Here is a 112,707-nt window from a genome sequence, read left to right as displayed (position 1 = left end):
GGGCCGGGCGCGCCACGGGCGCGCCGGGCCCGTCTCCGTCCGTATCAGGGGGCCAGCAGCAGGATCTTGCCGACGTGGGCGCCGGACTCCAGGAGGCGGTGGGCCTCGGCGGCCTCCGGCATCGGGAGCGTCCGGTCGACGACCGGGCGGACCGTGCCGCCCTCGACCAGCGGCCAGACGTGCTCGCGCACGGCGGCGACGATCGCCGCCTTCTCCTCCAACGGGCGGGCGCGCAGGGTCGTCGCCATCACGGCGGCCCGCTTGGCGAGCAGGGCGCCGAGGTTCAGCTCGCCCTTGACGCCGCCCTGGAGGCCGATGACGACCAGGCGGCCGCTCACGGCGAGCGCCTGGACGTTCCGGTCCAGGTACTTGGCGCCCATGATGTCCAGGATCACGTCCGCGCCGGCCCCGTCGGTGGCCCGGTGGAGCTCCTCGACGAAGTCCTGGGTGCGGTAGTCGATCAGCACGTCCGCGCCGAGTTCGGCGCAGCGGGCCAGCTTCTCCGGGCTGCCGGCGGTGACGACGACCTTCGCGCCGACCGCCTTGGCCAGCTGGATCGCCATCGTGCCGATGCCGCTGCCCCCGCCGTGCACGAGCAGCGTCTCGCCCGGGCGCAGGTGGGCGATCATGAAGACGTTGGACCAGACCGTGCAGGCGACCTCGGGGAGCGCGGCGGCCGTGGCCAGGTCGATGCCCTTGGGGACCGGCAGCAGCTGGCCGGCCGGGACGACGACCCGCTCGGCGTAGCCGCCGCCGACGAGCAGCGCGCAGACCTCGTCGCCGACGGACCAGCCGGAGACCCCGGGGCCGACGGCCGTGATCCGCCCGGCGCACTCCAGGCCCGGGTGGGGAGAGCTGCCGGGCGGGGGGTTGTAGAAGCCCTGCCGCTGGAGGACGTCGGCGCGGTTGACGGCGCTCGCCACCACCTCGACGAGGACCTCGCCCTCGCCGGGCACGGGATCGGGCACCTCGGCCCAGACGAGGGCTTCGGGGCCGCCGGGTTCCGGAATCGTGATCGCATGCATGGCGGCGAGGCTACTCCCGGTCCCGTCCCGCGTCCGCTCAGTCCTGCGGCGGCGTGGTGAGCGGGGTGACCGGGGCGGCCCGGACGATGGTGATGACCCGGTCCGTGAGCTGGAGCGGGCTGGCCGCCGGGTCGTCGTAGCCGAGCAGCCGGTGGCCGCGCAGCACGCTCACCACCAGGTCGTCGGTCTCCCGGACGCTGCGGCCCGCCTCGGCCTTGGTCACCGGGCGCTCGACCAGGTCGAGGCCGGAGCCCTGCTGGATCAGGTCCTCCATGACCGTGCCCGCGCTGGGGCTGAGCACGGAGAGGCCGAGGAGCCGGCCGGCGGCGGAGGCGCTGGTGATGACCGCGTCGGCGCCGGACTGGCGGAGCAGCGGGGCGTTCTCCTCCTCTCGGACGGCGGCGACGATCTTGGCACCCCGGTTGAGCTGACGGGCGGTCAGGGTGACCAGGACCGCGGTGTCGTCGCGCTGGGTGGCGATGACGATCTGGCGGGCCCGCTGCACCTCGGCCCTGAGCAGGACGTCGCTGCGGGTGCCGTCGCCGACGACGCCGACGAAGCCGTCGAGGTTGGCGGCCTCGATGACCTTGCCCGAGGGGTCGACGATGACGATCTGGTCCTTGCGGAGGCCGGTGGCGCAGAGGGTCTGGATCGCGGACCGCCCCTTCGTGCCGAAGCCGACGATCACGGTGTGGTCGCGCAAGTTGGACCTCCAGTGCTTCAGCCGGAATTCCTCCCGGGTCCTTTCGGTGAGGACCTCGAGGGTGGTGCCGACCAGGATGATCAGGAACAGCACGCGCAGGGGCGTGATCACCAGGATGTTGACGAGCCGCGCGGAGTCGCTGTACGGGACGATGTCGCCGTATCCGGTGGTGGAGAGGGTGACGGTCGCGTAGTAGGCGCAGTCGAGGAAGTCGACGGTGCCGTTGGCGTTGTCGTGGTAGCCGTCGCGGTCCGCGTAGACGATGAGGACCGTCAGGAACAGGACCCCGAGGGCCATGAGGAGACGGCGGCCGACCTGGCGGAGCGGGTCGACGGTCCGGCGGGGGAGCGCGATCCGCGAACCGGTGACCTTCTCGTCGGCATGGCGGGCCATGACATCACGGCTGGGAAGTTTCACGTGAAACATGCTCCTTGGGCGGGCGCCGGGGGCGACACCGGGGTCGCCGTCGCGGCCTGCGGCTCGGTCGGCCAGGGCAGGGCGAGCAGCTCGACCCGACGTCCGGGCTCGGCTCCCCCGGGCGGCACCACGGCCATCGCGTCGGCGGCGGCGATGCCACGCAGCATGGCCGGGCCGTTGTAGTGCAGGGGCACGACGAGCCCGTCCCGGTGGACGACGGGGACGAGCCGGGTGTCGTGCGGGTGGCCCTGGACACCGTCACGGAGGGGCGCGGCAAGAGGCTCGCCCGGTGCGGTGGGCGCGCTCGGTGGGGCGATCTCGGCCGGTGCGGTGGGCGCGCTCGGTGGGACGATCTCGCCCGGTGCGGTGGGCGCGCTCGGTGGGGCGATCTCGGCCGGTGCGGTGGGCGGGCTCGGTGGGGTCGGCGCGCTCGGTGGAGTCGGCGCGCTCGGCCGGGTGGTCAGCGCGGCCAGGAGGGGGGCGGCGAGGGTGAGGAGGCCGGAGACGGCGGCCAGGGGGTTGCCCGGCAGACCGACGAGGTGGCGTCCCGCGTCCAGCCGGGCCAGCAGCATGGGGTGGCCGGGGCGGACCTTCACGCCGTCGACCAGGAGGGTGGCACCGGCCTTGTCGAGGACGCGGTGGACGTGGTCCACGGGCCCGGCGGCGGTGCCTCCGGTGGTGACGACGAGTTCGGCGGCGGACGTGGTGACCGCCTCGTACAGCGCCTCCGCGTCGTCGCCGATCCGCCGGGTCGCCAGGACCTCGGCGCCGAGCGCCGTCAGCCAGGGCCCGAGCATCGGGCCGAGCGCGTCCCGGATCAGCCCCTCGTGGGGGAGTCCGGCCGTCAGCAGCTCGTCCCCGAGGACCAGGACCTCCACCCGGGGGCGCGCCGGCACGGCGATCTCGTCGTAGCCGGCGGCGGCGGCGAGCCCGAGGACCGCCGGGCCGACGAGGGACCCGGCGGGCAGCAGTTCGTCGCCGGTCCGGCACTCCTGGCCCCGGGGGCGGATGTCCTGCCCGGGCACGACCTCGCGGAGGGGGTGCAGCAGCACCGGTCCGGCCACGGGCCCGGTGCGGGAGTGCTCGGTGCGGACGACGGCGGTGGCGCCGGCCGGGACGCGGGCCCCGGTGGCGATCCGTACCGCCTCCCCGGACGCGAGCGCCGCGGCGCCGGAGTGCCCGGCGAGCACGGACTCCTCGCGGACCGTCCAGGGACCCGGTCCCGCGACCGCCCAGCCGTCCATGGCGGAGCTGTCGAAGGAGGGCAGGTCGGTGAGGGCCCGCAGCGGTTCGGCGAGGGTCCGGCCGAGCGCCTGCCCGAGCGGTACGCGGACGGGCGGGCGGTCCGCCGCCGCGCTGGCTCCGGCACGGGCCGCGAGGGCGCGTGCCTCGGGCCAGGGGGTGGCCCGGTGGTGCCCGTGCCCCCGCTCGGACGCGGGGGCGGGGGCGGGGGGAGTGGCGGGTTGTCCGGGGGTCATCCGGCCTCGTCCTGTGCGGCCTGCCCGGCCTGTTCGGCCTGCTCGGCGGCCCACTGGCGGGCGAGGGCGGCGGCCTTGCCGGCGGCCTCGGCGACCGCCTCGGCCGGGTCCGTGCCGCTCTCGGCGGCCTTCGCCGCGGCGTAGCCGACGAGGAAGGTCGTCAGGGGCGCGGCGGGGCGGGCGACGCCGTGGGCGGCGTCGCGGGCCAGGTCGAGCAGGACGCCGGTGTCGACGTCCAGGTCGATGCCCAGTTCGGTCTTGACTGCGGTGATCCATTCGTCCAGCACGGCTCCATGGTCCCTGATGCGGGCCCGGGCCGTGGCGATGTCCTCCCAGGTGTCGCAGTCGAAGGAGGCCGACGGCTCGTCAGGCCCCGTCGGGACCCGCACGGTCCGGAGTCCGCCGGTGAGGAACCGCAGGGGAAGTCCGTCGAGGCCGCGGTGCGCGTGGCGCATGGCGTCGAGCTCGCGGCGCAGGGGGCCGGACCGGTAGACGGCGACGAGCGGCTGGTCGCGCCCGTCGGCGTCGGTGAGCAGCGCGGCCTCGGCCTCCGGCTCGGCCGCGAGCCCGTCGAGCAGCCGCCGGACGGTCGCCTCGCCGAGGAACGGCAGGTCTGCGGAGAGGACGAGCAGGACGTCGGGGGCCGGCGTCCCGGCCCTGTCCCCGCTCTCGGCCTCGCCCTCGCTCTCGTCCCGGAGGGCGGCGGCTCCGGCGTCGAGGGCGGCCACCGGGCCGGTGCCGATCCGCTCCTCGCGGGTCCAGTCGACGGGCCGGACCGTCGGGCGCGGGGCGCCGACGACCACGGTGCGGCGCGCCCCGGCGCAGGCGGCGAGCACCCGGTCGAGCAGGGCCCGGCCGCCGACCCGTACCCCTGGCTTGTCCACGCCGCCGAGGCGCCTCGCGGCGCCTCCGGCGAGCACGACGGCGTCATATGCGGTGGTCACCCCAGCAGTATGGTCCGCCGCCGCCCGCCCGCGCTGGGCCGGTCTCCTGTCGAGACGGCCCGGGCGCCGTACCACTCCGATTCATGCGGCCGGAGTGGTTCGGCGCGTGCGCGGTCGGTCAGACCGTGCGGAGGAGCACCGCCGGCTGTTCGACGCAGTCCGCGACGTACCGCAGGAAGCCGCCGGCCGTGCCGCCGTCGCAGACGCGGTGGTCGAAGGTGAACGAGAGCTGCACCACCTGACGGACGGCCAGTTCGCCCTGGTGGACCCAGGGCTTGGGGATGATCCGGCCGACGCCCAGCATCGCCGCCTCGGGGTGGTTGATGATCGGCGTGGAGCCGTCCACCCCGAACACCCCGTAGTTGTTGAGGGTGAAGGTGCCGCCGGTGAGGTCGGCCGGCGTGAGGGTGCCCTGCCGGGCCGACTCGGTGAGCCGGGCGAACTCCTCGGTCAGCGACTCGGCGGTCCGCGTCCCGGCGTCCCGGACCACGGGGACGACGAGTCCGCGCGGGGTCTGGGCGGCGAAGCCGAGGTGCACCGAGGGCAGTCGGACGATCTCCCGGGTGGCCGTGTCCACGGTGGCGTTCAGCTCGGGGAAGCGGGCCAGGGCGTGGGCGCAGATCCGGGCGAGGAGCGCGAGGAGCGAGATCTTCGGCCCGCCCGCCGCGTTCATCGCCGCGCGCGCGGCCATGAGTTCGGTGGCGTCGGCGTCCACCCAGCAGGTCGCGTCGGGGATCTCCGTACGGCTGCGGGAGAGCTTGTCGGCGACGGCCCCGCGCAGTCCGCGCAGCGGGATCCGCCCCCCGACGGCCGCGACGGACGCGGCGGAGAGCGGCGCGGGCGCCACGGGTGCCGCGGGCGCCTCGCGGGCGGTGAGGGCCCGCTCGACGTCGGCGCGGAGGATCAGGCCCTCGGGGCCCGAGCCGCGCACCTCGCGCAGGTCGAGACCCCGGTCTCGGGCCAGCTTCCGCACGAGCGGGGAGATGACCGGGACCGGTCCCTCGGGCGCCGGGACGGCGACCGCGGTCGCCCGGGCCGTCGGGGTGGGGCCGGCCGTCGCGTTCGGCGTGGGGTTCACGACGGCCGGGGCCTGGGGGCGGATCCGGCGCCGGCGGGCCGCGGGGCCCGCCGTGCCGTAGCCGACGAGGACGTTGCCCGAGTACTCCGACGAGACGGCGGAATCGGCGGAGGAAGCGGAACCGGAGGCGGCCCCGGCCGTCTCCGGCGCGGACGCGGCGGCCGTCCCGGCGGCTGCGGAGGCTCCGACGGCGACCGTCAGGAGCGGTGCCCCGACGGGCAGTTCGGTGCCCTCCTCGCCGAAGCGGGCGGTGACCACGCCCCCGTACGGGCAGGGCACCTCGACCATCGCCTTGGCGGTCTCGACCTCGACGACCGGCTGGTCGATCGCGACGACGTCGCCGACGGCCACCAGCCAGCGGACGATCTCGGCCTCGGTGAGTCCCTCACCGAGGTCGGGGAGCTTGAACTCCAGAACCTGTGCCATCAGTTGCCCGCCTCCCACTGGAGCCGTGCGACCGCGTCCAGGACCCGGTCGACGCCCGGCAGGTGGTGCCGCTCCAGCATCGGCGGCGGGTAGGGCAGGTCGAAGCCCGCGACCCGCAGCACCGGCGCCTCCAGGTGGTGGAAGCAGCGCTCGCTGACCCGGGCGGCGATCTCGGCGCCGGGACCGGCGAAGCCGCCGGACTCGTGGACCACGACCGCGCGACCGGTGCGCCGCACCGACGCGGCGACGGTCTCGTCGTCGAAGGGCACGAGCGAGCGGAGGTCCACGACCTCAAGGTCCCAGCCCTCGGCGGTGGCCGCCTCGGCAGCCTCCAGACAGACCGGCAGCGAGGGGCCGTAGGTGAGGAGGGTGGCGCTGGTGCCGGGCCGGCGGACCACGGCCCTGCCGAGGGGCTCCACGCGCGCGGGTGCCTCGGGCGACCAGTCCGACTTCGACCAGTAGAGCCGCTTGGGCTCCAGGAAGACGACCGGGTCGTCGGAGGCGATCGCGGCCCGCAGCAGGCCGTAGGCGTCCTCGACGGTGGCGGGGGTGACCACGTGCAGACCGGGGGTGGCCATGTAGTAGATCTCGGAGGAGTCGCTGTGGTGCTCGACGCCGCCGATCCCGCCGCCGTACGGCACCCGGATCACCATCGGCATCGGCATCGCGCCGCGCGTCCTGTTGCGCATCTTCGCCACGTGCGAGACGAGCTGCTCGAACGCCGGGTAGGCGAACGCGTCGAACTGCATCTCCACCACCGGCCGCAGGCCGTACATGGCCATGCCGACCGCGGCGCCGAGGATGCCCGCCTCGGCCAGCGGCGTGTCCGTGCAGCGGTCCTCGCCGAACTCCTTCGCGAGCCCGTCGGTGACCCGGAAGACCCCGCCGAGGGTGCCGACGTCCTCGCCCATGACGTGGACGGTCGGGTCCTCGGCCATCGCGTCGCGCATGGCGCGCTGGAGCGCCTGCGCCATCGTGGCCGGCTTGGCCCGGCCGGCCGCCCTGGCGGCCGCCGCGCCGGTCGTCGCCGTCGTCATCGGCTCTCGCCCTCCGCTTCGAGTTCGGCCCGCAGCTGCGCCGCCTGCTCGCGCAGCTGCGCGGTCTGCTCGGCGTAGACGTGGGTGAAGAGGTCCATCGGGTCGAGCACCGGGTCGGCGTTCATCCGCTCGCGCAGCTCGGCCGCCATCGTCTCGGCGGCCTCGGCCGCGGCGCGGCGGCCCTCCTCGTCGAGCAGGCCCCGCGCGGTCAGCTCCCGCTCCAGGAGGAGCACCGGGTCGTGCGCCCGCCAGGTCTCGACCTCGCCGTCCGCGCGGTAGCGGGTGGCGTCGTCGGCGTTGGTGTGGGCGTCGATCCGGTAGGTGATCGCCTCCACCAGGGTGGGGCCGCCGCCGCGCCGCGCGCGGGTCACGGCCTCGGTGAGCACCTGGTGCACCGCGACCACGTCGTTGCCGTCCACCAGGCGGCCCGGCATGCCGTAGCCGACGGCCTTGTGGGCGAGCGAGGGGGCGGCGGTCTGCTTGGCGAGCGGCACGGAGATCGCGAAGCCGTTGTTCTGCACGAAGAAGACCACCGGCGCCTGCCAGACGGCGGCGAAGTTCAGGGCCTCGTGGAAGTCGCCCTCGCTGGTGCCGCCGTCGCCGACCATGGCGAGCGCGACGACGTCGTCGCCCTTGAGCCGGGCCGCGTGGGCGAGGCCCACGGCGTGCGGCAGCTGGGTGGCGAGCGGGGTGCACAGGGGCGCGATGCGGTGCTCGCGCGGGTCGTAACCGGTGTGCCAGTCGCCGCGCAGCAGGGTCAGCGCCTGCACGGGGTCGAGGCCGCGGGCGACGGCCGCGAGGGTGTCCCGGTAGGACGGGAAGAGCCAGTCCCGCTCCTCCAGGGCGAGGGCGGCGCCGATCTCGCTCGCCTCCTGGCCGGTGGTGGACGGGTAGACCGCGAGCCGGCCCTGCTTGGTCAGGGCGGTGGCCTGGGCGTTGTACCGGCGGCCGCGGACCAGCTCCGCGTAGAGCCGGCGCAGCAGCGCGGGGTCGGCGTCGGCCACCGCGTCCGTGCCGAGCACGCGCAGCGGCTCGGTGTCGGGCAGCAGCGGGGCGGGGTCGGTCCGCGGCCGCCAGGCGGGCGGCGGCGTGGGCCGGTGGGCCGTCTCGGCGAGCGGCTCCTGGACTGTCGAACTGCGCTGTTGCAACGAGTCCACCTCCTCGTGGGAGCGGGCATAAGACCCGAAGGCGGGTGGCGCGGGTGTGGCGCGCCTCACCTACCGATTGTTCGGTCGTGGAGGCATTTTGGCTACAGGCACCTCCAGCCTGTGGACAAACGGTTCTCCACAGCCTGGGATAGAGGCAGGTCGTCCACCGGAGAGAGGCGGGGGGACATGGCGGATGAACAAATGGCCGTCGCCCGGGGCGGGGCCCCGGAAGAAGCGGCGGCGGACGTGACGGGCGAAGTGCTGAGCGCTCCCCCGGACACGCCGGCGCACGCCGTCCCGGCACGGCCGCTGGACGCGATAGACCGGGACATCCTGCGACTGCTCCAGACGGACGGACGCGCCTCGGTGCGGTCCGTGGCCGAGCGGGTGCACGTCTCCCGGGCCAACGCGTACGCCCGGATCAACCGGCTCATCGACGACGGCGTGATCCGCGGCTTCAGCGCCCGGATCAACCACGAGCGGGCGGGCCACGGCGCCTCCGCCTACATCACGCTCAAGATCGTCCAGAACTCCTGGCGCACGGTCCGCGAACAGCTCAAGGCGCTTCCGGGGGCCGCGCACATCGCACTGGTCAGCGGCGACTTCGACGTGCTGCTGCTGGTGCACACCCCGGACAACAGGACCCTGCGCGAGCTGGTCCTCACCCGTCTCCAGGCGATCCCCGAGGTGCTCTCCACCCGCACCCTCCTCGTCTTCGACGAGATGGACCTGAACGCCGACCCGAGGCCCTGAGGGGACGGGGGGGAGGAGGTCCGGGGCGGGCCCGGACGTCCTTGGACGTCCCCCGAACGCGAAAGGCGGCTCCAGGGGCGTCCGGGAACGAGAAGGACGCCTCCGGAGGCATCCGGGAACGCGAAAGAGGGCTCCGGGGGATGTCCCAGAGCCCTCTCCGCTGTCTCACAGGCCCCCCAGGGCCCTCTCGGCCCCGAGAAGCCCACTACAAGACCCTCGGGGCCACCCTGCCCTCTCGGGGGCCGCCCCTCTCGCCCCCGGGGCACGCTCAGGCCCCTACGGCGCCCTCACAGGCTCCAGGGGCCCCCGTCCGCCTCAGCGGGCCTTCCGCAGCCCGTCGAAGGCCAGATGGGCGACGGTCTCGGCGAGCTGGTCGCGCTCGGCCTGGTCCGGATGCGGCCGGTACCACTCCACCAGGGAGTTGATCATGCCGAAGAGGAGCCGGGTCGCGAGCCTGATGTCCACGTCGGCCCGCAGGTCGCCCTCGGCCGCCGCCGCCCCGAGCAGCTCCGCCACCCGGTGGTCGAACTCCCGGCGCCGCTCCATGGCCCACCGCTCGGTCGCGGTGTTGCCCCGGACCCGCAGCAGCAGCGTCACGTACGGCAGCTCCGCTATCAGCACCTCGACGGTCCTCCGGGTCACGTACTCGACCCGCTCCACCGCCCGGCCGCGCACCGCGCCCGGCTCCTCCAGGACCCCGAAGAGCCCGTCGAGCGCCCGGCTGACCGCCCGCCGCAGCAGCTCCTCCTTGCCCGTCACGTGGTGGTAGATCGAGGACTTGGAGATCCCCGCCGCCTTGGACAGGTGCTCCATGGAGGTGCCGTCGTAACCGCGCTCGTTGAAGACCTTCACGGCCACCGAGAGCAGCGTCTCGGGGGTGTAGGTGTCGCGTCTGGCGGTGGTCATGTCACTCGCCACCCATCTCGGTGTAGGTCCGGCGGTACAGCGCCAGGGAGGGTGCGTAGCGCCCGGTGGGCACGCGCGCGTGCAGCTCGTCGAGGACCTCGTGCGCCCACGAGGCACCGAGCCGGCGCTTCCATTCGAACGGCCCGACCGGGTAGTTGACGCCCAGCCGCATCGCGGTGTCGATGTCCTCGGCGGTGGCGACGCCCTTGGCGACGGCGTCGGCGGCGAGGTCGATCAGCATGGCCACCGTGCGGGCGACGATCATGCCGGGGACGTCCCCGATGACGCTGACCCGCTTCCCGAGCGCCTGGAACAGGCCGATCGCCGCGCGCAGCGTCTCCCAGGCGGTGACCTCGGAGGCCGAGAGGGCCACCCTGGTCGCCGCCCGGTAGTCGAGGGAGAGGTCGAAGTAGACGACGTCGCGGAACTCGACCGAGGTCTGGCCGTCGGCGAGCACCAGCTGGCCGCCGCTCGGGAGCAGGATGCGGGTGCCGTTGTCCTCCGCCGTCTCGTGGACGGTGATCCCGGCCTCGCGGGCCAGCGCGATCAGCTCGCGGGCCGGGCCGAGGTCGCCCTCGACGGTGATCTCGGCGGGCGCCTGCGCCGGCGGGGCCTGGTGCGCCGCGGGCCGCTCCACGCCCTCCGCGTACGAGAACCAGCCGTGGCCCGTCTTCCGGCCGAGGCGGCCCGACTCGACCAGCCGCCGCTGCGCCAGCGACGGCGTGAACTTCGGATCCTGGAAGAAGGAGTCCCACACGGAGCGGGTGACGGCCTCGTTGACGTCCTGCCCGATCAGGTCGGTCAGCTCGAAGGGACCCATCCGGAAGCCGCCGCACTCGCGCAGCACCGCGTCGATGGTCGCCGGATCGGCGCCGCCCTCCTCGTACACGCGGAAGGCCTCCGCGTAGAAGGGCCGGGCGATCCGGTTGACGATGAAGCCGGGGGTGTCGGCGCAGCGCACCGGCGTCTTGCCCCAGGTCTTCATCGTCTCGTACGCGCGCGTGGCGGCGGTCTCGTCGGTGGCGAAGCCGCGGACGACCTCGACGAGGGGGAGCAGCGGGGCCGGGTTGAAGAAGTGCAGGCCGACGAAGCGGCCGGGCAGCCGCAGGCCGCCGGCGATGGCGGTGACGGAGAGGGAGGAGGTGTTGGTGGCGAGGAGGGCGTCGTCGCCGACGGCCTTCTCCAGGTCGGCGAAGAGCCGCTGCTTGACCGCCAGGTCCTCGACGATCGCCTCGACGACGAGGGCCGCGTCGGCGAGCTCGGCCAGGTCGGCGGCGGCGTGCAGACGGCCGGCGGCGGCCTCGCGGTCGGCGGCGGCCATCCGCCCCTTCTCGACCAGCCGGTCCAGGCGGGCGCCGATCGCGGCGACGGCCTCGGCGGCCCGGCCGGGCGCGCTGTCGTAGAGCCGTACGGGATGGCCGGCGGCCAGTGCCACCTGCGCGATCCCCTGGCCCATCGTGCCGGTGCCGACGACGGCGACGGTCCGGTCCCGTCCGATCGCCCTGCCCGCGGCCCTTGTGTCGTCCATGGTGGCGCTCCCCCTGACCGTTCCGTTGGCGTGTGCGGCGGCGCTCGTGCCGGCGCCGTCCCCGGCGCCCTTGCCGTCGTCCGTGCCGGCGTCGGTGCCGGCGCTCGCTTCGTCGCTCGTCTCGTCGTCCGTGCCGGCGCTCGTCTCGGCGCTCATAGGAGTGATCCTCCCCGATGGGTTTTCCACAGGATCGATGGACCCCCTTGTCCCGACCGATCGTTCGGTTACTCTAACTCCGTACGCGTCTCCCCGCCCAGCTCGACGAGGAGTTGGTCCATCCATGACCACCGCCCAGCCGACCACCGACGTTCTGGCCGAGAAGCACCGGTCCACGCTCGATCAGGCCCTCGCCACCATCCGCACCCGCGCCTACTGGTCGCCGTACCCGGAGCACCCGAAGGCATACGGGGCGGACGGATCCCTGGACGCCGCCGCGGGCCTCGCCGCCCACGAGGCGGTGCTGAACGGCCGCTTCGACCTCGACCAGCCGGGCACGGACGGCTGGACCGGCGGCGAGGTCTCGCCGTACGGCCCGGCGCTGGGCGTCGAGTACCCGCACGCGGACGTCGACGTCCTGCTGCCCGCGATGCGCGCGGGGCTGCCCGCCTGGCGCGACGCGGGGCCGGAGACGCGCGCCCTGGTCTGCCTGGAGATCCTGGCCCGGATCTCGGCCCGCACCCACGAGTTCGCCCACGCGGTCATGCACACCAGCGGCCAGGCGTACATGATGGCGTTCCAGGCGGGCGGTCCGCACGCGCAGGACCGCGGCCTGGAGGCGGTGGCGTACGCGTACGAGGAGCAGACCCGCACCCCCGCCGGCCGGGCCGCCTGGTCCAAGCCGCAGGGCAAGCGGGACCCGCTGGAGCTGAGCAAGGAGTTCACCCCGGTCGGCCGCGGCGTCGCCCTGGTCATCGGCTGCAACACCTTCCCGACGTGGAACGGCTACCCGGGCCTGTTCGCCTCCCTCGCGACGGGCAACGCGGTCCTGGTGAAGCCCCACCCGCGCGCGGTCCTCCCGCTGGCGCTGACGGTGAAGGTCGCCCGCGAGGTCCTCGCCGAGTCCGGCTTCGACCCGAACCTGGTGGCGCTGGCCACCGAGCGTCCGGGCGAGGGCATCGCCAAGACCCTGGCGGTCCGCCCCGAGATCCGGATCATCGACTACACCGGCTCGACGGAGTTCGGCGACTGGCTGGAGGCCAACGCCCGCCAGGCGCAGGTCTACACCGAGAAGGCCGGCGTCAACACGGTGCTGATCGACTCCACCGACGACTACAAGGGCATGCTGTCCAACCTGGCGTTCTCGCTGTCCCTGTACAGCGGCCAGATGTGCACCACCCCGCAGAACCTGCTGATCCCCCGGGACGGCATCACCACCGACCAGGGCCCCAGGTCCTACGACGAGGTGGTGGCCGACCTGGCCGCCGCGGTCGGCGGCCTCCTCGGCGACGACGCCCGGGCCAACGCCCTGCTCGGCGCCCTGGTCAACCCGGACGTGAAGGCCCGCCTGGAGGCGGCCGCCGGTCTGGGCGAGGTCGCCCTGGCCTCCCGCGAGGTCGCCCACCCGGACTTCCCGGAGGCGGTCGTGCGCACCCCGGTCATGGTCAAGCTGGACGGCTCCAAGCCGGACGCGGAGGCGGCGTACCTCTCCGAGTGCTTCGGTCCGGTCTCCTTCGCCGTCTCGGTCGACTCCACGGCCGACGGCCTGGAGCTGCTGCGGCGCACGATCCGCGACAAGGGCGCGATGACGGTCGGCGCGTACACCACCTCCGCCGACACCGAGCGGGCCGTGGAGGAGATCTGCCTGGAGGAGTCGGCGCAGCTCTCGCTCAACCTGACGGGCGGGGTGTACGTGAACCAGACGGCCGCCTTCTCCGACTTCCACGGCTCGGGCGGCAACCCGGCGGCGAACGCGGCGCTGTGCGACGGCGCCTTCGTCTCCAACCGCTTCCGGGTGGTCGAGGTGCGCCGCCAGGCCTGACGGCGCGGGCGGAGGCCTCCGGGCCTCCGCCGTCCCCCGGGGGACCGGTACTACGGGGTCTCGATCTCCGCGTAGCGCTGGATCCACGCGTGCATGGCGACGGCGGCGGCCGCCCCGGCGTTGATCGACCGGGTGGAGCCGAACTGGGCGATCGAGCAGACCGTGCGCACATGGCGGCGGGCCTCCTCGGTCAGCCCGGGCCCCTCCTGCCCGAAGAGCAGCACGCAGCGGCGGGGCAGCACGGTCCGCTCCAGCGGCACCGAGCCCGGCAGGTTGTCGATGCCGATGATCGGCAGGTCCTCGGCCGCCGCCCAGGCGGTGAGCGCCTCGGTGTCGGGGTGGTGCCGCACGTGCTGGTAGCGGTCGGTGACCATGGCGCCGCGCCGGTTCCAGCGCCGCCGCCCCACGATGTGCACCTCCTTGGCCAGGAAGGCGTTGGCGGTCCGCACCACCGATCCGATGTTGAAGTCGTGGCCCCAGTTCTCGACGGCCACGTGGAAGTCGTGCCTGCGGGTGTCCAGGTCGGCGACGATCGCCTCCCGCGTCCAGTACCGGTAGGGGTCCACGACGTTGCGCCGGTCGCCCTCGGCCAGCAGCTCGCGGTCGTACCGCGGGTCCTCGGGCCAGGGCTCGGGGTGCGGTCCGACGCCGATCTCGGGGCCGTAGCCCTCGTCGTACTGGAGCGGCTCGGCCCCGGCCGGGGCGGGGTGTTCTTCGGTGGTGCTCACCCGACGAGGGTACGGGGAGCGGCCTCCCCGTCGGCCTCCCCGCCCGGCTCTCCTCCCGCCTCCCGCGCGGGCCGCTGCGGCGGCAGCCCGGCCGCCGCGGGCTCGCGCCGCAGCAGCAGGTCCCGGGCCCGGGCCGCGCGCGCGCCGAGCCAGACCAGGAAGACGGTGGGCAGGAAGACGGCGTCGGCGGCGATCATCGCCATCGAGAAGGCCGGCAGCCCGAGCAGGAGCGCGATGCCCGCGTGCTCCAGCATCATCGCGACGAGCAGGACGTTCTTCACCTTGCGCTTGAACAGCGTGAACGGGAAGGCGACCTGCACGATCACCGTGCCGTAGCTGAGCAGCATGACCATGATCCCGCTGGAGGCGAGCAGCTCGGAGAGGGCCGGCCAGGGCGTGAAGTAGTCCAGGTGCAGCGGGTAGAAGAGCGCGGTGCCGTCCTGCCAGCGCGAGCCCTGGATCTTGTACCAGCCGGCGGTGGCGTAGATCAGGCAGACCTCGGCCATGAGGACGGTGAGCGCCGCGTTGTGGGCGAGGTTCGCCAGCACGTCCAGGAGGACGCGGGGCTCGCCCGGCGCGTACTGCTCGACCAGCCACCACAGGCCCTGGCCGAGCCAGAGGACCCAGAGCAGGACGTAGATCCACCACTCGCCGGTGACCGGGCTGAACCACGTCGCGGCGACCAGGAAACCGCCGAGGACGACCCAGAGGGCCGGGCCGGTGAGCTCGACCTTCCGGGCGCCCTCCTCGCCCCGGGCGGCCCTGCGGGCGGCCCGCCGGGCGTCCAGGGACCAGACCTGGCCGCAGCGGATCAGCGTGAGGTAGATCGACACGAGGTGCACGACGTTGTCGCCGCCGTCGCCGAGGAAGACCGACCGGTTCTGCAGCGACAGCGCGCCGACCATGAAGACCACCGACACGGCCCGGGTGTGCCAGCCGAGGAGCAGCAGCACGGCGGCCGCCACCGCCAGGCCGTAGACCACCTCGAACCAGAGCCGCCCGTCGGACCACATCAGGACCGTGAACGCGCGGTTGTCGGCGATCAGCCGGCGGGCCAGGTCGAAGGACCAGGGGCCGTCGGGGCCGTACATCTCGTGCCGGTGCGGGAACTCCCGCACCAGGAAGAACAGCCAGGTCAGCGAGAAGCCGATGCGGACGATCGCGGTCTGGTACGGGCCCAGCGCGCGCGAGGTGACGGTCTGCGCCGCCCGGGCCAGCTTGCGGTCGAAGGGCACGCGCGCCGGAGCCGCGACGGGTGCGGGGCTGGGGGCGGTCATCGGCTCGTCTCCGTACGGCTGCGGTCGGCGTCGGTGATGTCCCACCAGGGCATCTGCCGGCTGGAGGACTCGGTGGAACGCTTCTCGGTGCTCCAGTGCGGGGAGGCCACGGGCCGGGCGGTCCGCCGGAGCTGGATCCGCTCCACCTTCCCGCCGACGTCCGCGCGCGCCCCGGCGCCCTCGATGCGGAGCAGCACGATGCGGCGCATGTACGCCTCCGAGAGCCGGCCCCGCATGCCCTTGGGGCGGCCCTCCTCGTCGTGCGCGTTGCCGTACCAGTCGATCGCCCGGCGCAGCTGGTTCTGCTGGGTGTGGCTGGGGAAGACGTTGCCCCGGATGTCCTCGACGTCCTGGGCGGTCAGGTCGATCCATCCGGTGGTGCGGCGGGAGCCGTCACGGTCGGAGAGCACCTCGGCGCGAACCTGTACCGAGACGTTCTGCTGGAGCGGGTTGGGCGCGAAGAGCTTCCAGTTCTGTTCGAACTCGGGGTAGATCCAGTCGTCGACGGCCTGCCCGTGCTGCTTGGTGACCGTGTTCGACGGCGCCACGTGCAGGAAGACCATGGCCAGATGCAGGCAGGCCAGCACCGCCGCGGCGGCGAGCGCCACCGCCGCCACCACCTGGTACGGCATGGACAGCGCCAGGATCCCCGCGGTCGGCCGCCGCTCCCCGCTGCCGTCGATGTGCGCGCTCATCCCACCCCGATCCCGGGCTTCCCCACCCGATCCCGTCCCACCGGTGACCCGCTCGTCTGCGCCCCGAACGGAGCAGGCGGTTATCCACAGGGTTGACACCATACGGGCCGCCGACCCACCATTGAAGTCATTCAACCGAACGATCGGTCGGTAGGGGGTCCGATGACCGCAGGGACGGCAGGGACGGCAGTGACCGCGGAAGCGCCCGGCACACACGCCGCGGACGCGGCGGCACAGGCCGCCCGCGAGGCGGTGTTCGACGCCGCGGTCGCAGCCGACGAGCGCATCGAGCCGCGCGACTGGATGCCGGAGGCGTACCGCGCCTCACTCGTCCGGCAGATCGCGCAGCACGCCCACTCCGAGATCATCGGCATGCAGCCCGAGGCGAACTGGATCACCCGCGCGCCCTCGCTGCGCCGCAAGGCCATCCTCATGGCCAAGGTCCAGGACGAGGCCGGCCACGGCCTCTACCTCTACAGCGCCGCCGAGACCCTCGGCGTCAGCCGCGACGAGCTCCTCGACAAGCTCCACACCGGCCGCCAGAAGTACTCCTCGATCTTCAACTACCCCACCCTCACGTGGGCCGACGTCGGCGCCATCGGCTGGCTCGTCGACGGCGCCGCCATCACCAACCAGGTCCCCCTCTGCCGCTGCTCCTACGGCCCCTACGCCCGGGCCATGGTCCGCGTCTGCAAGGAGGAGTCCTTCCACCAGCGCCAGGGGTACGAAGCCCTGCTCGCCCTCTCCCGCGGCACCGAGGCCCAGCACGCCATGGCCCAGGACGCGGTGGACCGCTGGTGGTGGCCGTCCCTGATGATGTTCGGCCCGCCCGACGCCGAATCGACCCACACCGCGCAGGCGATGGCCTGGAAGATCAAGCGCCACACCAACGACGAACTCCGCCAGCGCTTCGTCGACATCGCCGTCCCGCAGGCCGAGGCCCTCGGCCTCACCCTCCCCGACCCCGACCTGAAGTGGAACGAGGAGCGCGGGCACTACGACTTCGGCCCCATCGACTGGGCCGAGTTCTGGGACGTCCTCAAGGGCGACGGCCCCTGCAACGACCAGAGGATCACCACGCGCCGCCAGGCCCACGAGGACGGCGCCTGGGTCAGAGAGGCCGCCGCGGCCTACGCGCGCAAGCACACCGGACAGCCCGGGGAGGCACAGGCATGAGCAGCGACACTTGGCCCCTGTGGGAGGTGTTCGTGCGCTCCCGCCGAGGGCTCTCCCACACCCACGCCGGCAGCCTCCACGCCCCCGACGCGGAGATGGCCCTGCGCAACGCCCGGGACCTCTACACCCGCCGAATGGAGGGCGTCTCCCTCTGGGTCGTCCCCTCCGCCTCCATCACCGCCTCCTCCCCGGACGAGAAGGACCCCTTCTTCGAGCCGGCCGCCGACAAGCCCTACCGGCACCCGACCTTCTACGAGATCCCGGAGGGGGTGAAGCACCTGTGACCACCACCGACACCACCGCCGGCACCGCCACGGCCACCGACCCGGCGCTCACCTCCGCCGCCCTCGCCCTCGGCGACGACGCCCTCGTCCTCGCCCAGCGCCTGGGGGAGTGGGCCGGAAACGCCCCCGTCCTGGAGGAGGAGGTCGCCCTCGCCAACATCGCGCTCGACCTCCTCGGCCAGGCCCGCGTCCTGCTCTCCCTCGCCGGCGACGAGGACGAACTCGCCTTCCTCCGCGAGGAGCGCGCCTTCCGCAACGTCCAGCTGGTCGAGCAGCCCAACGGCGACTTCGCCCACACCATCGCCCGCCAGCTGTACTTCTCCACCTACCAGCGGCTCCTCTACGCCGCGCTGGCCGCAGGCGACACCCCGCTGGCCGGCCTCGCCGCCAAGGCCGTCAAGGAAGTGGCCTACCACCAGGACCACGCCGAGCACTGGACCCTCCGCCTCGGCGACGGCACCGAGGAGAGCCACCGCCGCATGCGGACGGCCTGCGAGGCCCTCTGGCGGTACACCGGCGAACTCTTCCAGCCCCTCGACGGCCTCGGCCTCGACACCACCGCCCTCGAAGCGGCCTGGCTGGACTCCGTCACCGCGGTCCTCACCCGCGCCGGCCTCCCCGTGCCCAGCGGCTCCCGCACCGGCGCCTGGCGCGCCGGAGCCGGCCGCCAGGGCCTGCACACCGAGCACTTCGGCCGGCTGCTCGCCGAGATGCAGCACCTCCACCGCAGCCACCCGGGGGCGACATGGTGACCGGCACCACCACCCCCCTGGAGGCGGAGCTGGCCCGGATCGCCGGCGCCGTCCCCGACCCCGAGCTGCCCGTCCTCACCCTCGCCGAACTCGGCGTGCTCCGCGGCGTCCACCTCACCGGACCCGGCCGCGTCGAGGTCACCCTCACCCCCACCTACACCGGCTGCCCCGCCGTGGAGACGATGTCCACCGACATCGAGCAAGCCCTCCACGGGCACGGCATACCCGACGTCACCGTCGTCACCGTCCTCGCCCCCGCCTGGACCACCGACGACATCAGCGAGGAGGGCCGCCGCAAACTCAGCGAGTTCGGCATCGCCCCGCCCCGCCCCCAGGGCCCCGCCGGCGGACCCGTCTCCCTCACCCTGGCCATCCGCTGCCCCCACTGCGGCTCCACGGACACCGAACTCCTCAGCCGCTTCTCCTCCACCGCATGCAAGGCCCTGCGCCGCTGCACCGCCTGCCGCGAGCCCTTCGACCACTTCAAGGAGCTCTAGATGTTCCACCCGCTCCCGGTGAGCAGGGTCGAGCGGCTCACCGACGACTCCGTGGCCGTCACCTTCGACGTCCCCGACGCACTCCACGAGACCTTCCGGCACCGCCCCGGCCAGCACCTCGCCCTGCGCCGCACCGACGAGTCCGGCCAGGAGATCCGCCGCACCTACTCGATCTGCTCCCCCGCCACCCCGGCCGGCGAGCGGCCCGAACTCCGCGTCGGCATCCGCCTCGTCGACGGCGGCGCCTTCTCCACCTGGGCCCTCAAGGAACTCACCCCCGGCCACACCGTCGACGTCATGGCCCCCACCGGCCGGTTCGTCCTCGACCCGCGTCCCGGACACTTCGCCGCCGTCGCCGGCGGCAGCGGCATCACCCCGGTGCTCTCCATGGCCGCCACCCTCCTCGACCGCGCGCCCGAGGCCCGGTTCTGCCTGATCCGCAGCGACCGCACCGCCGCCTCCACGATGTTCCTCGACGAGGTCGCCGACCTGAAGGACCGCCACCCGGACCGCTTCCAGCTCGTCACCGTCCTCTCCCGCGAGGAGCAGCAGGCCGGCCTCCCCTCCGGCCGCCTCGACGAGGAACGGCTCACCGCCCTCCTGCCCGCCCTGCTGCCCGTCGGCACCATCGACGGCTGGTTCCTCTGCGGCCCCTACGGCCTCGTCCAGGGCGCCGAACGGGCCCTGCGCGACCTCGGTGTCGACCGCGCCCGCGTCCACCAGGAGATCTTCCACGTCGACGACGGCTCGGGCCCCGCGCCCGTCCCCACCGCCGACACCCCGGCCCACGCCACCCTCACGGCCACCCTCCACGGCCGCTCCGGCACCTGGCCCGTCGAGCGCGGCGAATCCCTCCTCGACACCGTCCTGCGCGCCCGCGCCGACGCCCCGTACGCCTGCAAGGGCGGGGTCTGCGGCACCTGCCGGGCCTTCGTCGTCGGCGGCGAGGTCCGCATGGACCGCAACTTCGCCCTCGAACCGGAGGAGACCGACGCCGGCTACGTCCTGGCCTGCCAGTCCCACCCGGCCACCCCCGACGTGGAGCTGGACTTCGACCGCTGAGCCCACCCGGCCGGCCCACCCACTCGGCCGGCCGGCCCACTCGGCTGGCCGGCCCACTCGGCTGGCCGTCGCCATTCCCTTCCGCTAGAACCTGTTCTATCTTGACGGCCCGTCAGCACAGTGCTGCCTGACGGGCCGCCGAGCAGCAACGGACAGCAACGGAAGGACAGGGCCATGGACTTCACGTTCACCGAGGAGCAGCAGGCCGCCGCGGAGACGGCCCGGACCGTCTTCGCCGACGTCGCGCCCGACGCCGTACCCAGCCCCGCCCTCACCCCGACCGCCGTCGCCGACGACCTCGACCGGCCCCTGTGGAAGCGGCTCGCCGCCACCGACCTCCTCGGACTCCTCGTCGCCCCGGAACACGGCGGCACCGACCTCGACGCCGTCGCCCTCTGCCTCGTCCTGCGCGAGTCCGCCCGGGTCCTGGCCCGCGTCCCCCTCCTGGAGACCGCCGCCGTCGCCCACGTCCTCCAGCACCACGCCCCGGCCGACACCGCCGCCGCGCTCCTGCCCGACGTCAGCGCGGGACGACTGGTCCTCACCGCCGCCGCCCACGGCACCACCGGCCACGAACCCGCCGAGCGGGCCGTCACCGCCCGCCACGACGGCACCCACTGGATCCTCGACGGCACCACCGACCACGTCCCGTGGGCCCACCACGCCGACCTGACCGCCGTCCCCGCCCACACCACCGACGGCCGCACGGTCCTCGCCCTGCTCCCCCGCGACCACGAGGGGCTCGCCCTCGACGCCCAGTACGGAACCCACGGCGAGCGCCTCGCCCGGCTACGGCTCGACGCCGTACGCCTCCCCGCCGACCGCGTCCTCGACTCCGCCGACGCCTGGCCGGCGCTGCGCGCCCTGCTCACCACCGGCACCTGCGCGCTCGCCCTCGGCCTCGGCGAGCAGGTCCTCGCCCTGACCAGCCAGTACACCGGCAAGCGCGAACAGTTCGGCCACCCCGTGGCCACCTTCCAGGCCGTAGCCGTCCAGGCCGCCGACCGCTACATCGACCTGCGCGCGATGGAGGCCACCCTGTGGCAGGCCGCCTGGCGCGTCTCCACCGGAGCCGACGCGGCCCTGCCCGCCGAAGCGGACCTCGCCGTCGCCAAGATCTGGGCGTCGGAGGGCGTCCGCCGGGTCGTCCAGACCGCCCAGCACCTGCACGGCGGCTTCGGCGCCGACACCGACTACCCGCTGCACCGCTACCACGCCTGGGCCAAGTACCTCGAACTCTCCCTCGGCCCGGCCGCCGCCCACGAGGAGACCCTGGGCGACCTCATCGCCGCCCACCCCCTGGACTGACCCGGAGCGGTACGGCTCAGGCGACGAACCCCGGCCCGTTGTCCGCGACCACGGGCCGCCCGGCGCCCTCCCAGGCCATCATCCCGCCGTCCACGTTCACCGCGTCGTAGCCCTGCTGCACCAGGTACTGCGTGACCTGCGCCGACCGGCCGCCCACCCGGCACATCACATAGGCGCGACCGTGCTCGGCGAGCACCTCGCCGACCTCCGCGAACCGCGCCACGAAGTCGCTCATGGGCACGTGCACCGCGCCCTCGACCCGCCCGGCCGCCCACTCGTCGTCCTCCCGCACGTCGAGCACGAGGGCATCGGCGGGGACGGACGCGGCGGGCACCGACGGCAGCGGGGCGAAACTCATGGGAACGACCTTCTCTCCTGTACGGCGTCAACCGCCTCGACCTGGAAAAACCTACTGCACCAGCGTGGCCAGCTCGGCCTCTCGCTCGGACACCTGCCCGCGGAGCTGCTCGGCGATCTCCTCCAGGAGCCGGTCCGGGTCCTCCGGGGCCAGCCGCAGCATCGAGCCGATGGCACTGTCCTCCAGCTCCCGCGCCAGCGTCGACAGCAGGTCCTTGCGCTGCGCCAGCCACTCCAGCCGGGCGTACAGCTCCTCGCTCTCGCTGAGCCGCTCCTCGGCCGGCACCGGGCCCGCCTCCCACTCGTCGGCGAGCTCCCGCAGCGCCGTCTCGTCGCCCCGCGCGTAGGCGGCGTTCACCCGGGTGAGGAACTCCTCCCGCCGCTGCCGCTCGTCGTCCTCGCGCGCCAGGTCCGGGTGGACCTTGCGGGCCAGCTCACGATAGAGCCGGCGGACCTCCTCGCTGGGCCGCACCCGCTGCGGCGGCCGCACCGGCCGCTCGGTCAGCATCGCGGCGGCCTCCGGCGAGAGCCCGTCGGAGTCGATCCAGTCGTCGAAGAGCGCCTCGACCCCGGGCAGCGGCAGCACCGCGGCCCGCGCCTCCTGGGCCCGCCGCAGGTCCTCCGGGTCACCGCTCTTCTCGGCCCGCGCCTCCGCGATCGACGCGTCCAGCTCGTCGAGCCGCGCGTACATCGGCCCCAGCTTCTGGTGGTGCAGGCGCGAGAAGTTCTCCACCTCGACCCGGAAGGTCTCCACGGCGATCTCGAACTCGATCAACGCCTGCTCGGCCACCCGCACAGCCCGCTCCAACCGAGCCTCGGGCCGCTCGTCCCCACCGACCGCTCCGTCTCCGGCCGCGGCATCGGACTCGGCAGCGCTCGTGGTCGCCGTATCTGCCTCGGTAGCCGCCCCGGACTCCGCCGCCGACCCGGTCCCGGTCCCCGGCTCCGGGGCCTCCACCCGCTCCGGCTCCTGGCCCTGGTGCTGGTCCTCGCTCACGTTCACGCCCGCCCACGTCCTCGTTCCGGCCCGACCCCTCAAGCCTAGGTCCTCACCGGGGGCCCCTCCCCCCTCCCTCCCCTCCCCCTCCCCCGGTTTTCGTCGTGTCGCACGGCAGGCCGACGCTCGCTCCCGCCCAGCCCACCGCCGCCCGGGCCACCGCCGCCCGGGCCCACCGCCGCCCGGGCCCGTCGTCAGACCCCGAGTTCCGCCGCCATGCGCCCGGTGCGGATGGCGGCGAGCAGGTCGGCGTGGTCGGCGGTGGTGCGGTCGGCGTAGGCGACCGCGAAGGCGGCGACGGCTTCGTCGAACTCCTCGTTCTTGCCGCAGTAGCCGGCTATGAGGCGCGGGTCGGCGCTGTGGGCGTGGGCGCGGGCGAGGAGCGCGCCGGTCATGCGGCCGTAGTCGTCGACCTGGTCGGCGGTGAGGGCGGCGGGGTCGACGCTGCCCTTTCGGTTGCGGAACTGGCGCACCTGGAAGGGGCGCCCCTCGACCGTGGTCCAGCCGAGCAGGATGTCGCTGACGACCTGCATGCGCTTCTGGCCGAGGACTACGCGGCGGCCCTCGTGGCCGGGGGCGGGGACGGTGAACCCGGCGGCGGGCAGGTGGGGCACGAGCACGGACGGCCGGGCTTCCTTCACCTGGAGGACGAGCGGTTCGCCGCGGTGGTCGAGGAGCAGGACGACGTAGGAGCGGGTGCCGACGCTGCCGGTACCGACGACCCGGAAGGCGACGTCGTGGACGGTGTACCGGGCGAGGAGCGGGCGGCGGTCCTCGGAGACGGTCTCCAGGTACTCGCCGAGGGCGGTGGTGACGGCCGCGGCCTCGGCGTCGGGCACCCGGCGCAGGACCGGGGGCGCGTCGACGAAGCGGCGTCCGCCGCCTTCGGTCTCGGCGACCTCCTCGGTGGAGCGGGCGGCGAACCGGGCGCTGGTGTTGTTGCGAGCCTTGGCGGAGACGCGTTCCAGGGTGCCGAGGAGGTCGCGGGCGTCGGTGTGGGAGACGAGTTCCTCGTCGGGTATCGCGTTCCAGGCGTCGAGGGCGGGGAGCCGGGCGAGAAGGCGCATGGTGCGCCGGTAGGCGCCGACGGTGTCGAAGGCGGCGGCCCGGCAGGTGTCCTCGTCGGCGCCGACGACGCGTCCGGCGAGGACGAGGGAGGTGGCGAGCCTCTTGAGGTCCCACTCCCAGGGGCCGACGACGGTCTCGTCGAAGTCGTTGAGGTCCATCACGAGCCGGCCGCGGGCGTCGCCGTAGAGACCGAAGTTGGCGGCGTGGGCGTCGCCGCAGAGCTGGGCGGCGACGCCGGTGACGGGGGTGCCGACGAGGTCGTGGGCCATGAGGCCGGCGGAGCCGCGCAGGAAGGCGAAGGGATTCGCGGCCATGCGGCCGACGCGGATGGGGGTGAGTTCGGGAACCCGGCCGCGGCTGGACTCCTCGACGGCGCGGACCGCGTCGGGGCGGTCGGCGGGGAGGGTGAGCTCCGCGTGGGAGGAGCGGGGGACGGTGGCGCGCAGCTGCTTGCCGAGCGCCCTGGGGGAGTGCTCCGCGGTGCCGCGCCGTACGAATCCGGGCACGTGCGGGATGCGCTCCCCGTCCGTTCCGCCACGCTGTCCGGGCACGACGGCCTGGATCTCGTCCATGGGACGACCTCCCCCGATGACTGGCCGGACGGTGGGTCCGACGACTTCCGGGCCTGACGGTACAGCGGGTCTTGATCGGCCGTCTCCCCCTGTGGACAACGGCCTGTGGACAACTCCCTGTCCCCTGGTCAGACGGCCACGGCCTCTTCCATCTCCTCTTCCCTCTCCTCCTCCGCCGCCCTCTCCTCGTCCGCCGCCTCTGCCGTCTTCTCCTCCGGCTGCCCGTGCGTGGAGGACGGGGCTGTCCGGGCGGCGGCGAGGGCGGTCCGCTGGGCCTCGGTGCGGCCGGCGAGGGTGACGAGGAGGACTCCCGCGAGGAACCAGAGGACGAGGACGAGGACGTTGCCGCCGAGGCCGTGGCCGTCGAAGTAGACGTGGCCGCGGATGCCTTCGACGAGGCCGGCGCCGTTCCAGAAGGCGTGCAGGGAGCCGAAGAAGCCGGGCTGGAGCTCGGGGCGGTAGATGCCGCCGGAGCTGGTGAAGTTGAGCATGACGAAGAGGACCATCACGCCGAGCGTGGTCCAGCGGCGGAGGTAGGTGTGGAGGCCGATGCCGATGAGGAGGATGCCGGCGGCGTAGAGCCAGGAGAGCGCCCAGACGCCCGCGAGTCCGTGGTCGACGAGGTGGAAGACGGGTCCGGCGAAGAGCGTGCCGATGAGGCTGACGACGAGGGACGTGCCGGCGGCGAGCAGGGCGCGGACGCGCATGGGGAGGGCGGCTCCGGCGGCGCCGATGACGGCGACGGAGGCGTACGCGCCGATGCTGACGGCGACGAGCAGGAAGAAGACGCCCTGGCCGGTGGGGTCGCCGGAGGCGGTGGGGGCGAGGTCGGTGACCTTCAGGGGGGCGTCCTGGCCGGCGGCGACCCGGGTGAAGACCTTCTCGACGGCCATCGCGCTGGTGTCGGAGGAGGCGGAGGCGACGAGGAGCTCGGGGTGGTCGCCGGGGATGTAGGCGCCGTAGCTGTCCTGCCGCGCGAGGGCGGTGGCGGCGGTGGCGCGGTCGGGGACGGTGCGGACGTCGAGGGCGCCGGCGGCCTCGTCCTGGAGGGTCTGGGCGAGGACCTGGGTGGTGGGCCCGGAGCCGACGATGTCGACGCGCAGGTCGTGGGGCTCGGGGGCGTGGAAGGCCCCGAGGTAGGCGAGGCCCATGCCGAGGCACATGAGCAGGGGTGTCAGGAGGTGCCCGAGGACGTGCCGCAGGGCGCCGGTTGTGGGGTTCGGTCCGCTGGACACGGTGACCTCCGAAGACATTCGTTGGCTTTTACAACTAAAGAACTGTTGTACTATACAACCGAAAGCCCGCACAGGGCGACCGCGCCAAGGGAGCCCCCATGTCCGACGCCGGCACCGAAGCGACGCCCGCCACCGCGCACGAACCCCCGCACGAACCTCCGCGTGAACCTCCGCGCGAGGCATCCGTGGACGTCATCCAGCGCGAGCTGACGGCCTTCGCGCGCCGGGCCCGCGCCGCGGCGGCCCGCGTGCACCCGGAGATCCCGCTCGTCTCGTACACGCTCCTCTCCCACATCGCGGAGCGGAGCGGCTGTCGCGCCACGGATCTCGCGGCGCACTACCTTCTGGACAAGTCGACGGTCAGCCGTCAGCTGGGGGGCCTGGAGAAGCTGGGCCTGGTGGAGCGACGGCCCGCCCCCGAGGACCACCGCGTCCAGGTGCTGCACCCGACGGAGGCCGGTCTCACGGTGCTCGCCACCGCCCAGGCCAACCGTCTCGCCGCCTACCAGGAGCGCCTTAAGGACTGGTCCGGCGAGGACCTGGCCCGCTTCGCCGACTACCTCCTGCGCTACAACGCCGAAGGCCCCGCCGGCCTCCCCGACCCCCGCTGACCCACCTCGCGCACCCTCCCGGGGAAAACCTCCGCCCCCTCGGCCCTACAGCCCCGCGTCCCGGGCGAGGAGGGCCGCCTGGACCCGGTTCTCGCACTGGAGCTTGGCGAGGATGCGGCTGACGTAGGTCTTCACGGTCCCCTCGCTCATGTGCAGCCGGCGGCCCGCGTCGGCGTTGGAGAGGCCTTCGCCGAGGACGGCCAGCACCTCCCGCTCCTTCTCGCCGAGCGCGGCGATCCGCCCCCGGGCCTCCTCGGCGCGGGCGGTCTCGCGGCCGGAGGCGAGCTGTTCGACGACGTGCCGGGTGGCCGCCGGCGAGAGGTAGGCGTCGCCCGCGGCGGCGGCGCGGACCGCTCCGATCAGCTCGGCGGGGGCGGTGTCCTTCAGCAGGAAGCCGGCGCTGCCGTGCTCCAGGGCCCGCAGGACGTTCTCCCGCTCGCCGAAGGTGGTCAGGACGATCACCCGCGCCGCCGGTGCGGCCCTGCGCAGCTCGGGGAGGGCGGAGAGCCCGTCGAGGACGGGCATCTGGATGTCGAGGAGCACGACGTCGGCGGCGTGCGCGCGGGCCGCGTCGACGGCCTCGCGGCCGTTCGCCGCCTCCGCGACCACGTGGATGTCCGGGTCGGAGTTGAGGATCATCCGGATCCCCGCCCGGATCAGCGGTTCGTCGTCGGCGACCACGACCTTGACGGCCGGCCCGGTCCGCCCGACCCGCTCGGTCCACCCGGACCGCCCCGCCCGCTCTGCCGGCATCGTGCCTCCCCCACGCCTTCGGTACGGGTCGTCGTGGCGCTACTGCCTGACGACGTACGACTTCTTCTCGATCAGCTTGCCGTCCCTGAAGCAGAACCGGAAAACCGGGTCCTCCTCGAACTCGTCGCCCATCTCGGTGGAGAGCACGACGAGGCAGTCGGCGCCTTCGGGTCTGGCGGGCCCGCCCTTGTCCTTGATGCCCAGGACGGCGAGGGAGTCGGCGTCGGGCAGCGCGGCCCTGACGTCCGCCTCGGCCGTTCCGATCTCGATCGAGGCGTACTTCCCGGGGGTGACCATGTCGTCCTGGAAGGTTCCGACGAGGTGGTAGAGCCCGAAGCCTCCCGCGACGAGGAGGACGACGAGCGCCGCGAAGGCGATGCCGCAGCCGAGCGCCACGGATGCTCCGGTGCTGCGGGTCTTTCCCCCGTGCAGTGCCATCGCCAACTCCCGTTCCGTGAAAGTCCAGTCGGGCTTTCCGACCGGTACGGAACGACCTTGTCCGCCGAAGGGCCTCGTCGACTGCTGCCGGAAGTCGTCGGCCGCATCGACCAAAGACGCGGATTCGCCGACCGGCGCGGAGCCGTACGGGAGCATCCCGGCGACCCGGAAGCCTCCGCCGTCGGCGGGGCCCGCGTGGCACATGCCGCCGACGAGGCGGGCCCGTTCGACCAGTCCGGCCAGGCCCTGTCCGCCGCTGACGACCCCTTCCGCGGGGCCGTCGGCCGGCTCCTCGTTGAAGATCTCGACGACGAACGTGTCGGGCTCGTAGCGCAGTTCGACGCTGATCGGGGCACCGGGGGCGTACTTGTAGGCGTTGGTGAGCGCCTCCTGGGCCATGCGGTACGCGGCGTGCCCGGCGGCCGGCTCCAGGGGCCGCTCGGCGCCGCTGCGCCGCAGTGCGACCGTGGTCCCGGCGGCGCGCGCGGAGGCGACGAGTCCTTCGATGCCGGCGATCCCGCGGGCCGCCCGGCCGGTCTCGTCCCCCGCGGTCACCGGGCCGGTGTCGGGGTCGGGTGCCTCGGTGCCGTCCCGGAGTATGCCGACGACCTCCCGCAGTTCGTGCATGGCGGTCACGGACGCGTTGCGGAGGACGCCGACGACCTCGCGCTGCCGGTCCGTGAGCTCGCGGTCGACCTCCAGGGCGCCGGTCTGGACGGCGATCAGGGCGAGTTGGTGGCCGAGGCTGTCGTGCATGTCCTGGGCGATGCGCTGCCGCTCGCGCAGCCGCGCGTTCCGGCCGATCATCGCCCGCTCGCTCACGAGCCGTACGTTCCGCTCCTGGAGGGCGTGGAGGAGGGTGCGGCGCTGGGCCCAGTAACGGTGCGCGAGCCCGGGAGCGAGGGTGGTGCCCAGGTAGTAGAGGGTCGCCATGAAGGCGAGGGTGAGCAGCCGCTGGCGGTCCCAGCTGACGATGAGGGTGCAGCCGACGTTGAGCACGTAGGCCGCGACGAAGGCGTGCAGGGCCCGGCCGACGCCGGCGATGTGGCCGCCGGCGGACCAGCCGAGGACGAGCAGCAGCGCGCCGAGGCCGGGGACGGCGGGGGAGAGCGCGGCGGTGACGACGAGCACGCTGGCGGGGAACCGGCGGCGCAGCAGCGACAGTACGGCCGCGGCGACGGCGACCACGACGAGCTGCCAGCCCTCGCCTCCGAGCAGTTCCTCGGTGCCGGCGGCGAGCAGGGCGACGACGGCGGTGAGGGCGGCCTCGCCGACCGTCCTGCGCCGTGACCACTCCCCGGCGGGCGCGAGCCATCTCCACGCGGCGGCAGTCCTGGCCCGGATCCCGCGCCGGTCCCCCGCCTTCTCGGCTTCCGCCGGTCCGACGGCCGGCTTCCCTACTTCCGCCTGTCCGACGGCAGCCCTCCCGGCTTCCGTCCCTCCGACGGCCGTCTGCCCGGCCGCCGTTCCCGCCCTCGTCGTTTCCACGCTCGCACCCTAGGCAGCGGCGTCGCCTCGCGGCGTCCCTCTTTCGTCGCGGCCCGGAACGACGAAAGGCAGGATGTCGATGGCCCCGGACAACGCGGAAGCCCCGTAGGTCTGAGACCTACGGGGCTTCCGTCTGGTGCGCGAGGGGGGAGTTGAACCCCCACGCCCTTTCGGGCACTGGAACCTGAATCCAGCGCGTCTGCCTATTCCGCCACCCGCGCATTGGGTGGTCTCCCTGCCCTCTCACCTTTTCGGTGGGAGCGCCTGGCGACATCTGAAGATTAGCACGTCGGAGACGGTGGATTCACATCCGTTGTTTCGGCCCCCCGCGAGCAGAACAGAGGAGTAGGGGGAGAGCACACCGCCACCCCTCCGGAGCGACCGCGCGGAGGAACCGACCGAGAGAGCGGGCGAGTGACCACGAAGCAGGCCGTCATGGCGCAGGCCGTCATGGCGCAGGCCGCCACGGGGCAGGTCGTCACGACGCTGCCCGCCACGGGGCGGACCGTCACGAGGCGGACCGGCGGCGGAGAGACCCCGGGGGAGAGGACCCCAGAAGAGCAGGCGAGGAACCCTCCTCGCCTCCCTCGCCGCTTCCCTCCCCCCTCTCCTCTCGCCCCTCTTCCCCACCTCCCTCCCCGCCACCTCCCCTCACTCCTCCACACCTCCCTCCTTCCCACCCCCACCACAGAGGGGGGGAGAAGTACGGAGAAGAAGGAGAGAAGGGACACAGGGGAAAGAGGGGAGAGATGGGAGAGACGGGGGAGAAGCGGGAGGTTGCGGCGCCGGCCGCCTTGATCGACGCGCTCGCTCCGGCCCTCCGCCCCTCCTGTCGGACAGCCTCGTGCGGGACACTGTCCACAGGCCCCCTCTACGATCCCTGGGGGGAGGGCCTGTGAGAGGTGACACTCGTCCACAGGGCAGAGAAGGGGAACCAGCCGATTTCCCGACGCGTGGATACGATCAGTAAGCAGTACCAGGACGGCAACGACGGAGGAGGTGCCCCATGGGAGTCCTGAAGCGTTTCGAGCAGCGTCTCGAAGGTCTGGTCAACGGCACCTTCGCCAAGGTGTTCAAGTCCGAGGTCCAGCCGGTCGAGATCGCCGGCGCGCTCCAGCGCGAGTGCGACAACAACGCGCAGATCTGGAACCGCGAGCGGACCGTCGTCCCCAACGACTTCATCGTGGAGCTCAGCGCGCCCGACTACGAGCGCCTGAGCCCCTACTCGGGACAGCTGGGCGACGAGCTCGCCGGGCTGGTCCGGGACTACGCCAAGCAGCAGCGGTACACCTTCATGGGCCCGATCAAGGTCCACCTGGAGAAGGCCGACGACCTCGACACCGGTCTGTACCGGGTGCGCAGCCGTACGCTCGCGTCGAGCACGTCCCAGCCGCAGCCGCACGGCGGGCAGCAGCACGGCGGGCAGCAGCACCAGCCCCATCAGCAGCAGGGACAGGGCCAGGGCGGCTACGGGTACCCCCCGCAGGGGCCCCCGCCCGGCGCTCCGCCGATGCCTCCGTCGCCTCCGGGCGGCGGCGCGGGCCAGCGGCCCGCCGGCGGCCGTCCCCCGGCGTCCGGCGGTACCCAGGTGCGCCGCTGGATCGAGATCAACGGCAACCGCCACCAGATCTCCCGCCAGACCCTGGTCCTCGGCCGCAGCACCGACGCGGACGTGAGGATCGACGATCCCGGCGTGTCCCGCCGGCACTGCGAGATCCGGACCGGAACGCCCTCGACGATCCAGGATCTCGGATCCACCAACGGCATCGTGGTGGACGGGCAGCACACCACCCGCGCTACGCTCCGCGACGGCTCGCGGATCGTCGTGGGCAGCACCACCATCGTTTACCGGCAAGCCGAAGGGTGAAGCGGGGGCAATGTCAGAGCTGACCCTGACGGTCATGCGGTTGGGTTTCCTGGCCGTTCTGTGGCTGTTCGTCATCGTGGCCGTCCAGGTCATCCGTAGTGACCTGTTCGGCACGCGGGTGACCCAGCGCGGTTCGCGTCGCCAGGAGGCGCGTCCCCAGCAGAGCGGGCGCCAGCAGGCCGCTCCGCCGCAGCAGCGGGGTGCGCAGCAGGCGCCGCAGCCGGCCGGCGGCGGCCGGTCGCGGCGCGGCGCGCCGACGAAGCTGGTCGTCTCCGAGGGCACCCTCACCGGCACCACCGTCGCCCTCCAGGGCCAGACGATCACGCTGGGGCGGGCGCACGACTCGACGATCGTGCTGGACGACGACTACGCGTCCAGCCGGCACGCCCGGATCTACCCCGACCGGGACGGCCAGTGGATCGTCGAGGACCTCGGGTCCACGAACGGCACGTACCTCGACCGGACCCGCCTCACCACCCCGACGCCGATTCCGCTGGGGGCGCCGATCCGCATCGGCAAGACCGTCATCGAGCTGCGGAAGTAGTACGACAATGAGCGAGCTGACCGGAGCGACCGGAGGGTGGGCAGTGTGGGTCGAGACCGGCTGTACCCCGATGCAGCGGCGACAGGGCAGGTGGGCATGAGTCTGTCCCTGCGATTCGCCGCGGGCTCGCACAAGGGCATGATCCGCGAGGGGAACGAGGACTCCGGTTACGCCGGTCCCCGTCTCCTCGCGATCGCCGACGGCATGGGCGGCCAGGCCGCCGGCGAGGTCGCCTCCTCCGAGGTGATCTCGACGCTCGTCGTCCTCGACGACGACATCCCGGGTTCCGACATCCTCACCTCGCTGGGCACGGCGGTGCAGCGCGCCAACGACCAGCTCCGGATGATGGTCGAGGAGGACCCGCAGCTGGAGGGCATGGGCACCACGCTCACCGCCCTGCTGTGGACCGGGCAGCGCCTCGGCCTCGTGCACGTCGGCGACTCCCGCGCGTACCTGCTGCGCGACGGCGTCCTGACGCAGATCACCCAGGACCACACCTGGGTCCAGCGGCTCGTGGACGAGGGCCGGATCACCGAGGAGGAGGCCACCACCCACCCGCAGCGTTCGCTCCTGATGCGCGCGCTCGGCAGTGGCGACCACGTCGAGCCCGACCTGTCCATCCGTGAGGTCCGTGCCGGCGACCGGTACCTGATCTGCTCCGACGGCCTGTCCGGAGTGGTCTCGCACCAGACCCTCGAGGACACCCTCGCCAGCTACCAGGGCCCGCAGGAGACCGTGCAGGAGCTGATCCAGCTCGCGCTGCGCGGCGGCGGCCCCGACAACATCACGGTGATCGTCGCCGACGTCCTCGACGTCGACGGCGGCGACACCCTCGCCGGCCACCTCAGCGACACCCCCGTCGTCGTCGGCGCGGTCGCCGAGAACCAGCAGCAGCTGAACGACGGCGGCGCGATGCAGACCCCGGCCGGCCGTGCCTCCGGGCTCGGCCGCACCGCCCCGCACCACCAGCCGCCCGCCGGCGGCTTCGGCCCGCCCGGCAGCGGCGACGACCACGGGTACGGCGGGCCGCCGCACGGCGCCTTCGACTCGTACGACGAGGAGGACTTCGTCAAGCCGCGCCGCAAGCGGCGGTGGATCGGGCGCACCCTGATCCTCGTCCTCGCGCTCGGCGTCCTCGGCGGCGGCGCGTACGGCGGCTGGCGGTGGACCCAGACCCAGTACTTCGTGGGCTCCAACGCCGAGCACGTGGCGCTGTACCGGGGCATCAGCCAGGACCTCGCCTGGGTGAAGCTCTCGGAGGTCGAGAAGGACCACCCCGAGATCGAACTCAAGTACCTCCCCGCCTACCAGCGGAAGCAGGTCGAGGACACGATCGCGGGCGGCAGCCTCGCCAAGGCCCAGACGAAGATCTCCGAGCTGGCCGTGCAGGCCTCGGCCTGCAAGAAGACCGAAGAGCGCCGCGTGGCCAAGGAGAAGGCCGACAAGGAGAAGGCGGCCGAGAAGCCGGCCGACGGCGCCGAAGCCAAGCCCGAATCCAAGCCCACCACAGCCGCTCCGACCCCGGGTCCCACCCTCACCGCGGAGGAGCAGAAGCTGGCCTCGAACTGCGGCAAGCAGTAAGCACCCGTAGGGGGCCTTTCACCACCATGAGCGTTGTCACCAACACGACCACCATCGGCGCGATCGAGGCGCCGAGCCGCCGCAACACCGAGCTGGCGCTGCTCGCCTTCGCCGTCGCGATCCCGGTGTTCGCGTACCTCAACGTGGGGCTCGCGCTGGATGGCGAAGTGCCCTCCGGCATGCTCGGCTACGGACTCGGCCTGGCGCTTCTCGCGACCGTCGCCCACCTCGTCGTACGCAAGTGGGCGCCGTACGCGGACCCGCTGCTGCTGCCGCTGGCGACCCTGCTCAACGGCATGGGCCTGGTGCTGATCTGGCGGCTGGACCAGTCGCCGCGGCTGATCTCGCTGGCGAAGCGCAGCTACGGGGCGTTCAGCCCGTCCGCGCCGAACCAGATGATGTACTCGGCGATCGGCATCGCCATGTTCGTGGGCGTGCTGCTGCTGCTCAAGGACCACCGGGTCCTGCAGCGCTACACGTACATCTCCATGGTGGTGGCGCTCGTGCTGCTGCTGCTGCCGCTGGTCCCCGGGCTCGGCACGGACGTCTTCGGCGCCAAGATCTGGATCCGGATCGGCGGCTTCTCGATCCAGCCCGGTGAGTTCGCCAAGCTCGTCCTCGCCGTCTTCTTCTCCGGCTACCTGATGGTGAAGAGGGACGCGCTGGCCCTGGCCAGCCGCCGCTTCATGGGGCTCTACCTGCCGCGCGGCCGTGACCTCGGCCCGATCCTGACGATCTGGGCGGTCAGCCTCCTCATCCTGGTCTTCGAGAACGACCTCGGCACCTCGCTGCTGTTCTTCGGCATGTTCGTGATCATGCTGTACGTGGCGACCGAGCGGACCAGCTGGATCGTCATGGGTCTGCTGATGGCCGTCGCGGGCGCGGTGGTCGTCGGTTCGACCGCCAGTCACGTGCAGTCCCGCGTGGCGGCCTGGCTCGACCCCTTCGAGTGCCTCAAGACGGCCCCCGAGGGCTCGAACATGGCGTACGCCTGTGACCAGATGACGCAGGTGCTGATGTCCTTCGGCTCCGGCGGCATCCTCGGCACCGGCCTCGGTCAGGGCAACTCCGACCTCATCCAGTTCGCCGCCAACTCCGACTTCATCTTCGCCACCGTCGGCGAGGAGCTCGGCCTGACCGGCGTCATGGTCTTCCTGCTGCTGTACGGCCTGATCATCGAGCGCGGCATCCGCACCTCCCTCGCCGCCCGCGACCCCTTCGGCAAGCTGCTCGCGATGGGCCTCTCCGGCGCCTTCGCGCTGCAGATCTTCGTCGTGGCCGGCGGTGTGATGGGCCTCATCCCGCTCACCGGCATGACGATGCCGTTCCTCGCGTACGGCGGTTCGTCCGTGATCGCCAACTGGGCCCTGATCGGCATCCTGATCCGGATCAGCGACACCGCGCGCCGTCCGGCGCCCTCCCCCGCACCGAATCCCGACGCCGAGATGACCCAGGTGGTCCGTCCGTGAACAAGCCGCTGCGCCGGGTCGCGATCTTCTGCGGCCTGCTCGTCCTCGCCCTGCTCCTGCGCGACAACTGGCTCCAGTTCGTCCGTGCCGACGAGCTGAACGCCAACCCCAAGAACCGGCGCATCCAGATCGAGCGCTACTCGAACGAGCGCGGCAACATCATCGTCGACGGACAGCCGATCACCGGCTCCGTCGACTCGGGCGACAAGTTCTACAAGTTCAAGCGGACCTACGTGGACGGCCCCATGTGGGCCCCGGTGACCGGCTACGCCTCGCAGGCGTACGACGCCAACCAGATCGAGAAGATCGAGGACGGCATCCTCACCGGCAACGACGACCGGCTCTTCTTCGACCGCACGCTCGCCATGTTCACCGGCGAGAAGAAGAAGGGCGGCGACGTCGTCACGACCCTCAACGGCGCCGCGCAGAAGGCCGCCTTCGAGGGCCTGGGCAACAACACGGGCGCCGTCGTCGCGATCGAGCCGTCGACCGGCAAGATCCTGGCGCTCGCGTCCACCCCGTCGTACGACCCGGCCTCCTTCGCCGGCTACTCCGACAAGGACGAGAAGGCCTGGGTCGGCCTGGAGAAGGACAAGAACAAGCCGAAGCAGAACCGCGCCCTGCGCGAGATCTACCCGCCCGGCTCCGTGTTCAAGGTCGTGACGGCCGCCGCCGCGCTGGAGTCCGGCAAGGTCAAGGACATCGACGCGTCGACGGACACACCCGAGGGCTGGAAGATCCCGCTCTCCACGCTGCCGATGAAGAACCACTCGGGCGGCTGCGCCAACGCCAGCCTCAACGAGGCGCTGCGGGTCTCCTGCAACTCGGTCTTCGCCAAGCTCGGTGACGACGTCGGCGTCGAGAAGATGAACGAGATGGCGGAGAAGTTCGGCTTCAACGCCGAGCAGTTCACGCCGGTCCGCTCCGCCGCGTCGGTCTACGACAAGAACGCCGACCGAGGTGGCAACGCGCTCTCCTCGATCGGTCAGTTCAACACCGCGACCACCCCGCTCCAGATGGCGATGGTCACGGCGGCGATCGCGAACGACGGCAAGCTGATGAAGCCGTACATGGTCGACCAGCTGCGCGCGCCGAACCTGGACGTGATCAAGCAGAACGAGCCGGAGCAGATGAGCCAGCCCGTCTCGCCGGAGAACGCCCAGAAGCTCCAGGCCATGATGGAGAACGTCGTCGCCAAGGGCACCGGCGCCAAGGCCGACCTGAACATGAGCGGCGTGAAGGTCGGCGGCAAGACGGGTACCGCGCAGCACGGCGAGAAGAACGCCAAGCGGCCCTACGCCTGGTTCATCTCGTACGCCAAGACGGACAAGGGTTCCCCGGTCGCCGTCGCCGTGATCGTCGAGGACGCCGAGGGCGTCGGCCGTGAGGACATCAGCGGTGGCGGTCTCGCCGCACCGATCGCGAAGGCGGTCATGAAGGCCGTTCTGAAGAGCCGCGGCTGATCTTGCGAAGGGCCGGTGCCCGCCAGGTACCGGTCGGGTATCAGCTGCCCTCCGCGCGCGGTACGGCTCTTCGGGGCCGGTACCGTATGCGCGGACAGCACACACCGCCGGACCACCCCAGGGTGCGGTCGGGACAGACGGAGAGGGCTGGATTAGCTATGGAAGAGCCGCGTCGCCTCGGCGGCCGGTACGAGCTGGGCTCGGTGCTCGGCCGTGGTGGCATGGCCGAGGTGTACCTCGCCCAGGACACCCGGCTCGGTCGCACCGTCGCCGTGAAGACGCTGCGGGCCGACCTGGCCCGTGACCCGTCCTTCCAGGCCCGGTTCCGCCGCGAGGCACAGTCCGCCGCCTCCCTGAACCACCCGGCGATCGTCGCCGTCTACGACACCGGCGAGGACTACGTCGACGGGGTCTCCATCCCGTACATCGTCATGGAGTACGTCGACGGCTCGACCCTTCGCGAGCTGCTGCACTCGGGCCGCAAGCTGCTTCCCGAGCGCACGCTGGAGATGACGGTCGGCATCCTGCAGGCGCTGGAGTACTCGCACCGCGCCGGCATCGTGCACCGCGACATCAAGCCCGCGAACGTGATGCTGACCCGCACCGGCCAGGTCAAGGTCATGGACTTCGGCATCGCGCGCGCCATGGGCGACGCGGGCATGACCATGACGCAGACCGCCGCGGTCATCGGCACCGCCCAGTACCTCTCCCCGGAGCAGGCCAAGGGCGAGCAGGTCGACGCCCGCTCCGACCTGTACTCCACCGGCTGCCTGCTGTACGAACTCCTCACCGTCCGGCCGCCGTTCATCGGCGACTCCCCCGTGGCCGTCGCCTACCAGCACGTCCGCGAAGAGCCGCAGCAGCCGAGCAACTTCGACGCCGAGATCACGCCTGAGATGGACGCCATCGTCCTCAAGGCCCTGGTCAAGGACCCCGACTACCGCTACCAGTCCGCCGACGAGATGCGCGCGGACATCGAGGCGTGCCTGGACGGGCAGCCGGTGGCGGCCGCCGCCGCGATGGGCATGGCGGCCCCGGCGTACAGCGGCTACGGCTACCCGCCGGACGACCAGCCGACCACGGCGCTGCGGCAGACCGACCCGGTCGGCCAGACCTCGATGATGCCTCCGGTCCCGCCGGACGGCGGGGGCTACGGCGGGTACGACGGCTACGACGACCGCCCGGACCGCCGGCGCGGCGGCCAGAAGAAGTCGAACGCCTCGACGATCCTGCTGGCCCTCTGCGGCGTCCTGGTGCTTGTCGGCGCGATCTTCATCGCCCGCTACCTCATGGACACCAACGACACCCCGCAGCAGACGCTGGTGCCGCCGCTCGTCGGGCAGACGATGCCCGAGGCGCAGAAGTCCGCGCTCAACGCCCAGGTGAAGGTCCAGGAGGCGGGCAAGGAGCGTTGCGACCAGCCCACCGGTGCGATCTGCCGCCAGGACCCGGTCGCCGACGGCGCCGGCAAGATGGAGGTCGACGGCACCATCCAGGTGTGGGTCTCCGAGGGCGCGCCGCTCGTGGAGGTCCCCGACGTCCAGGAGCAGTCGCTCCAGCGGGCGAAGGAGACCCTGGAGGGCAAGGGCTTCAAGGTCAAGGTCGAGGAGGAGGAGTCCGAGGAGGACCCCGGCACCGTGCTGCGGCAGGACCCGCAGAACGGCACCAAGGCCGAGAAGAGCTCCACGGTGACCCTCACCGTCGCCAAGCAGAAGCTGACGCAGCTGCCGCCGGTGACGAACCGCGACGTGAGCCTGGCGCTCCAGCAGCTGACCGGCCTCGGCTTCACCAACGTGAAGCAGGAGGAGGTCGACAGCGACCAGCCCAAGGGCATGGTGGTGGAGCAGACCCCGGCGGGTCCGAGCAACCAGCCGCTGACCGTCGAGATCGTCCTGAAGGTCTCCAAGGGCCCGGCGCAGGCCCAGATCGTGATCCCGGCGGACATCGTCGGCAAGTCGCTCAAGGAGGTCCGGGACAACCTCCAGGGCCAGGGCGTCACGGTCGTCGTGGTCGGTGTCGACAAGGACGACGCCCAGGTGCGCCAGTCGCTCCCGGCCCCCGGCACGCCGGTCAAGCAGGGCGACACGGTCACCCTGGTCACCATGGACAACAACGGCGGGCAGCAGCCCAACGGCGGAAACAACGGTGACAACGGCGACAACAGCGGCAACATCGGCGGCTGGTTCGACTGACGCCCGCCCGCTCCTGAGCAGGAAATGGCCCCGGAATCACTGATTCCGGGGCCATTCCTTTATAAAGCGACACATCAATCGATCCGGCTATTTACCTGAATAAATTCAGCCGGGGAAAATCGCCCCACCGGCCGAAGCAGAACGGCGATACACTCAGGCGTTTCAGCGGATCACCCTTGAACCATGCCATGAGGAGAAAAAAGAGATGCGTGTCGGAAAAGCACTTGCCGCGGGTTTCGTGGCTTTCGGCGCCGTGGTGGTATCGGCCGGTACGGCCTCGGCGGCCCCCGCTTACGACTGCCTTTTCGACGAGGTGTGCCTCTACTACAGCTCCAGTTCGTACGGATACGGCGCCTACTTCGCACAGAGTGGCAGCATTTCCGACTACTCGGGCTACTACTTCAAGGCCGGTGACAACGGCAGCACCGGTGCCGGCGTCTCGGTGAAGAACAACGCCGCCGCGGTGGACAACCGGGCGACGCCGCGGAACTTCTACCTCTACTACAACAGCAACTACGACTGCCGGGTCGCCTGCGTCACGGTCTCGCCGGGCACCCTCATCAACCTTTCCGAGCCGCTGAAGAACGACAACGCGTCGGGCAAGCTCGGCCCGTCCCAGGTCGGCTGACACCCCCTGGCACCCGCGGTGGGCGCCCGGCCGTCACCCCGGCCGGGCGCCCACCGCCCCGCACTCCATCGCCCCGCACTCCGCACTCCCGCACCCCCGTACCGAAAGAGATCGCCCAGGTGTCTCGCCGCGCGTTCCGTACCGCCGCCTCCCTGATCGTCCTGCCGCTGCTCGTGGCCGGCTGCGCGGGGAACGGGGCAGAGACCGGCGCCGAGCGCCCCGGGACCGCCGGCACGGCGGCTCGTGACGGCGCGCGGACCCCGCCCCCCGTCCGCTCCGTGCCGGTCCTCGACTCCGCGAACGACAAGCCGCTGCCGCTGGATCCGTACCTGGTGAATCCGGGCCAGTTCACGGCCCTCAGCCAGGCGTACGCGAAGTCCCTCGCCCGCTGCATGGCGCGCTTCGGCTTCGACCACGTGCCGCCGCTCGAATCCCCGGGCCCCCGGGACAGCGACGCTCCCGTCACGCGGATGGACGGCCGCTACGGAAGCCAGAACGCCCGGCTGATGGCCACCTGGGGATACCACCCCGAAGGGGGGATTCCCGCGGAAGGGGCTTCTTCCGCGGCGCCCACCCGGTCGGTGAGTCCGGAGATGGTCGCCGCCGGGCGCGGCACGTCCGACCCCCAGAAGGCTTTCGGTCCGGGCGGCCAGGTCGTCAACGGACGGACCGTGCCGTATCACGGCTGCATGGGCGAGAGCTTCAAGGAATTGACCGGAAGCGCGGACGGCGCGCTGTACGACCCGCAGATCGCCATCGACCTGAAAATGCGGACGCTGAACGAATCCCAGCAGGACGGACGGACCCGGGCGGTGTTCGCCGAGTGGTCGCGGTGCATGAAAAGCAGGGGTTTCGCCTACCCGGACCCGCTGGCGGCGGGCGGCGACCCGGCCTGGCGGAGGACGCCCCGGCCCACGGCCCGGGAACTGCGGGTGGCGACGGCCGACGCCGCCTGTCGGCACGAGCACAACGTGGTGGGCGTCTGGTACGCGGTGGACCACGCGTACCAGGAGAAGGCACTCGCCGAGAACGCGGCCGCCATGGCCGAGGTGCGAAAAGGCCTGGAATTCAGGATGCGAGCCGCGAACGAGCTGCTTCAGGGCGAGCGGTCGTGAATTCGGACGTACCGGTGCGCGGGCCCTCACGCCGACCATTCACGACAACTCCCGGCGATATGTGTCACCGACCCCGCCCAAACACTTGGGACCTGTGACGCTCAACACCCCGGCATCTATCACGACATAGGCGCTACGGACTTCTTGAGCCATTGCGGCGGCGACCCGCCCACGCCAAGATCATCAACCCCAAAGGCTCTTCACGACCGGAGTTGGCATGCGCCGAATATTCTCTGTTCTCACCGGAATTCTCCTGCTTCTGGCCGGCAGCTTCGTCATGGCGCCCTCGGCCTCCGCCGCCGCGACCGGCGCCTACGGCTGCGGCGGCAGCCAGATCGACTCGTACCAGGTCAAGACCACGGGCGGCAGCGTCTACGGCAACGTCTACCTGTACTACGACGCCTCGACCGGCAAGAACTGTGCGGTCAACGTGGCGACGGCGGCCGGCGGGTACGGCACCCCCACCTTCAAGTTCGTGATGATCGTGAAGTGTGTCGCCGGCACCACGGCGGGCTCCACCTGCGTCCAGGACACCTACGTCCAGGACCCGTCCACCACGGGCATCACCTACAGCCAGTACGCGGGCCCGGTCAGCATCTCCGCGGCCGGCCGGTGCATCTCGGTGACCGGCATCAACAGCCTCACCAGCGGCCCGAGCTCCTCGCAGGCTTCGTTCAACAGCAAGGCCACCCACTGCGGATAGTGGCGCGATCCACGACGGCCCGGCGGTTCTCCGCCGGGCCGTCGTGCGTCCGTCCGCCGTCCCTCGGCCGTCGGCCGCGCCTCAGCGCAGCTCCGCCGGGGGCGTCCGCTCGGCGTCGACCTTCTCCGTGCGGGCCAGCTCTCCCCAGACGATGTACCGGTAGTCCGAGGTGTACATGGGGGTGCAGGTGGTGAGGGTGATGTACCGGCCGGGCTCGGTCCTGCCGGACTCCTCGGGGACCTGCTGGAGGACGTCCACGTTGTACTTCGTGGTCTCCGGGAGCGTCTTGTAGACCTTGTAGACGTACCAGGTGTCCTTGGACTCGAAGACGATCGGATCGCCGTTCTTCAGCTTGTGGATGTTGTGGAACTTGGCCCCGTGGCCGTCCCGGTGCGCGGCGAGCGTGAAGTTGCCCTGCTTGTCCTGCGGGAGCGCCGACTTGATCGGGTCCGTGTAGTAGCCGGCGACCCCGTTGTTGAGGACGGTGCTGCCCGTGCCCTGCTTGACGAGGATCTCGTCGCCGCCGAAGGCGGGCACGTGGAGGAAGCCGAGGCCGCCCTTGGTGTCGAGCGCGCCGGGGCCCGGATCGGCCCACTCGCCGCGGACCTGCGCGCCCTCCTTGTCGGCGGCGCGGTCGGCGAGGACGTTCGTCCACCACAGCGAGTAGACGACGAAGAGTCCGAGCACGAGGCCGGCTGTGATGAGGAGTTCACCGAAGACGCTGATGAGCCCGGCGATCCGGTTGCGCGCACGTGACACTGGGTCGGCCCTCGTCCCTTCTGGAGGTGTGGGGTCTCAGCCTACGAGCGCGGTCGGCTTTCCCTTGCTGCGAGGGCGTTCCTCGACCAGCTTTCCCCAGACGATCATGCGGTAGGTGCTGGTGAACTCGGGCGTGCAGGTGGTCAGGGTGATGTAGCGGCCCGGCCCGGTGAAGCCGGAGCCCTTGGGGACGGGGTCGATGACCGCGATGTTCGAGGGCGCGGTCTGCGGGAGGATGCTCGCCATCTCGTAGGTGTAGTAGGCGTCCTGGGTCTCGACCACGATCGGGTCGCCGGGCTTGAGGCGGTTGATGTAGCGGAACGGCTCGCCGTGGGTGTTGCGGTGGCCCGCGACCGCGAAGTTGCCCTGCTTGTCGGCGGGCATGGCGGTCTTGAGTTTGCCCTCGCCGTAGTGGCCGACCATGCCCTTGTCGAGGACCTTGGGCTTGCTGATGCCCTCGGCGACGGGGACGACGACGTCCAGCTTGGGGATGTGCATGATGGCGAAGCCCTCGCCGGGGGCGAAGACGTCGGGTTTGCTCTCGCCCTTGGCCCAGGTGTCCTCGATCTTCTCCTTGGCCTGGTTGGTCTCCTGGCCGGCGAGGACGTTGGTCCACCACAGCTGGTAGGCGACGAAGAGGAGCATGACGACGCCGAGGGTGATGAACAGCTCGCCGACGACGACGCCGACGCTGTCCTTGGCCGCCTTGGCCTCCCGGGCGGCACGCCGCGCCTCCACCCGTGAGAGGGGCCGCTCGGCGGGGGCCCCGCGGTCCGGGCCAGGTCCCGTACGGCCCTTGCCGCGGCCCTGCTTCGCGGCGGCCCGGCGGCGCTCGGCCCGTCCCGGCCCGGGAAGGGGCTCCACGGGCGCCGGGGCCTCCTCGGAGACCTGGGGCAGCTCCCGGGTCCCCTCGGCCCCGTACGGCTCGCGTACGGGCTCGTACGCGGCCTCCTGCGGCGCCGGGTACGGGGCCTCCGCCCGCGGGACGTCCGCGTACGGTGCCTGCTCGTGCCGGGCCTCCTCGTACGGGGCCTGCGCGTGCCCTGCCCCCGCGTACGGGGCCTCGTGGACGGGAGTCGCGGTCTCGTAGCCGTACGCGGTGCCGGGGTCGTAGACGTACGGGGTGCCGGCGCCGGTCTCGTACGGCTGCTCGGCCGGGTAGGGGTACGGGCCGCCCTGCTGCGGTGCCTGGCCGTACGGGGCCTGCTGCTCGTAGCCGTACGGGTCCCCCTGCTCGTGGCCGTACGCGTCCCGCCGCTCGTGTTCGTACGGGCCGGGTCCGTGCTCCGGGGGTATCGGCTCGGCGCCGGGCTGCTCGGAGGCCCGGAACCACGGCGAGCCCGTGGTCACGCGACGGCCTTGCCCACCACCGGCGCGAGCCCCGCCGACCGGCCGACCGCTCCCTCGTCTCCGCACTGCTTCAGCCAGTTGGCGAGCATCAGGTGGCCGTGCTCGGTGAGCACCGACTCCGGGTGGAACTGGACGCCCTCGACGGGCAGTTCGCGGTGGCGGAGGCCCATGATGATGCCGTCCTCGGTCCGCGCGGTCACCTCGAGCTCGGCCGGCAGGACGGCCGGCTCGGCGGCGAGCGAGTGGTAGCGGGTGGCCGTGAACGGCGAGGGGAGGCCTGCGAAGACGCCCTTGCCCTCGTGGACGACGGGCGAGGTCTTGCCGTGCAGCAGCTCGGGGGCGCGGTCGACGACGCCGCCGTAGGCCACGGCCATCGACTGCATGCCGAGGCAGACGCCGAAGACCGGCACCCCGGTGGCGGCGCAGTGGCGCACCATGTCGATGCAGACGCCGGCCTGCTCGGGGGCGCCGGGGCCGGGCGACAGCAGCACGCCGTCGAAGCCGTCCTGGGCGTGGCTCAGCTCCACCTCGTCGTTGCGGAGCACCTCGCACTCGGCACCGAGCTGGTAGAGGTACTGCACGAGGTTGAAGACGAAGCTGTCGTAGTTGTCGACGACGAGAATGCGCGCGCTCACTGGCCGTCCACCGTCACATCGTTGAACGGAAGCAGCGGCTCCGCCCAGGGGAACACGTACTGGAAGAGGACGTAGACGGTCCCGAGGACCAGTGCGAGGGAGATCAGCGCCCGCACGAACGCGTTCCCCGGCAGATGCCGCCAGATCCAGCCGTACATGACGTCGTCGCCCCTTCCGTTCGTTACGGGCACCAGAGTACGGGTCGGGGGCTCCGTCGGGGGGAAGCTGTCCGAACCCTGTGGACGAGGACCCGCGGACGGCCCGCGCGGCCGGGCTACGCGGCGGGCCTGGCGTGGTGGAGGTCGACCGCGCCGGTGTAGCCGGGCAGGGTCACGTCCTTGTGGTCGTCGACCTTCCAGCCGAGCCCGTAGGCCTTCACGTACAGCTGGTAGTTCTGGAGCGCCGGGGAGTCGGCGAGGGCCTTGTCGAGCTTCCCCCGGTCACCGATGGCGGTGATCTTGTAGGGGGGCGAGTAGACGCGGCCCTGGAGGATCAGGGTGTTGCCGACGCAGCGGACGGCGCTGGTGGAGATGAGCCGCTGGTCCATGACCCTGATGCCCTCGGCGCCGCCCTCCCAGAGGGCGTTGACGACGGCCTGGAGGTCCTGCTGGTGGATGACCAGGTCGTTGGCCTGCGGCTCCGGGTAGCCGGGCGCGGCCTGGGCTCCGGGCGGGGCGTCGTTCAGGGTGACGGTGAGGCCGGGGCCGGAGATCTCGGTGGTGCCGGCGGCGGTCTCCAGGGCCTTCAGCCGGCGGTCCTCGGCGGCCGTCGAGCCGTCGTCGCGGGCCGCGAGGGTGTCGACCTCGCCGCGCAGGGCGGCGGTGGACTCGTCGAGGCCGGCGTTCTTGTGGCTGCGTTCCTCGATGAGGTCGGAGAGCCTCAGCAGGGAGGCGTCCGTGCGGATGTTGGTGCCCTTCGCGGTGTTGAAGCTGGTCACGAAGAGCAGTCCCGCGAGGGCGAAGACGGCGAGGGTGAGGAGCCGGACGGGGCGCCAGCGAGTGGCCTTGCCCGGTCCGGCGGGGGGTTCGCCCGGAGTGCCGGCGGAATTGCTCAACGTACCCTGATCCCCTTCTGCGCCGCGGAACCACTACGCTAACGGACGCCCGGGGGGCGCAGTCGACCTGCTACGTCACATCCCGGCGACAGCCACAGTTCCCTGCGCGGTCACGCAGCGCATCGACAGGAGAGTCCCTCGTGCCGAAGTCACGGATCCGCAAGAAGGCCGACTACACGCCCCCGCCGGCGAAGCAGGCCACCAACATCAAGCTGACGAACCGCAGCTGGGTCGCCCCGGTGATGCTGGCCCTGTTCGCCATCGGTCTGGTGTGGATCGTGGTCTTCTACGTCACCGACGGTTCGCTTCCGATCGAGTCGATCCGGAACTGGAACATCGTGGTCGGCTTCGGTTTCATCGCCGCCGGGTTCGGTGTCTCCACACAGTGGAAGTGAGCGTCTTAGCGGCGCTTAGCGGGTCCGCCCGTCTGCCGTCAAGCTCACCCCAGAGTTTATCCACAGCGTTGTGCACAGCACTGGATAACTTACGAAGATCTGTGGATAACCCACGCCGGATTGACGCCGGTATGACTGCGATCACTTGTCCACAGCGGGCTGGAGCCCCCTGCCTCCCGGGAGAAATCCCAGGTCAGAGGCAGGGGGCTCGGTCATGCCCCGCAGGGTGGGGAGAACTCGCCACACACTGTGGATAACTTTGGGGAAAGCTCACGTCCCCAGCTCGTCCACAGCCGTTCGCGCTCAGGTGAGCGCGAAGGTCCGGGCCGTCACGACCCCCACGTCGATCAGCAGCAGCAGTCCACAGGCGCCGTACTGGATCAGCTCCCGACGGGACCGGGGCGCCTGCACGAGCGCGTACGTCACCAGCACTCCGGCCACCAGTCCACCGACGTGCGCCTCCCAGGAGATCCCCGGACGGGTGAACGTCATCAGCAGGGAGAGCGCCACGAAGAGGACCACCGGCCGCATGTCGTGACGCCGCCGGCGGGCCAGCACCACCCAGGCGCCGATGAGGCCGTAGACGATCCCCGAGGCGCCCAGCGAGGGCTGGTTCGGGGCGGCGACCACATAGGCGAGGACCGAGCCGGAGAGGCCGGAAAGCAGGCACAGCAGCGCGTACCGGGACCGGCCCAGCTCGGGCTCGACGATCCCGCCGATCACCCACAGGCCGATCAGGTTGAAGAGGATGTGCCACGGCTCCTGGTGCAGGACCGTGGCGGTGAGCAGCCGGTACCACTCGCCGTCCGCGACCCCGACGACCTCCCCGAGCAGCGGGTTGAACGCGTACCCGATCAGCACGAGCTCGTCGACGAACCGGTCGCCGAGGATCAGCACCAGGCCGTAGACCAGGACGCAGATCCCGATGAGGACCTTGGTCACCAGCCGGTCGTCGGTCCTGACCCGGCCGCCCGCGAGCGTCCTGGCCTGGTTGGCGTCGGCCGCGTGCCCGGTGCCCGAGCCGCTGCGGACGCAGTCGGGGCACTGGAAGCCGACGGAGGCGGAGATCATGCACTCCGGGCAGATGGGCTTCTCGCAGCGGGTGCAGCGGATGCCCGTCTCGGTGCCGGGATGGCGGTAGCAGTGCGGCGGTCCGGACTGGGTGTCCATGCGCGGGGTCCCGTCCTTCCCGGTCAGCGCTGCTCGATCACCACGGACTCGACCACGACGTCCGTCAGCGGCCGCTGGGTCTGCGCGTCGGTGGGGACCTTCGCGATGGCGTCCACGACGGCCCGGCTCTTCGCGTCCACGACCTCGCCGAAGATGGTGTGCTTGCGGTTGAGCCAGGTCGCGGGGCCGACCGTGATGAAGAACTGCGAGCCGTTGGTGCCCGGCCCGGCGTTGGCCATCGCCAGCAGGTACGGCCGGTCGAACCACAGCTCGGGGTGGAACTCGTCCGGGAACTCGTACCCGGGGCCGCCCGTGCCGGTGCCCAGCGGGTCGCCGCCCTGGATCATGAAGTCGCCGATGACCCGGTGGAAGACCGTGCCGTCGTAGAGGGGGCCGCTGGAGACCTCCCCGGTGCCCGGATGGGTCCACTCGCGGCCGCCCGAGGCGAGCTCGGTGAAGTTCCGCACCGTCTTCGGCGCGTGGAACGGCAGCAGGCGCACCTCGATGTCGCCCGCGCTGGTCTTGAGGATCGCGTACGGCATGGCCACGGTCCGCCATCCCTCCCTGGTCGTGCGTCACACCGCGGAACGGATCGCCTCACGCGTCCGCGGCCCTGGCGAGTCGATCCTCGCATGCCGGACCGGCCCCGAACGGCCCGCCCGCGTCCCCCGCATGCCCCGGATGCCAGCCCCGCATGCCGGACTTCGTTCCGGCAGGCATGATGCCGAAAAGGATGGAAAGGTGAAAAACCGACATCGCTCGCCACCGAGGAGGAGGAACCCGTGACTCGCATGGACAGCGTGCGCGCCGCTACGGATTCGGCGAAGGAAAGCGTCCTGCACGCCGCGGACGTGGTGGCGCCGTACGCCGGCACGGCCAAGGACCAGGCCGCGCACTATGCGCACGAGGCGCGGGCGCGTCTCGCACCCAAGGTGTCGAGTGCCGCTCGGCAGGCACGCGCGCAGGCGCGTGTGCAGTACGCGGCGTACGTGGCACCGCACGTGCCGCCGCGGGTCGACGACGCCGCGCATCGCGCTGCGGCTCGGACCCGCTCGGTCGCCCATCAGGTGGCCAACTACACCGTTCCGCGTGTCGAGCACGCGGTCGCCGCGACCGGTCCCGTCCTGGGGGAGGCCGGGTCGCGTTCCACTGCCGCCTGGGCCGCGCTGCGCGGTCAGGTGACGCCGGACGACGTCCGGAAGATCGTGAGGAAGCAGGAGCGCCGGGCCAGGGCCGGGCGTCTCGTCAAGGGTCTCGCCGTGCTCGGGCTGCTGGTCGGCGGCGCGTTCGCCGCCTGGAAGTGGTGGGACAGGCAGGCCAACCCGGACTGGCTGGTCGAGCCGCCGGCGCCCACGGAGATGGACGAGGGCTCGGGCATGCCGTCCGCGTCGGGCGTCCCGGGCGTTCAGTCCGAGGCCGGTACGCGGGTGGTCGAGGAGTCCCGGGGCGTCGTGGAGGCCGAGACCGGGAACGGGAGCACGGCCGGGATCGAGCCGGTGCCGGAGACCGAGCCCACGGAGCCCGACGACCGCCGCTGACCCGGGGCAGGCCCGTTCGAGCCGTCCTCCGGTCCGTCCGACCCGGTGGTCTCGTCCGGTCCGTTCGGTCCGTTCCCCTGGAGCGGGCCGTCCGGTCCGTTCGTCCGGTGGTCCGTGACGGGCGGGGCGGGGTGCGGGGTGGGAGGCGTCATGCTCTCTCCCCGCACCCTAGGCGGCCGTCGCGAGCGCGAGCCGCGTCAGCGCGGCCGGGTCGCTCGCGAGCGGCGTCGTCGTGGCGGCGCGGAGGGAGCGGGAGGCGGGCGAGGAACCGTGCGCCTCGGCGCCGATGCGCTGCTTGATCGTGGGCGGCAGCGAGCCGCGGCGGACGGGCGCCCACGGCTCCGCCTGCCTCTGTGCCACGACGGTGGCGGCGCGCTCCCCGGTCGTACGGGCGAGGGGCGCGGCCGGCTCCTCCGGCTGGGTCACGGGGGCCTGGCCGTGGGCGGCGGCGGGGGCCGCCAGGCCGACGGAGGCGAACAGGGCGAAGAGGACGGAGATGAAGGCGGTCCAGAACTGCTTGACCTTGGCGGTGGCCATGGCCCCTCACTTTCGGGAGTGCGGCTCGACGGGTGCGTACGGAAAGGGATCCCCGCACTTCTCGAACGGCTTCGTCCGAGTTGCGCGCTTTACATACCTTTCTCATGATGTGTACGCACACCGGGATCCGGCGGAGCGACGCCGCGACCGCGCAGTTCTTCCGATCAACACCACCCGTCCGGGTCAACGCCCGGACGGCGCCCCTAGCTCAGCCGGCGCTTGAGGTACCCGCTGAGCGGGGTCTCGACCAGGCGGTACACCAGGTACGAGAGCACCAGCATCCCGGCCGTCGTCGCCCCGACGAGGACCCACGGCTGGACGCCCCGGGCCGAGAAGTGGCCGAAGATCTCCCAGCCGATGAACTCGTGCAGCAGGTAGAGGGGATACGTCAGCGCCCCCGCGACCGGCAGCCACCGCCACTGGACCCCGGACAGCTTCCCGGTCGCGATCAGCGCCATGAGGCCGAAGATGACGGCGAGGACCGCGATCACCGGCCAGCGGGCCTGCGCCCCGGGGTGGGTGAGGTGCTCGAAGTTCTCCACGGTGGCCGCGAGGGAGGCGCAGAAGGAGAAGCCGACGATGCCGAAGAGCAGCAGGTTCGGTCGGAAGCGGTACATCAGGTAGAACGCCATGCCGGCGATGAAGAACCAGCTGTGCTCGGGCATGACCAGCATCCGCAGCGGCCCGGGACCGGCCTCGGCCACGAGCAGCGAGGCCGCGCCCCAGGCGCAGCAGAAGAGGACCACCCGCTGGTAGGTGAGCCCGATCCGGACCAGGACGGCGAAGAGCAGGTAGAAGCGGATCTCCGCGAAGAGCGTCCAGTAGACCGCGTCGACGGGCCGGACCCCGAGCGGCTCCTGGAGCATGGTCAGGTTGGTGAGGACGTCGTACCCGGGGAGCCGCTCCCGCTCGCCCGGGATCAGGGCGAGGGTGACCGTGGTCGCGAGGACCGCGAACCAGTAGGCCGGGTAGAGCCGCACCACGCGGGAGACGAAGAACGCCTTCAGCGGCCGGCCCCAGGCGCTCATGCAGATGACGAAGCCGCTGATCACGAAGAAGAACTGGACGCCGAGGTAGCCGTACGACGAGAAGCGGGAGACCTCGGGGAAGACCTCCCAGGCGGGCCGGTTCCAGGCCGCGGAGCCCAGCGCCGTGTAGTGGTAGGCGACGACCATGAGCGCGGCGCCGAGGCGGAGCCCGTCGAGGACGTACAGCCGCCCCCGCTTGCGCGGGGCGGGCGACGGGGAGGCCGGCGGGGCGGGCGACGGGGCCGCGGCCGTGACGGACGGCGGCGCCTGGCTCGCTGTCCGGTCCGCGGACTGCACCAGGTTCGACACTCGGGAAGACCCCCACCTCGACATCGCCTTCGCGCCACCTCGGGGCGGGTGGCGACGGCGCGGAGCCGACCTTAGGAAGCTCAAAGATCACTCACAAGGTGCAATCCTCGTGATTCAGAACTCAACAACCGTCTGACGGTCCGGCACGCAGCAGGCGCATGCCCCGGATCCCCTCGATGATCGAGTGATCCGCGTCACATGACGTCACAGTCGACGCCCTCCCGGTGTCTTGAGGTCGACCCCCTGAAGGGGACGGTCCGGGACGAGGGAGAGACACCATGGGCGGGAACACCGAGGTGGTCGTGATCGGCGGCGGGTACGCGGGCGTGATGGCGGCCAACCGGCTCACCGCGCGCGACGACGTGACCGTGACGGTGGTCAACCCCCGTCCGTCGTTCGTCCCCCGCCTCCGCCTCCACCAGGTGGTCGGCGGCAGCCACTCCGGGACCGTCCGGTACGAGGAGGTGCTGGCGGACCGCGTCCGGCTGGTGGTCGACTCGGTGGCCCGGATCGACGTCCACGCGCGCGTGGTCGTCCTGGAGTCGGGTGCCTCGGTCGGCTACGACCGCCTGGTCTACGCGGTCGGCTCCACCGGCGCCCGGCCGGCGGTCCCCGGCGTGGCCGAGCACGCCCACCAGGTCGCCGAGCTGGAGTCGGCCGAGCGGCTGAAGACCGCCGTCGCCGCCCTGCCCGCCGGAGTCCCGGTCACGGTCGTCGGCGCCGGCCCGACCGGGATCGAGACCGCCGCCGAGCTCGCCGAGGGCGGCCGTCCGGTGACGCTGGTCTGCGGCGGGGTCCTCGGCCCCTATCTGCACCCGAGGGCGCGGCGCTCGGCCGCCCGGCGGTTCGCGGCGCTCGGCGTGACCGTGCTCGACGGCCCCGGCACCAAGGTGACCGAGGTGACGGCACGGGCCGTCCGCCTGGCCGACGGCCGCACGGTCGACGGCGGCCTCACCGTCTGGACCGCAGGCTTCGGCGTCCCGGACCTGGCCGCCCGCAGCGGACTGAGCACCGACGCCGAGGGGCGCCTGCTCACCGACGAGACCCTCACCAGCGTCGACGACGAGCGGATCGTCGCGGCCGGGGACTGCTCGGCCCCCTCGGACCTGCCCTTCCGGATGAGCGCCTACGTCGCCGGCTGCCTCGGCGCGCACGCCGCCGACACGGTGCTGGCCCGGCTCGCGGGCGTCCGACCCGAGCCGGTGGACATGTCCTTCAACGCGATGTGCCTCAGCTTCGGCCGCCGGACGGCGATTTTCCAGATCGCGCACAAGGACGACCGGGCGATGCGAATCTACGTCGGCGGGCGTGCGGGGGCGAAGCTCAAGGAGCTGGCCTGCACGCTCAGCGTCAAGCACCTGACGGAAGAGGCCCGCGAGCCCGGCGCGCACTCCTGGCCCAAGGACGGCGGGCACCGGCCGCGGCTGCTGCGGGAGCGCGCGGTCGGCACGACGGACGTCCCCGAGCACGCGGCCTGACCGGCGGACCGAGAACGGGGAGACGAGAACATCATGAACGGCGAGCACACCACGGACCCGGCGACGGACAGCTTCGTCGCCCACCGGAACCTGCTCTTCACGGTGGCCTACGAGATGCTCGGCTCGGCCGCCGACGCCGAGGACGTCCTCCAGGAGACCTGGCTCCGCTGGACCGGCGTCGACCTGGAGCAGGTCCGCGACCGGCGGGCGTACCTCGTCCGCATCACCACCCGGCAGGCGCTCAACCGGCTCCGGACCGTGCAGCGCCGCCGCGAGGCGTACGTGGGGCCGTGGCTGCCCGAGCCGCTGCTGACCACGCCGGACGTGGCCGAGGACGTCGAGCTGACCGAGTCGGTGTCCATGGCGATGATGCTGGTCCTGGAGACCCTCACCCCGACCGAGCGGGCCGTCTTCGTGCTGCGCGAGGTCTTCGAGGTGGGGTACGACGAGATCGCGGCGGCCGTCGACAAGACCCCGGCCGCCGTCCGCCAGATCGCCCACCGGGCCCGTCGGCACGTCGACGCCCGGCGCCCCCGCACCACGGTCTCGGCCCGCGAGGCGCGGGCGGTCGTGGACTCCTTCCGGCGGGCGCTGGAGACCCGCGACCCCCAGGACTTCCTGGACCTGCTCGCCCCCGACATCGTCCTCGTCAGCGACGGCGGCGGGATCAAGCGGGCCGCGCTCCGCCCGGTCGTCGGCGCGGACCGGGTGACCCGCTTCTACCTCGGCGGCACCCTCAAGCACGACGCCACGGTCACCACCGAGCCGACCGTCGTCAACGGCGCCCCGGCCCTCGCCGTGCTCCTCGACGGCGAGCTGGACGGCGTGATGGCGCTGCGCGTCGAGGACGGCCGGATCAGCGGCCTCTACTACGTCCGCAACCCCGAGAAGCTCACCCACGTCATGGCCGAGACCTCCCTCACCCTCCGCTGACCCCCGCCCGCACCGGAAAGGACCCCGAGATGACCGGACCGACCGCTGTGACCGCAGGACCCCGCACCGCCTTCCCCAGGACCGTCAGGGCCGCGGTCGCCCTCCAGACCCTGGCCCTCTTCTTCCAGGCGAGCACCGCCGGCGCCCTGCTCGTCTCCTCGCACGGCGCGCTCCTCCACGACGTCGGCTCCCGGGTGATGTACGGCGCCTCGATGCTGTACGTGGTGGCCGCGGTGCTGGCCTGGCGGCGCGGCGGCGGCGGCCGCCCGGTCCTGTACGCCTCCGGCCTGCTGGCCCTGGCCTCGGTCCAGGTCGTCCTGGGCATCGCCCACCTGCCGGCCTTCCACGTGCCGCTGGGCGTCGCGATGGTCGCCCTCAGCACGTTGGACCTGGCCCGCACCCTGACCGGACCGGCCGGGACCCGGGCGGGCGCGCGGGTGCCCGGGCCGGCCTGACCCGGGCGGCGGCTCAGCCGAGCGGGTTCGCGGTGTCGCGGAGGGCGGCGAGGGCGGGCGCGTACATGCGGGCCTTGATGGTGCCGAGGGTGCCGCCCGCCTTGCCCGCCTGGGCCCCGGCCAGCTCGACGGCGGTCGCGCGGACGGCGTCCTCGGCGACCGCGTGGTCGACGATGCCGGCCGCCTCGGCGTCGGTCCCGCCGTAGCGGTGGGCGGTGACCATGGCGCGGTGGGCGGTCGACGGCGTCAGCCGGGACTGGATCAGCGCGGACATCCCGGGGGTGAAGGGGATGTCGATGTCCGCCTCGGGCAGGCACCAGAAGCCCCGGTCGCCGCGCATGACGCGGAAGTCGTGGGCGAGGGAGAGCATCGCGCCGGCGGCGAAGGTGTGGCCCTGGAGCGCGGCCACGGTGACCAGCGGCAGGGACAGCATCCGCGCGAACAGCCGGTGGACGGAGACGACGTACTCCTGGTGCCGGTCGGCGTGGGCCAGCAGCCACTCCAGGTCCAGGCCGTTCGAGTAGAACTTCCCGGTCGCGGCGGTGACCAGCGCCCGGGGGCCCTCGGCCTTCTCCACCTCGTCGAGGGCGGCGTCGACGGCGGCGATCCAGTCCGGGTGGAAACGGTTCTCCCCGTCCCCGAGGTCGAGGACGAAGACGTGGTCGTGACGGTCGAGCGTGGGCATGACGACTCCTCACACGGGCACGGAAACCCTGGTTACCGACCAGTAAGTTAGGGTGTGCGGCCGCCCCTGTGCAAGAGATCACGCGAAAAGCCCCTCCGCGCTGCGTACCCGCAGCTCGGAGGGGCTTTTACGTCCGGTGGAGCCTAGGGGAGTCGAACCCCTGACATCTGCCATGCAAAGACAGCGCTCTACCAACTGAGCTAAGGCCCCGGAACGAGGACAGCGTACCGGTTCTCCCCCGGTCCCGGGCAAAAGGTGGGGACTCCCGATGAACGACCACGCTCCGTAAGATGCTGACCGAGGTTCGCAGTGGCGAACCGCAGGGATGGGGAGAAGTGATGGACGCAGCGCAGCAGGAAGCCACGGCAAGAGCCAGAGAGCTTCAGCGCAGTTGGTACGGGGAGCCGCTGGGGGCGCTCTTCCGTCGGCTGATCGACGATCTCGGGCTCAACCAGGCCAGGCTGGCCGCCGTGCTCGGGCTCTCCGCGCCCATGCTGTCCCAGCTGATGAGCGGCCAGCGCGCCAAGATCGGCAACCCGGCCGTCGTCCAGCGCGTCCAGGCCCTCCAGGAACTCGCCGTGCAGGTCGCCGACGGCAGCGTCAGCGCCGCCGAGGCCACCGACCGCATGGACGAGATCAAGAAGTCCCAGGGCGGCTCCGTCCTCACCGGCACCACCGGCCAGACCACCAACGGATCCGGCGCCCCGACCGTGCGCCGCGTGGTCCGCGAGATCCAGTCCCTGTTGCGCTCCGTGGCCGCCGCGGGCGACATCATCGACGCCGCCGACTCCCTCGCCCCGGCCCACCCCGAACTGGCAGAGTTCCTCCGGGTGTACGGCGCCGGACGCACCGCCGACGCGGTCGCCCACTACGAGTCGCACCAGAACTGACACGGCACACGCACGACGGACGACGGACGACGGACGGGGAGCGGGCGCAGCGCGATGGGTGAGGTCTTCGCCGGCAGGTACGAACTGGTCGACCCGATCGGACGGGGCGGGGCCGGCGCGGTCTGGCGCGCCTGGGACCACCGCCGCCGCCGCTACGTGGCGGCCAAGGTGCTCCAGCAGAGCGACGCCCACACGCTGCTGCGTTTCGTCCGGGAGCAGGCGCTGCGGATCGACCATCCGCACGTCCTCGCCCCGGCCAGCTGGGCCGCCGACGACGACAAGGTCCTCTTCACGATGGACCTGATCTCCGGCGGCTCGCTCGCCCACGTCATCGGCGACTACGGCCCGCTGCCGCCCCGCTATGTCTGCACCCTCCTCGACCAGCTGCTCTCGGGCCTGGCGACGGTGCACGCGGAGGGCGTCGTCCACCGGGACATCAAGCCGGCCAACATCCTGATGGAGGCCACCGGTACGGGTCGGCCGCACCTGCGGCTGTCGGACTTCGGCATCTCGATGCGCAAGGGCGAACCCCGGCTCACCGAGACCAACTACGTGGTGGGCACGCCCGGTTACTTCGCACCCGAGCAACTCCTCGGCGCCGAGCCCGACTTCACCGCGGACCTGTACGCCGTCGGTCTGGTCGCGCTCTATCTGCTGCACGGCACCCGGCCGGACTCGCAGGCCCTCGTGGAGCACTTCCTGACCCACGGCACCCCGCCGGCCCCCGCGAGCGTCCCCGAGCCGCTGTGGCAGGTCCTGGCCGGGCTGCTCCAGCCCGACCCGCAGGCCCGCTTCCGGACGGCCACGGGCGTGCGCAAGGCCCTTGAGGCCGCCGTGGAGATGCTGCCCGAGCCGGAGGCCGGCGAGGAGCCGGTGGAGATCCTCGACCAGCTCGGCCCGCTGCCGGCCGGCTTCGGACCCGAGGGCCCGGCCGCCCGCCCGGTCCAGGACGCCGCGCCGCCGGTCCAGGACGCCCCGCCGGCCCCACCGGTCCCGCCCGCCGCCGTACCGCCCGCGCAGGCCCCCCAGGCGTACGGCGAGCCGTACCGGGACGCCGAGCGGAACCCGTACCGGCAGCAGTACCCGCCGGCGCCCGGGGCCTCCGAGACGGGCAGCTTCCACCTGCCCCCGCCGGCCGCCCGCACCGTGCCCCCCTTCGCCCCCTCCGGCCCGCACGCCCCGGCGCATCCCTACGCCCCCACGCACGCCTACACCGCTCAGCCCGCCCGGCACCCCGAGCCGGCCCCGACGACGGCCCCGGAGCGCCGTCCGGGACCGCCCCCGAAGGTGGCGGTCCCGGTGCTGCTGCTCGCGCTGGTGTCGCTGGCGGTCGGTTTCTGGGCGCTGACCCAGGTCTGAGTCAGCGGGCCGCCCGGCGCGCCCACAGGGTCCAGCCGCCGAGGCCGACGAGCAGGACGGTGCCGAGGCCGAGGCCGCCCGCCGCGACGGCCACCATCGTGGAGTCGCCGGTGACCTCCGCGCCCGTCGCGCCGCTCGCGGCGGCCTTCCGGTCGTCCTTGGTCACCTGGAAGACGCCGGGGTCACCGTCGTAGCCGGGGCCCTGCCGGCGGTCGCCGCGGACGGTGACCCGCAGGATCAGCGGCACCGGCCCGTCGCCGTACTCCTGGGCGATCTCCGGGCTGAGGGTGGCGGTCAGGTAGTACCAGCCGGCGAACCGCATGCCGGTCGTGGCGGACTCGTACGAGGAGCGGTTCTTGTGGTCGACCGGCCGCCGCGGGGCGAGGGTGGCCGTGGCGGGGTCGCCGCTGAAGCCGACCGTCTGGAGGTCGACGAAGCCGCGCGCCGGGTTGTCGAGGCCGAGCGCGAGCGCGTAGCTCACCAGGTCGTCGCCCTTGTCGCTGCTGCCCAGCTCGGCACTGGCGAACAGCTGCTGGCCCCAGTCGACGGGCACCCGCCAGAAGAGCGTCTGGCCGGGCCGGATGTCCGCCCGCCACTCGCCGGTGTCCAGGGAGACGGCGTCGTGGAAGCCGTTCCCGCCCTGCCGTTCCCTCGGCTCGCCGGCGACCGGCTCGGGCGTTCCCGACGGCCAGGAGTCGGGCAGCTTGTCCGGCCCGTTCTGCTTCAGGAGCGGCTCGGTGACGTGCTGGAGCTCCAGCTCCCAGTCGTCCGGGGTGGAGGTCGCGTCCGACTCGCGCTCGACGATCACGTAGTACGTGCCGGCCTCCTGGCAGGAGGAGACGTCCGGGTGGACGATCCGCTGGGCGTAGGCGGTCAGCGGCCGGACGTACTCGCCGGATCCGAAGCTGACGTCCTGGTAGCCGCACGTGGTGCCGGAGCCGTCCTGGATGGTGATCTTGAAGCCGTCGCCGTAGGCGGTCTTCCCGCCCGGCTGGGGGACGGCGACCGCGGAGACGTACGAGTTCCTCAGCGTGTCCAGGTGGAGCCGGTAGTAGAGCTTGCCGTCCTTCTTGAGGGTGTCCCGATAGGTCTTGCCGGGATCCATCGGCTTGGCGTCGGCGCTGGAGGCGGCGCCCGCGATCCGTTGCGCCGCGGGGTCGAAGGAGTACGCGGGCGGGGGAGCGCTCTCGGCCGCCCGCGCGGGCAGCGCGGTGAGGGTGCCCACCGCGGCGGCGGCCGTGAGGAGCGCCGCGACCTTCCGCGTCCCGGCCGTCCTCCCCCGGCGCCCGGTCCCGTCCCCCGCCGTGGCCCCCGCCTGCGTGCTCACGCGCTTCTCCTCGTCGTGTCCGTCACCGTGCCCCGCCCCGGGCCCGCCGGACGCCGAGGAGGACCCCCGCGAGCAGGAGGAGCGCCCCGCCGCCGACCGCCAGGGCCGTCGTGCCGGACCATCCTGCCCCGCTCGCGCCTCCGGTGTCCGCATCGGGGCCGGATTCACCCGGGCCCTTCGCGTCCTTCGGGGCCGCCACGCGCGCGTGGTGCTCGGGTCCCGCCTTCTCGTCCCCCCAGGACCGCGCTCCGCGGGCAGGAGCCCCCGTCGTCGGTCGGGGAAGCCCCGGACGCGGGAAAATCCCCGCGCACGCCTCTCCACGATCTGTCGACTTTGCCAGAGCAAGCAGATGATTTGCTTCGGTGAACTCAAGGACCGCGTGTCACGGTCGTCGAACAGCGCGTACCGGACAGAGCCCGCGCCAGGGGCCGACGGAGGGGCGGAAACGCCGAGATCCCGGCCGCGCGGTGCGCGCGGCCGGGATCTCGGTTCTCAGCTGGGGTGGGTCTCAGACACCGGAGCCGGACGGGACCGAGTCGGTCGCCTCCGTCCACAGGTCCTGCTCGGCGCGATCCGCCTGGATCTGGCGGTACACGAGGAGACCGCCGATGGCGGCCAGTGCGACCAGGAGCAGCTTCTTCACCGCGCGACCTCGTCTTTCGTTGACGTAGGAGACTTCTGACGCCCACTCTACACAGCGACCGATACCGATCGGTGACCTAGGGGAGCGCCAAACCTCACGTGCCGAGATCGACCCGGACGGTGGAATCCCCGGGTGGATCACTCCCGCGCGGCGGGCGGGCGTCCCCCACGCGCCCCGGGCCCGCCGACCGGGAACGCCGGGCCGGCGCGGCCTCCGGCGGCCTGCGGTCGCGCCGCACACGCGTGGCGGTGATCCTGGCAGAGGAGCGCGGCCGACGTCGCACAGGCGTTGTGCGCCGGTGACCTCGCGGGACAGGAAGGTGGCGGCCATGGCAGCGACGCCGAAGGAGACACCGCGCGGGTACGGGGGACCGGGCGGCGACCACGGGCTCAGCGGCCCCACCGTCTTCGCGGGTGCCGCCCTGATGCTCAGCGGGCCGCTGAGCATCCTCATGGGCGCGGCCGGCATCGCCAGGGACAACATCTTCGCCGCGTCGAGCTACATCTACCGCTTCGACCTCACCGCGTGGGGCTGGATCCACATCGTGGTCGGAGTGGTCCTCGTCGCCGCCGGCCTGGGGGTGGTGAGCAACCAGAGCTGGGGCCGCGCAGCGGGCATGGCGGCGGCGGGAGTGAGCCTGATCACCCAGTTCATGTTCATCCCGTACTACCCGGCGTGGGCCATCTCCGTGATGGCGCTCGACCTCGCGATCATCTTCGCTCTGGCGCGGTTCCACGTCGGAAGCCATTGACCGGAACGGCCCCGGCAGCCGTCCACGCGAAAGGCCCCCGGTCAATGGACCGGGGGCCTTTCGTGCTGTGGGGCTAACAGGATTTGAACCTGTGGCCTCATCCTTATCAGGGATGCGCTCTAACCAACTGAGCTATAGCCCCGCCGCGCTTCGCGGTTTGTTTCCCGCCGCGCTGACTCCTGAACATTAGCGCACGTGGGGGCCAGTCCCAAAATCGGTTCCCGGACCGGCCCCGCCCGTCCTACTCGTCCTCGGCCAGCGTCAGCTCGACGCCGCCGACGAAGCCCGCCGACAGGTTGTAGATGAACGCGCCGAGGGTCGCCAGGGCCGTCATCAGGACCACGTCGATCACCGCGATCACCGAGGTGAACATCAGGACCCGCGGCAGCGACAGGAAGGACTGCAGGTCGAAGCCGTTGGACTCGTTGGAGCCCGTGGCCTCGCTGATCGTCCCGCCGACCGTCGAGAAGACGCCCATGGCGTCCATGACCATCCACAGCACGGCCGCCGCGACGACCGTGCAGATGCCCAGCGCGATGGAGAGCAGGAAGCTCACCTTCATGACCGACCACGGGTCGGCCTTCGCCACCCGCAGCCGCGCCTTGCGGGTGCGGGGCGTGGTGCGTGCCCCGGTCCGCGGCCGGCGCACCGCGCCGGTGTTGCCGCCCCGCGCCTGGCCGCCCGTCGCCGGAGCGCCGTACGCCTGCGGCGGGTGGTACGGGCCGCCCTGCTGCTGCGCGCCCTGACGCTCGCCGGGCAGCGCCCCGCTGTAGGTCTCGTAGGGGGGCTGCTGCCCCCGAGTGTCCGTCACCGCACCCCCCTGGGAGTCCGTGGCCGAGCCACGGGCGCCGTACGCTCCAGCACCTGCAGAAGCTCCGGCAGCCGCCGATCCGGCGCCCGTGGCTCCACTCACGCTCTACTCCTCGTGATTCCCGGTCGCAGGCTCCGTGCCCTCGACCGATGCCTCGGCCTCGGCTGCCTCAAGGGCACCCTCGGCGTCGACGACGTCGTCGCCGTCCTCGTCCTCGCTGCCGGCCTCGGCGTTCCGTGCGATGCCGACGACGGCATCGCGCTTGCCCAGGTTGATCAGCTGGACGCCCATGGTGTCACGGCCGGTCTCCCTGACTTCGTTGACTCGCGTGCGAATCACACCGCCGGAGAGCGTGATGGCGAGGATCTCGTCGGTCTCCTCGACCACCAGCGCGCCCACGAGCGAGCCGCGGTCCTCCACGATCTTGGCGGCCTTGATGCCGAGGCCGCCACGACCCTGGACGCGGTACTCGTCGACGGGGGTGCGCTTGGCGTACCCGCCGTCCGTCGCGGTGAAGACGAACGTACCGGGCCGGACGACATTCATCGAGAGCAGTTCGTCGCCTTCGCGGAAACTCATGCCCTTGACGCCCGAGGTGGCGCGGCCCATCGGGCGCAGCGCGTCGTCCGTGGCGGTGAAGCGGATCGACTGCGCCTTCTTGGAGACCAGCAGCAGGTCGTCCTCGGAGGAGGCCAGCTCGGCGCCGATCAGCTCGTCGGCGACGCCCTCGGCGCCGTTGTCCCGCTCGCGCAGGTTGATGGCGATCACGCCGCCGGAGCGCGGGGAGTCGTAGTCCTTCAGCGCGGTCTTCTTCACCAGGCCGGAGCGGGTGGCGAGGACCAGGTAGGGCGCGGCCTCGTAGTCGCGGATCGCCAGGATCTGGGCGATCTGCTCGTCCGGCTGGAAGGCCAGCAGGTTGGCCACGTGCTGGCCGCGGGCGTCCCGGCCGGCGTCCGGCAGTTCGTACGCCTTGGCCCGGTAGACCCGGCCCTTGTTGGTGAAGAAGAGCAGCCAGTGGTGGGTGGTGGAGACGAAGAAGTGGTCGACGATGTCGTCCTGCTTCAGCTTCGTCCCGCGCACGCCCTTGCCGCCGCGCTTCTGCGACCGGTAGTCCTCGGTCTTGGTGCGCTTCACGTAGCCGCCACGCGTGATGGTGACGACGATGTCCTCCTCGGCGATGAGGTCCTCGATGGACATGTCACCGTCGAAGGGCACCAGCTTGGAGCGCCGGTCGTCGCCGAACTTGTCGACGATCGCGGCCAGTTCCTCGCTGACGATGGCCCGCTGCTTCTCGGGCGAGGCGAGGATCGCGTTGTACTCGTTGATCTTCGCCTGGAGCTCGTCGTGCTCGGCGATGATCTTCTGGCGCTCCAGGGCGGCGAGCCGGCGGAGCTGCATCTCCAGGATCGCGTTGGCCTGGATCTCGTCGATCTGGAGGAGGCCCATCAGGCCCTCGCGGGCGACCTCGACCGTGTCGCTGCGCCGGATGAGGGCGATGACCTCGTCGATCGCGTCGAGGGCCTTGAGGAGGCCGCGCAGGATGTGGGCGCGCTCCTCGGCCTTGCGCAGCCGGAACTTCGTCCGGCGGACGATGACCTCGATCTGGTGCGTCACCCAGTGGCGGATGAACGCGTCCAGGGAGAGGGTGCGCGGCACGCCGTCGACGAGCGCCAGCATGTTGGCGCCGAAGTTCGTCTGGAGGTCGGTGTGCTTGTACAGGTTGTTGAGGACGACCTTGGCGACGGCGTCCCGCTTGAGCACGATGACCAGGCGCTGGCCGGTCCGGGACGAGGTCTCGTCGCGGACGTCGGCGATGCCGCCGATCTTGCCGTCCTTCACCAGGTCGGCGATCTTCTGCGCGAGGTTGTCCGGGTTGACCTGGTAGGGCAGCTCGGTGACCACCAGGCACTGGCGGTTCTGGATCTCCTCGACCTCGACGACCGCGCGCATCGTGATGGAGCCGCGCCCGGTGCGGTACGCCTCCTCGATGCCCTTGCGGCCGACGACGAGCGCGCCGGTGGGGAAGTCGGGGCCCTTGATCCGCTCGATGAGCGCGTCGAGGAGCTCCTCGTGGCTGGCCTCGGGGTGGGCCAGGTACCACTGGGCGCCCTCGGCGACCTCGCGGAGGTTGTGCGGCGGGATGTTGGTCGCCATGCCGACCGCGATGCCGGCGGAGCCGTTGACCAGGAGGTTGGGGAAACGGGCCGGGAGGACCGTCGGCTCCTGGTTGCGGCCGTCGTAGTTGTCCGTGAAGTCGACGGTCTCCTCGTCGATGTCGCGGACCATCTCCATCGACAGCGGCGCCATCTTGCACTCGGTGTAGCGCATGGCGGCGGCCGGGTCGTTGCCCGGGGAGCCGAAGTTGCCGTTGGAGTCGACGAGCGGCATCCGCATCGACCAGTGCTGGGCGAGGCGGACGAGCGCGTCGTAGATCGAGGAGTCGCCGTGCGGGTGGTAGGTACCCATGACGTCGCCGACGACGCGGGCGCACTTGTAGAAGCCCTTCTCGGGCCGGTAGCCGCCGTCGTACATCGCGTACAGCACGCGCCGGTGGACGGGCTTGAGGCCGTCGCGGACGTCGGGCAGCGCGCGGGACACGATGACGGACATCGCGTAGTCGAGGTACGAGCGCTGCATCTCGGTCTCGAGCCCGACGGGCTCGATCCGCAGCTGCGGGCCCTCTTCGTCGGTGGTCACAGGGGGGTTCTCGTCGGCCATTGCTGGTCGTCAGTCCTTTCGTACGGTCAGCTGAGACCGACTCAGATGTCGAGGAAGCGAACGTCCTTGGCGTTGCGCTGGATGAAGGAGCGCCGTGCCTCGACGTCCTCGCCCATCAGCACCGAGAAGAGGTCGTCGGCCTGGGCGGCGTCGTCCAGGGTGACCTGGCCGAGGACGCGGTGCTCGACGTCCATGGTGGTGACGCGCAGCTCCTCGGCGTTCATCTCGCCGAGACCCTTGAAGCGCTGGATCGAGTCGTCCTTGATCCGCTTGCCCGCCTGCTTGCCGAGCTCGACGAGCGCGTCGCGCTCGCGGTCCGAGTAGGCGTACTCGAAGTCCTCCCGGCCCCACTTGATCTTGTAGAGCGGCGGGCGGGAGAGGTACACGTGCCCGTGCTCGATCAGCGGCCGCATGAAGCGGAAGAGGAAGGTGAGCAGCAGGGTGTTGATGTGCTGGCCGTCGACGTCGGCGTCCGCCATCAGGATGATCTTGTGATAGCGGAGCTTCTCGATGTCGAAGTCCTCGTGGACGCCGGTGCCGAAGGCGGAGATCAGCGCCTGGACCTCGGTGTTCTGGAGGATCTTGTCGATGCGGGCCTTCTCGACGTTCAGGATCTTGCCGCGGATCGGCAGGATGGCCTGGTACATCGGGTTCCGGCCGGACTTGGCGGAGCCGCCGGCGGAGTCACCCTCGACGATGAAGATCTCGCACTTGGTGGGGTCGTTCGACTGGCAGTCGGAGAGCTTGCCCGGGAGGGAGGCCGACTCCAGGAGACCCTTGCGGCGGGTGAGGTCGCGGGCCTTGCGGGCGGCCACGCGCGCGGTGGCGGCCTGGATGCCCTTGCGGATGATGTCCGCGGCCTCGTTCGGGTTGCGGTCGAACCAGTCCGTCAGGTGCTCGTGGACGACCTTCTGGACGAAGGTCTTCGCCTCGGTGTTGCCGAGCTTGGTCTTGGTCTGGCCCTCGAACTGCGGCTCGCCGATCTTGATCGAGATGATCGCGGTCAGACCCTCGCGGATGTCGTCGCCGGTGAGGTTGTCGTCCTTCTCGCGGAGCAGCTTCTTCTCGCGCGCGTACTTGTTGACGAGCGTCGTCAGCGCGGCGCGGAAGCCCTCCTCGTGGGTACCGCCCTCGTGGGTGTGGATCGTGTTGGCGAAGGAGTACACGCCCTCGCTGTACGACGAGTTCCACTGCATCGCGATCTCGGCGGAGAGCAGGCGCTCCTTGTCCTCGGCCTCGATGTCGATGACGGTCGGGTTGACCAGCTCGCCCTTGCGCGAGTTGAGGTACTTCACGAAGTCGACGATGCCGCCCTCGTAGTGGTACGTCACCGTGCGGGCGGCCGGCTCGGCGGCCGCCTCGGCGTCCGGGTCGTCGGCGCCGACCGTGGCCTTGGCGGAGTCGCGCTCGTCGGTGAGCGTGATCGTCAGGCCCTTGTTGAGGAAGGCCATCTCCTGGAAGCGGCGCGAGAGCGTCTCGAAGGAGTACTCGACCGTCTCGAAGATGTCCGGGTCGGACCAGAACGTGACCGAGGTACCGGTCTCGGAGGTCTCCTCGTGCTGCGCGAGGGGCGCGGTGGGGGCGCCCATCTTGTAGTCCTGGGTCCAGCGGTGGCCGTCGGTCTTGATCTCCACCGAGACCTTGGTGGAGAGCGCGTTGACGACGGAGACGCCGACGCCGTGCAGACCGCCGGAGACCGCGTAGCCGCCGCCGCCGAACTTTCCGCCCGCGTGGAGGACCGTCAGCACGACCTCGACGGCCGGCTTGCCCTCGGACGCGACGATGCCGACGGGGATGCCGCGGCCGTTGTCGACGACGCGCACGCCGCCGTCGGGCAGGATCGTCACGTCGATGGTGTCCGCGTGGCCGGCCAGGGCCTCGTCGACCGAGTTGTCGACGACCTCCTGCACCATGTGGTGCAGACCGCGCTCGCCGGTCGAGCCGATGTACATGCCGGGGCGCTTGCGCACCGCATCCAGGCCCTCCAAGACCTGGATGTTGCTGGCGGTGTACTGGTTGTTCTCGTTGGGGTTGCCGGAATCGGCCACGAAGCGCCCTTTCTGGCACAGCACAGGCCGTGCTCCGGGCATAGGGGAGCCGGCTGCGTCGTTCGACAGTTCCGCAGTGTGGCGGGATTGTCTTCCAGTCTACCGGTACCGCCGACACTCATGGGGGTTTGCCGGTACCTGAATGCGCATGTGCCGCCCTCCGCGGCCCCGAGACGACTCCCCATATCCGGACAGGGGCTCCAGGGGCCTCTGACGGCCACCTAGCGCTTCGGGTGGTGACGGGTAGTGGGCGGCCCCGCCGCCCTCGTCGTGGGCAGGGGTTCCGCGGGCCGGGGGTCCCCCGGACGGAGGCCGGAAGAGGGCGGGCACAGCGCCGAGCGCACGGCGCCCGACGGTCCGGACCCGCGCTTCCGGGACCTCTCGGCCGTGTCAGCCGTACGTGTCCCCGGGCCCCATGGACCCGGGCGCCCGCAGCGGCCCGTACCGCCGCGCCCCCGCACCGGGCCCGAGCACCTTGATCAGCCGGACCGTCCCGTGTCCCAGGTCCTCGTTCAGCCGCGCCACCAGCGTCGGCGCGAGCAGCCGCAGCTGCGTGGCCCACGCGGTCGAGTCGCACTGCACGGTCAGCACCCGCGCGTCCGGCTCCTCCTCGTACTTCACCGGTACGCAGTGCTTCGCCAGGTCCTCGCCGACGATCTGCGGCCAGCGGCCCATGACTCCGCCGACGGCCGCCGGGGTCTCCCAGCCGCGCTCGGCGAGCAGCCGGTTGATCGCGGCGCCGAGCGCCATCGGGTCGCGCCCGTCGGCGCGCGCCCCGGAGCGCAGGCCGCCCCCGCGCCTGGCCTGCTTCTTCTGCTGCGCGGCCGCGCCACGCGCGCGTGCCTGCTCCTTGGCGGCGCGCAGGGCGACCCGGGCGAGGTCCACCCCGGAGGGTTCGGGAGCCGCGGGCTTGTCCACAGGCTGTGGGGAAGTTTCGCCGGTGTCGCTCATACGCGTTCCACCGTCCCTCCGGTCACCGCGTACCGCGTCCCGGCCAGGACGTCCGGCACGTCGTCGTCGACCGCTGCCGTCACCAGCACCTGCTCGCCGTGGGCCACCAGCTCCGCGAGCCGCTCGCGCCGGCGCGCGTCCAGCTCGGCGAAGACGTCGTCGAGGACCAGGACGGGCTCGTTGCCCTCGGAGCGCAGCAGGTCGTACGAGGCGAGGCGGAGCGCCAGCGCGTACGACCAGGACTCGCCGTGGCTCGCGTACCCCTTGGCGGGCAGGTCGCCGAGGCGCAGCAGCAGCTCGTCGCGGTGCGGGCCGACCAGGGTGACCCCGCGCTCGATCTCCTGCTTGCGGGCCTCCGCGAGGGCGGCGATCAGCTGCTCGTACAGCTCCTCGCGGGTGTGTCCGGTGCCGGGGGCGGAGGGGCGGTACTCCAGCAGAATCGGTCCGCCGCCGGGGGCGAGCTGTTCGTACGCCTTGTCCGCGAGCGGCTGGAGGGTGTGGACGAGATCGAGCCGCTGGGCGAGGAGCTCGGCGCCGGCCCGGGCCAGGTGCTGGTCCCAGACGTCGAGCGTGGACAGGTCCATGCCCCGGCCGCCGTGCCGGCGTGCCATCGCGGCGGACTTCAGCAGGGTGTTCCGCTGCTTCAGCACGCGCTCGTAGTCGGAGCGCACACCCGCCATGCGCGGCGCGCGCGCCGTGATCAGCTCGTCGAGGAAGCGCCGGCGCTCGCCGGGGTCGCCCTTGATCAGCGACAGGTCCTCGGGCGCGAACAGCACGGTCCGCACGATGCCGAGCACGTCACGGGGCCTGACCTGCGAGGACCTGTTGATGCGGGCGCGGTTGGCGCGGCCCGGGTTGAGTTCCAGCTCGACCAGCTGGGAGCGCTCGCCCTGGGTGACGGCGGCCCGGATGACGGCGCGCTCGGCGCCCATCCGCACCAGCGGGGCGTCCGAGGCGACGCGGTGGCTGCCGAGGGTCGCGAGATAGCCGACGGCCTCGACGAGATTGGTCTTCCCCTGGCCGTTCGCCCCCACGAACGCGGTGACGCCCGGGTCGAGGGGTACCTCGGCCCGGGCGTACGAGCGGAAGTCGGCCAGCGAGAGATGCGTGACGTGCATGGTGGGCGCCGGCCTTCCCCCGGTCGCTGTGCACCGGGTGGTGCACAGCCTGTGGATTGCTACTTCTTCTCGACCGCGTGGCCGCCGAACTGGTTGCGCAGCGCGGCGATCATCTTCATCTGCGGCGAGTCGTCCTGCCGGGAGGCGAACCGCGCGAACAGCGACGCGGTGATCGCCGGCAGCGGGACGGCGTTGTCGATGGCGGCCTCGACGGTCCACCGGCCCTCGCCGGAGTCCGACGCGAAGCCGCGCAGCTGGTCCAGGTGCTCGTCCTCGTCGAGGGCGTTGACCGCGAGGTCCAGCAGCCAGGAGCGGATGACCGTGCCCTCCTGCCAGGAGCGGAAGATCTCGCGGACGTTCTCCACGGAGTCGACCTTCTCCAGCAGCTCCCAGCCCTCGGCGTAGGCCTGCATCATCGCGTACTCGATGCCGTTGTGGACCATCTTCGCGAAGTGGCCCGCGCCGACCTTGCCGGCGTGGACGGCACCGTACGGGCCCTCGGGCTTGAGCGCGTCGAAGATCGGCTGGACCTTCGCGACGTCCTCGGCGGAGCCGCCGTACATCAGGGCGTAGCCGTTCTCCAGGCCCCAGACGCCGCCGGAGACACCGCAGTCGACGAAGCCGATGCCCTTGGCGGCGAGCTCCTCGGCGTGCTTCTCGTCGTCGGTCCAGCGGGAGTTCCCGCCGTCCACGACGATGTCGCCGGGGGAGAGCAGCTCCGCCAGCTCGTCGACGGTGGACTGGGTCGCCGCACCGGCGGGGACCATGACCCACACGACGCGCGGACCCTTGAGCTTGCCCACAAGCTCTTCGAGGCTGTGGACATCGGCGAGGTCCGGGTTGCGGTCGTATCCGATGACGGTGTGGCCTGCGCGGCGGATGCGCTCGCGCATGTTGCCGCCCATCTTGCCGAGACCGACGAGACCGAGCTCCATCAGAGTGTTCCTTAAGCGTCGTGTGCGGTTCCTACCCGGGTCCGAGCCTACGCCCGGACCCGGCCGCACACCTGTGGGGTCAGCCGCTCAGTCGAACCCCCGGAGCGCAGGTCAGCCGCTCAGCCGCACCGGCATGATCAGGTACTTGTAGGCGTCGTCCGCCTCCGCGTCCACGGCCGGGCGGCCGCTCAGCAGCGCCGGCTTCGTGGAGGTCGTGAAGGAGAGCTGGGCGACCGGGGAGTCGATCGCGCTCAGGCCGTCCAGCAGGAAGGTCGGGTTGAAGGCGATCGAGATGTCGTCGCCGTCCAGCTGCGCGTCGACCCGCTCCACAGCCTGTGCGTCGTCGCTGGAACCGGCCTCCAGGATGAGGACGCCCTGCTCGAAGCTGAGGCGGACCGGGGTGTTGCGCTCGGCGACCAGGGCCACGCGCTTCACGGCCTCCACGAAGGGGGCGGTCTCGATCACCGCGACCGAGTTGAACTCGGTGGGGAAGAGCGTGCGGTACTTCGGGAGGTCGCCCTCCAGGAGGCGGGTGGTGGTGCGGCGGCCCGCGCCCTCGAAGCCGATCAGGCCCTCGCCCTTGCCGGAGCCGGAGAGCGCCAGGGTGACCGTGTCACCGCTCGTGAGCGCCTTGGCGGTGTCCAGGAGGGTCTTCGCGGGCACCAGGGCGACCGCGGAGGCGTCCGGGGACTCCGGCTTCCACAGGAACTCGCGGACCGCGAAGCGGTAGCGGTCGGTGGAGGCCAGGGTGACCGTGTCGCCCTCGATCTCGATGCGCACACCGGTGAGGACGGGCAGCGTGTCGTCACGGCCCGCGGCGATGGCCACCTGGGCGGCGGCGGCGGCGAAGACCTCGCCGGGCACGGTGCCGGTCGCGGTGGGCATCTCCGGCAGCGCCGGGTACTCCTCCACAGGGAGGGTGTGGAGGGTGAAGCGGGAGGAGCCGCAGACCACGGTCGCCCGTACACCGTCTGTGGAGATCTCCACCGGACGGTTGGGGAGGGCGCGGCAGATGTCGGCGAGGAGGCGGCCGGAGACGAGGACGGTGCCGTCCTCCTCGACCTCGGCCTCGACGGAGACGCGGGCGGAGACCTCGTAGTCGAAGCTCGAGAAGCTCAGCGCGCCGTCCTCGGCCTTCAGCAGAAGGCCGGCGAGCACAGGCGCCGGCGGACGGGCCGGAAGGCTGCGGGCCACCCACGCCACCGCCTCCGCGAGTACATCGCGCTCCACCCGGATCTTCACCGGAACCGCCTCCTGCTTGTTGCTGGCTCTTCGTCGACTGCGGGATCCAGTCTGACGTACGCCGCCGACACTCGGTGCGGCTCGGGGTCAAGTCGCGACGAGAGCGCGTCGGGGCTCCGGCGCCGAGTTGTGCACAGCCCCCGCTTCAAAGCGATTCTCGGGCTAACTATGAGTGGCAGTAGTAGTAGGTCCTGTGGAAACCGTGGATAACGTCGTCCACGCAGGTCAGAGCCAGTTTTTTGTCCACTGCCCCTGTGGGTGGAACCAGTGGATAACCACGGTTCTCTGTGGACGCCGGAAAGTTCTGCACACCCCATGCACAGGCAAGGGGGAGTTCTCCCCAGTGCTGTCCCCAGCTTTCCCCAGGTTCCCCACAGGCCAAACGTCTCCCTTGGTGTGACGCCTTTCACTCCTACCGGTGAGATGGGCCGTGGTGTTGCCGAACAGTGGACAGCGGTGTGGAGAAGCTGTGGGCAACAGGCCCGTCCCTGTGGGCAGCCGGTGGACAACTCTCCGGGCCCCCTGTGGACGAAGGATTCATCCACAGCCTGTGGACATCGGTTGCCAACAAATCCACACCCCTCTGAACTGGAGTGATGATCTGTCACCAGCCCGGCCTGTGGACAGAATCCGGATAACTCGCCAGTCCCCACCCTGTGGACGCGAGATCATCCCGCAATCTGTGGAGAACCCGCCACCGGAACGAAGTAATCGAACGCTGCTGTCCGGGGCAGGGAGCCGTCACGGCGTCCATCCGCCACCGGAGGAGCCTCCGGAGAGCGCGAAACGGTGCCTCGGACAGCGCGAAACGGCGTCCCGTACCGCGCCGGACGGCCCTCCGGACGCCCCTCCGGGCCAACGCCGAAGGGCGCCCCGGGAGGTGTCCCGGAACGCCCTTCGGAGGTTCCACGGCCGCGACAGGGCGGCGGTACGGCAGCAAGGGGCAGCGGTACGGCGGCGGCCCGACGGCGGTACCGCTGCCGGGCCGAGCCGGTACGGCAGCCGCACGGAGCCCTGTCAGCCGTTCTTGATGCGGTTGGTCAGCTCGGTGACCTGGTTGTAGATGGAGCGCCGTTCCGCCATCAGGGCACGGATCTTCCGGTCCGCGTGCATGACGGTCGTGTGGTCGCGCCCGCCGAACTGCGCGCCGATCTTCGGCAGCGACAGGTCCGTCAGCTCCCGGCACAGGTACATGGCGATCTGGCGGGCCGTCACCAGCACCCGGCTGCGCGAGGAACCGCAGAGGTCCTCCACCGTCAGCCCGAAGTAGTCGGCCGTGGCCGCCATGATGGCCGGCGCCGTGATCTCCGGCGACGAGTCCTCGCCGCCCGGGATCAGGTCCTTGAGGACGATCTCGGTGAGCCCCAGGTCCACCGGCTGCCGGTTGAGGCTCGCGAAGGCCGTCACCCGGATCAGCGCGCCCTCCAGCTCACGGATGTTCCGCGAGATCCGGGAGGCGATGAACTCCAGCACCTCCGGCGGGGCGTTCAGCTGCTCCTGCACCGCCTTCTTGCGGAGGATCGCGATCCGCGTCTCCAGCTCCGGCGGCTGCACGTCGGTGGTGAGCCCCCACTCGAAGCGGTTGCGCAGCCGGTCCTCCAGGGTCACCAGCTGCTTGGGCGGCCGGTCCGAGGAGAGCACGATCTGCTTGTTCGCGTTGTGCAGGGTGTTGAAGGTGTGGAAGAACTCCTCCTGCGTCGACTCCTTGCTCGCGAGGAACTGGATGTCGTCGACGAGCAGGATGTCCACGTCGCGGTAGCGCTTGCGGAAGGCGTCGCCCTTGCCGTCGCGGATCGAGTTGATGAACTCGTTGGTGAACTCCTCCGAGCTCACGTACCGCACGCGCGTGCCGGGGTAGAGGCTCCGCGCGTAGTGCCCGATGGCGTGCAGCAGGTGGGTCTTGCCGAGCCCCGACTCGCCGTAGATGAAGAGCGGGTTGTACGCCTTCGCCGGCGCCTCGGCCACCGCGACCGCGGCCGCGTGGGCGAAGCGGTTCGAGGAACCGATGACGAAGGTGTCGAAGAGGTACTTGGGGTTCAGCCGCGCGTGCGGCTCGCCGGGCCCGCCGGAGCCGGAGCCCGTACCAGATCCGCCGAGGGAGCCCTGGCCGATGCCGGGGCCGACACCGCCGCCGCCCGGGCCGGGACCGGGGCGCGGGCCGGCTCCCGGGGGCTCGTGGATCTCGGCGCGCTCGGGCCGCTGCGGCTGCTCGTAGCCGCGGGAGGGCTCGTCGTAGCGCGGGCGCCCGGTCTGCTCCGGAGAGGCCGGACCGGTGTACGGGGCGCGCTCGGGGAAGCCGCCGAGGCGCGGCTGCTGCCAGGAGAGGTCCTCCTGGGACCGCGGCCAGGCGCCCGGCTCGGGGCGCGGCGGCTGCTGGTAGTCCGGATAGGCCGGGCGCGCGGTGGGCAGCCCGTCGTCGGGCAGCGCGCGGTGACCGTACGCGTCGTACTTCTCGTACGCCTCCGGCTGCGGACGCTCCTCGTAGCGGGGCTGCGGCGGCCGGCCAGGGGAGGGCACGGGGGGCTGCTCGCCGACGGAGTCGTCGACGGTGATCGCGATCCGGATCGGGCGGCCGCACTCATGGCTGAGGGTCTCGCTGATCAGGGGGGCCAGCCGGCCCTCCAGGACGCGCTTGCCCCATTCGTTGGGGACCGCGAGCAGCGCCGTGTCCGCGACCAGCGCGAGCGGCTGGCAGCGCTCGATCCACTGCTTGTCCTTGGGCTCGATGCCCTGCTGTCCTTCTCCGAGCAGCTGGTCGAGCACGCGTGGCCACACTGCGGCAAGATCGGCAGGTACGTCAGCCACGGGGCACGCTTTCTCGCAGGTCCCACGAAGGTGTGGTTCTCGGGACGATAAGAACAGAACGGAAGAGTTAGTCGAGTCCAGCCAAGGTAGTCGGGGCGGCTGACGTGGTTCAAGTTGTTGTCCACAGCCTGTGCACAAGCGGCCCTGTCGACGGGTCGGTTTGACCGGATGGCGTAACCGCGCGTACCGTAACGAGGTCGAGTTGTCGATGGCTGCTGCCGCCTGCCTCCGATGGGCGAAGGTCACCGTAGTGTGACTGTGAAGCGGTGCACTCGGGCGTATTGCGAGCTACTCGTGGGCGCACGGTGACAGCCAGGCGATGTCCCGCCACCACCCGAATCATTTCTGGAGCCCCCGAGTGAGCAAGCGCACCTTCCAGCCGAACAACCGTCGTCGCGCGAAGACCCACGGTTTCCGCCTGCGCATGCGTACCCGTGCCGGCCGCGCCATCCTGGCGAACCGCCGTGCCAAGGGTCGCGCGAGCCTGTCCGCCTGATCCACCTAAACAGGTCATGACGTGCTGCCTACCGAGAATCGGCTGAGGCGGCGCGAGGACTTCGCAACCGCGGTACGTCGAGGACGCCGGGCCGGTCGCCCGCTCCTCGTCGTCCACCTACGAAGCGGTGCAACGGACCCGCACGCGCCTGGGGAGAGCGCTCCCCCGACGCGTGCGGGTTTCGTCGTGAGCAAGGCCGTGGGCGGTGCGGTCGTCCGCAACCAGGTGAAGCGTCGTCTGCGCCACCTCGTCCGCGACCGGCTGTCCGCGCTGCCCCCCGGTAGCCTGGTGGTCGTACGGGCGTTGCCCGGAGCCGGTGACGCCGACCACGCCCACCTGGCCCGCGACCTGGACGCCGCCCTCCAGCGGCTGCTGGGAGGGGGTACGCGATGAAGTACCCGTTCCTCGCCCTCATCAAGCTGTACCAGTGGACGATCAGCCCTCTCCTGGGCGACGTCTGCCGGTACTACCCGTCGTGTTCCCACTACGGATTCACGGCCATAGACCGGCATGGCGCGATCAAGGGCATCGCCCTGACCGCCTGGCGCATCCTGCGGTGCAACCCGTGGTCGCCCGGCGGAGTGGACCATGTCCCCCCGCGGAAGCGTCCGCGCTGGCACGAGATGCTCAGGAACGCGCTGCGCGGCGACAAGGGCGGGATCTCCGCCGAGACGAGCCCGGCCGCAGAGACCTCGCCCAATGCTCAAGGAGCCTGATTAGTGGACACGATTGCCAGTCTGTTCAGCTTCATCACCTGGCCCGTTTCCTGGGTCATCGTCCAGTTCCACAAGCTGTACGGAGCCATCTTCGGCCCCGACACGGGCTGGGCCTGGGGTCTGTCCATCGTGTCCCTCGTGGTGCTGATCCGCATCTGCCTGATCCCGCTCTTCGTGAAGCAGATCAAGTCGACGCGGAACATGCAGGCGCTCCAGCCGAAGATGAAGGCGATCCAGGAGCGCTACAAGAGCGACAAGCAGCGTCAGTCCGAAGAGATGATGAAGCTGTACAAGGAGACGGGCACCAACCCGCTCTCCTCGTGCCTTCCCATCCTCGCCCAGTCGCCGTTCTTCTTCGCCCTGTACCACGTGCTGTCCAACATCGCGTCGGGCAAGGTCATCGGCGTCATCGACCAGCCGCTGCTGGAGAGTGCCCGTAAGGCGCACATCTTCGGCGCCCCGCTCGCCTCGAAGTTCACCGACAGCGCCGCCGAGGTGGCCGCTCTCGACGCCTCGCTGACCTCGGTCCGCATCGTCACCGCGGTCATGATCATCATGATGTCGGCCTCGCAGTTCTTCACCCAGCGCCAGCTGATGATGAAGAACGTCGACCTCTCGGTGAAGACCCCGTACATGCAGCAGCAGAAGATGCTCATGTACATCTTCCCGGTGATCTTCGCCGTCATGGGCATCAACTTCCCCGTCGGTGTCCTCGTCTACTGGCTGACCACCAACGTGTGGACCATGGGCCAGCAGATGTACGTGATCAACCAGAACCCGACCCCGGGCAGCAAGGCGCAGGACTCCTACCTCCAGCGCCTGCTGAAGAGCGTCACTCAGCACGGTGAGATCCGCAGCCGGCGCCACAAGGCCGTCGTCAAGGCGATCGTCGCCAAGGGCTCCGACCGCAACGAGAACGAGCGCCGCTTCATCGGCGGTCTCGCCAAGGCCGGCTTCGCCGCCCAGGCCGACGGCACCGTGGTGAAGAGCGACGCCGCCGTGGCCGAGGCCGAGGGCACCGCCGCCCCCAAGCGGCAGCAGCCCAAGCGCCAGTCGAAGGCCCAGCGCCAGTCCGGCGGACACCAGGCCAAGAGCGACGACGAGACCGTCGAGGAGACGGCCGAGGAGTCCGCGGGCGAGGCCGCCCAGGACACCGAGCCGAAGACCTCGCTGGAGAAGAAGCCCGAGACGCCCGCCAAGGGCGGCCCGCAGGGCGGACGCAGCCGCGCCAACTCCGGCGGCTCCCGTCAGCGCAAGGGCCAGCAGCGGCCCAAGCACCCGTCCTCCAAGAAGTAAGCGTCCCCGTAGCTAGAAGGAGACCGTCCGTGACGGAAGGCACCACCTCCGCCGCCGAGGGTGGCGACACCCTGACCCGCCTGGAGCAGGAGGGTGAGATCGCGGCCGACTACCTTGAGGGCCTGCTCGACATCGCCGACCTCGACGGCGACATCGACATGGACGTCGAGGCCGACCGGGCCGCGGTCTCGATCGTCAGCGACTCCGGCGGCCGCGACCTGCAGAAGCTCGTGGGCCGCGACGGCGAGGTGCTGGAGGCGCTCCAGGAGCTGACCCGCCTGGCCGTGCACCGGGAGACCGGCGACCGCAGCCGCCTGATGCTCGACATCGCCGGCTTCCGCGCGCAGAAGCGCACGGAGCTGGCCCAGATCGGCGCCAAGGCCGCGGACGAGGTCAAGTCCTCCGGTCAGCCGGTCAAGCTGGACCCGATGACCCCGTTCGAGCGCAAGGTCGTGCACGACGCGGTCGCCGCCGCCGGTCTGCGCAGCGAGTCCGAGGGCGAGGAGCCGCAGCGCTTCGTCGTCGTCCTCCCTGCCTGACCCCTCCCCTCGCGTCGGCCCCGTCTGTTCGCAGACGGGGCCGATCTTTGTCAGCCTGATAGTTCAGCCACTCAGCCACCACAGTGCGCTCGCGCGGTACGCGTGCGGTACGGAAGGACGGTCCCCGTGACGGAGGAAGCGGAGCTCCCCGAGGCGCCCGAACAGGCGCGGAAAGTCTTCGGCGAGTACTTCCCCGAGGCCGTGCGGTACGCGGAGCTGCTCGCGGACGCCGGTGTGAAGCGGGGGCTCATCGGCCCCCGTGAGGTTCCGCGGCTCTGGGAGCGCCACATCCTGAACTGCGCCGTCCTCTCGGAGGTCGTTCCCGAGGGCGTCACGGTCTGCGACGTCGGCTCCGGCGCCGGTCTTCCCGGCATCCCGCTGGCGCTGGTGCGGCCCGATCTGAAGATCACGCTCCTGGAGCCGCTGCTGCGCCGCACGAACTTCCTCCTGGAGGTCGTGGAGCTGCTCGGTCTCGACCACGTGACCGTCGTACGGGGCAGGGCCGAGGAGATGCTCGGCAAGTTCCCGCCGGTCCACGTCGTGACCGCCCGTGCCGTGGCGCCCCTGGACCGGCTGGCCGGCTGGGGCGTTCCGCTGCTCCGCCCCTACGGCGAGATGCTGCTGCTGAAGGGCGACACCGCGGAGGAGGAGCTGGACGGGGCGCGTTCGGCGCTCGCCAAGCTCGGCGTGGTGGAGACCTCGGTGCTCCAGGTCGGCGAGGGAATCGTCGATCCGATGTCCACGGTGGTCCGGGTCGAGGTCGGTGAGAGCCCCGGCGGGGTGCGCTTCGCCGCCAAGCGGGCCAAGGCCGCACGGACGAGCAAGACCCGCCGGCGCCGCTGAGCGTCGCATTCGTCCGCTTTCACGGAGTGTCGAACGGTCCCGGCAGGGCCGCAGGGGCATCGTGTTTCACGTGAAACGTCGCTCACTGCTCCAGGGGATCATCAGCCGCGGGCGCGCGGCCGCCACCCCCCGGGACCGCAGACCCCGTGTGAAGCCACCCGCGAGGGTTACGGAGTTTTCCACCGAGGTGGATTCACCCACAGATACACCGACCTCGCTGGTTCAGGACCCCGAAGGCATGGCAGGCTCTTCCCATCGCGAGCTTGATGCCGAGGAGAGTGAATCCTTGCGGTCCGACGCCAACATCGCGGGACCGATGACCGATCCGGTCCCCGGTCCCCGAACCGAATCGGCTGGGGAAGATGTTTCACGTGAAACGCTGCCCCCGATGGACGACACCCCGATTGGCCGTGCTGCACAGCTGGCCGTAGAGGCGCTGGGTCGCGCCGGGGAGGGACTGCCCCGTCCCGAGCAGACCCGGATCATGGTGGTGGCCAACCAGAAGGGCGGAGTGGGCAAGACGACCACGACCGTCAACCTGGCCGCCTCCCTGGCCCTGCACGGCGCCCGCGTCCTCGTCATCGACCTGGACCCGCAGGGCAACGCCTCCACGGCCCTGGGCATCGACCACCACGCCGACGTCCCCTCGATCTACGACGTCCTCGTCGACAGCAGACCGCTCTCCGAGGTGGTCCAGCCGGTCCTGGACGTCGAGGGTCTCTTCTGCGCCCCGGCCACGATCGACCTCGCCGGCGCGGAGATCGAGCTGGTGTCGATGGTGGCACGCGAGAGTCGGCTCCAGCGGGCCATCCAGGCGTACGAGCAGCCGCTCGACTACATCCTGATCGACTGCCCGCCGTCCCTCGGCCTGCTCTCGGTGAACGCCCTGGTGGCCGGCGCCGAGGTGCTCATCCCGATCCAGTGCGAGTACTACGCGCTGGAGGGCCTCGGACAGCTCCTGAAGAACGTCGACCTGGTCCGCGGGCACCTCAACCAGACGCTCCACGTCTCGACGATCCTGCTGACCATGTACGACGGCCGGACCCGGCTCGCCTCCCAGGTCGCCGAGGAAGTCCGCACCCACTTCGGGAAGGAGGTGCTCAGGACCAGCATCCCGCGGTCCGTCCGCATCTCCGAGGCCCCCAGCTACGGCCAGACCGTGATCACCTACGACCCGGGCTCCAGCGGCGCCCTGTCGTACATCGAAGCGGCGCGCGAGATCGCCTTCCGGGGCGTCGCCGTCCACTACGAGCCCCAGCAGCACGGCCGCGTGGGGCACCAGAACAACCAGCACAGCATGGCGGAGGAACTTCAGTGAGCGACCGACGTAGGGGACTGGGGCCGCGGGGGCTCGGCGCGCTGTTCGCCGGTGCCCCCCAGGACCAGCAGGCGCCGGAGACCGGCGCCGTCTCCACGCTCCCCGGGAGCGGCGCGGCACGCCTGTTCCCCCAGAGCACCCCGCAGGCCGAGAAGATGGCGGCACCGGTGGAGCCCGAGCCGGCGCTGGTAGCCGGGGCGTACTTCACCGAGATCCCGATCGGTGACATCACCCCCAACCAGCACCAGCCGAGGAAGGTCTTCGACGAGGACGCCCTCGCCGAGCTGGTCACCTCCATCAACGAGGTCGGCCTCCTCCAGCCCGTGGTCGTCCGCAAGATCGACGGCGGGCGCTACGAGCTGATCATGGGTGAGCGGCGCTGGCGGGCCTCCGACGAGGCCGGCCTGCAGACCATCCCCGCGATCGTCCGGGACACCGACGACGACAAGATGCTCCTGGACGCCCTCCTGGAGAACCTGCACCGGGCCCAGCTGAACCCGCTGGAGGAAGCCGCCGCCTACGAGCAGCTGCTCACCGACTTCAGCTGCACCCACGACCAGCTCGCCGACCGGATCGGGCGCTCGCGCTCGCAGGTCTCCAACACCCTGCGACTGCTGCGGCTCTCCTCGGCCGTCCAGCGTCGGGTCGCCGCCGGGGTGCTCTCCGCCGGTCACGCCCGCGCCCTGCTCGGCGTGGAGGACCCGGAGGCCCAGGACCAGCTGGCGCAGCGGATCGTCGCCGAGGGCCTCTCGGTGCGCACGGTCGAGGAGATCGTGCGGGTGATGAGCTTCGAGGAGCCCGCGGTCACCAAGGCGAAGAAGCCCCGTGCGGGGGCCCGGGTCTCGCCGGTCTTCTCCGACCTGGCCACCCGTCTGTCGGACCGCTTCGAGACCCGGGTGAAGGTCGACCTGGGACAGCAGAAGGGCAAGATCGTCGTCGAGTTCGCCTCGGTGGAGGACCTCGACCGGATCCTGTCGACGCTGGCCCCCGGCGAGAACAAGGTCATGGACCAGCTGAAGGCCGACCAGGAGGGGGAGTACGGCGAGGAGTAGGCCCTCCCTCGCAGTCCCCAGGGCGGGGAGCGTTCCGGGTGTCACCGGGAGGCTCCCCGCCCTTTGCCTGTGTGCGGTGTCGCCCCGAAAGTCCGATGGATACGATTCCGAGAGCCGTATCCGTGCTCGGTGGCCGCCCGGCGGCCAGGGAAGCGAGGGGCAGCTGTGGGGCGTCGGCTCGTACCGCTCACGCTGGACAATCTTCCGCACCTCCCTAAGCGCTGCCGCTCCTGCGTCTTCTGGGAGCTCGATCCCGTGAGCGGCGAGGCCGCGGTGAAGGCGGGCCGCGCGGAGGCGGAGAAGGAGGCGTGGATCTCCGCCGTCCTGCTGGAGTGGGGCTCCTGCGGCCGGGTCGTCTATGTGGACGAGGTCCCGGTCGGATACGTCCTCTACGCTCCCCCGGCCTATGTGCCCCGGTCGACGGCCTTCCCCACGAGCCCCGTGGCGGCCGATGCCGTCCAGCTGATGACGGCCTGGATCATGCCGGAGTACCAGGGTCAGGGGCTGGGCCGGGTGATGGTGCAGACGGTCGCCAAGGACGTGCTGCGGCGGGGGTTCAAGGCGATCGAGGCGTTCGGGGACGCCCGCTGGAAGGAACCGGCCTGTGTGCTGCCGGCCGACCACCTGCTGGCGGTCGGCTTCAAGACGGTACGGCCGCACCCCGCGTTTCCCCGGCTCCGGCTGGAACTGAGGACGACGCTCTCCTGGAAGGAGGACGTCGAGCTGGCCCTGGACCGGCTGCTCGGCGCGGTGCAGAAGGAGCCGGCGCTCCGGCCGCTGTGAACCCGGAGCGCTTCGTGAACCAGGAGCGCCCCCCACGCGAAAACGGCCCGCCCCGGAAAGGGGCGGGCCGTTTCACGTGAAACAGCGTGGGTCACTTCGCCGCGACGAAGGGCTCCAGGTCGCGCAGGATGGCCGCCTTCGGCTTGGCGCCGACGATGGTCTTCACGACCTCGCCGCCCTGGTACACGTTCAGCGTCGGGATGGACATGACGCCGTACTTGGCGGCCGTGGCCGGGTTCTCGTCGATGTTGAGCTTCACGATCTCGATCTCGCCGTGCTCGGCGGCGATGGCCTCCAGCGACGGGGCGATCTGACGGCACGGGCCGCACCAGGCAGCCCAGAAGTCCACCAGGACGGGCTTGTCGCTCTTGAGGACGTCCTCTTCGAAGGAAGCGTCGGTCACGTTCTTCAGGGCGCCGGCCACGGCGGCCTCCTTAACTTCGCGGGGTGTGGGGTGAAGGGAGTTCGGGTCAGACCGCGGGGGTCTCGGCCAGCTTCTCGCTGTCGGCGAGGGCGGCCAGGAAGCGCTCGGCGTCGAGCGCGGCGGAGCAGCCGGTACCGGCGGCCGTGATGGCCTGGCGGTAGGTGTGGTCGACGACGTCACCGGCGCCGAAGACGCCCGTGAGGTTGGTGCGGGTCGACGGGGCGGCGACCTTGAGGTAGCCCTCCGCGTCGAGCTCCAGCTGGCCCTTGAACAGCTCGGTCCGCGGGTCGTGGCCCACGGCGATGAAGAGACCGGTCACCGGCAGCTCGCTGGTCTCGCCGGTCTTGGTGTTGCGCAGGGTCAGACCGGAGAGCTTCTGGTCGCCGTGGATCTCGGCCACCTCGTTGTCCCAGGCGAACTTGATCTTCGGGTCGGCGAAGGCGCGCTCCTGCATGGCCTTGGAGGCACGCAGGGTGTCACGGCGGTGGACGATGGTCACCGACTTGGCGAAGCGCGAGAGGAAGGTCGCCTCCTCGATCGCGGTGTCGCCGCCGCCGACGACGGCGATGTCCTGGTCCTTGAAGAAGAAGCCGTCGCAGGTCGCGCACCAGGAGACGCCGCGGCCGGAGAGAGTGTCCTCGTTCGGCAGGCCGAGCTTGCGGTGCTGCGAGCCGGTGGTGACGATGACGGCCTTGGCGCGGTGCACGGTGCCGGCGGTGTCCGTGACGGTCTTGATCTCACCGGTGAGGTCCACGGCGACGATGTCGTCCGGGACGAGCTCGGCGCCGAAGCGCTCGGCCTGGGCCCGCATGTTGTCCATGAGGTCCGGGCCCATGATGCCGTCACGGAAGCCGGGGAAGTTCTCGACCTCGGTGGTGTTCATCAGGGCGCCACCGGCGGTGACGGCGCCTTCGAAGACCAGCGGGTTCAGCGACGCTCGGGCCGTGTAGAGCGCGGCGGTGTAACCCGCGGGCCCGGAGCCGATGATGATCACGTTACGGACGTCGCTCACGGGTTTCTTCCTCGTCTCTGCGGACTGCCTACTGCCTACGGGGCGGTGTCTCGGTCACTCTCACCCCACCCAACGGATCCTAAGGGGCGAGCATTCCCGAGGGCGCCGCGCGGCGCGTGCGTGAGACGAACCGTGAGACGGAGGCGGGACGCGGAAGCGCTCAGGGCTTCGGGTAGGAGGCCGTCCGGAGCAGCTTCCCCGGCGTGTTCCCGGTGCAGTCGGCGTCGACGACGTACGCCTGCACGCGGTCGCCGTCGGCCCGGTCCGGGAGGACGAGGAGATAGGCGGAGGTGCCCTCGTACTCGCCGCGCTCGGAGGCGAGGACGGTGTCCTGGCGCCCGGTGCCCGCGAGGACGCACGGCGGGAGGGCGCCGTCGCTGTTCCGCTGGGCGGTGCCGACGTTCCCCGACTCCTGGGCCGCGAGCGACTCGGGCCGGTCCGCCTTCGGCGCGCGGACGGCGGGGTCCCCGCCGCCGAGCAGGCTCTCGACCCTGTCCTCGACCGCTTCCCCGGAGAAGGTGCTCAGGGGCGCGGCGGCGGACGTGTCGGAGGCGACGCCGTGGGTGTCCGCGCCGTTCTGGGAGAGCGCGTAGAGGCTGTACGCGCAGACGGCGGCGACCAGCGACCCTGCGATGCCCGAGAGCACGGCGATCCGCCGACGGTGGCGGGTGCGGCCCCGCCCGGGGCCGGTGGCCGCCCGGGGAGCCGGGGGGCGCGCGGAGGAGGGACGGGTGGCGGCGGCCGGGGAGGCTGTTTCACGTGAAACAGCGTCCGCCGGGGCCGTGGTTTCACGTGAAACAGGCCGGGTCGATTCGGGCGCGGTGGCGTCGAGGAGCGCCTCGGCGGCGAGGGCGGCGTCGATCCGGCCGGCGATCTCGGCGGGCATGCGCGGCGGGCCCGGCAGGGTGCCCAGGAGGCCGCGGATCTCCTCCAGGGAGCTGCGGACGTCCGCGCAGAGGGCGCAGCCGTCGAGGTGCCGTCGGACCGTCGCGGACCGGCTCGGGGAGAGCAGGCCCTCGGTCAGGTCGGAGATCTCCGAGACGTCCGGATGCTGTGCGGTGTCGGCCTTGTCGGTCGTGTTCACGCGCCCCCACCTCCACCCTTCACCGCAGCTGGATCAGCCGGTCCGGTTTCCGTCGGCTCCGACACCGGTGGGACGGATGCCCCCGGCGTCCGGTTCCTTCCCCCTTCGGGGGGCTCGTTACCCACGGTGTCCACGCGCAGATGAGTGAGCATCGGCAGCAGCCGGGCCCGCCCGCGCGCGCAGCGGCTCTTCACGGTGCCGGTGGGAACGCCGAGGATACGGGCAGCCTCGGCGACCGGGTATCCCTGCATGTCGACGAGGACGAGGGCGGCGCGCTGGTCGGGGGCGAGCGTCGCGAGCGCGGCGAGCAGCTGCCGGTGGAGGTCCTGGCGCTCGGCGGGGGCCTCGGCGGACTCGTGGGGTTCGAGGAGCTGCTCGAAGCGGGCGGTGTCGTCCACGGGCGAGGTCCGCCGGGTGGCGCTCTTCCGGAGGCGGTCCAGACAGGCGTTCACCGTGATGCGGTGGAGCCAGGTCGTGACGGCCGACTGGCCCCGGAAGGTGTGGGCGGCCCGGAAGGCGGACAGGAGGGCGTCCTGGACGGCGTCGGCGGCCTCCTCGCGGTCCCCCAGGGTGCGGAGCGCCACCGCCCACAGTCGGTCGCGGTGGCGCCGTACGAGCTCACCGAAGGCGTCCGGGTCCCCGGCGACGTGACGGGCCAGGAGTTCCTGGTCGTCTGCGGCGTCTATCGGACGGTCCAACGGTGAGCCCCCTCCCCTGTGTCGTCAGCCCATGACCTTGGCTTCGGTCAGCTGGCCGCGGAACTCGCCGTTGGTGAGTGGCAGTTTCGTCAGCCAGACCAGAACGTAGCGGGTCGTGACGGGCTTGGTGAGCTTCGCCTTGACCTCGCTGCCGGCCTGGGACGCCCGCGTCGTGAACCCTTCGGGCTCGGACGGTGCCGTGGAGGCGTCGGCAGGTGCCGTGCGGATCTCCACCGAGGTGTGTCCCACGAACGACAGGTCGACCTCGCTGACCTTCTGGGCGGTGCCCAGGTCCAGCACCAACCCGACGCCGGACTTCAGGTTGCCGAAGTTCTCGCTGGTGTAGTTCAGCGTGTGCCAGAAGGTGCTGGTGTCCCCGTCGAAGGCGTTCTTCACGGCTTCCGGGTTCTCCGATCCGCTGCCCTTGGGGAGCGGATCGAAGTCTTCGGCGGACACGATCGCGACCGGCTTCGGCGGTTCCGGCTTCTCGTCGACCGGAGGCTGGACGATCGGCGTCTCCTCCTTGGTCTCCTTCGGGAGGAGACGGTCGGCGATCTGCCAGCTGCCGAGGCCCAGCGCGGCGATGAGGAGCGCGCCGACGGCCCACTTCAGCGCCTTGCCCGTGCGGCTCTCCAGCGGGGCCGGCGGGACCGGCAGGGGCTGGGGGGCCACGGGGCGCGGCTGCGGGCGTCCGTACGTGCCCTGCTGGTACGTGGTGCGCTGGTACTGGGCCGGCGGGGGGAACTCCGGCTCCGGCGGCTTGACGCGGGGCATCGCGGCCACGGCCTTGGCGAGTTCGTCCGGCGTGGTGCAGGGCGGCTCCTGACGGGACGCCGTGGCCCCGTCGTTGGCGAGGGCGCGCATGGCGATCTCGGAGAGGCCCCGGTGGACGCCCGCGCGGACCTGGTCCGGCGGGATCAGGCCGACGCCCTTGGGCAGCCCGGAGAGGCCGTAGGCGTCGCTCTCGTACGGCCAGCGCTGGGTGAGCGCCGCGTAGAGGAGGGCGCCGATGGCCTCGGTGTCGGTGCGCTGCGGCCGGTCGGCGGTGATGCCGCGCAGGGCGGCGTTCACGGCGAGGCCGCGGATGCGGTACTGACCGGTGGAGCTGCGCAGCACGGCGCTGGGCGTGAGCCGCAGGTGCGCCAGGCCCTCGCGGTGCGCGGCGGCCATGGCCTGGGAGACCTGGGCCACGAGCTGGTACGCCTCGTGGGCCTGGAGCGGGCCGTCCGCGAGGAGCGCGGTCAGCTCGGTGGCGTCGGGCAGCCACTCGTGGACGACGTAGACGAGGTCGTTCTCCTCGACCGCGTCGAGGACCTGGACGAACCGGGGGTCGCCGAGGAGGGCCGCCGAGCGGGCGGCGGCCAGCACGGAGCGGGCGCGGGGATGGTCGGCGGGAAGCAGGTGCACGCCGACGGCGCGACGCAGCTTCTCGTCGACCGCGCGCCAGCTGCTGAAGCCGTCCAGACGGGTGACGCACTCCTCCAGCCGGTAGCGCCGGGCCAGTTTGTGGCCGCTGTGCAGCTCGGGTGGAGCGAGGGAGGGCTGTTCGCCGTTCTTCCGTTCGACCGCCTTCTGCTCGGGGGCCTCGGTGGGCTCCTCCGCCGTCTTCCGTTCTTCCGCCACCCCGTCGGTCGCGGCCGTGTCCGCCTGCGCGGTCAGCGGGTCGTCACCGCTGTTGTCGGCCACGTCGACGGCAGCCGTGCTACGTTCCGCCACCGTCGTTCCTGCCTCCCCATCCGTTGCGCCACATCCAACAGCCAAGCCAATTGTGCCCACAGTCGGACGCTATGCACGACACACGGGTCCCCCCGATGGTTGCCCCGGGGGAGAGGATCAGCGTCCGAGACGGCCCCGCACCATGCCGACGAGGGTGTTCAGTTCGGTGATCCGCATGCGGCGCGCGGCGACGAAGAAGACGCCGAGCAGCACCGCGCCGCCGACGACGAGCGCGACCAGGGAGCCGAGGGCGCCCTCGCCGAGCAGCTTCAGCAGGCCGAAGCCGACGGCGCCGGCGACGACCGCGGCGGGCAGCGAGGCCATGCAGAGGCGGGCGTAGGTGCGCATCACGTGTGCGCCGTCCAGGTCGCCGCCGAGGCGGTTGCGCAGCCTGCGCCAGGCGATGCCGACGCCGACGGCGTAGGCGAGGCCGTAGGAGGCGGCCATGCCGACCACGGCCCACTGGGCGGGCAGCAGGACGTAGCAGAGGGCGGAGGCCGCCGCGTTGACGGCGGCGACGATGACCGTGTTGTAGAAGGGGGTGCGGGTGTCCTCGTAGGCGTAGAAGCCGCGGAGGACGACGTACTGCACCGAGTAGGGGATCAGGCCGAGGCCGAAGGCCATCAGGATGAAGCCCATGCCCTGGGCGGCCTCGACGCCGCTGGAGGCGTACAGCAGGGTGCACATCGGGACGCCGAGGGCCAGGAAGGCGAAGGAGACCGGGACGATGGCGACGGCGGAGTTCCGCAGGCCCTGGGAGATGTCGTCGCGGACGGCGCCCGGGTCGTCGTCGCTGGCGGCGCGGGAGATCCGGGGCAGCAGCGCGGCCATGACGGAGACCGTGATGATGGCCTGCGGCATGCCCCAGATCAGCTGGGCGTTGGAGTACGCGAGGAAGCCGGCGCCGTTCTTGCCGGACTCCTCGCCGGCCGCGGTGGCGAGCTGGGTGACGACCAGGACGCCCGCCTGGTTGGCGAGGACGAAGAGGACGGTCCACTTGGCGAGCTTGACGGTCTTGCCGAGGCCGTGGCCCTTCCAGTCGAAGCGGGGCCGGAAGCGGAAGCCCGTCTCGCGCAGGTAGGGGATCATCGCCAGCGCCTGCACGACGAGGCCGAGGAGGGTGCCGATGCCGAGCAGGCGGATGCCCTCGTCGGGGATGGTCCGGACGCCCATGTGGGACTCGGCGGAGGTGCCGTAGACCCAGATGAACAGGCCGAAGGTGATGATCATGACGATGTTGTTGAGGACCGGGGTCCACATCATCGCGCCGAACTTGCCGCGGGCGTTGAGGATCTGGCCCATCACCACGTGCACGCCCATGAAGAAGATCGTGGGCAGGCAGTAGCGGGCGAAGGTGACCGCGACGCTGTTGGCGGCGGCGTCGTCGGCGATGGTGTTCGACATCAGCCGGATCAGGACGGGCGCCGCGAAGACGGCCGCGACCACGATCAGGCCGAGCGCCACCATGACGAGGGTGAGCAGGCGGTTGGCGTACGCCTCGCCGCCGTCCTCGTCGTTCTTCATCGAGCGGACCAGCTGCGGCACGAAGACCGAGTTGAGGCCGCCGCCGACGGTGAGGATGTAGATCATCGTCGGCAGGGTGTACGCGATGGTGAAGGTGTCGCCGAGCAGCGCGGCGCCGAGGGCGCCGGTGATGACCAGCGAGCGGACGAAGCCGGTGAGCCGGGAGACCAGCGTGCCGGCGGCCATCACGGCGCTCGACTTCAGCAGCCCGGAGGCGCGGCCGGACTTCTTCGGCGCGGGCGCGGGCAGCGGGTCGGGCTCCGCGGCCGGGGCGGGCACCTGGCCCTGGCCCTGCTGGTCGCGGTAGAGGTGCGCGAAGGCGTCCTGCTCGGGCCGCTCCTCCTCGCTCGCCCGGGTCACCAGGTCGTCGACGCCGGTGAACTGCACCGTGCGGGCGTCGTCGCCGTACGGGAGGTGGCGGGAGGGGCCGTCGGGCTCGGGCGCCGGCGTCTGGGCCCAGACCCGGGGGTCCGGGGCGTGCTGGGGCACGGCCGGCTGCTGGTAGAGCGGCTGCGGTTCCTGGTACGTGCCCGGCGGGGGCGGCGGGTGGGCGGCGCGGTCGTAGAGCGCCTCGCCCACCGGGTCCTGCGCGGACAGGTCGCGCCCCCGGTAGGGGTCGTGCGCGTACGCGTCCTGGACGTAGGGGTCCTGGGCGTACGGGTTCTCGGGGTGCGCGGACGGATCCTGCTGCTGGGCCGCGTACGGGTCCTGCTGCTGGGCCGCGTACGGGCTCTGCGCGTGCGGGGCCTGCGGCGGGTACCCGGGGTGCTGCCCCTGCGGGAGCGGCTGCCCGTCCGGCCCGGTGGGGGGAACGGGCGTGCCGCCGGACGGTGCGGCGCCGCCCGCACCCTGCCCGCGGTCAGCGTCGTACGGCGCGTTCATGGTTACCCCACCTCATCGTCCCCGGCCGACCGGCCACGACATCGCTCAACGGTCCACTTTCTCACCCGGGCCCGACGGGTCGCCGCTTTCGGAGCCGGTGTCCGCGTCCGGGTCACTCGGGTGCCCGGCTCCGTCGGCCGTGTCGCCCTCGGTCGTGTCCTTCGCGGCAGGGGCCCCGACGGTGCCGGCAGCGGCGTGCTCCGGAGCCCCGTCCTCCCCTTCGGTCTCCGCCTCCGCCCGGGCCTCGGCCTCGGCGGCGCGGGCGGCGAGGCGCTTGCGCTGGCTGTACATGCGGACACCCGCGAGGACGAGGAGCAGCACGCCGCCGGCGATGACGAGCATCACGGTCGGAGTCATCTCGGAGACCTTCACGGAGAAGGTCATCGAGGTGCCGTAGGGGGTGCCGTCCGCCGTGTACAGCTGGGCGGTCATGGAGACCTGGCCGTTGGCGTTGGCCGAGGCGGGGAACTTCACCGACTGGCTGTGCCCGGCGCGGACCGTGATCGGCAGCTCCGCCGAGGTGCCGCCGTCGACCTTGAGGCGGGTTCCGTTGCTGGAGGTCAGCCGCAGGACGAGCCCCTCCACGTCCTGGAGGAGCCTGTTCTGCACCGTGACGGGGATCGTGGCGCTGCGCCCCGACAGGGTCAGGTCCGACTTGTCGACGAGGACGACGCTCTTGGTGAGGCGCTGGAGGACGTCCTGGACGTCGACGCGGTAGATCGCCGCCTCGGTCGTCCGGCCGCGCCAGGAGGTGGACATCTCGCGGTTGATGGCGTTGCCGATCGGCGGGACGACGCGGGTCGCGTCGGAGAGGATGACCTTGAAGTCGTCCAGCTCGTCGCCCGTGGTCTTCATGTCGCGGAAGGCTTCCACCGGAAGCTCCGTGGCCCGGAGCTTCTTCGGGTACTGCCCGGCGCGCGGCACCGCGGTGGTGGCGTCGGGGTCGGGCTTGGCCGCCGCCGCGGCGACCAGGTCGAGCGGCTCGGTCCAGCGCTTGGCACCGAGCCCGCGCACGGCCGCCGCCATCGCCTGGGCCTGGGACACGCTCGGCTGCCGCTGCGGGGCGACCACGACGCTGCGCCGGTCCTGCGGCTGCTCCAGGGTGATCGCGAGGGTCTGCGCCAGGAACTCCTGGACGGCGAGCGTCGAGGTCTCGGCCCGGACCATGTCGCCCTGGAAGGCGGTCGACAGCTCCGCGTCGCTGACCACGGCCGTGGTGCCGCCGCCGAGGGGGCGGGCCGCGGTGGGGGTGTAGGAGAGGTCGTCGTCCTGGATGCTGTCGCTGCGGGCGATCACCTTGCGGGCGCCCGCGGAGGTCGCGACCGCCATGATCGAGGGGTCGACGGCGCCGTCGACGGGCCAGGCGAAGTCGGTGGCCGGCTGGACGTGGAGGATCGTCTCCACGGTCGATCCGGCCAGGGCGGTCGCCGACTGGAGGTGCTTCAGCGAGCCGGGGACGGCCTTGCCCCGGTGGGCGAGGGAGGCGAGGTCGGGGTCGGCGAAGGGCAGCGCGACCACCTTGCGGCCCTGCACCGCCGCCTCCAGCTGCCCGAGCCAGCGCTCGGCCAGCTTCCGGTTCGGCTCCGTGCCGGCGGCGTGCCCGGTGCCGTCCTTGACCCGGTAGCCGTTGGCCATGGCGTCGACGGAGGCCAGCAGGTCCGGGTCGATCACCCAGGTGACCGGGAGGTCCTTGCCCAGGCTGACCATCTCGTCGAGCCGGCCGCCGGGGCGCAGCTCCTCGGCCAGGTCGTCGTCCTGGAAGACCGCGCTCTGCTGGTCGTCCGAGGCGGTGTCGGCCGAGATGTGGGCCGAGGAGATCAGCGGCCACAGGTAGGTGAGCTGGGTCCGCTTGGCGGTCGGCTCGGGCTGGTACGGCAGGAAGGTCCGCTCGATGCCGAGCACACGGTCCCAGCGCGCGTCCGAGGTCTGGCCGGAGAGGGAGACGCCCAGCTGGTAGACGCCGCCCTCGTCGTCGAGGTCCAGCTCGGAGACGGGCACGGAGATCCGGAAGTCGCGGGGGACGCCGACGGGCAGGTTCGCGATGTCGATCTCGGGGGCGTCCAGCGGCCGCGGGTCGCTGTCGGAGCGGAAGCCCTTGCGGCGGGCGACCTGGTCGATCTCGCTGCGGCTGTCCATCCGCGGGCCGACGCGCAGGTTCACCGTCGCGTCGGTGATGGTCCGCTTGCCGCGGTTGGTCAGCGTGCCGGTGACGGTGACGGTGTCGCCCTCGACCGGGGCACTCGGGGTCAGCGTGTCGATCGCCACATCGACCGTCCGGGAGACCGGGGTGTCCGCGGCGGCCTGGGCCGGCGCGGGGTTGTGGAGCAGACCGGCGAGGAGGGGGGCCCCGACGGCGACGGTGAGGGTGCGCCGCAGCCATCGGCGGGCAGGTGAGGGACCGGTTCCCTGGAAAGCTGCCGCCTCAGCCACGCGTTCGCCCGTCCTCGTCGTTGTCGGTGGTGCCCGTGATGCCAGTGGTTCCCGGCCGCTGTGTCCAGGCATGGTAACGAGGCAGAGAGGGGCCGAGTGCCGGGGACTCCTCCAGCCGATGACGCGGGAGGAGGCCGTTTTCACAGGAACCCCACAGGCGCCACCCGCGCGTGCGGCACGGAGCGCGGGAAAACGGGGGCGTCGGGGCGGAGCGGGGCACGTACCCTTTTCTGTTGTGCCGAACGCCAACGAAGACACCTCGACCGAACCGAGCCAGGTGCAGCACCGCGCCGTCAGCGAACTGCTGCGCGTGGCGCCTGTCGCCGACGACCTCGCACGCCGCTTCCAGGCGGCCGGATTCCGCCTCGCCCTGGTCGGCGGATCGGTACGGGACGCCCTCCTCGGCCGGCTCGGCAACGACCTGGACTTCACCACGGACGCCCGCCCCGAGGACGTCCTGAAGATCGTCCGCCCCTGGGCCGACGCCGTCTGGGAGGTCGGGATCGCTTTCGGCACCGTCGGCTCGCAGAAGGACGGCTACCAGGTCGAGGTCACGACGTACCGCTCCGAGGCGTACGACCGCACCTCCCGCAAGCCCGAGGTCTCCTACGGCGACTCCATCGAGCAGGACCTCGTCCGGCGTGACTTCACCGTCAACGCGATGGCCGTGGCCCTCCCCGAGAAGGAGTTCATCGACCCGCACGGCGGCCTGGACGACCTCGCCGCCCGGGTCCTGCGCACCCCGGGCACGCCCGAGGAGTCCTTCTCCGACGACCCGCTGCGCATGATGCGCGCGGCCCGCTTCGCCGCTCAGCTCGACTTCGAGGTCGCCCCCGAGGTCGTCACGGCGATGACGGAGATGGCCGACCGGCTGGAGATCGTCTCCGCCGAGCGCGTCCGGGACGAGCTGAACAAGCTGCTGCTCTCCGACCACCCGCGCAAGGGCCTGGGTCTGCTCGTCGAGACCGGTCTCGCCGCGCACGTCCTGCCCGAGCTGCCCGCGCTGCGCCTGGAGAGCGACGAGCACCACCGGCACAAGGACGTGTACGAGCACTCCCTGACCGTCCTGGAGCAGGCCATCGACCTGGAGGAGGACGGCCCCGACCTGGTGCTCCGCCTGGCGGCGCTCCTCCACGACATCGGCAAGCCGCGCACCCGACGCTTCGAGAAGGACGGCCGGGTCTCCTTCCACCACCACGAGGTGGTGGGCGCGAAGATGACGAAGAAGCGCATGACCGCGCTGAAGTACTCGAACGAGATGATCAAGGACGTCTCGCGCCTGGTGGAGCTGCACCTGCGCTTCCACGGGTACGGGACGGGCGAGTGGACCGACTCGGCCGTGCGCCGCTACGTCCGCGACGGCGGCCCGCTGCTCTCGCGGCTCCACAAGCTGACCCGCTCGGACTGCACCACGCGCAACAAGCGCAAGGCGTCCGCGCTCTCCCGTGCCTACGACGGCCTGGAGGACCGGATCGCGCAGCTCCAGGAGCAGGAGGAGCTGGACTCGATCCGTCCCGACCTCGACGGCAACCAGATCCAGCAGATCCTGGAGATCAAGCCGGGTCCCGCCGTCGGGCAGGCGTACAAGTTCCTGCTGGAGCTGCGCCTGGAGAACGGCCCGATGGAGTACGAGCAGGCCGTCGCCGCGCTCAAGGAGTGGTGGGCCGCGCGCGACTGACCCCGCGCCCGTGTTTCACGTGAAACAGCGCCTTCGCTGTTTCACGTGAAACATCACCCGGAGTCCCGGGACTCCCGCCCGCGACCACGCAGGAACAGGGCGATGGCCGCGTACCCCGACGCCACCAGCACGATCAGCAGCGGGGAGCGGCCGTCGGGCGGCAGCATCAGCGCGGCGACCCCGGCCGCCGCCACGAAGGCGACGTTGAACAGCACGTCGTAGAGGGAGAAGACCCGCCCCCGGTACGCGTCGTCCACCTGGGTCTGCACCACCGTGTCCGTCGCGATCTTCGCTCCCTGGGTGATGAGCCCCAGGACGAAGGCGGCGACGAGGAAGGGCGCGGGAGTGAAGGACAGGGCGAGCGCCGGGACGAGGACGGCGGCCGCGGCCGCGCACCGGATCATCCAGCCGAAGGGCCCGAACCGTCCCACGGCCCACGGCGAGAGGACGGCGGCGGCGAAGAAGCCGGCGCCCGAGGCGGCGACGGCGATCCCCAGGAGCCCCAGCCCCTCGGACTCGGTGCTGCTCCAGGCGTACCGGCAGAGCATCAGCACGGTCACGAGCAGGGCGCCGTAGCAGAAGCGCATCAGCCCCACCGCGGTCAGCGCCCGCGCGGCCGGGCGGCGCTCGGCGAGGTGGCGGAGTCCCGCGGCGAGGCCCCGGGCGGTGGAGGCGAGCGCCGTCGCGAGCCGGGCCGGCACCTGGTCGGGGTCGGGGCCGAGGAGGCCCCGGGCGATCCGCAGCGAGGCGAGGGCGGCGCAGAGGTAGAGGGCGGCTCCGAAGGCCACCACGGCCGCGTCGGAGCCGTCGGCGAGCATCCGGACGCCGAAGGCGAGTCCGCCGCCGACGGTGGCGGCGAGGGTGCCCGCGGTGGGCGAGAGCGAGTTGGCCACGACGAGCCGTTCCGCGTCGACGACCCGGGGCAGGGCCGCGGAGAGCCCCGCGAGGACGAACCGGTTGACGGCCGTGACGGAGAGGGCGGAGGCGTAGAAGAGCCAGTCGGGGACCGGGGCGAGGATCAGCACGGCGGTCCCGGCGGCGAGCAGGGCGCGGAGCAGGTTCCCGTAGAGGAAGACCTGGCGACGCTGCCAGCGGTCGAGGAGGACGCCGGCGAAGGGGCCGACGAGGGAGTACGGCAGCAGGAGCACGGCCATGGCGGAGGCGATGGCGGCGGGCGAGGCCTGTTTCTCGGGGGAGAAGACGACGTACGTGGCCAGGGCGACCTGGTAGACGCCGTCGGCGCACTGGGAGAGCAGCCGGACGGTGAGCAGGCGCCGGAAGTCGCGCAGGCGCAGCAGTACGCGCAGATCACGTACGACGGACATGGCAGCAAGACTCACACACGGCGAGGGTCCCCGGGCAGTGCCGCGGGGACCCTCGTCAGGTGAAACGCTTCGGACCTCGGAAGGTCAGCGCTCGACCTCGCCCTTGATGAACTTCTCGACGTTGGCCAGGGCCTCGTCGTCGAAGTACTGCACCGGCGGGGACTTCATGAAGTACGAGGACGCGGAGAGGATCGGGCCACCGATGCCCCGGTCCTTGGCGATCTTCGCGGCGCGCAGGGCGTCGATGATGACACCGGCTGAGTTCGGGGAGTCCCAGACCTCGAGCTTGTACTCCAGGTTCAGCGGGACGTCGCCGAAGGCACGGCCCTCGAGGCGGACGTACGCCCACTTGCGGTCGTCCAGCCAGGCCACGTAGTCCGACGGGCCGATGTGGACGTTCTTCTCGCCCAGCTCGCGGTCCGGGATCTGCGAGGTGACGGCCTGCGTCTTCGAGATCTTCTTGGACTCCAGGCGCTCGCGCTCGAGCATGTTCTTGAAGTCCATGTTGCCGCCGACGTTGAGCTGCATGGTGCGCTCGAGACGGACACCGCGGTCCTCGAAGAGCTTCGCCATCACGCGGTGCGTGATGGTGGCGCCCACCTGGGACTTGATGTCGTCGCCGACGATCGGGACACCGGCCTCGGTGAACTTGTCGGCCCACTCCTTGGTGCCGGCGATGAAGACCGGGAGGGCGTTGACGAACGCGACCTTCGCGTCGATGGCGCACTGCGCGTAGAACTTCGCAGCGGCCTCGGAACCGACGGGCAGGTAGCAGACGAGAACGTCGACCTGACGGTCCTTGAGGATCTGGACGACGTCGACCGGCTCCTCGGCGGACTCCTCGATGGTCTGGCGGTAGTACTTGCCGAGCCCGTCGAGGGTGTGACCGCGCTGGACGGTCACGCCGGAGGCGGGCACGTCGCAGATCTTGATGGTGTTGTTCTCGCTGGCGCCGATGGCGTCCGCGAGGTCGAGGCCGACCTTCTTCGCGTCGACGTCGAAGGCGGCCACGAACTCCACGTCGCCGACGTGGTAGTCGCCGAACTGGACGTGCATGAGGCCGGGCACCTTGGTCGCCGGGTCGGCGTCCTTGTAGTACTCGACGCCCTGCACCAGCGAGGCGGCGCAGTTGCCCACGCCGACGATGGCTACGCGAACCGAACCCATTCCGGTTGCTCCCTGTGTGATCGTGGAAGCCCTGCTGGCGCAGGGTTTCACTTGGCGGTGTCGTCGGACGGATCCGGCCGGGTACTGCCCCCGTGCCGGGGCAGGCCGCCCGTCTCTCCAGAATCGTTGTCGTGCGGAGCGTCGGTGTCGGGCCGCTGGTCGCGGCCCGCCCGCTCGCTCTCGATGAGCTCGTTCAGCCAGCGCACTTCGCGCTCCACGGACTCCATTCCGTGGCGCTGGAGCTCAAGCGTGTAGTCGTCGAGTCGCTCGCGCGTCCGGGCCAGCGAGGCGCGCATCTTCTCCAGGCGCTCCTCCAGCCGGCTGCGGCGGCCTTCGAGCACCCGCATCCGCACCTCGCGCTCGGTCTGGCCGAAGAACGCGAAGCGGGCGGCGAAGTGCTCGTCCTCCCAGGCATCGGGGCCGGTGTGGGAGAGGAGCTCCTCGAAGTGCTCCTTACCTTCCGGCGTCAACCGATAGACGATCTTGGCCCGGCGTCCTGCGAGTGACGAGGCGAGGGCCTCCTCGGGGGCGCTGCCCGGTTCCTCGATCAACCAGCCGCTGGCGACCAGCGTCTTGAGGCAGGGGTAGAGCGTCCCGTAGCTGAACGCGCGGAAGATGCCGAGCGAGGTGTTGAGGCGCTTGCGCAGCTCGTAGCCGTGCATGGGGGCTTCGCGCAGCAGGCCGAGAACGGCGAACTCGAGGATGCCGGAGCGTCTGCTCATGTGTCGCCTCCTCCGTCTCGCGGTCCGCCCTGGGAAACCTTTATGCCGTGCTGATGTATCGACTCGATACATCAGCACGATAGAACGGCCCGAGAGGTCCGACAAGTGGGGGTGCCGTGACCGGCGTCACATCGTCAATTCACAGCGTGCGACTTGCCTGATTTGGGGTGAACTCCGGCGCAAGAGGGGTTTTGGCCGTGCGTAGTCTGTGCGGCATGCACACCACCGGGAACCAGGAGCCGCGCTGGGGCGTCAGTGCAGCGGGTGACCGGCTGCGATACGAAAGGGGCCTCCGATGGGCTCCGGTCGTACGCATTTCGGGGGGACCGGAACTCAACTGCCGCTTCCAGGCGTACGCGCCTGCCCGAGGAGTAGTCGTTCGATGAGCGAGCACCGTCGCAGGATGCCGTCGCAGGAGCCGCCGACGGGCGGCCGCGCGGCGGCACGACGCGCCGCCCAGCAGCCGGCCGGCCGCAGGTCGGCCCCTGCCCATGACCCCGGTACGGGGACGCCTCCGTACGGATCGCCGGCCCCTTACGGGTCCTCCGATGCGTACGGGTCGTCCGGTTCGTACGGGTCCCCCTCCTCCCACGAGGAGGAGTCACGTCCGTACGGCGGCCGTGCGGAGGCCCGGCGGGCCGCCCAGCGGGGCGGTCGCCGCCGCGCGCCCGCGGCCGGTCCCGGCGGACCGAACGGCCCGGGCGGCGCCGGCCGGCGCGGCGGAGGAGGCGGCGTCGGCCGCGGTGGCGGCCCGGGCGGTCCGCCGCCCGGCAAGAAGCGCCTGATCGACTACCCGCGGTTCGGCAAGCACGGCTGGCGCCGCTGGATGCCGTCGTGGAAGCTCGTCACGGGCACGTTCCTGGTCTTCTTCGCGCTCATCATGGGCGGCTCGGTCATCGCGTACTCGAAGGTGACCATCCCGAACGTGGCCGACGCGGCGACGTCCCAGAACAACATCTATTACTGGAAAGACGGCTCGCGCATGGTCGCGACCGGCGCCGGCCAGAACCGCCAGATCATCGGCATCGAGCAGATCCCGATGGTCATGCAGGAAGCCGTCATCTCGGCCGAGAACAAGACCTTCCGCACCGACTGGGGCGTCGACCCCATGGGCATCGGCCGCGCCGTGTGGAACATGGCGAAGGGCGGCGAGACCCAGGGCGGCTCGACCATCACCCAGCAGTACGTGAAGAACGGCCTGCTCAACGACCAGACGCAGTCCCTGTCCCGGAAGGTGAAGGAACTCTTCATCTCCATCAAGGTCGGCAACGAGGTCGAGAAGCCCGAGATCATGGCGGGCTACCTCAACACCGCCTACTACGGCCGCAACGCCTACGGCATCCAGGCCGCCGCCCGCGCGTACTTCGACAAGGACGCCAAGGACCTCAACGCCTCCGAGTCGGCCGTCCTCGCCTCCGTGCTGAAGGGCGCCACGTACTTCGACCCGGCCGGCTACCCCGAGGTCGACCCGAACGCCACGCCCCAGAAGAACCTGGAGCGGCTCACCATCCGCTGGTCCTGGATCCTCGACGAGATGGTCAAGGACGGGAAGATCCCGGCGGCGGAGCGGGCGAAGTACAAGACCCTGCCGAAGATCCAGAAGCCGAAGCAGGACGCGCAGCTCGGTGGCCAGATCGGCTACCTGGTCGCCACCGCGAAGGCCAACTTCCGCAGCAAGTACGACATCAGCGAAGAGGCCCTGAACCTCGGCGGCTACGAGATCCACACCACCTTCGACAAGAAGAAGGTGAACGCGATGTCCGAGTCGGTCAAGAAGATCTACGACGAGTACATCGACGAGAAGAAGCGTCCGAAGGACGACACCCACGTCGAGTTCGGCGGCGCCTCCATCGACGTCGAGTCCGGCGCCATCGTCGCGCTCTACGGCGGCCAGGACGCCACCAAGCACTACACCAACAACGCCGACACCACCGGCGCCCAGGTCGGCTCGACCTTCAAGCCCTTCGTGCTCGCCGCCGCGATGCAGGACGGTGTCAGGGACCCGGACGGCCCCGCGGAGCAGGGTCCCTCCACGCGCACCCTCGTCGACCCCGACAAGAGCCGCTACTCCGGCAAGGACGACCTCAAGGTCCGTACCTACAAGGGCGACATCTGGCACAACGAGAAGGGGGAGGAGTGGAAGCAGAACAACGAGGGCGACCAGAGCTACGGCAACATCAGCCTGCGTCGCGCGATGATCGTCTCCGCCAACTCCCCCTTCGTGCAGCTGGGCATGGACGTCGGCATCGACAAGGTGCGTGAAGCGGCCGTCGCCGCCGGTCTGCGCCCCGACTCCCTGGTGAAGGGCGAGGTCCCGTCCTTCTCCCTCGGCATCTCCAGCCCGAGCGCGATCCGCATGGCCGGCGCCTACTCCACCTTCGCCAACGAGGGCGTGCGCAACGAGCCCTACTCGGTCACCAAGGTGGTCAAGGGCGGCAAGGTCATCTTCAAGCACGAGGCCGCCTCCAAGCAGGCGTTCTCCTCGGCCATCTCCTCCAACGTCACCGACGTGCTCCGCAGCGTCGTCGAGGACAAGGACGGCACCGGCAAGAACGCGGCCATCCCCGGCCGCGACGTGGCCGGCAAGACGGGTACCACCGACGACAACATGTCGGCCTGGTTCGTCGGCTACACCCCGCAGCTCTCGACGGCGATCGACATGTACCGCTTCGACGACGACGAGACCAAGGAAGGCCGCGAGTTCCTGGAGATGTACGGAACGGGTGGCCAGGACGCGATCCACGGTTCGTCCTTCCCGTCCCGCATCTGGAACGACTACATGACGGACGCCGTCGCGGACCTGCCCGTCGAGAAGTTCCCGAAGCCGGAGAAGCTGGCGGACGCCAAGGGCGTCTTCGGCGGTGGCGCCACGCCGAGCCCGACGGCCACCCCGACGCCGACCGAGACGGCGACGCCGACCGAGACGGCCACCACCGCCCCGACGACGACTCCCCCGGCGACGCCCACCGACGGCGGCCGTCCGACCACCAAGGAGCCGAAGCCCGGCAAGACCACCTGCAACATCTGGGACTGGAACTGCGACAGCACGGGCGGTGGCGACGGCGGCAACACCGGCCAGCCGACCGATCCCACGCCGACGGACACGAACACGTCCCCACCGCCGACCACGACGGCCCCGGGCGGCCCGGGGAACGGCAACAACAACGGTGGCAACGGCGGCGAGCCGACCGACGGATCCACCGGAAGCGGCAACCTCTTCGACTGAGGTGGCCGGGGCCCGACCCGCGAGGGCGGGACCCCGGCGCCGTGAGGGCCGTCGCGGCCGCTCCGTACAGCACGTACGGAGCGGACCGCGGCGGCCCTCCGCGTTTCACGTGAAACACGAGGCCCCGGGCGCCGGTTTCCGTCCCGGCCGCGGCCGGATTCCCAGGGGCGTACGGCAGGATGTCCCCCATGCCGAGCCTGAAGAAGACCAACGGCCCCCTCGACGGTCCCGAGGGTGACCGGTCCGGGGCCGCCGGGGCCGCGCCCCACGGGTCCCCGGCCGACGGGTCCCCGGCGTCGGACGGAACGCGTGGGGACACGCTCCCCGCCGCCGCTCCGGTCGTCGCCCCCACCCGGCGGGACGAGGTGGCCGCCGCGGGCAGCGAGCTCATCGGCGGGCGCTACGGCCGCCGCGCCCTGCCCGGCAGCGGACCCGCGGGCGGGCAGTTCACCCCGGTGCGGGTGATCGCCCTCGTCGCCATCGGCATGTTCGCCCTCGGCATGGTGCAGAAGCTGCCCTGCTACAACTGGGCCTGGTTCCGCGGCACCACCTCCCAGTACACCCACGCCTGCTACTCGGACATCCCGCACCTCTTCGCCGGGCGCGGCTTCTCCGAGGGCCTGGTGCCCTACTTCGACCGGCTCGCCGGCGACATACCGTTCCTGGAGTACCCCGTCCTGACGGGGCTCTTCATGGAGGTCGCCGCCTGGCTGACGCCCGACGGCTCGCTCCAGGAGCAGGGCCAGGCGTACTGGCTCGTCAACGCCGGCCTGCTGATGGTCTGCGCGGCCGTCCTCGCCGTCTGTGTGGCCCGGACGCACCGCCGACGGCCCTGGGACGGCCTGCTGGTCGCCCTGGCGCCCTCCGTGGCCCTCACCGCCACCATCAACTGGGACCTGCTGGCCGTCTCCCTCACCGCCGCCGCGATCCTGATGTGGTCCCGCTCGCGGCCGCTCGCCGCCGGCATCCTGCTCGGCCTCGCCGTCGCCGCCAAGTTCTACCCGGTGCTGCTGCTGTGGCCGCTGCTGCTGCTCTGCCGACGGGCCGGGAGGATGCGCGCCTTCGGCACCGCGCTGCTCGGCGCGGCGGGCTCCTGGCTCGTCGTCAACCTGCCGGTGATGCTCCTCGCGCCCGAGGGCTGGAAGCAGTTCTACCTCTTCAGCCGCGACCGGAACGTGGACTTCGGCTCGGTCTGGCTCCTCGTCAGCCAGCGCGGCGGCCAGACGATCCCGCCCGAGCGGGCCAACCTGTACGCGCTGCTGCTCCTGCTGCTGGCCGCGGGCGGGCTCGCCTGGCTGGCCTTCGCCGCGCCCCGCAGGCCCCGGCTGGCACAGCTGGCGTTCCTGATGGTCGCCGCGTTCGTGCTCACCAACAAGGTCTACTCGCCGCAGTACGTGCTGTGGCTGGTGCCGCTCGCCGCGCTCGCCCGGCCGCGCTGGCGCGACTTCCTCATCTGGCAGTGCTGCGAGGTCCTGTACTACCTCGGGATCTGGATGTACCTCGCGTTCACCGGCAGCGGCAGCAAGCAGGGACTCCCGCTGGACGGCTACCACTTCGCGATCGTGCTGCACCTGCTGGGCACGCTGTACCTGTGCGCCGTGGTCGTCCGGGACATCCTGGCGCCCGAGAAGGACCCGGTCCGCAAGGACGGCTCGGACGACCCCTCGGGCGGTGTCCTGGACGGCGCGCGGGACGTGTTCGTGGTGGGCCGGGCGGCCCGGCCGGCGCGGCACGCGGCCCCCGCGCCCGAGACCGGCGAGCAGGAACTCCTCGTGACATGGGGAACCCCCGGGGCCGAGGGCTCCCGGGGGTGAGGTCCCGACGGCGCGACGACCGGCTCAGCGCTCCACGAGCCGGTCGAACTGCGTCGTGGTGTGCCGCAGGTGCGCGACCAGCTCGTCGCCGACCTGCGGCTCCTGGGCGTCGGCCGGCACGAACAGGATCGACACCTGCATGTGCGGCGGCTCGGCGAACCAGCGCTGCTTGCCCGCCCAGACGAACGGCGACAGGTTCCGGTTGACCGTGGCCAGGCCGGCCCGGGCCACACCCTTGGCGCGCGGCATCACGCCGTGCATCGCCTTCGGCGCCTCCAGGCCCACGCCGTGCGAGGTGCCGCCGGCGACGACGACCAGCCAGCCGTCCGAGGCGGCCTTCTGCTGGCGGTAGCCGAAGCGGTCGCCCTTGGCGACCCGGGTGACGTCGAGGACCGAACCGCGGTACTCGGTGGCCTCGTGGTCGCCCAGCCAGAGCCGGGTGCCGATCCGGGCACGGAAGCGGGTCTGCGGGAACTGCTGCTGGAGCCGGGCCTGCTCCTCGGCCCGCAGGTGGCTCACGAACATGGTGTGCAGCGGCAGGCGGGCGGCGCGCAGCCGGTCCATCCAGGCGATGACCTCCTCGACGGCGTCCGTGCCGTCCGGGCGGTCCAGCGGCAGGTGCAGGGCGAAGCCCTCCAGGCGCACGTCCTCGATCGCGGACGCCAGCAGCCCGAGCTCCTCCTCGCGGACGCCGTGCCGCTTCATCGAGCTCATCACCTCGACGACGACGCGGGCGCCGACCAGGGCGTGCACGCCGTCGACGGAGGAGACCGAACGGATGACCCGGTCGGGCAGCGGCACCGGCTCCTCGCCCCGCCGGAACGGGGTGAGGACCAGCAGGTCGCCGCCGAACCAGTCCTTGATCCTCGCGGCCTCGTACGTGGTGCCCACCGCGAGCATGTCGGCGCCGAAGCGGGCCGCCTCCTCGGCGAGCCGCTCGTGGCCGAAGCCGTAGCCGTTGCCCTTGCAGACCGGGATCAGCCCGGGGAACTGGTCGATCACGGTCTTCTGGTGCGCCCGCCAGCGAGCGGTGTCGACGTAGAGGGAGAGCGCCATGGCCGGCCCGGAACCTTTCTGATGGCTGCGGTGGGGGGTTTCGCAGGTGTGTACGAGACTCGTGCGACTACGAGGTTACGCAAGCCTCGCGCGGGGCGTCAGCGGCGCGACATGTAGATGTCCAGCGCCTTGTGCAGGAGCTTGTTCAGTGGGAAGTCCCACTCGCCGACGTACTCGACGGCCTCGCCGCCGGTGCCGACCTTGAACTGGATGAGGCCGAAGAGGTGGTCGGTCTCGTCGAGCGAGTCCGAGATGCCGCGCAGGTCGTAGACGGTCGCGCCCATCGCGTACGCGTCGCGGAGCATCCGCCACTGCATGGCGTTGGAGGGCCGGACCTCGCGGCCGATGTTGTCGGAGGCGCCGTACGAGTACCAGACGTGCCCGCCGACGACGAGCATGGTCGCCGCGGAGAGGTTCACGCCGTTGTGGCGGGCGAAGTAGAGCCGCATCCGGTTGGGGTCCTCGTTGTTGAGGACGGTCCACATGCGCTGGAAGTACGAGAGCGGGCGCGGCCGGAACTTGTCGCGGACCGCGGTGATCTCGTACAGGCGCTGCCACTCGGCGAGGTCCTCGTAGCCGCCCTGGACGACCTCGACGCCGGCCTTCTCGGCCTTCTTGATGTTGCGGCGCCACAGCTGGTTGAAGCCCTTGAGGACGTCGTCGAGGGAGCGGTTGGCCAGCGGGACCTGGAAGACGTAGCGGGGCTGGACGTCGCCGAAGCCGGCGCCGCCGTCCTCGGCCTGCTGCCAGCCCATCCTGCGCAGCCGGTCGGCCACCTCGAAGGCCTGCGGCACGACCTCGGTGGCCTGGACGTCCTTGAGGCGCTTCACGTCCGGGTCCTGGATGCCGGACTTGATCGCGGCCGCGTCCCAGCGGCGGATGACGACCGGCGGGCCCATCTTCACGGAGAAGGCGCCCTGCTGCTTGAGGTGGGCCAGCATCGGCTGGAGCCACTCGTCGAGGTTGGGGGCGTGCCAGTTGATGACCGGACCCTCGGGGAGGTAGGCCAGGTAGCGCTTGAGCTTGGGGAGCTGGCGGTAGAGCACCAGACCGACGCCGACGAGCTCACCGGCCTTGTCGAACCAGCCGAGGTTCTCCGAGCGCCACTCGGTCTTCACGTCCGCCCACGCCGGGACCTGGCAGTGGCTCGCGCCGGGCAGGGTCTGGATGTACGCCAGATGCTGCTCTCGGCTGATGGTCCTCAGGGTCAGGCTCATGCGGGGCGCTCCTCGGCAGGTGTGTCCCCATCGGTCAGGGGCTCCGGCTCTCGCGCCGAAGCCTACTGTGACCGGGGAGCGCCCCGAAGGGCCACGTGGGCCCTGACGTGCCAGGCGTCGGCTCAGACGCCCCCGAAGAGCCCTCCGTGAGCCATGCCGAGGTAGAAGCCCACGGCCGAGGCGCCGAGGCCGATGATCAGGAAGAAGCGTTCCCGGGTGGTGACGGAGATGAACTGTCCGTAGGCCCCGGTCAGGATGCCGATCAGCCCCGACCACGAGCTGAGCAGGTGCAGGTTGTGGAACTGCGCCGTGACGAAGGACAGGACGCCCAGCGCCAGGGTCACCGCGAGCAGGGTGTCCTGGAGCGGGTGCGGCTTGCCGTCGGTGGCGAAGAGGGAGTGGCCGGGGTCGGGTCGCATTGCCTGTGCCATGGGGCACCTCCTGGCGTGCCGTGCGGAGGGCGGCGCATCCTAGCGCCGCCGACGTCCGATGTGTACAGATTGCGTCCCCTCCCCGGCGGATTTCAACCGCAAGGCGATGTGCGGGTACTCTGTACGGTCTGCGCCGGTGTCTGCCCTGGTTACTCCAGGACCTGGTTCTCCAGGGCCGTCGACACACCCCGCTCGTCGGGGCTCGTTGTCAGTGGTGGCCGATACCGTCGCTCACGCATCACGACCCTCCTGCCACGGAACGACCGTGGCCGCTGAGTCCAAAGGAGGTGGGTTCCACATGCGTCACTACGAGGTGATGGTCATCCTCGACCCCGATCTGGAGGAGCGCGCTGTCGCCCCCCTGATCGAGAACTTCCTCTCCGTCGTCCGTGAGGGCAACGGAAAGGTCGAGAAGGTCGACACCTGGGGCCGTCGTCGTCTCTCGTACGAGATCAAGAAGAAGCCCGAGGGCATCTACTCGGTCATCGACCTGCAGGCCGAGCCTGCGGTCGTCAAGGAGCTCGACCGCCAGATGAACCTGAACGAGTCGGTCCTCCGGACCAAGGTCCTCCGCCCCGAGACCCACTGAGCTTCCGCTCAGAGGTAATCGGGTCCGAGTAGCAGCAAGCAGCCAGAAGCAATCCCGCCGAGAGGTTCACCCATGGCAGGCGAGACCGTCATCACGGTCGTCGGCAATCTCGTCGACGACCCCGAGCTGCGCTTCACCCCGTCCGGTGCGGCGGTCGCGAAGTTCCGCGTCGCGTCCACTCCCCGCACCTTCGACCGTCAGACCAATGAGTGGAAGGACGGCGAGAGCCTGTTCCTGACCTGCTCGGTCTGGCGTCAGGCGGCGGAGAACGTCGCCGAGTCCCTCACGCGCGGCATGCGCGTCGTCGTGCAGGGCCGGCTCAAGCAGCGGTCCTACGAGGACAACCAGGGCGTCAAGCGCACGGTCTTCGAGCTGGACGTCGAAGAGGTCGGTCCCAGCCTCCGCAACGCCACGGCCAAGGTCACCAAGACCACCGGCCGCGGTGGGCAGGGTGGTGGCGGCGGCTTCGGCGGCGGCGGTGGCGGCCAGCAGGGTGGCGGCGGCTGGGGTGGCAACTCCGGCGGCGGCCAGCAGGGCGGCGGCGGAGCTCCCTCCGACGACCCCTGGGCCTCCGGCGGCTCCTCCTCCGGCGGCCAGCAGGCCGGCGGCGGTGGCGGCGGCTGGGGTGGCAACTCCGGCGGCGGCTACTCGGACGAGCCCCCCTTCTAGGGATCCCCTTCCGGTTCTCCGGAAGAGGCCCGGGAAGTGGCTCGTACCCCACACTTCTTGATCACACAGGAGAAACACCATGGCGAAGCCGCCTGTGCGCAAGCCTAAGAAGAAGGTCTGCGCGTTCTGCAAGGACAAGACCGCTTACGTGGACTACAAGGACACGAACATGCTGCGGAAGTTCATTTCCGACCGCGGCAAGATCCGTGCCCGCCGCGTGACCGGCAACTGCACGCAGCACCAGCGTGACGTCGCCACGGCCGTCAAGAACAGCCGTGAGATGGCGCTGCTGCCCTACACGTCCACCGCGCGATAAGGGAAGGGTGACCGAAAAATGAAGATCATCCTCACCCAGGAAGTCTCCGGCCTCGGTGCGGCCGGCGACGTCGTCGAGGTCAAGGACGGCTACGCTCGCAACTACCTGGTCCCGCGTGGTTTCGCGATCCGCTGGACCAAGGGTGGCGAGAAGGACGTGGCGCAGATCCGCCGCGCCCGCAAGATCCACGAGATCGCGACCATCGAGCAGGCCAACGAGGTCAAGGCCAAGCTCGAGGGCACGAAGGTGCGCCTGGCCGTTCGCTCCGGCGACGCCGGCCGTCTCTTCGGCTCCGTGACCCCGGCCGACGTCGCCACGGCGATCAAGTCCGCCGGTGGCCCCGAGGTCGACAAGCGTCGCGTCGAGCTCGGTTCGCCGATCAAGACCCTGGGCTCGCACCAGGTGCTCGTGCGTCTGCACCCCGAGGTCGCCGCGAAGCTCGGCATCGAGGTCGTTGCCGCGTAACGCTGCTCTCAGCAGTTCTGCGCTCGCGCAGAAGGAAGGGCCGCTCCCCTTGGGGGCGGCCCTTCCGCCGTTTCACGTGAAACTTTCGCTTGGCGTGCTTTGCCGCGTTTCACGTGAAACACCGCCTCGGTCGACGGGCTCGGGTCGGCGGGCTCCGGTCAGGGAGCGCCGGTCAGCGGGTGGCGCCCGTGACGATCCAGCGGCCGGAGCGCATGCGGAACCAGAGCGTGCCCATCCGTACCGCCATCATCAGCGTCATCGCCCACCAGAGGGCGGTCAGCCCGCCGCCGAGCACCGGCACGAGCAGCGCGACGGGTGCGAAGACCGCCAGGGTGAGAAGCATCGCCCAGGCGAGGTAGGGGCCGTCGCCCGCTCCCATCAGGACGCCGTCGAGGACGAACACGACTCCGGAGATCGGCTGGGAGAGCGCCACGACGAGCAGGGCGGGCAGCAGGGTGGACTGGACGGCCGGGTCGCCGGTGAAGAGCGGGATGAAGAGCGGACGGGCCAGGACGAGCAGCAGCCCGAGGACCACGCCGGAGACCACGCCCCACTGGACCATCCGGCGGCAGACCTGGCGGGCGCCCTCGGCGTCGTCGGCACCCAGGTAGCGGCCGATGATGGCCTGGCCGGCGATGGCGATGGCGTCCAGGGCGAAGGCCATCAGGCTCCACAGGGAGAGGATGATCTGGTGGGCCGCGACCTCGGTGTCGCCCAGGCGGGCGGCGACGGCGGTGGCGATCATCAGGACGGCGCGCAGCGAGAGCGTACGGATCAGGAGCGGGGCGCCCGCCTGGGCGCAGGCCCGGATGCCGGCCGCGTCGGGCCGGAGCGAGGCCCCGTGGCGACGGGCGCCGCGGACGACCACGACCAGGTACGCGGCGGCCATGCCGCACTGGGCGATGACGGTGCCCCAGGCGGAGCCCGCGATGCCGAGCCCGGCGCCGTAGACCAGTCCGACGTTGAGCGCGCCGTTGACCGCGAAGCCGCCGACGGCCACGTAGAGCGGGGTACGGGTGTCCTGGAGGCCGCGCAGGACGCCGGTGGCGGCCAGGACGATCAGCATCGCGGGGATGCCCAGGAGGGAGACCCGTAGATACGTGGTGGCGTAGGGCGCGGCGGTGTCGGAGGCGCCGAAGACCTCGACCAGCCAGGGGGCCGTGGGCAGGGTGGCCGCGACGACGGCGATGCCCAGGAGGAGGGCCAGCCAGATGCCGTCGATGCCCTGCCGCAGAGCGGCGGGCAGATCGCCCGAGCCGACCCGCCGCGCGACGGCGGCCGTGGTGGCGTAGGCGAGGAAGACGAAGACGCTGACCGCGGTGGAGAGCAGTGCGCCGGCGATGGCGAGGCCCGCGAGCTGGGGGGTGCCGAGGTGCCCCACGATGGCACTGTCCACCATGAGGAAGAGCGGTTCGGCGACGAGGGCGCCGAAGGCCGGCAGGGCGAGGGAGAGGATCTCGCGGTCGTGCCGGCGCGGTGTGGCCTTGGTGCTCGTGGGGGCCTGGGTCATGAGGTCAATGTAATCGTCCACAGGTAAGAGATGCAATGCATCAGTGATCCTTACTTTCGAGGGGATCGGGGCTTCGGGTGTGGGCTGTTTGTTCTGATCACGGTTCCAGGGGAAAAGTTTTTCTCCCCCACAGCCCGTGGATGGAAAACCCGCAGGTCAGGGCCGTAAATCGAGGGGGTCTATGAGTTTGTCCACATGGCTGTCCCCCGGTCCGTGCACAGGATCCGGTGGCTTATCCACAGCATCTGGGGCTTCACCCACAGGGCCTGTGGATAACCAGATTGGCTGATGCCCTTCGCGGGCCTACCGTGGACCGGCGCCCGACGCGCCAGAACCGGACGCAAAGCCACTCTTTGATCAAGGCCGTGGCGTAAGAAGGAGTGGCGCGGCGAGGTCCGCTGAGCGGACGGGAAGAGGTGGCGGGTGAGCGTTCCCGAGCCCATGGACGACCCTTGGGCGGACGGCGGACCGAGCGACCGGCTGCCCGTCCGCACCCGGAACGAAGGGCGCGGCGAGGGCCGCGGTGAGGGCCGCGGGCGCGGCCGGGGCCGCGACGAGCAGCACGAGCGCGGCAGCGACGGCCCGTGGGACGGCGGACTCTCCGGCTTCGAGCGGGTCCCCCCGCAGGACCTGGACGCCGAACAGTCCGTGCTCGGCGGCATGCTCCTCTCCAAGGACGCCATCGCCGACGTCGTGGAGATCATCAAGGGCCACGACTTCTACAAGCCCGCGCACGAGACCGTCTACGGCGCGATCCTCGACCTCTATGCCAAGGGCGAGCCCGCCGACCCCATCACCGTCGGCGCCGAGCTCACCAAACGCGGCGAGATCAACCGCGTCGGCGGCGCCTCCTACCTGCACACCCTCGTCCAGTCGGTGCCGACCGCGGCGAACGCCTCGTACTACGCGGAGATCGTCCACGAGCGGGCCGTGCTGCGCCGGCTCGTCGAGGCCGGCACCAAGATCACGCAGATGGGCTACGCGGCGGACGGCGACGTCGACGAGATCGTGAACTCGGCCCAGGCGGAGATCTACAAGGTCACCGAGCAGCGGACCACCGAGGACTACCTGCCGCTCGGTGACATCATGGAGGGCGCGCTCGACGAGATCGAGGCGATCGGCTCCCGCAGTGGCGAGATGACCGGTGTGCCCACGGGCTTCAGCGACCTCGACTCGCTCACCAACGGACTCCACCCCGGCCAGATGATCATCATCGCGGCCCGTCCCGCCATGGGTAAGTCCACCCTCGCCCTGGACTTCGCCCGGGCCGCGTCGATCAAGAACAACCTGCCCAGCGTCATCTTCTCCCTCGAAATGGGCCGCAACGAGATCGCGATGCGCCTGTTGTCGGCGGAGGCCCGGGTCGCGCTGCACCACATGCGCTCCGGCACGATGACCGACGAGGACTGGACCCGGCTCGCCCGCCGCATGCCGGACGTCTCCCAGGCCCCGCTCTACATCGACGACTCCCCGAACCTGTCGATGATGGAGATCCGCGCGAAGTGCCGTCGGCTCAAGCAGCGCAACGGCCTGAAGCTGGTCATCATCGACTACCTCCAGCTGATGCAGTCCGGCGGCTCCAAGCGGCAGGAGAGCCGCCAGCAGGAGGTCTCCGACATGTCGCGAAACCTCAAGCTCCTCGCCAAGGAGCTGGAGCTCCCGGTGATCGCGCTCTCGCAGCTGAACCGTGGTCCCGAGCAGCGCACCGACAAGAAGCCGATGGTCTCCGACCTCCGAGAGTCCGGCTCGATCGAGCAGGACGCCGACATGGTCATCCTGCTCCACCGCGAGGACGCCTACGAGAAGGAGTCCCCGCGCGCCGGCGAGGCCGACATCATCGTCGGCAAGCACCGTAACGGCCCGACGGCCACCATCACCGTCGCCTTTCAGGGCCACTACTCGCGCTTCGTGGACATGGCACAAACCTGATCGTGCCGGGGCGGGGCGCCGGGGCATGATCGGTCGCATGACCACAGCCTTCGAAGCCCTGCTGCCCACCACCGAGCGTTCCCTGCTGCACCGCGTGGCCCGCGCCCAGAGCGAGGGCCGCGCGCCCTCGTTCGTGGGCGCCGTGGCCCGTGGGGGAGCCATGGTCTGGAGCGGTTCCCGCAGCTGCGTCGACGGGCACGCCCCGGACGCCGACACCCAGTACCGGATCGGTTCGATCACCAAGGTGTTCACCGCCGTGCTCGTCCTGCGGCTCCGGGACGAGGGGCTGCTCGGTCTCGACGACCCGCTGGAGAAGCACCTGCCGGGTACCGGGGTCGGTGAGGTCACCGTCGCCCAGCTGCTCGGCCACACGGCGGGGCTCGCGGCGGAGACGCCCTCGCCCTGGTGGGAGCGGACGCCCGGCGCGACGCGGCCCGAGCTCGCCGACGTCCTGGGGGAGACGCCCGTCCTCCACCCGGCGGGTCGCAGCTTCCACTACTCCAACCCGGGTTACACCCTGCTCGGCGCGCTCGTCGAGGCGGTGCGCGGGGTCTCCTGGGAGGAGGCGCTGCGCACCGAGATCCTGGAGCCGCTCGGCATGGACCGGACGACGGGGGAGCCGGTCGCCCCGCACGCCGGGGGCTGGGCGGTGCACCCCTGGGCCGACGTGATGCTCCCCGAACCCACCGAGGACCTGGGCGTGATGGGCGCGGCCGGCCGGCTGTGGTCGACCGCCGCCGACCTCTGCCGCTTCGGTGGTTTCCTCATCGAGGGCGACGACAGCGTGCTCCGCGCCGCCTCCGTCGCCGAGATGCGGGTGCCCGTCGGTCCGCCCGCCGTCGGGGACCCGTTGATGGGGTACGGCCTCGGCCTCCAGCTCGCGCAGAAGGAGGGCGGCGCGCTCGTCGGGCACGGCGGCTCGCTGCCCGGCTTCGTCGCCGGACTCTGGGTGGACGTCGAGGAGGGCCTGGTGGGCGTGGCCCTGGCCAACGCGACGAGCGGCCCGATGACCGGGGTCGTGGCGACCGACCTCGTACGGATCGTGGCCGAGGCCGAGCCGCGCCTCCCCGAGCCGTGGCGGCCGCTGCCCGAGTCCGAGGTCGACCAGGAGCTCCTGGCGCTGACCGGCCCCTGGTACTGGGGGACGTACGCCTTCGGGCTGCGGCTCGGCGCGGAGCGCGGGGTGGTCCTGGAACCGCTGCGGGGGGCCGGCCGGCGCGCCCGCTTCAAGGCGCTGCCGGAGGGCGGCTGGATCGGTCTGGACGGCTACTACGCGGGGGAGACCCTGCGCGTGGTGCGGCGGCCGGACGGCGGCGTGAGCCACCTCGACCTCGGCTCCTTCGTCTTCACCCGGGAGCCGTACGAGCCGGGGGACGCGGTGCCGGGCGGCGTGGACGAGAAGGGCTGGCGCGGGCTGTGACCTGCTGAGTCGTGGCGCGGGGAGGCTGTTTCACGTGAAACAGCGTCCCCGCGCCACGGCGGTGTCAGAGGGCCCGCTTGAACCCCACGTGGCTGGCCTCGAAGCCGAGCCGCTCGTAGAAGCGGTGGGCGTCGACGCGGGTGGCGTCGGAGGTCAGCTGGACCAGGACGCACTCCAGGCGCCGGGACTCCTCGACGGCCCACTCGATGAGCCGGGTCCCCAGACCGCTGCCGCGCTCGTCGGCGTGGATCCGCACCCCCTCGATGATCGAGCGGGTGGCGCCGCGCCGGGAGAGCCCGGGGACGATCGTCAGCTGGAGGGTGCCGACGACCCGCTCCGCCCGGGTGGCGACGACGAGGTGCTGATGGGGGTCTCCCGCGAGCCGCGCGAAGGCGGTGAGGTACGGCTCCAGGTGGTCGGGGGACTCCCGCTGGGCGCCGAGCGGGTCGTCGGCGAGCATCGCGATGATCGCGGGCACGTCGTCGACGGTGGCGGGACGGATCTCAAGATCGCTCATGCCCCGCAGCGTACGGCGTGGGCCTGCCGTCAGACGGTGACGGTCTCGCCTTCGAGGACCCGCACCAGGGGTGCCAGCTCGGGGTTCTTGCCGGCCTCGTCCAGCGCCTCGCGCAGGGCGCGGTCGTTGGTGGGGCGGGCCTCGGCGAGGAGCTTCTGGCCGGCCTCGGTGACGTCGGTGTAGATGCCGCGCCGGTCGGTCGCGCAGAGGTAGCGGGTGAGCAGACCCCGGTCCTCCAGGCGCGTGACCAGACGGGTGGTGGCGCTCTGGCTGAGCACCACGGCGTCGGCGACCTGCTTCATCTGGAGGTGTCCGCCGGGGCCGTCGTGCTGCCGGCTGAGGACGTCGAGGAGCGAGTACTCGCGGGCGCTCAGGCCGTGACCGGATTCCAGGGCGCGCTCGATGTGCGACTCGATCCGGCCGTGCAGCAGGGAGAGGGCGCACCAGCGCTGGGCGAGTGCGGTGAGGGCGGGATCCGTCGCGGTCATGGTCTTTCGTCCCTCTCCTCGTCGGTGGGCTGCTCGGGATCCAGGGTAGACGATGGGCCGCAATAGTGCGCGTCTGCAAGTATTGCGGCCCGTTTCCCGTCTTCCAGGGCTTCCCCCGGTCCGTTCCGGAGGCCCGGTGAGGCTCAGCCCGCCGCGACGGTCAGGGGGGCGAAGCGCCGGGCCGAGTCGCCGGGGAGGTCGGGGAGGGAGCGGACCATCATCGCGTTGGTCATGATCGGGGCCAGGCCGTTCTCCTCCAGCCAGCTCAGCAGTCCGGCGTGACGCAGGTCGACGTCGGTGCGGAGCGGGCGGTCCGTGACGGCCGCCAGCGAGGCCACCAGCGCCTGGGCGGTGGCGGCGTCGCGGGCGATCAGCGGGCCGACGACATGGGTGTCCATGTTGGGCCAGGCGGCGGCGAAGCCGGTGATCGCGCCGTCGTCGACGGCGACCCGCAGATGGTCGGCGAAGGCCGGGAGCCGGGTGAGGAGAGGGGTGCGGTCGAGCCCGAAGATGTCCTGGTCGAGCCGGAGGATCTCCTGGAGGTCGTCGGCGGTGGCCGGGCGGACCGTGACCGGCGGGGCGGGCACGGTGGCGGAGAAGCGGCCCTTCACCATCGCGGAGCGGCCGATCTCGGTGAAGCCGAGCCCTTCGTACAGCGGCTGCCCGTTCGGCGTGGCGTAGAGGGTCAGCGGGGTCTGTCCGGCCTCGTCCAGGACGTGGCGCATCAGTCGGCGCCCCACCCCCTGGCGGGCGTAGCGCTCGGCGACGAGCACCATGCCGATGGCCGCGAGCTCGGAGCCGTACGAGGTGACCACACAGCAGGCGAGCAGTCCCTCGCCGTCCGGGTCGTCGATGCCGTAGCCGGTGCCCGCGGTGAGCAGCAGGCCCCACTTGTGCTCCTCGCGGAGCCAGCCGCGGTTCTCGGAGAGGTCGGCGCAGGCCAGGAGGTCGGTGGCGTCGAGGCGCCGGACGGGGAGCTGGGCGAGGGCGGTGGGGGAGATCGGCATGACGGCCAGGCTCTCCGAAGCGGTGATCGTCCGTCCAGGGGTTTTCGGGTGATGTTTCACGTGAAACGCCCGCCCGCGCCGAAAGAGTGGAGCCTAGTCCGCAACCCGGCCCTTTGGCCCGAGAACGCCGCTTTCCGCCCGGAGCCTGGCGGGCAGCCGCCATGCTGCGAGCACGGAAGCCGGCTGCGTGAGGCGAGGCACATGATGGATGGTCCGACCAGCACGACGGGCGGGACGGGGCCCCGAATATCAGAGCCCTCCCCCGATGCGGTGCTCGTCCGCCGCACCCTCGAGGAGATCGCCCCGGTCGCCGACAAGGTGACCTCGTACTTCTACGCCCTGCTCTTCGTCCGGACCCCGGCCCTGCGGGAGCTGTTCCCCGCCGCGATGGACGCCCAGCGGGACCGCCTGCTCAAGGCGCTGCTCACGGTCGCCGAGCGGATGGACGACGCCGCCTTCCTCGGCGAGTACCTGGGCCATCTCGGCCGGGGGCACCGGAAGTACGGCGTCGAGGCGGCCCACTACCCGGCGGTCGGCGAGGCCCTGATCGGGGCGCTCACCCGGTACGCGGAGCGGAGCTGGGACACGGAGACCGAGGCGGCCTGGGTCCGGGCGTACACGGCGATCTCGCAGATCATGATCGACGCGGCCGCCGAGGACGAGGCGAAGGTCCCCGCCTGGTGGCAGGCGGAGGTGGTCTCGCACGATCTGCGGACCCCCGACATCGCCGTGCTCACGCTCCGGACGGACGCGCCCTACCCCTTCCTCGCCGGGCAGTTCACGACCTTGGAGACGCCGTGGTGGCCGCGGGTCTGGCGGCACTACTCCTTCGCCTCGGCTCCCCGCCCCGACGGACTGCTCACCCTCCACGTCAAGGCCGTCCCGGCCGGCTGGGTCTCCCACGCGCTGGTCCACCGGGCCCGGCCCGGGGACGTGCTGCGGCTGGGACCGCCGGCCGGCTCCATGACGGTCGACCATGCCACCGACACCGGGCTGCTCTGCCTGGGCGGCGGCACGGGCATCGCCCCGATCAAGGCGCTGGTGGAGGACGTCGCCGAGCACGGCGACCGCCGGCAGGTCGACGTGTTCTACGGCGCCCGCAGCGGTCACGACCTCTACGACATGGACACCCTGCTGCGGCTCCAGAAGACCTTCCCGTGGCTGGCCGTCCACGCCGTCACCGAGGCGCAGGGCCCGCTGCCGGAGGCGGTCCGGGAGGCGGGTCCCTGGACCGGGCGGGACGCCTATCTCTCGGGGCCGCTCGGCATGGTCCGGCAGGGCGTGGACGTGCTCCGGGGCTCGGGCGTCCCCTCCGAGCGGATCCGCCACGACTTCCTGGCGGAACTCGCCGCGGTGGGGGCCGGGTCAGCCGAGGTCGGGGGCGTGCATGGCGCGGACGCCTTCGATGTTGCCGTCGAGGTAGTGGCGCAGTGAGAGCGGCACCAGGTGGACGGCGGCGATGCCGACGCGGCTGAAGGGCACTCGGACGATCTCGTACTCGCCGACCGGTTCTTCGATCTCCGGGCCGTGGCGCAGCCCCGGGTCCATCGACTCCAGCCGGCAGACGAAGAAGTGCTGGACCTTCACGCCGGAGACCCCGCCGTCGACGATGTGCTCGACGGTGTCGACGAAGCAGGGGACCACGTCGACGATCTTGGCGCCGAGTTCCTCGTGCACCTCGCGGTGCAGGGCCTCGACGACGGTGGAGTCGGAGGGCTCGACGCCGCCGCCGGGCGTCAGCCAGTAGGGATCCACCCCCGGTTTGGTGCGCTTGATGAGGATGAGGTCGTTTCCGTCGAGCAGGATGGCGCGTGCGGTGCGCTTGACCACGGGCCGTTCGGTCATGGGAAGAAAATGGCCCGTTCCCGCCCGGCTGAAACGCACCGCTCCCCCGCGGTCCGGAACCGGCCCGCCGCGCGGGCGCGACGGGTCGGCTCCGGGTCCGCGCCGGTCCGGCTGCTAGCCGGCCGCCTTCCGGGAGGCGTCGAGGGCCCGCAGCACGTCGGCGATCAGGTCCTCCGGGTCCTCCGCGCCGACCGAGAAGCGGACGAAGCCCTCCGGGACGGCGTCCCCGCCCCAGCGCCCGCGCCGCTCCGCCGAGGAGCGCACCCCGCCGAAGCTGGTGGCGTCGTCGACCAGGCGCAGTTCGTCCAGGAAGCGTTCGGCCCGGGCGCGGTCGGCGAGCTCGAAGGAGATCACCGAGCCGAAGCGCCGCATCTGCCGCGAGGCGATCGCGTGCGAGGGGTCGTCCGGGAGCCCGGGGTGGCGCAGCCCGGTCACGTCGGGGTGGTCGGCGAGGACCCGGGCGAGCTCCAGGGCGGTGGCGCACTGGCGGTCGATCCGCAACTGGAGGGTGGCCAGCGAGCGGTGGGCGAGCCATGCCTCCATGGGCCCGGGGATCGCGCCGACGATCTTGCGCCAGCGCCGTACCTCCGCGGCCCGCAGCGGGTCGCGGCAGCTGACGTGGCCGAGCAGGATGTCGCCGTGGCCGGTCATGCCCTTGGTGTCGCTGGCCACCGAGAAGTCCGCGCCCAGCTCCAGCGGCCGCTGGCCGAGCGGGGTGGCGAGGGTGTTGTCCACGGCGACGAGCGCCCCGCGGGCGTGTGCCTCGCCGACCAGCCGGCGGATGTCGCAGACGTCGAGCCCGGGGTTGGAGGGGGTCTCGATCCACAACAGCCGGGCGCCGTCGAGCACGTCGAGCTGGGAGTCGCCGCCGGTGGGGGCGGAGCGCACCTCGATCCCGTACGCGCGCAGCTGTTCGTGGAGGAGCGGCAGGGCCTGGTAGCCGTCGCTCGGTACGACGACGGCGTCGCCGGCGGAGAGCTGGGAGAGCAGCACGGCGGAGATCGCCGCCATGCCCGAGGCGAAGACCACGGTCTCGACCCCGGTCTCGGCGGGCGCCTCCAGGGTGCTGAGGGCCCGTTCCAGATGGGTCCAGGTCGGGTTCTCGTCGCGACCGTAGGTGTAGGGGCCGGTGGGCTCGCCCGGCAGGTGGAAGTGGGCGGCGAAGACCGGCCCCGGCAGGGTCGGTTCGTGCTTCACGGGCTCGGGCAGTCCGGCCCGGACGGCGAGGGTCCCGTCGCCGGGACCTCCCGCGGGGTGGCGCTGTTCCTGAGGGCTCACGGTCTTACGGGGTCCTTTCCTCGATCTCGTCCCCCGATGTGCGGGCCCGGAGCCCGGCTCTGACCGCGGCGAGGAGTCCCCCGCTCGCGGCCTCGGTCATCTCCAGGCATTCCTCGAAGCCCTCGTGTCCGCCGTAGTAGGGGTCGGGGACGTCGAGCGCGTCCCCGGCGGCGCGGTCGTACGAGCGGAGCAGCCGGATCTTCGCCGCCTCGTCGGGGGTACGGGCGAGGCGGCGGAGTTCCCGGACGTGGCCCTCGTCGAGCGCGATCACCAGATCGAGGGCGGGGAACCAGGAGGCGCGGAACTGCCGGGCGGTGTGGGCGGAGGTGTAGCCGTGCTCCTCCAGGACGGCGACGGTGCGGGGGTCCGCCCCGTCGCCCTCGTGCCAGCCGCCGGTGCCCGCGCTGTCCACTTCGACCGCTCCGCCGAGGCCGGCCTCCTCCACGCGCGCGCGGAAGACGTGCTCGGCCATCGGGGAGCGGCAGATGTTGCCGGTGCAGACGAAGCAGACGCGGTAGGTCATGGGATCGCTCAGTCGCCGTCGGGGAGCAGGATGTTGAGCGCCCAGGAGACGACGGAGATGACCAGACCGCCGCCCACGGCCGTCCAGAAGCCGTCCACGTGGAAGCTGAGGTCGAACTGGCCGGCCAGCCACGAGGTGAGCAGCAGCATCAGGGCGTTGACCACCAGGGTGATCAGGCCGAGGGTCAGGATGAAGAGGGGCAGCGTCAGCAGTTTCACGATCGGCTTGACCAGGAAGTTGACGAGGCCGAAGACGAGCGCGACGAGCAGCAGGGTGCCGACGGCCTCCCCGGTGATCTCGTCGGTGCCGGTCAGGGTGATGCCTTCGAACCACCAGATGGCGACTCCCAGGGCGCCCGCGTTGGCGAGCGTCTTGACTACGAAATTCTTCATGTGTCTGATCGTGGCAGAGACGATCGGGCAAAGGGCAGGGGCGAACGGCAGTGAAGGCATTCCGGCTGGACGATCTCGAGGCGGAGCGCCTCGCCAACGACGGGG

At 71.6% G+C, this 112,707-nt stretch carries 105 protein-coding genes, 3 tRNA genes and 1 pseudogene (1 of these 109 running past the window's edge); 46 read left to right on the top strand and 63 right to left on the bottom strand.

Annotated features, from left to right (window positions below):
• Positions 1 to 44 precede the first annotated feature (44 nt).
• The 7 genes from IE321_RS02230 to pdhA form a co-directional block, all read right to left on the bottom strand.
• Positions 45 to 1,025 (bottom strand): NAD(P)H-quinone oxidoreductase, encoded by a 981-nt coding sequence (locus IE321_RS02230; protein WP_190221505.1) that lies wholly within the window; start codon positions 1,023 to 1,025, stop codon positions 45 to 47.
• A 37-nt stretch (positions 1,026 to 1,062) separates the two neighbouring features.
• Entirely contained in the window at positions 1,063 to 2,154 is a 1,092-nt protein-coding gene (locus tag IE321_RS02225) for a potassium channel family protein (RefSeq protein ID WP_051842619.1), read from the bottom strand.
• Complete coding sequence (locus IE321_RS02220) at positions 2,142 to 3,623, bottom strand: molybdopterin molybdotransferase MoeA (RefSeq protein WP_190221504.1); 1,482 nt, start codon at positions 3,621 to 3,623, stop codon at positions 2,142 to 2,144. The genes IE321_RS02225 and IE321_RS02220 overlap by 13 nt, the downstream gene beginning before the upstream one ends.
• Positions 3,620 to 4,567 (bottom strand): DUF6457 domain-containing protein, encoded by a 948-nt coding sequence (locus IE321_RS02215; protein ID WP_190221503.1) that lies wholly within the window; start codon positions 4,565 to 4,567, stop codon positions 3,620 to 3,622. The genes IE321_RS02220 and IE321_RS02215 overlap by 4 nt, the downstream gene beginning before the upstream one ends.
• Before the next feature lie 118 nt (positions 4,568 to 4,685).
• Positions 4,686 to 6,071, bottom strand: a complete 1,386-nt coding sequence (locus IE321_RS02210; protein WP_190221502.1) for a dihydrolipoamide acetyltransferase family protein — start codon at positions 6,069 to 6,071, stop codon at positions 4,686 to 4,688.
• Complete coding sequence (locus IE321_RS02205) at positions 6,071 to 7,108, bottom strand: alpha-ketoacid dehydrogenase subunit beta (RefSeq protein WP_043229111.1); 1,038 nt, start codon at positions 7,106 to 7,108, stop codon at positions 6,071 to 6,073. Before IE321_RS02205 ends, IE321_RS02210 begins: the two co-directional genes overlap by 1 nt.
• Complete coding sequence (pdhA, locus tag IE321_RS02200; RefSeq protein WP_372470257.1) at positions 7,105 to 8,256, bottom strand: pyruvate dehydrogenase (acetyl-transferring) E1 component subunit alpha; 1,152 nt, start codon at positions 8,254 to 8,256, stop codon at positions 7,105 to 7,107. Before pdhA ends, IE321_RS02205 begins: the two co-directional genes overlap by 4 nt.
• Positions 8,257 to 8,442: 186 nt before the next feature.
• Here pdhA and IE321_RS02195 point away from each other — a divergent pair, with 186 nt between their 5' ends.
• Entirely contained in the window at positions 8,443 to 9,009 is a 567-nt protein-coding gene (locus IE321_RS02195; protein WP_107063345.1) for an Lrp/AsnC family transcriptional regulator, read from the top strand.
• A 315-nt stretch (positions 9,010 to 9,324) separates the two neighbouring features.
• Here the strand turns inward: IE321_RS02195 and IE321_RS02190 are convergent, their stop codons facing one another.
• Entirely contained in the window at positions 9,325 to 9,915 is a 591-nt protein-coding gene (locus tag IE321_RS02190; protein WP_043229108.1) for a TetR/AcrR family transcriptional regulator, read from the bottom strand.
• Between the two features lies 1 nt (position 9,916).
• Positions 9,917 to 11,443 carry a 3-hydroxyacyl-CoA dehydrogenase gene (locus tag IE321_RS02185; protein ID WP_190221516.1) on the bottom strand — a complete coding sequence of 509 codons (1,527 nt, stop codon included), beginning with the start codon at positions 11,441 to 11,443 and terminating at the stop codon, positions 9,917 to 9,919.
• Between the two features lie 280 nt (positions 11,444 to 11,723).
• Between IE321_RS02185 and paaN the strand changes: the two genes are divergently transcribed.
• Positions 11,724 to 13,421, top strand: coding sequence for a phenylacetic acid degradation protein PaaN (paaN, locus tag IE321_RS02180; RefSeq protein ID WP_043229106.1), 1,698 nt, complete (start codon positions 11,724 to 11,726; stop codon positions 13,419 to 13,421).
• Positions 13,422 to 13,471: 50 nt separating this feature from the next.
• Here paaN and IE321_RS02175 read toward each other — a convergent pair whose 3' ends face one another.
• Genes IE321_RS02175 through IE321_RS02165 form a run of 3 tightly spaced genes read right to left on the bottom strand, consistent with a single transcriptional unit; the run spans position 13,472 to position 16,121 of the window.
• The gene (locus IE321_RS02175; RefSeq protein ID WP_190221500.1) at positions 13,472 to 14,149 is read right to left on the bottom strand and encodes a TrmH family RNA methyltransferase; all 678 of its coding nucleotides are present in this window, start codon (positions 14,147 to 14,149) and stop codon (positions 13,472 to 13,474) included.
• A complete protein-coding gene (locus IE321_RS02170) occupies positions 14,146 to 15,426 on the bottom strand; it encodes an HTTM domain-containing protein (RefSeq protein ID WP_190221499.1) in 1,281 nt (426 codons plus the stop codon). The genes IE321_RS02175 and IE321_RS02170 overlap by 4 nt, the downstream gene beginning before the upstream one ends.
• On the bottom strand, positions 15,423 to 16,121 hold the full coding sequence (locus tag IE321_RS02165) for a DUF5819 family protein (RefSeq protein ID WP_190221498.1): 699 nt from the start codon (positions 16,119 to 16,121) through the stop codon (positions 15,423 to 15,425). The genes IE321_RS02170 and IE321_RS02165 overlap by 4 nt, the downstream gene beginning before the upstream one ends.
• Before the next feature lie 162 nt (positions 16,122 to 16,283).
• On the opposite strand from IE321_RS02165, the gene paaA reads away from it, so the two are divergent.
• The 6 genes from paaA to IE321_RS02135 all read left to right on the top strand — a co-directional run bounded on the left by paaA (position 16,284) and on the right by IE321_RS02135 (position 21,200).
• Positions 16,284 to 17,297: a 1,2-phenylacetyl-CoA epoxidase subunit PaaA gene (gene paaA, locus IE321_RS02160; RefSeq protein WP_190221497.1), complete on the top strand. Its 1,014-nt coding sequence runs from the start codon at positions 16,284 to 16,286 to the stop codon at positions 17,295 to 17,297.
• Positions 17,294 to 17,581 (top strand): 1,2-phenylacetyl-CoA epoxidase subunit PaaB, encoded by a 288-nt coding sequence (paaB, locus tag IE321_RS02155; RefSeq protein ID WP_043229098.1) that lies wholly within the window; start codon positions 17,294 to 17,296, stop codon positions 17,579 to 17,581. Before paaA ends, paaB begins: the two co-directional genes overlap by 4 nt.
• The gene (gene paaC, locus IE321_RS02150) at positions 17,578 to 18,333 is read left to right on the top strand and encodes a 1,2-phenylacetyl-CoA epoxidase subunit PaaC (RefSeq protein ID WP_043229096.1); all 756 of its coding nucleotides are present in this window, start codon (positions 17,578 to 17,580) and stop codon (positions 18,331 to 18,333) included. The genes paaB and paaC overlap by 4 nt, the downstream gene beginning before the upstream one ends.
• A complete protein-coding gene (paaD, locus tag IE321_RS02145; protein ID WP_190221496.1) occupies positions 18,327 to 18,830 on the top strand; it encodes a 1,2-phenylacetyl-CoA epoxidase subunit PaaD in 504 nt (167 codons plus the stop codon). Before paaC ends, paaD begins: the two co-directional genes overlap by 7 nt.
• Positions 18,831 to 19,892, top strand: coding sequence for a 2Fe-2S iron-sulfur cluster-binding protein (locus tag IE321_RS02140; protein WP_043229094.1), 1,062 nt, complete (start codon positions 18,831 to 18,833; stop codon positions 19,890 to 19,892).
• Between the two features lie 174 nt (positions 19,893 to 20,066).
• On the top strand, positions 20,067 to 21,200 hold the full coding sequence (locus IE321_RS02135) for an acyl-CoA dehydrogenase family protein (protein WP_190221495.1): 1,134 nt from the start codon (positions 20,067 to 20,069) through the stop codon (positions 21,198 to 21,200).
• A gap of 16 nt (positions 21,201 to 21,216) precedes the next feature.
• On the opposite strand, the gene IE321_RS02130 is transcribed toward IE321_RS02135, so the two are convergent.
• The 4 genes from IE321_RS02130 to IE321_RS02115 all read right to left on the bottom strand — a co-directional run bounded on the left by IE321_RS02130 (position 21,217) and on the right by IE321_RS02115 (position 25,429).
• The gene (locus IE321_RS02130; RefSeq protein ID WP_043229091.1) at positions 21,217 to 21,558 is read right to left on the bottom strand and encodes a rhodanese-like domain-containing protein; all 342 of its coding nucleotides are present in this window, start codon (positions 21,556 to 21,558) and stop codon (positions 21,217 to 21,219) included.
• Positions 21,559 to 21,609: 51 nt separating this feature from the next.
• A complete protein-coding gene (locus IE321_RS02125) occupies positions 21,610 to 22,365 on the bottom strand; it encodes a J domain-containing protein (protein ID WP_051842621.1) in 756 nt (251 codons plus the stop codon).
• Between the two features lie 383 nt (positions 22,366 to 22,748).
• Entirely contained in the window at positions 22,749 to 24,194 is a 1,446-nt protein-coding gene (locus IE321_RS02120) for a DUF2252 domain-containing protein (protein ID WP_190221493.1), read from the bottom strand.
• A 128-nt stretch (positions 24,195 to 24,322) separates the two neighbouring features.
• On the bottom strand, positions 24,323 to 25,429 hold the full coding sequence (locus IE321_RS02115; protein ID WP_444545383.1) for an ABC-2 transporter permease: 1,107 nt from the start codon (positions 25,427 to 25,429) through the stop codon (positions 24,323 to 24,325).
• A 98-nt stretch (positions 25,430 to 25,527) separates the two neighbouring features.
• Between IE321_RS02115 and IE321_RS02110 the strand changes: the two genes are divergently transcribed.
• Positions 25,528 to 26,040: a MarR family winged helix-turn-helix transcriptional regulator gene (locus IE321_RS02110; RefSeq protein WP_190221491.1), complete on the top strand. Its 513-nt coding sequence runs from the start codon at positions 25,528 to 25,530 to the stop codon at positions 26,038 to 26,040.
• A 45-nt stretch (positions 26,041 to 26,085) separates the two neighbouring features.
• Here the strand turns inward: IE321_RS02110 and IE321_RS02105 are convergent, their stop codons facing one another.
• From IE321_RS02105 to IE321_RS02095, 3 genes are all read right to left on the bottom strand, one after another.
• A complete protein-coding gene (locus IE321_RS02105; protein WP_190221490.1) occupies positions 26,086 to 26,793 on the bottom strand; it encodes a response regulator in 708 nt (235 codons plus the stop codon).
• A gap of 39 nt (positions 26,794 to 26,832) precedes the next feature.
• On the bottom strand, positions 26,833 to 28,575 hold the full coding sequence (locus IE321_RS02100; protein ID WP_190221515.1) for a sensor histidine kinase: 1,743 nt from the start codon (positions 28,573 to 28,575) through the stop codon (positions 26,833 to 26,835).
• Positions 28,576 to 28,853: 278 nt separating this feature from the next.
• Positions 28,854 to 28,940 (bottom strand) — tRNA-Leu (locus IE321_RS02095).
• 785 nt (positions 28,941 to 29,725) lie between these two features.
• Between IE321_RS02095 and IE321_RS02090 the strand changes: the two genes are divergently transcribed.
• The 9 genes from IE321_RS02090 (at position 29,726) to IE321_RS02050 (ending at position 40,281) form a co-directional block, all read left to right on the top strand.
• Entirely contained in the window at positions 29,726 to 30,586 is an 861-nt protein-coding gene (locus IE321_RS02090) for an FHA domain-containing protein (RefSeq protein ID WP_043222788.1), read from the top strand.
• Positions 30,587 to 30,596: 10 nt separating this feature from the next.
• Complete coding sequence (locus tag IE321_RS02085) at positions 30,597 to 31,130, top strand: FHA domain-containing protein FhaB/FipA (protein WP_190221489.1); 534 nt, start codon at positions 30,597 to 30,599, stop codon at positions 31,128 to 31,130.
• A gap of 96 nt (positions 31,131 to 31,226) precedes the next feature.
• Positions 31,227 to 32,711 carry a Stp1/IreP family PP2C-type Ser/Thr phosphatase gene (locus IE321_RS02080; RefSeq protein ID WP_043222784.1) on the top strand — a complete coding sequence of 495 codons (1,485 nt, stop codon included), beginning with the start codon at positions 31,227 to 31,229 and terminating at the stop codon, positions 32,709 to 32,711.
• A 26-nt stretch (positions 32,712 to 32,737) separates the two neighbouring features.
• Positions 32,738 to 34,180 (top strand): FtsW/RodA/SpoVE family cell cycle protein, encoded by a 1,443-nt coding sequence (locus tag IE321_RS02075; protein WP_043222782.1) that lies wholly within the window; start codon positions 32,738 to 32,740, stop codon positions 34,178 to 34,180.
• Complete coding sequence (locus IE321_RS02070) at positions 34,177 to 35,643, top strand: peptidoglycan D,D-transpeptidase FtsI family protein (RefSeq protein WP_043222781.1); 1,467 nt, start codon at positions 34,177 to 34,179, stop codon at positions 35,641 to 35,643. The genes IE321_RS02075 and IE321_RS02070 overlap by 4 nt, the downstream gene beginning before the upstream one ends.
• 158 nt (positions 35,644 to 35,801) lie before the next feature.
• On the top strand, positions 35,802 to 37,835 hold the full coding sequence (gene pknB, locus IE321_RS02065) for a Stk1 family PASTA domain-containing Ser/Thr kinase (RefSeq protein WP_190221488.1): 2,034 nt from the start codon (positions 35,802 to 35,804) through the stop codon (positions 37,833 to 37,835).
• A gap of 253 nt (positions 37,836 to 38,088) precedes the next feature.
• The gene (locus tag IE321_RS02060) at positions 38,089 to 38,463 is read left to right on the top strand and encodes a hypothetical protein (protein ID WP_226652163.1); all 375 of its coding nucleotides are present in this window, start codon (positions 38,089 to 38,091) and stop codon (positions 38,461 to 38,463) included.
• Between the two features lie 119 nt (positions 38,464 to 38,582).
• On the top strand, positions 38,583 to 39,578 hold the full coding sequence (locus IE321_RS02055) for a hypothetical protein (RefSeq protein WP_190221486.1): 996 nt from the start codon (positions 38,583 to 38,585) through the stop codon (positions 39,576 to 39,578).
• Between the two features lie 217 nt (positions 39,579 to 39,795).
• Entirely contained in the window at positions 39,796 to 40,281 is a 486-nt protein-coding gene (locus IE321_RS02050; RefSeq protein WP_190221485.1) for a hypothetical protein, read from the top strand.
• 81 nt (positions 40,282 to 40,362) lie between these two features.
• Here the strand turns inward: IE321_RS02050 and IE321_RS02045 are convergent, their stop codons facing one another.
• The 5 genes from IE321_RS02045 to IE321_RS02025 all read right to left on the bottom strand — a co-directional run bounded on the left by IE321_RS02045 (position 40,363) and on the right by IE321_RS02025 (position 44,079).
• A complete protein-coding gene (locus tag IE321_RS02045; protein WP_043222775.1) occupies positions 40,363 to 41,040 on the bottom strand; it encodes a class E sortase in 678 nt (225 codons plus the stop codon).
• Between the two features lie 36 nt (positions 41,041 to 41,076).
• A complete protein-coding gene (locus IE321_RS02040; RefSeq protein WP_190221484.1) occupies positions 41,077 to 42,390 on the bottom strand; it encodes a class E sortase in 1,314 nt (437 codons plus the stop codon).
• On the bottom strand, positions 42,387 to 43,025 hold the full coding sequence (locus tag IE321_RS02035; RefSeq protein WP_190221483.1) for an aminodeoxychorismate/anthranilate synthase component II: 639 nt from the start codon (positions 43,023 to 43,025) through the stop codon (positions 42,387 to 42,389). Before IE321_RS02035 ends, IE321_RS02040 begins: the two co-directional genes overlap by 4 nt.
• On the bottom strand, positions 43,022 to 43,216 hold the full coding sequence (locus tag IE321_RS02030; RefSeq protein ID WP_158983227.1) for a hypothetical protein: 195 nt from the start codon (positions 43,214 to 43,216) through the stop codon (positions 43,022 to 43,024). The genes IE321_RS02035 and IE321_RS02030 overlap by 4 nt, the downstream gene beginning before the upstream one ends.
• Before the next feature lie 83 nt (positions 43,217 to 43,299).
• Positions 43,300 to 44,079, bottom strand: a complete 780-nt coding sequence (locus IE321_RS02025) for a DUF881 domain-containing protein (protein WP_190221482.1) — start codon at positions 44,077 to 44,079, stop codon at positions 43,300 to 43,302.
• Positions 44,080 to 44,219: 140 nt separating this feature from the next.
• On the opposite strand from IE321_RS02025, the gene crgA reads away from it, so the two are divergent.
• The gene (gene crgA, locus IE321_RS02020) at positions 44,220 to 44,474 is read left to right on the top strand and encodes a cell division protein CrgA (protein WP_043222763.1); all 255 of its coding nucleotides are present in this window, start codon (positions 44,220 to 44,222) and stop codon (positions 44,472 to 44,474) included.
• A 303-nt stretch (positions 44,475 to 44,777) separates the two neighbouring features.
• Here crgA and IE321_RS02015 read toward each other — a convergent pair whose 3' ends face one another.
• Both IE321_RS02015 and IE321_RS02010 read right to left on the bottom strand, forming a co-directional pair.
• Complete coding sequence (locus tag IE321_RS02015; RefSeq protein WP_043222758.1) at positions 44,778 to 45,644, bottom strand: rhomboid family intramembrane serine protease; 867 nt, start codon at positions 45,642 to 45,644, stop codon at positions 44,778 to 44,780.
• 23 nt (positions 45,645 to 45,667) lie between these two features.
• Positions 45,668 to 46,186: a peptidylprolyl isomerase gene (locus IE321_RS02010; RefSeq protein ID WP_043222755.1), complete on the bottom strand. Its 519-nt coding sequence runs from the start codon at positions 46,184 to 46,186 to the stop codon at positions 45,668 to 45,670.
• A gap of 240 nt (positions 46,187 to 46,426) precedes the next feature.
• Between IE321_RS02010 and IE321_RS02005 the strand changes: the two genes are divergently transcribed.
• Entirely contained in the window at positions 46,427 to 47,182 is a 756-nt protein-coding gene (locus IE321_RS02005) for a DUF5324 family protein (protein WP_190221481.1), read from the top strand.
• Positions 47,183 to 47,350: 168 nt separating this feature from the next.
• On the opposite strand, the gene IE321_RS02000 is transcribed toward IE321_RS02005, so the two are convergent.
• Entirely contained in the window at positions 47,351 to 47,719 is a 369-nt protein-coding gene (locus IE321_RS02000) for a DUF6344 domain-containing protein (protein WP_190221480.1), read from the bottom strand.
• Positions 47,720 to 47,922: 203 nt separating this feature from the next.
• Positions 47,923 to 49,056: an acyltransferase family protein gene (locus IE321_RS01995; RefSeq protein ID WP_226652165.1), complete on the bottom strand. Its 1,134-nt coding sequence runs from the start codon at positions 49,054 to 49,056 to the stop codon at positions 47,923 to 47,925.
• 278 nt (positions 49,057 to 49,334) lie between these two features.
• Here IE321_RS01995 and IE321_RS01990 point away from each other — a divergent pair, with 278 nt between their 5' ends.
• From IE321_RS01990 to IE321_RS01980, 3 genes are read left to right on the top strand one after another with little or no spacing between them, the layout of a single operon-like run.
• Complete coding sequence (locus IE321_RS01990) at positions 49,335 to 50,534, top strand: NAD(P)/FAD-dependent oxidoreductase (protein WP_190221478.1); 1,200 nt, start codon at positions 49,335 to 49,337, stop codon at positions 50,532 to 50,534.
• A gap of 33 nt (positions 50,535 to 50,567) precedes the next feature.
• The gene (locus IE321_RS01985) at positions 50,568 to 51,467 is read left to right on the top strand and encodes an RNA polymerase sigma-70 factor (protein ID WP_190221477.1); all 900 of its coding nucleotides are present in this window, start codon (positions 50,568 to 50,570) and stop codon (positions 51,465 to 51,467) included.
• A 29-nt stretch (positions 51,468 to 51,496) separates the two neighbouring features.
• Entirely contained in the window at positions 51,497 to 51,922 is a 426-nt protein-coding gene (locus IE321_RS01980) for a hypothetical protein (protein WP_051841851.1), read from the top strand.
• Between the two features lie 13 nt (positions 51,923 to 51,935).
• On the opposite strand, the gene IE321_RS01975 is transcribed toward IE321_RS01980, so the two are convergent.
• Both IE321_RS01975 and IE321_RS01970 read right to left on the bottom strand, forming a co-directional pair.
• On the bottom strand, positions 51,936 to 52,607 hold the full coding sequence (locus IE321_RS01975; protein ID WP_190221476.1) for an enoyl-CoA hydratase-related protein: 672 nt from the start codon (positions 52,605 to 52,607) through the stop codon (positions 51,936 to 51,938).
• Between the two features lie 137 nt (positions 52,608 to 52,744).
• Positions 52,745 to 52,817 (bottom strand) — tRNA-Ala (locus tag IE321_RS01970).
• A gap of 128 nt (positions 52,818 to 52,945) precedes the next feature.
• Here IE321_RS01970 and IE321_RS01965 point away from each other — a divergent pair.
• Positions 52,946 to 53,497: a helix-turn-helix domain-containing protein gene (locus IE321_RS01965; protein WP_043222744.1), complete on the top strand. Its 552-nt coding sequence runs from the start codon at positions 52,946 to 52,948 to the stop codon at positions 53,495 to 53,497.
• A 54-nt stretch (positions 53,498 to 53,551) separates the two neighbouring features.
• Positions 53,552 to 54,856 (top strand): serine/threonine-protein kinase, encoded by a 1,305-nt coding sequence (locus IE321_RS01960; RefSeq protein ID WP_190221475.1) that lies wholly within the window; start codon positions 53,552 to 53,554, stop codon positions 54,854 to 54,856.
• Between the two features lies 1 nt (position 54,857).
• Here IE321_RS01960 and IE321_RS01955 read toward each other — a convergent pair whose 3' ends face one another.
• Entirely contained in the window at positions 54,858 to 56,183 is a 1,326-nt protein-coding gene (locus IE321_RS01955) for a hypothetical protein (RefSeq protein WP_226652168.1), read from the bottom strand.
• Positions 56,184 to 56,691: 508 nt separating this feature from the next.
• Entirely contained in the window at positions 56,692 to 56,826 is a 135-nt protein-coding gene (locus tag IE321_RS01950; protein ID WP_208809277.1) for a DLW-39 family protein, read from the bottom strand.
• Between the two features lie 328 nt (positions 56,827 to 57,154).
• Here IE321_RS01950 and IE321_RS01945 point away from each other — a divergent pair, with 328 nt between their 5' ends.
• The gene (locus IE321_RS01945) at positions 57,155 to 57,577 is read left to right on the top strand and encodes a DUF7144 family membrane protein (RefSeq protein WP_226652171.1); all 423 of its coding nucleotides are present in this window, start codon (positions 57,155 to 57,157) and stop codon (positions 57,575 to 57,577) included.
• A 68-nt stretch (positions 57,578 to 57,645) separates the two neighbouring features.
• On the opposite strand, the gene IE321_RS01940 is transcribed toward IE321_RS01945, so the two are convergent.
• The 10 genes and pseudogenes from IE321_RS01940 to IE321_RS43355 all read right to left on the bottom strand — a co-directional run.
• Positions 57,646 to 57,719, bottom strand: a tRNA-Ile gene (locus tag IE321_RS01940).
• Positions 57,720 to 57,818: 99 nt separating this feature from the next.
• Complete coding sequence (locus tag IE321_RS01935) at positions 57,819 to 58,388, bottom strand: DUF3566 domain-containing protein (protein WP_043222739.1); 570 nt, start codon at positions 58,386 to 58,388, stop codon at positions 57,819 to 57,821.
• Between the two features lie 105 nt (positions 58,389 to 58,493).
• The gene (gyrA, locus tag IE321_RS01930) at positions 58,494 to 61,106 is read right to left on the bottom strand and encodes a DNA gyrase subunit A (protein ID WP_190221474.1); all 2,613 of its coding nucleotides are present in this window, start codon (positions 61,104 to 61,106) and stop codon (positions 58,494 to 58,496) included.
• A 41-nt stretch (positions 61,107 to 61,147) separates the two neighbouring features.
• Positions 61,148 to 63,178 (bottom strand): DNA topoisomerase (ATP-hydrolyzing) subunit B, encoded by a 2,031-nt coding sequence (gene gyrB, locus IE321_RS01925; RefSeq protein WP_043222735.1) that lies wholly within the window; start codon positions 63,176 to 63,178, stop codon positions 61,148 to 61,150.
• A gap of 366 nt (positions 63,179 to 63,544) precedes the next feature.
• Complete coding sequence (locus tag IE321_RS01920; RefSeq protein ID WP_043222733.1) at positions 63,545 to 64,105, bottom strand: DciA family protein; 561 nt, start codon at positions 64,103 to 64,105, stop codon at positions 63,545 to 63,547.
• Positions 64,102 to 65,223 (bottom strand): DNA replication/repair protein RecF, encoded by a 1,122-nt coding sequence (gene recF, locus IE321_RS01915; protein ID WP_190221473.1) that lies wholly within the window; start codon positions 65,221 to 65,223, stop codon positions 64,102 to 64,104. Before recF ends, IE321_RS01920 begins: the two co-directional genes overlap by 4 nt.
• Before the next feature lie 59 nt (positions 65,224 to 65,282).
• Positions 65,283 to 66,158, bottom strand: coding sequence for a phosphogluconate dehydrogenase (NAD(+)-dependent, decarboxylating) (gene gnd, locus IE321_RS01910; protein ID WP_043222730.1), 876 nt, complete (start codon positions 66,156 to 66,158; stop codon positions 65,283 to 65,285).
• A 111-nt stretch (positions 66,159 to 66,269) separates the two neighbouring features.
• Entirely contained in the window at positions 66,270 to 67,400 is a 1,131-nt protein-coding gene (gene dnaN / locus IE321_RS01905; RefSeq protein WP_031003097.1) for a DNA polymerase III subunit beta, read from the bottom strand.
• A 1,017-nt stretch (positions 67,401 to 68,417) separates the two neighbouring features.
• Positions 68,418 to 70,205 carry a chromosomal replication initiator protein DnaA gene (dnaA, locus tag IE321_RS01900; RefSeq protein WP_190221472.1) on the bottom strand — a complete coding sequence of 596 codons (1,788 nt, stop codon included), beginning with the start codon at positions 70,203 to 70,205 and terminating at the stop codon, positions 68,418 to 68,420.
• Positions 70,148 to 70,330: pseudogene (locus IE321_RS43355) on the bottom strand (hypothetical protein); the annotation flags it as partial. The pseudogene IE321_RS43355 and the gene dnaA, both read right to left, overlap by 58 nt.
• A gap of 233 nt (positions 70,331 to 70,563) precedes the next feature.
• Here IE321_RS43355 and rpmH point away from each other — a divergent pair.
• From rpmH to IE321_RS01855, 9 genes are all read left to right on the top strand, one after another.
• A complete protein-coding gene (gene rpmH / locus IE321_RS01895) occupies positions 70,564 to 70,701 on the top strand; it encodes a 50S ribosomal protein L34 (RefSeq protein ID WP_015659252.1) in 138 nt (45 codons plus the stop codon).
• 21 nt (positions 70,702 to 70,722) lie between these two features.
• On the top strand, positions 70,723 to 71,094 hold the full coding sequence (gene rnpA, locus IE321_RS01890; protein WP_043222725.1) for a ribonuclease P protein component: 372 nt from the start codon (positions 70,723 to 70,725) through the stop codon (positions 71,092 to 71,094).
• Complete coding sequence (gene yidD / locus IE321_RS01885) at positions 71,091 to 71,417, top strand: membrane protein insertion efficiency factor YidD (protein WP_030493766.1); 327 nt, start codon at positions 71,091 to 71,093, stop codon at positions 71,415 to 71,417. Before rnpA ends, yidD begins: the two co-directional genes overlap by 4 nt.
• 3 nt (positions 71,418 to 71,420) lie before the next feature.
• A complete protein-coding gene (gene yidC / locus IE321_RS01880; RefSeq protein ID WP_043222722.1) occupies positions 71,421 to 72,713 on the top strand; it encodes a membrane protein insertase YidC in 1,293 nt (430 codons plus the stop codon).
• 29 nt (positions 72,714 to 72,742) lie between these two features.
• Positions 72,743 to 73,252, top strand: a complete 510-nt coding sequence (locus IE321_RS01875; protein WP_043222720.1) for a Jag family protein — start codon at positions 72,743 to 72,745, stop codon at positions 73,250 to 73,252.
• A gap of 126 nt (positions 73,253 to 73,378) precedes the next feature.
• The gene (gene rsmG, locus IE321_RS01870) at positions 73,379 to 74,095 is read left to right on the top strand and encodes a 16S rRNA (guanine(527)-N(7))-methyltransferase RsmG (RefSeq protein ID WP_043222718.1); all 717 of its coding nucleotides are present in this window, start codon (positions 73,379 to 73,381) and stop codon (positions 74,093 to 74,095) included.
• Positions 74,096 to 74,333: 238 nt separating this feature from the next.
• A complete protein-coding gene (locus IE321_RS01865) occupies positions 74,334 to 75,413 on the top strand; it encodes a ParA family protein (RefSeq protein WP_190221471.1) in 1,080 nt (359 codons plus the stop codon).
• On the top strand, positions 75,410 to 76,465 hold the full coding sequence (locus IE321_RS01860) for a ParB/RepB/Spo0J family partition protein (protein WP_190221470.1): 1,056 nt from the start codon (positions 75,410 to 75,412) through the stop codon (positions 76,463 to 76,465). Before IE321_RS01865 ends, IE321_RS01860 begins: the two co-directional genes overlap by 4 nt.
• 165 nt (positions 76,466 to 76,630) lie before the next feature.
• Entirely contained in the window at positions 76,631 to 77,248 is a 618-nt protein-coding gene (locus tag IE321_RS01855; protein ID WP_190221469.1) for a GNAT family N-acetyltransferase, read from the top strand.
• A gap of 91 nt (positions 77,249 to 77,339) precedes the next feature.
• Here the strand turns inward: IE321_RS01855 and trxA are convergent, their stop codons facing one another.
• From trxA to IE321_RS01820, 7 genes are all read right to left on the bottom strand, one after another.
• Positions 77,340 to 77,672 carry a thioredoxin gene (gene trxA, locus IE321_RS01850; RefSeq protein ID WP_043222711.1) on the bottom strand — a complete coding sequence of 111 codons (333 nt, stop codon included), beginning with the start codon at positions 77,670 to 77,672 and terminating at the stop codon, positions 77,340 to 77,342.
• A 46-nt stretch (positions 77,673 to 77,718) separates the two neighbouring features.
• Positions 77,719 to 78,684 (bottom strand): thioredoxin-disulfide reductase, encoded by a 966-nt coding sequence (gene trxB, locus IE321_RS01845; protein WP_043222709.1) that lies wholly within the window; start codon positions 78,682 to 78,684, stop codon positions 77,719 to 77,721.
• A gap of 160 nt (positions 78,685 to 78,844) precedes the next feature.
• Positions 78,845 to 79,768, bottom strand: a complete 924-nt coding sequence (locus tag IE321_RS01840) for an RsmA family anti-sigma factor (protein WP_190221468.1) — start codon at positions 79,766 to 79,768, stop codon at positions 78,845 to 78,847.
• Positions 79,765 to 80,466, bottom strand: coding sequence for an RNA polymerase sigma factor SigM (gene sigM / locus IE321_RS01835; RefSeq protein ID WP_043222703.1), 702 nt, complete (start codon positions 80,464 to 80,466; stop codon positions 79,765 to 79,767). Before sigM ends, IE321_RS01840 begins: the two co-directional genes overlap by 4 nt.
• A 24-nt stretch (positions 80,467 to 80,490) precedes the next feature.
• Positions 80,491 to 82,182: a protein kinase family protein gene (locus IE321_RS01830; protein WP_043222701.1), complete on the bottom strand. Its 1,692-nt coding sequence runs from the start codon at positions 82,180 to 82,182 to the stop codon at positions 80,491 to 80,493.
• A 117-nt stretch (positions 82,183 to 82,299) separates the two neighbouring features.
• Positions 82,300 to 84,588 (bottom strand): murein biosynthesis integral membrane protein MurJ, encoded by a 2,289-nt coding sequence (murJ, locus tag IE321_RS01825; protein WP_190221467.1) that lies wholly within the window; start codon positions 84,586 to 84,588, stop codon positions 82,300 to 82,302.
• A 45-nt stretch (positions 84,589 to 84,633) separates the two neighbouring features.
• Positions 84,634 to 87,018: a DUF6049 family protein gene (locus IE321_RS01820; RefSeq protein WP_190221466.1), complete on the bottom strand. Its 2,385-nt coding sequence runs from the start codon at positions 87,016 to 87,018 to the stop codon at positions 84,634 to 84,636.
• A gap of 235 nt (positions 87,019 to 87,253) precedes the next feature.
• On the opposite strand from IE321_RS01820, the gene IE321_RS01815 reads away from it, so the two are divergent.
• On the top strand, positions 87,254 to 88,696 hold the full coding sequence (locus tag IE321_RS01815) for a CCA tRNA nucleotidyltransferase (protein ID WP_043222695.1): 1,443 nt from the start codon (positions 87,254 to 87,256) through the stop codon (positions 88,694 to 88,696).
• Positions 88,697 to 88,749: 53 nt separating this feature from the next.
• Here IE321_RS01815 and IE321_RS01810 read toward each other — a convergent pair whose 3' ends face one another.
• The 3 genes from IE321_RS01810 to IE321_RS01800 all read right to left on the bottom strand — a co-directional run bounded on the left by IE321_RS01810 (position 88,750) and on the right by IE321_RS01800 (position 91,910).
• A complete protein-coding gene (locus IE321_RS01810) occupies positions 88,750 to 90,021 on the bottom strand; it encodes an MFS transporter (RefSeq protein WP_190221465.1) in 1,272 nt (423 codons plus the stop codon).
• An 84-nt stretch (positions 90,022 to 90,105) separates the two neighbouring features.
• Entirely contained in the window at positions 90,106 to 91,188 is a 1,083-nt protein-coding gene (locus tag IE321_RS01805; RefSeq protein WP_043222691.1) for an inositol-3-phosphate synthase, read from the bottom strand.
• 47 nt (positions 91,189 to 91,235) lie between these two features.
• Positions 91,236 to 91,910 carry a PadR family transcriptional regulator gene (locus IE321_RS01800; RefSeq protein WP_190221464.1) on the bottom strand — a complete coding sequence of 225 codons (675 nt, stop codon included), beginning with the start codon at positions 91,908 to 91,910 and terminating at the stop codon, positions 91,236 to 91,238.
• Between the two features lie 382 nt (positions 91,911 to 92,292).
• Between IE321_RS01800 and IE321_RS01795 the strand changes: the two genes are divergently transcribed.
• Together IE321_RS01795 and IE321_RS01790 are read left to right on the top strand one after the other, a co-directional pair.
• Positions 92,293 to 95,136, top strand: coding sequence for a transglycosylase domain-containing protein (locus tag IE321_RS01795; protein ID WP_190221463.1), 2,844 nt, complete (start codon positions 92,293 to 92,295; stop codon positions 95,134 to 95,136).
• 188 nt (positions 95,137 to 95,324) lie between these two features.
• Positions 95,325 to 96,950 (top strand): glycosyltransferase family 87 protein, encoded by a 1,626-nt coding sequence (locus IE321_RS01790; protein WP_190221462.1) that lies wholly within the window; start codon positions 95,325 to 95,327, stop codon positions 96,948 to 96,950.
• A gap of 24 nt (positions 96,951 to 96,974) precedes the next feature.
• On the opposite strand, the gene IE321_RS01785 is transcribed toward IE321_RS01790, so the two are convergent.
• From IE321_RS01785 to IE321_RS01775, 3 genes are all read right to left on the bottom strand, one after another.
• Positions 96,975 to 98,006 carry an alanine racemase gene (locus IE321_RS01785; protein ID WP_043222681.1) on the bottom strand — a complete coding sequence of 344 codons (1,032 nt, stop codon included), beginning with the start codon at positions 98,004 to 98,006 and terminating at the stop codon, positions 96,975 to 96,977.
• Between the two features lie 98 nt (positions 98,007 to 98,104).
• Positions 98,105 to 99,223, bottom strand: a complete 1,119-nt coding sequence (locus IE321_RS01780) for a lipid II:glycine glycyltransferase FemX (RefSeq protein ID WP_043222678.1) — start codon at positions 99,221 to 99,223, stop codon at positions 98,105 to 98,107.
• Positions 99,224 to 99,345: 122 nt separating this feature from the next.
• A complete protein-coding gene (locus IE321_RS01775) occupies positions 99,346 to 99,654 on the bottom strand; it encodes a hypothetical protein (protein ID WP_043222675.1) in 309 nt (102 codons plus the stop codon).
• 298 nt (positions 99,655 to 99,952) lie between these two features.
• On the opposite strand from IE321_RS01775, the gene rpsF reads away from it, so the two are divergent.
• The 4 genes from rpsF (at position 99,953) to rplI (ending at position 101,693) form a co-directional block, all read left to right on the top strand.
• A complete protein-coding gene (rpsF, locus tag IE321_RS01770) occupies positions 99,953 to 100,243 on the top strand; it encodes a 30S ribosomal protein S6 (protein WP_005482942.1) in 291 nt (96 codons plus the stop codon).
• 72 nt (positions 100,244 to 100,315) lie between these two features.
• Positions 100,316 to 100,912 carry a single-stranded DNA-binding protein gene (locus IE321_RS01765; RefSeq protein ID WP_043222672.1) on the top strand — a complete coding sequence of 199 codons (597 nt, stop codon included), beginning with the start codon at positions 100,316 to 100,318 and terminating at the stop codon, positions 100,910 to 100,912.
• A gap of 79 nt (positions 100,913 to 100,991) precedes the next feature.
• The gene (rpsR, locus tag IE321_RS01760; protein WP_005315025.1) at positions 100,992 to 101,228 is read left to right on the top strand and encodes a 30S ribosomal protein S18; all 237 of its coding nucleotides are present in this window, start codon (positions 100,992 to 100,994) and stop codon (positions 101,226 to 101,228) included.
• A gap of 18 nt (positions 101,229 to 101,246) precedes the next feature.
• Entirely contained in the window at positions 101,247 to 101,693 is a 447-nt protein-coding gene (rplI, locus tag IE321_RS01755; RefSeq protein ID WP_030493790.1) for a 50S ribosomal protein L9, read from the top strand.
• A 172-nt stretch (positions 101,694 to 101,865) separates the two neighbouring features.
• Here rplI and IE321_RS01750 read toward each other — a convergent pair whose 3' ends face one another.
• Complete coding sequence (locus tag IE321_RS01750) at positions 101,866 to 103,203, bottom strand: MATE family efflux transporter (protein ID WP_190221461.1); 1,338 nt, start codon at positions 103,201 to 103,203, stop codon at positions 101,866 to 101,868.
• 423 nt (positions 103,204 to 103,626) lie between these two features.
• On the opposite strand from IE321_RS01750, the gene dnaB reads away from it, so the two are divergent.
• Positions 103,627 to 105,132, top strand: coding sequence for a replicative DNA helicase (dnaB, locus tag IE321_RS01745; RefSeq protein WP_190221460.1), 1,506 nt, complete (start codon positions 103,627 to 103,629; stop codon positions 105,130 to 105,132).
• 37 nt (positions 105,133 to 105,169) lie between these two features.
• Entirely contained in the window at positions 105,170 to 106,552 is a 1,383-nt protein-coding gene (locus tag IE321_RS01740) for a serine hydrolase domain-containing protein (protein ID WP_190221459.1), read from the top strand.
• A 64-nt stretch (positions 106,553 to 106,616) separates the two neighbouring features.
• Here the strand turns inward: IE321_RS01740 and IE321_RS01735 are convergent, their stop codons facing one another.
• The 3 genes from IE321_RS01735 to IE321_RS01725 form a co-directional block, all read right to left on the bottom strand.
• Entirely contained in the window at positions 106,617 to 107,069 is a 453-nt protein-coding gene (locus IE321_RS01735; RefSeq protein ID WP_190221458.1) for a GNAT family N-acetyltransferase, read from the bottom strand.
• Positions 107,070 to 107,098: 29 nt separating this feature from the next.
• The gene (locus IE321_RS01730) at positions 107,099 to 107,557 is read right to left on the bottom strand and encodes a MarR family winged helix-turn-helix transcriptional regulator (RefSeq protein WP_043222661.1); all 459 of its coding nucleotides are present in this window, start codon (positions 107,555 to 107,557) and stop codon (positions 107,099 to 107,101) included.
• Between the two features lie 143 nt (positions 107,558 to 107,700).
• Positions 107,701 to 108,564, bottom strand: coding sequence for a GNAT family N-acetyltransferase (locus tag IE321_RS01725; RefSeq protein WP_190221457.1), 864 nt, complete (start codon positions 108,562 to 108,564; stop codon positions 107,701 to 107,703).
• A gap of 201 nt (positions 108,565 to 108,765) precedes the next feature.
• Between IE321_RS01725 and IE321_RS01720 the strand changes: the two genes are divergently transcribed.
• A complete protein-coding gene (locus IE321_RS01720; protein WP_190221456.1) occupies positions 108,766 to 109,998 on the top strand; it encodes a globin domain-containing protein in 1,233 nt (410 codons plus the stop codon).
• On the opposite strand, the gene IE321_RS01715 is transcribed toward IE321_RS01720, so the two are convergent.
• From IE321_RS01715 to IE321_RS01700, 4 genes are all read right to left on the bottom strand, one after another.
• Positions 109,930 to 110,409 (bottom strand): NUDIX domain-containing protein, encoded by a 480-nt coding sequence (locus tag IE321_RS01715; RefSeq protein WP_043222657.1) that lies wholly within the window; start codon positions 110,407 to 110,409, stop codon positions 109,930 to 109,932. The genes IE321_RS01720 and IE321_RS01715 overlap by 69 nt on opposite strands.
• A 114-nt stretch (positions 110,410 to 110,523) precedes the next feature.
• Complete coding sequence (locus IE321_RS01710; protein WP_190221455.1) at positions 110,524 to 111,687, bottom strand: cystathionine gamma-lyase; 1,164 nt, start codon at positions 111,685 to 111,687, stop codon at positions 110,524 to 110,526.
• A gap of 4 nt (positions 111,688 to 111,691) precedes the next feature.
• Positions 111,692 to 112,210, bottom strand: a complete 519-nt coding sequence (locus tag IE321_RS01705; RefSeq protein ID WP_190221454.1) for a low molecular weight protein-tyrosine-phosphatase — start codon at positions 112,208 to 112,210, stop codon at positions 111,692 to 111,694.
• Positions 112,211 to 112,218: 8 nt separating this feature from the next.
• Complete coding sequence (locus tag IE321_RS01700; protein WP_190221453.1) at positions 112,219 to 112,602, bottom strand: phage holin family protein; 384 nt, start codon at positions 112,600 to 112,602, stop codon at positions 112,219 to 112,221.
• A 50-nt stretch (positions 112,603 to 112,652) separates the two neighbouring features.
• Here IE321_RS01700 and IE321_RS01695 point away from each other — a divergent pair, with 50 nt between their 5' ends.
• Positions 112,653 to 112,707 carry the 5' portion of a cupin domain-containing protein gene (locus IE321_RS01695; protein WP_190221452.1) on the top strand. The gene runs 263 nt beyond the window's last position, so the window shows 55 of its 318 coding nt (coding positions 1-55); the start codon lies at positions 112,653 to 112,655; its stop codon lies off the right edge, out of view.

Origin of the sequence: Streptomyces hydrogenans, from assembly GCF_014656075.1 — a bacterium.
Taxonomy (GTDB): Bacteria; Actinomycetota; Actinomycetes; order Streptomycetales; family Streptomycetaceae; genus Streptomyces; species Streptomyces hydrogenans.
Note: the sequence above shows the minus strand (reverse complement) of the source record. Positions and strands in the feature narration are given on the sequence as shown.

Excerpts from the sequence above, each read along its gene's own strand:
- IE321_RS02230 (WP_190221505.1), bottom strand. The coding sequence starts at position 1,025 with ATGCATGCGATCACGATTCCGGAACCCGGCGGCCCCGAAGCCCTCGTC.
- IE321_RS02225 (WP_051842619.1), bottom strand. The coding sequence starts at position 2,154 with ATGTTTCACGTGAAACTTCCCAGCCGTGATGTCATGGCCCGCCATGCC.
- IE321_RS02220 (WP_190221504.1), bottom strand. The coding sequence starts at position 3,623 with ATGACCCCCGGACAACCCGCCACTCCCCCCGCCCCCGCCCCCGCGTCC.
- IE321_RS02210 (WP_190221502.1), bottom strand. The coding sequence starts at position 6,071 with ATGGCACAGGTTCTGGAGTTCAAGCTCCCCGACCTCGGTGAGGGACTC.
- IE321_RS02205 (WP_043229111.1), bottom strand. The coding sequence starts at position 7,108 with ATGACGACGGCGACGACCGGCGCGGCGGCCGCCAGGGCGGCCGGCCGG.
- IE321_RS02195 (WP_107063345.1), top strand. The coding sequence starts at position 8,443 with ATGGCGGATGAACAAATGGCCGTCGCCCGGGGCGGGGCCCCGGAAGAA.
- IE321_RS02190 (WP_043229108.1), bottom strand. The coding sequence starts at position 9,915 with ATGACCACCGCCAGACGCGACACCTACACCCCCGAGACGCTGCTCTCG.
- IE321_RS02185 (WP_190221516.1), bottom strand. The coding sequence starts at position 11,443 with ATGGACGACACAAGGGCCGCGGGCAGGGCGATCGGACGGGACCGGACC.
- paaN (WP_043229106.1), top strand. The coding sequence starts at position 11,724 with ATGACCACCGCCCAGCCGACCACCGACGTTCTGGCCGAGAAGCACCGG.
- IE321_RS02170 (WP_190221499.1), bottom strand. The coding sequence starts at position 15,426 with ATGACCGCCCCCAGCCCCGCACCCGTCGCGGCTCCGGCGCGCGTGCCC.
- IE321_RS02165 (WP_190221498.1), bottom strand. The coding sequence starts at position 16,121 with ATGAGCGCGCACATCGACGGCAGCGGGGAGCGGCGGCCGACCGCGGGG.
- paaA (WP_190221497.1), top strand. The coding sequence starts at position 16,284 with ATGACCGCAGGGACGGCAGGGACGGCAGTGACCGCGGAAGCGCCCGGC.
- paaB (WP_043229098.1), top strand. The coding sequence starts at position 17,294 with ATGAGCAGCGACACTTGGCCCCTGTGGGAGGTGTTCGTGCGCTCCCGC.
- paaD (WP_190221496.1), top strand. The coding sequence starts at position 18,327 with ATGGTGACCGGCACCACCACCCCCCTGGAGGCGGAGCTGGCCCGGATC.
- IE321_RS02140 (WP_043229094.1), top strand. The coding sequence starts at position 18,831 with ATGTTCCACCCGCTCCCGGTGAGCAGGGTCGAGCGGCTCACCGACGAC.
- IE321_RS02135 (WP_190221495.1), top strand. The coding sequence starts at position 20,067 with ATGGACTTCACGTTCACCGAGGAGCAGCAGGCCGCCGCGGAGACGGCC.
- IE321_RS02130 (WP_043229091.1), bottom strand. The coding sequence starts at position 21,558 with ATGAGTTTCGCCCCGCTGCCGTCGGTGCCCGCCGCGTCCGTCCCCGCC.
- IE321_RS02120 (WP_190221493.1), bottom strand. The coding sequence starts at position 24,194 with ATGGACGAGATCCAGGCCGTCGTGCCCGGACAGCGTGGCGGAACGGAC.
- IE321_RS02110 (WP_190221491.1), top strand. The coding sequence starts at position 25,528 with ATGTCCGACGCCGGCACCGAAGCGACGCCCGCCACCGCGCACGAACCC.
- IE321_RS02105 (WP_190221490.1), bottom strand. The coding sequence starts at position 26,793 with ATGCCGGCAGAGCGGGCGGGGCGGTCCGGGTGGACCGAGCGGGTCGGG.
- IE321_RS02090 (WP_043222788.1), top strand. The coding sequence starts at position 29,726 with ATGGGAGTCCTGAAGCGTTTCGAGCAGCGTCTCGAAGGTCTGGTCAAC.
- IE321_RS02085 (WP_190221489.1), top strand. The coding sequence starts at position 30,597 with ATGTCAGAGCTGACCCTGACGGTCATGCGGTTGGGTTTCCTGGCCGTT.
- IE321_RS02080 (WP_043222784.1), top strand. The coding sequence starts at position 31,227 with ATGAGTCTGTCCCTGCGATTCGCCGCGGGCTCGCACAAGGGCATGATC.
- IE321_RS02075 (WP_043222782.1), top strand. The coding sequence starts at position 32,738 with ATGAGCGTTGTCACCAACACGACCACCATCGGCGCGATCGAGGCGCCG.
- pknB (WP_190221488.1), top strand. The coding sequence starts at position 35,802 with ATGGAAGAGCCGCGTCGCCTCGGCGGCCGGTACGAGCTGGGCTCGGTG.
- IE321_RS02050 (WP_190221485.1), top strand. The coding sequence starts at position 39,796 with ATGCGCCGAATATTCTCTGTTCTCACCGGAATTCTCCTGCTTCTGGCC.
- IE321_RS02015 (WP_043222758.1), bottom strand. The coding sequence starts at position 45,644 with ATGGACACCCAGTCCGGACCGCCGCACTGCTACCGCCATCCCGGCACC.
- IE321_RS02010 (WP_043222755.1), bottom strand. The coding sequence starts at position 46,186 with ATGCCGTACGCGATCCTCAAGACCAGCGCGGGCGACATCGAGGTGCGC.
- IE321_RS02000 (WP_190221480.1), bottom strand. The coding sequence starts at position 47,719 with ATGGCCACCGCCAAGGTCAAGCAGTTCTGGACCGCCTTCATCTCCGTC.
- IE321_RS01990 (WP_190221478.1), top strand. The coding sequence starts at position 49,335 with ATGGGCGGGAACACCGAGGTGGTCGTGATCGGCGGCGGGTACGCGGGC.
- IE321_RS01985 (WP_190221477.1), top strand. The coding sequence starts at position 50,568 with ATGAACGGCGAGCACACCACGGACCCGGCGACGGACAGCTTCGTCGCC.
- IE321_RS01980 (WP_051841851.1), top strand. The coding sequence starts at position 51,497 with ATGACCGGACCGACCGCTGTGACCGCAGGACCCCGCACCGCCTTCCCC.
- IE321_RS01975 (WP_190221476.1), bottom strand. The coding sequence starts at position 52,607 with ATGCCCACGCTCGACCGTCACGACCACGTCTTCGTCCTCGACCTCGGG.
- IE321_RS01965 (WP_043222744.1), top strand. The coding sequence starts at position 52,946 with ATGGACGCAGCGCAGCAGGAAGCCACGGCAAGAGCCAGAGAGCTTCAG.
- IE321_RS01960 (WP_190221475.1), top strand. The coding sequence starts at position 53,552 with ATGGGTGAGGTCTTCGCCGGCAGGTACGAACTGGTCGACCCGATCGGA.
- IE321_RS01945 (WP_226652171.1), top strand. The coding sequence starts at position 57,155 with ATGGCAGCGACGCCGAAGGAGACACCGCGCGGGTACGGGGGACCGGGC.
- gyrA (WP_190221474.1), bottom strand. The coding sequence starts at position 61,106 with ATGGCCGACGAGAACCCCCCTGTGACCACCGACGAAGAGGGCCCGCAG.
- IE321_RS01920 (WP_043222733.1), bottom strand. The coding sequence starts at position 64,105 with ATGAGCGACACCGGCGAAACTTCCCCACAGCCTGTGGACAAGCCCGCG.
- recF (WP_190221473.1), bottom strand. The coding sequence starts at position 65,223 with ATGCACGTCACGCATCTCTCGCTGGCCGACTTCCGCTCGTACGCCCGG.
- gnd (WP_043222730.1), bottom strand. The coding sequence starts at position 66,158 with ATGGAGCTCGGTCTCGTCGGTCTCGGCAAGATGGGCGGCAACATGCGC.
- yidD (WP_030493766.1), top strand. The coding sequence starts at position 71,091 with ATGAAGTACCCGTTCCTCGCCCTCATCAAGCTGTACCAGTGGACGATC.
- IE321_RS01865 (WP_190221471.1), top strand. The coding sequence starts at position 74,334 with ATGGCAGGCTCTTCCCATCGCGAGCTTGATGCCGAGGAGAGTGAATCC.
- murJ (WP_190221467.1), bottom strand. The coding sequence starts at position 84,588 with ATGAACGCGCCGTACGACGCTGACCGCGGGCAGGGTGCGGGCGGCGCC.
- IE321_RS01810 (WP_190221465.1), bottom strand. The coding sequence starts at position 90,021 with ATGTCCGTCGTACGTGATCTGCGCGTACTGCTGCGCCTGCGCGACTTC.
- IE321_RS01805 (WP_043222691.1), bottom strand. The coding sequence starts at position 91,188 with ATGGGTTCGGTTCGCGTAGCCATCGTCGGCGTGGGCAACTGCGCCGCC.
- IE321_RS01800 (WP_190221464.1), bottom strand. The coding sequence starts at position 91,910 with ATGAGCAGACGCTCCGGCATCCTCGAGTTCGCCGTTCTCGGCCTGCTG.
- IE321_RS01795 (WP_190221463.1), top strand. The coding sequence starts at position 92,293 with ATGAGCGAGCACCGTCGCAGGATGCCGTCGCAGGAGCCGCCGACGGGC.
- IE321_RS01790 (WP_190221462.1), top strand. The coding sequence starts at position 95,325 with ATGCCGAGCCTGAAGAAGACCAACGGCCCCCTCGACGGTCCCGAGGGT.
- IE321_RS01785 (WP_043222681.1), bottom strand. The coding sequence starts at position 98,006 with ATGGCGCTCTCCCTCTACGTCGACACCGCTCGCTGGCGGGCGCACCAG.
- IE321_RS01780 (WP_043222678.1), bottom strand. The coding sequence starts at position 99,223 with ATGAGCCTGACCCTGAGGACCATCAGCCGAGAGCAGCATCTGGCGTAC.
- IE321_RS01775 (WP_043222675.1), bottom strand. The coding sequence starts at position 99,654 with ATGGCACAGGCAATGCGACCCGACCCCGGCCACTCCCTCTTCGCCACC.
- rpsF (WP_005482942.1), top strand. The coding sequence starts at position 99,953 with ATGCGTCACTACGAGGTGATGGTCATCCTCGACCCCGATCTGGAGGAG.
- IE321_RS01765 (WP_043222672.1), top strand. The coding sequence starts at position 100,316 with ATGGCAGGCGAGACCGTCATCACGGTCGTCGGCAATCTCGTCGACGAC.
- rpsR (WP_005315025.1), top strand. The coding sequence starts at position 100,992 with ATGGCGAAGCCGCCTGTGCGCAAGCCTAAGAAGAAGGTCTGCGCGTTC.
- rplI (WP_030493790.1), top strand. The coding sequence starts at position 101,247 with ATGAAGATCATCCTCACCCAGGAAGTCTCCGGCCTCGGTGCGGCCGGC.
- IE321_RS01750 (WP_190221461.1), bottom strand. The coding sequence starts at position 103,203 with ATGACCCAGGCCCCCACGAGCACCAAGGCCACACCGCGCCGGCACGAC.
- IE321_RS01740 (WP_190221459.1), top strand. The coding sequence starts at position 105,170 with ATGACCACAGCCTTCGAAGCCCTGCTGCCCACCACCGAGCGTTCCCTG.
- IE321_RS01735 (WP_190221458.1), bottom strand. The coding sequence starts at position 107,069 with ATGAGCGATCTTGAGATCCGTCCCGCCACCGTCGACGACGTGCCCGCG.
- IE321_RS01730 (WP_043222661.1), bottom strand. The coding sequence starts at position 107,557 with ATGACCGCGACGGATCCCGCCCTCACCGCACTCGCCCAGCGCTGGTGC.
- IE321_RS01725 (WP_190221457.1), bottom strand. The coding sequence starts at position 108,564 with ATGCCGATCTCCCCCACCGCCCTCGCCCAGCTCCCCGTCCGGCGCCTC.
- IE321_RS01720 (WP_190221456.1), top strand. The coding sequence starts at position 108,766 with ATGATGGATGGTCCGACCAGCACGACGGGCGGGACGGGGCCCCGAATA.
- IE321_RS01715 (WP_043222657.1), bottom strand. The coding sequence starts at position 110,409 with ATGACCGAACGGCCCGTGGTCAAGCGCACCGCACGCGCCATCCTGCTC.
- IE321_RS01705 (WP_190221454.1), bottom strand. The coding sequence starts at position 112,210 with ATGACCTACCGCGTCTGCTTCGTCTGCACCGGCAACATCTGCCGCTCC.
- IE321_RS01700 (WP_190221453.1), bottom strand. The coding sequence starts at position 112,602 with ATGAAGAATTTCGTAGTCAAGACGCTCGCCAACGCGGGCGCCCTGGGA.